This is a genomic window from Roseitranquillus sediminis, assembly GCF_016918935.1.
GTDB classification, from domain to species: Bacteria; Pseudomonadota; Alphaproteobacteria; order Rhodobacterales; family Rhodobacteraceae; genus Roseitranquillus; species Roseitranquillus sediminis.
This window is the reverse complement of sequence record NZ_JAFFOB010000005.1, coordinates 276,117-383,227: the sequence shown is the minus strand read 5'-3', so window position 1 is coordinate 383,227 and position 107,111 is coordinate 276,117. Positions and strand designations below refer to the sequence as shown.

At 69.0% G+C, this 107,111-nt stretch carries 120 protein-coding genes, 1 other RNA gene and 1 pseudogene (2 of these 122 cut by a window edge); 71 read left to right on the top strand and 51 right to left on the bottom strand.

What is annotated here, in order from left to right; genetic code table 11:
* The 5 genes from JM664_RS02450 to JM664_RS02430 all read right to left on the bottom strand — a co-directional run.
* Positions 1 to 1,374: the 5' portion of an ABC transporter permease gene (locus JM664_RS02450; RefSeq protein ID WP_227418299.1), read on the bottom strand. The gene continues 324 nt to the left of window position 1, outside the view; only the first 1,374 of its 1,698 coding nucleotides appear in the window; it begins with the start codon at positions 1,372 to 1,374; its stop codon lies beyond the left edge, outside the window.
* Positions 1,371 to 1,817: a VOC family protein gene (locus tag JM664_RS02445; protein WP_227418298.1), complete on the bottom strand. Its 447-nt coding sequence runs from the start codon at positions 1,815 to 1,817 to the stop codon at positions 1,371 to 1,373. Before JM664_RS02445 ends, JM664_RS02450 begins: the two co-directional genes overlap by 4 nt.
* Complete coding sequence (locus JM664_RS02440) at positions 1,817 to 2,104, bottom strand: DUF1330 domain-containing protein (RefSeq protein ID WP_227418297.1); 288 nt, start codon at positions 2,102 to 2,104, stop codon at positions 1,817 to 1,819. Before JM664_RS02440 ends, JM664_RS02445 begins: the two co-directional genes overlap by 1 nt.
* Positions 2,105 to 2,156: 52 nt before the next feature.
* Positions 2,157 to 3,293 (bottom strand): extracellular solute-binding protein, encoded by a 1,137-nt coding sequence (locus JM664_RS02435; RefSeq protein ID WP_227418296.1) that lies wholly within the window; start codon positions 3,291 to 3,293, stop codon positions 2,157 to 2,159.
* Between the two features lie 75 nt (positions 3,294 to 3,368).
* The gene (locus JM664_RS02430) at positions 3,369 to 4,469 is read right to left on the bottom strand and encodes an ABC transporter ATP-binding protein (RefSeq protein WP_406675752.1); all 1,101 of its coding nucleotides are present in this window, start codon (positions 4,467 to 4,469) and stop codon (positions 3,369 to 3,371) included.
* Between the two features lie 219 nt (positions 4,470 to 4,688).
* On the opposite strand from JM664_RS02430, the gene JM664_RS02425 reads away from it, so the two are divergent.
* The 10 genes from JM664_RS02425 (at position 4,689) to JM664_RS02380 (ending at position 12,633) form a co-directional block, all read left to right on the top strand.
* The gene (locus tag JM664_RS02425; protein ID WP_227418294.1) at positions 4,689 to 5,615 is read left to right on the top strand and encodes an ABC transporter ATP-binding protein; all 927 of its coding nucleotides are present in this window, start codon (positions 4,689 to 4,691) and stop codon (positions 5,613 to 5,615) included.
* Entirely contained in the window at positions 5,612 to 6,373 is a 762-nt protein-coding gene (locus JM664_RS02420; protein ID WP_227418293.1) for an ABC transporter permease, read from the top strand. Before JM664_RS02425 ends, JM664_RS02420 begins: the two co-directional genes overlap by 4 nt.
* A gap of 43 nt (positions 6,374 to 6,416) precedes the next feature.
* Positions 6,417 to 7,217 (top strand): S49 family peptidase, encoded by an 801-nt coding sequence (locus JM664_RS02415; protein WP_227418292.1) that lies wholly within the window; start codon positions 6,417 to 6,419, stop codon positions 7,215 to 7,217.
* 1 nt (position 7,218) lies between these two features.
* Positions 7,219 to 7,383: a hypothetical protein gene (locus JM664_RS02410; RefSeq protein WP_227418291.1), complete on the top strand. Its 165-nt coding sequence runs from the start codon at positions 7,219 to 7,221 to the stop codon at positions 7,381 to 7,383.
* A gap of 4 nt (positions 7,384 to 7,387) precedes the next feature.
* Complete coding sequence (locus JM664_RS02405) at positions 7,388 to 8,332, top strand: calcium/sodium antiporter (RefSeq protein WP_227418290.1); 945 nt, start codon at positions 7,388 to 7,390, stop codon at positions 8,330 to 8,332.
* Positions 8,329 to 9,105, top strand: a complete 777-nt coding sequence (locus JM664_RS02400; RefSeq protein ID WP_227418289.1) for an SDR family oxidoreductase — start codon at positions 8,329 to 8,331, stop codon at positions 9,103 to 9,105. Before JM664_RS02405 ends, JM664_RS02400 begins: the two co-directional genes overlap by 4 nt.
* Before the next feature lie 286 nt (positions 9,106 to 9,391).
* Positions 9,392 to 11,257, top strand: coding sequence for an excinuclease ABC subunit UvrC (uvrC, locus tag JM664_RS02395; protein ID WP_227418288.1), 1,866 nt, complete (start codon positions 9,392 to 9,394; stop codon positions 11,255 to 11,257).
* 76 nt (positions 11,258 to 11,333) lie between these two features.
* Positions 11,334 to 11,954 carry a CDP-diacylglycerol--glycerol-3-phosphate 3-phosphatidyltransferase gene (pgsA, locus tag JM664_RS02390; protein WP_227418287.1) on the top strand — a complete coding sequence of 207 codons (621 nt, stop codon included), beginning with the start codon at positions 11,334 to 11,336 and terminating at the stop codon, positions 11,952 to 11,954.
* The gene (gene moaD / locus JM664_RS02385; RefSeq protein WP_227418286.1) at positions 11,951 to 12,199 is read left to right on the top strand and encodes a molybdopterin converting factor subunit 1; all 249 of its coding nucleotides are present in this window, start codon (positions 11,951 to 11,953) and stop codon (positions 12,197 to 12,199) included. The genes pgsA and moaD overlap by 4 nt, the downstream gene beginning before the upstream one ends.
* Entirely contained in the window at positions 12,196 to 12,633 is a 438-nt protein-coding gene (locus JM664_RS02380) for a molybdenum cofactor biosynthesis protein MoaE (RefSeq protein ID WP_227418285.1), read from the top strand. The genes moaD and JM664_RS02380 overlap by 4 nt, the downstream gene beginning before the upstream one ends.
* A gap of 4 nt (positions 12,634 to 12,637) precedes the next feature.
* Here the strand turns inward: JM664_RS02380 and JM664_RS02375 are convergent, their stop codons facing one another.
* Genes JM664_RS02375 through ubiA form a run of 3 tightly spaced genes read right to left on the bottom strand, consistent with a single transcriptional unit; the run spans position 12,638 to position 15,802 of the window.
* Complete coding sequence (locus JM664_RS02375; RefSeq protein WP_227418284.1) at positions 12,638 to 12,967, bottom strand: hypothetical protein; 330 nt, start codon at positions 12,965 to 12,967, stop codon at positions 12,638 to 12,640.
* The gene (locus tag JM664_RS02370) at positions 12,954 to 14,840 is read right to left on the bottom strand and encodes an OmpA family protein (RefSeq protein WP_227418283.1); all 1,887 of its coding nucleotides are present in this window, start codon (positions 14,838 to 14,840) and stop codon (positions 12,954 to 12,956) included. Before JM664_RS02370 ends, JM664_RS02375 begins: the two co-directional genes overlap by 14 nt.
* Complete coding sequence (gene ubiA, locus JM664_RS02365; protein WP_227418282.1) at positions 14,840 to 15,802, bottom strand: 4-hydroxybenzoate octaprenyltransferase; 963 nt, start codon at positions 15,800 to 15,802, stop codon at positions 14,840 to 14,842. Before ubiA ends, JM664_RS02370 begins: the two co-directional genes overlap by 1 nt.
* An 11-nt stretch (positions 15,803 to 15,813) precedes the next feature.
* Here ubiA and JM664_RS02360 point away from each other — a divergent pair, with 11 nt between their 5' ends.
* From JM664_RS02360 to JM664_RS02350, 3 genes are read left to right on the top strand one after another with little or no spacing between them, the layout of a single operon-like run.
* Positions 15,814 to 16,527: a 16S rRNA (uracil(1498)-N(3))-methyltransferase gene (locus JM664_RS02360; RefSeq protein WP_227418281.1), complete on the top strand. Its 714-nt coding sequence runs from the start codon at positions 15,814 to 15,816 to the stop codon at positions 16,525 to 16,527.
* The gene (locus JM664_RS02355; RefSeq protein ID WP_227418280.1) at positions 16,524 to 17,045 is read left to right on the top strand and encodes a hypothetical protein; all 522 of its coding nucleotides are present in this window, start codon (positions 16,524 to 16,526) and stop codon (positions 17,043 to 17,045) included. The genes JM664_RS02360 and JM664_RS02355 overlap by 4 nt, the downstream gene beginning before the upstream one ends.
* A 57-nt stretch (positions 17,046 to 17,102) precedes the next feature.
* A complete protein-coding gene (locus JM664_RS02350) occupies positions 17,103 to 18,473 on the top strand; it encodes a glutamate--cysteine ligase (RefSeq protein WP_227418279.1) in 1,371 nt (456 codons plus the stop codon).
* Between the two features lie 4 nt (positions 18,474 to 18,477).
* Here JM664_RS02350 and JM664_RS02345 read toward each other — a convergent pair whose 3' ends face one another.
* From JM664_RS02345 to JM664_RS02320, 6 genes are all read right to left on the bottom strand, one after another.
* Positions 18,478 to 18,744 carry a hypothetical protein gene (locus JM664_RS02345; RefSeq protein ID WP_227418278.1) on the bottom strand — a complete coding sequence of 89 codons (267 nt, stop codon included), beginning with the start codon at positions 18,742 to 18,744 and terminating at the stop codon, positions 18,478 to 18,480.
* The gene (locus tag JM664_RS02340; protein WP_227418277.1) at positions 18,741 to 19,100 is read right to left on the bottom strand and encodes a DUF805 domain-containing protein; all 360 of its coding nucleotides are present in this window, start codon (positions 19,098 to 19,100) and stop codon (positions 18,741 to 18,743) included. The genes JM664_RS02345 and JM664_RS02340 overlap by 4 nt, the downstream gene beginning before the upstream one ends.
* 4 nt (positions 19,101 to 19,104) lie before the next feature.
* The gene (gene plsY, locus JM664_RS02335; RefSeq protein ID WP_227418276.1) at positions 19,105 to 19,728 is read right to left on the bottom strand and encodes a glycerol-3-phosphate 1-O-acyltransferase PlsY; all 624 of its coding nucleotides are present in this window, start codon (positions 19,726 to 19,728) and stop codon (positions 19,105 to 19,107) included.
* Positions 19,729 to 19,761: 33 nt separating this feature from the next.
* Complete coding sequence (gene pyrC, locus JM664_RS02330) at positions 19,762 to 21,057, bottom strand: dihydroorotase (protein WP_227418275.1); 1,296 nt, start codon at positions 21,055 to 21,057, stop codon at positions 19,762 to 19,764.
* An 88-nt stretch (positions 21,058 to 21,145) separates the two neighbouring features.
* Entirely contained in the window at positions 21,146 to 21,712 is a 567-nt protein-coding gene (locus JM664_RS02325) for a hypothetical protein (protein ID WP_227418274.1), read from the bottom strand.
* Positions 21,709 to 22,650, bottom strand: a complete 942-nt coding sequence (locus JM664_RS02320) for an aspartate carbamoyltransferase catalytic subunit (RefSeq protein ID WP_227418273.1) — start codon at positions 22,648 to 22,650, stop codon at positions 21,709 to 21,711. Before JM664_RS02320 ends, JM664_RS02325 begins: the two co-directional genes overlap by 4 nt.
* A 95-nt stretch (positions 22,651 to 22,745) precedes the next feature.
* Between JM664_RS02320 and JM664_RS02315 the strand changes: the two genes are divergently transcribed.
* The 4 genes from JM664_RS02315 to JM664_RS02300 all read left to right on the top strand — a co-directional run bounded on the left by JM664_RS02315 (position 22,746) and on the right by JM664_RS02300 (position 28,979).
* Positions 22,746 to 23,519, top strand: coding sequence for a uracil-DNA glycosylase (locus tag JM664_RS02315; protein ID WP_406675758.1), 774 nt, complete (start codon positions 22,746 to 22,748; stop codon positions 23,517 to 23,519).
* Positions 23,516 to 24,058 (top strand): molybdenum cofactor biosynthesis protein B, encoded by a 543-nt coding sequence (gene moaB / locus JM664_RS02310; RefSeq protein WP_227418271.1) that lies wholly within the window; start codon positions 23,516 to 23,518, stop codon positions 24,056 to 24,058. The genes JM664_RS02315 and moaB overlap by 4 nt, the downstream gene beginning before the upstream one ends.
* 104 nt (positions 24,059 to 24,162) lie before the next feature.
* Positions 24,163 to 25,620: an efflux RND transporter periplasmic adaptor subunit gene (locus tag JM664_RS02305; RefSeq protein WP_227418270.1), complete on the top strand. Its 1,458-nt coding sequence runs from the start codon at positions 24,163 to 24,165 to the stop codon at positions 25,618 to 25,620.
* The gene (locus JM664_RS02300) at positions 25,620 to 28,979 is read left to right on the top strand and encodes an efflux RND transporter permease subunit (protein WP_227418269.1); all 3,360 of its coding nucleotides are present in this window, start codon (positions 25,620 to 25,622) and stop codon (positions 28,977 to 28,979) included. Before JM664_RS02305 ends, JM664_RS02300 begins: the two co-directional genes overlap by 1 nt.
* Positions 28,980 to 28,986: 7 nt before the next feature.
* On the opposite strand, the gene JM664_RS02295 is transcribed toward JM664_RS02300, so the two are convergent.
* Positions 28,987 to 29,793 (bottom strand): protein-disulfide reductase DsbD domain-containing protein, encoded by an 807-nt coding sequence (locus JM664_RS02295; protein ID WP_227418268.1) that lies wholly within the window; start codon positions 29,791 to 29,793, stop codon positions 28,987 to 28,989.
* Between the two features lie 116 nt (positions 29,794 to 29,909).
* On the opposite strand from JM664_RS02295, the gene JM664_RS02290 reads away from it, so the two are divergent.
* A complete protein-coding gene (locus tag JM664_RS02290) occupies positions 29,910 to 30,485 on the top strand; it encodes a YqgE/AlgH family protein (RefSeq protein ID WP_227418267.1) in 576 nt (191 codons plus the stop codon).
* On the opposite strand, the gene JM664_RS02285 is transcribed toward JM664_RS02290, so the two are convergent.
* Positions 30,476 to 31,414 carry an L-threonylcarbamoyladenylate synthase gene (locus JM664_RS02285; protein ID WP_227418266.1) on the bottom strand — a complete coding sequence of 313 codons (939 nt, stop codon included), beginning with the start codon at positions 31,412 to 31,414 and terminating at the stop codon, positions 30,476 to 30,478. The two genes, JM664_RS02290 and JM664_RS02285, sit on opposite strands and share 10 nt — an antisense overlap.
* Before the next feature lie 113 nt (positions 31,415 to 31,527).
* Here JM664_RS02285 and JM664_RS02280 point away from each other — a divergent pair, with 113 nt between their 5' ends.
* The 4 genes and pseudogenes from JM664_RS02280 (at position 31,528) to JM664_RS02265 (ending at position 35,110) form a co-directional block, all read left to right on the top strand.
* On the top strand, positions 31,528 to 33,246 hold the full coding sequence (locus JM664_RS02280) for an acyl-CoA dehydrogenase (RefSeq protein WP_227418265.1): 1,719 nt from the start codon (positions 31,528 to 31,530) through the stop codon (positions 33,244 to 33,246).
* A gap of 13 nt (positions 33,247 to 33,259) precedes the next feature.
* Positions 33,260 to 34,299, top strand: a pseudogene (locus JM664_RS02275) (MBL fold metallo-hydrolase).
* A gap of 52 nt (positions 34,300 to 34,351) precedes the next feature.
* Positions 34,352 to 34,486 (top strand): aa3-type cytochrome c oxidase subunit IV, encoded by a 135-nt coding sequence (locus tag JM664_RS02270; protein ID WP_227418264.1) that lies wholly within the window; start codon positions 34,352 to 34,354, stop codon positions 34,484 to 34,486.
* A 3-nt stretch (positions 34,487 to 34,489) separates the two neighbouring features.
* Positions 34,490 to 35,110, top strand: a complete 621-nt coding sequence (locus JM664_RS02265; RefSeq protein WP_227418263.1) for a hypothetical protein — start codon at positions 34,490 to 34,492, stop codon at positions 35,108 to 35,110.
* A 7-nt stretch (positions 35,111 to 35,117) separates the two neighbouring features.
* Here the strand turns inward: JM664_RS02265 and JM664_RS02260 are convergent, their stop codons facing one another.
* Entirely contained in the window at positions 35,118 to 35,444 is a 327-nt protein-coding gene (locus tag JM664_RS02260; RefSeq protein ID WP_227418262.1) for an AzlD domain-containing protein, read from the bottom strand.
* Positions 35,435 to 36,148, bottom strand: a complete 714-nt coding sequence (locus JM664_RS02255; protein WP_227418261.1) for an AzlC family ABC transporter permease — start codon at positions 36,146 to 36,148, stop codon at positions 35,435 to 35,437. Before JM664_RS02255 ends, JM664_RS02260 begins: the two co-directional genes overlap by 10 nt.
* 57 nt (positions 36,149 to 36,205) lie before the next feature.
* Here JM664_RS02255 and fdhD point away from each other — a divergent pair, with 57 nt between their 5' ends.
* The 4 genes from fdhD to JM664_RS02235 all read left to right on the top strand — a co-directional run bounded on the left by fdhD (position 36,206) and on the right by JM664_RS02235 (position 40,476).
* On the top strand, positions 36,206 to 37,084 hold the full coding sequence (gene fdhD, locus JM664_RS02250) for a formate dehydrogenase accessory sulfurtransferase FdhD (protein WP_227418260.1): 879 nt from the start codon (positions 36,206 to 36,208) through the stop codon (positions 37,082 to 37,084).
* 178 nt (positions 37,085 to 37,262) lie between these two features.
* Entirely contained in the window at positions 37,263 to 37,871 is a 609-nt protein-coding gene (gene mobA / locus JM664_RS02245; RefSeq protein WP_227418358.1) for a molybdenum cofactor guanylyltransferase MobA, read from the top strand.
* Positions 37,868 to 38,359: a molybdopterin-guanine dinucleotide biosynthesis protein B gene (mobB, locus tag JM664_RS02240; RefSeq protein WP_227418259.1), complete on the top strand. Its 492-nt coding sequence runs from the start codon at positions 37,868 to 37,870 to the stop codon at positions 38,357 to 38,359. Before mobA ends, mobB begins: the two co-directional genes overlap by 4 nt.
* A complete protein-coding gene (locus JM664_RS02235; protein ID WP_227418258.1) occupies positions 38,356 to 40,476 on the top strand; it encodes a molybdopterin-binding protein in 2,121 nt (706 codons plus the stop codon). The genes mobB and JM664_RS02235 overlap by 4 nt, the downstream gene beginning before the upstream one ends.
* Before the next feature lie 4 nt (positions 40,477 to 40,480).
* Here the strand turns inward: JM664_RS02235 and JM664_RS02230 are convergent, their stop codons facing one another.
* Positions 40,481 to 41,422 carry a hypothetical protein gene (locus tag JM664_RS02230; RefSeq protein ID WP_227418257.1) on the bottom strand — a complete coding sequence of 314 codons (942 nt, stop codon included), beginning with the start codon at positions 41,420 to 41,422 and terminating at the stop codon, positions 40,481 to 40,483.
* A 53-nt stretch (positions 41,423 to 41,475) separates the two neighbouring features.
* Entirely contained in the window at positions 41,476 to 41,946 is a 471-nt protein-coding gene (gene greA, locus JM664_RS02225) for a transcription elongation factor GreA (protein ID WP_227418256.1), read from the bottom strand.
* Positions 41,947 to 42,133: 187 nt separating this feature from the next.
* On the opposite strand from greA, the gene JM664_RS02220 reads away from it, so the two are divergent.
* From JM664_RS02220 to JM664_RS02210, 3 genes are all read left to right on the top strand, one after another.
* Complete coding sequence (locus JM664_RS02220; protein WP_227418255.1) at positions 42,134 to 43,780, top strand: electron transfer flavoprotein-ubiquinone oxidoreductase; 1,647 nt, start codon at positions 42,134 to 42,136, stop codon at positions 43,778 to 43,780.
* Between the two features lie 88 nt (positions 43,781 to 43,868).
* Positions 43,869 to 45,563, top strand: coding sequence for a tetratricopeptide repeat protein (locus tag JM664_RS02215; RefSeq protein ID WP_227418254.1), 1,695 nt, complete (start codon positions 43,869 to 43,871; stop codon positions 45,561 to 45,563).
* On the top strand, positions 45,560 to 46,429 hold the full coding sequence (locus JM664_RS02210; RefSeq protein ID WP_227418253.1) for a 4-(cytidine 5'-diphospho)-2-C-methyl-D-erythritol kinase: 870 nt from the start codon (positions 45,560 to 45,562) through the stop codon (positions 46,427 to 46,429). The genes JM664_RS02215 and JM664_RS02210 overlap by 4 nt, the downstream gene beginning before the upstream one ends.
* Here JM664_RS02210 and JM664_RS02205 read toward each other — a convergent pair.
* Positions 46,405 to 47,406 (bottom strand): polyprenyl synthetase family protein, encoded by a 1,002-nt coding sequence (locus tag JM664_RS02205; protein WP_227418357.1) that lies wholly within the window; start codon positions 47,404 to 47,406, stop codon positions 46,405 to 46,407. The genes JM664_RS02210 and JM664_RS02205 overlap by 25 nt on opposite strands.
* Before the next feature lie 57 nt (positions 47,407 to 47,463).
* Between JM664_RS02205 and JM664_RS02200 the strand changes: the two genes are divergently transcribed.
* From JM664_RS02200 to JM664_RS02190, 3 genes are all read left to right on the top strand, one after another.
* Positions 47,464 to 47,679, top strand: a complete 216-nt coding sequence (locus tag JM664_RS02200; protein ID WP_227418252.1) for a putative signal transducing protein — start codon at positions 47,464 to 47,466, stop codon at positions 47,677 to 47,679.
* Positions 47,676 to 48,425, top strand: a complete 750-nt coding sequence (locus JM664_RS02195; RefSeq protein ID WP_227418251.1) for a tRNA1(Val) (adenine(37)-N6)-methyltransferase — start codon at positions 47,676 to 47,678, stop codon at positions 48,423 to 48,425. Before JM664_RS02200 ends, JM664_RS02195 begins: the two co-directional genes overlap by 4 nt.
* 93 nt (positions 48,426 to 48,518) lie before the next feature.
* Positions 48,519 to 48,686 (top strand): YdcH family protein, encoded by a 168-nt coding sequence (locus tag JM664_RS02190; RefSeq protein WP_227418250.1) that lies wholly within the window; start codon positions 48,519 to 48,521, stop codon positions 48,684 to 48,686.
* 53 nt (positions 48,687 to 48,739) lie between these two features.
* Here the strand turns inward: JM664_RS02190 and phbB are convergent, their stop codons facing one another.
* From phbB to JM664_RS02170, 4 genes are all read right to left on the bottom strand, one after another.
* A complete protein-coding gene (gene phbB / locus JM664_RS02185; RefSeq protein WP_227418249.1) occupies positions 48,740 to 49,465 on the bottom strand; it encodes an acetoacetyl-CoA reductase in 726 nt (241 codons plus the stop codon).
* 22 nt (positions 49,466 to 49,487) lie between these two features.
* A complete protein-coding gene (locus JM664_RS02180) occupies positions 49,488 to 50,330 on the bottom strand; it encodes a patatin-like phospholipase family protein (RefSeq protein ID WP_227418248.1) in 843 nt (280 codons plus the stop codon).
* 33 nt (positions 50,331 to 50,363) lie between these two features.
* Positions 50,364 to 51,539, bottom strand: a complete 1,176-nt coding sequence (locus tag JM664_RS02175) for an acetyl-CoA C-acetyltransferase (protein WP_227418247.1) — start codon at positions 51,537 to 51,539, stop codon at positions 50,364 to 50,366.
* A 116-nt stretch (positions 51,540 to 51,655) separates the two neighbouring features.
* A complete protein-coding gene (locus JM664_RS02170) occupies positions 51,656 to 52,480 on the bottom strand; it encodes an EAL domain-containing protein (RefSeq protein WP_227418246.1) in 825 nt (274 codons plus the stop codon).
* Positions 52,481 to 52,552: 72 nt separating this feature from the next.
* Here JM664_RS02170 and JM664_RS02165 point away from each other — a divergent pair, with 72 nt between their 5' ends.
* Positions 52,553 to 53,140, top strand: coding sequence for a DNA-3-methyladenine glycosylase I (locus JM664_RS02165; protein WP_227418245.1), 588 nt, complete (start codon positions 52,553 to 52,555; stop codon positions 53,138 to 53,140).
* A 27-nt stretch (positions 53,141 to 53,167) separates the two neighbouring features.
* Here JM664_RS02165 and JM664_RS02160 read toward each other — a convergent pair whose 3' ends face one another.
* Positions 53,168 to 53,707 (bottom strand): TlpA family protein disulfide reductase, encoded by a 540-nt coding sequence (locus tag JM664_RS02160; protein ID WP_227418244.1) that lies wholly within the window; start codon positions 53,705 to 53,707, stop codon positions 53,168 to 53,170.
* Between JM664_RS02160 and argH the strand changes: the two genes are divergently transcribed.
* The 5 genes from argH to JM664_RS02135 all read left to right on the top strand — a co-directional run bounded on the left by argH (position 53,706) and on the right by JM664_RS02135 (position 59,426).
* Complete coding sequence (argH, locus tag JM664_RS02155) at positions 53,706 to 55,109, top strand: argininosuccinate lyase (RefSeq protein ID WP_406675751.1); 1,404 nt, start codon at positions 53,706 to 53,708, stop codon at positions 55,107 to 55,109. The two genes, JM664_RS02160 and argH, sit on opposite strands and share 2 nt — an antisense overlap.
* Positions 55,106 to 55,261, top strand: coding sequence for a hypothetical protein (locus tag JM664_RS02150; RefSeq protein WP_227418243.1), 156 nt, complete (start codon positions 55,106 to 55,108; stop codon positions 55,259 to 55,261). The genes argH and JM664_RS02150 overlap by 4 nt, the downstream gene beginning before the upstream one ends.
* Entirely contained in the window at positions 55,258 to 55,413 is a 156-nt protein-coding gene (locus JM664_RS02145; protein WP_227418242.1) for an argininosuccinate lyase, read from the top strand. The genes JM664_RS02150 and JM664_RS02145 overlap by 4 nt, the downstream gene beginning before the upstream one ends.
* A gap of 106 nt (positions 55,414 to 55,519) precedes the next feature.
* The gene (gene lysA / locus JM664_RS02140) at positions 55,520 to 56,785 is read left to right on the top strand and encodes a diaminopimelate decarboxylase (RefSeq protein WP_227418241.1); all 1,266 of its coding nucleotides are present in this window, start codon (positions 55,520 to 55,522) and stop codon (positions 56,783 to 56,785) included.
* Between the two features lie 37 nt (positions 56,786 to 56,822).
* A complete protein-coding gene (locus tag JM664_RS02135; protein WP_227418240.1) occupies positions 56,823 to 59,426 on the top strand; it encodes a TIGR02302 family protein in 2,604 nt (867 codons plus the stop codon).
* Here JM664_RS02135 and JM664_RS02130 read toward each other — a convergent pair.
* A complete protein-coding gene (locus JM664_RS02130) occupies positions 59,423 to 60,130 on the bottom strand; it encodes a lysophospholipid acyltransferase family protein (protein ID WP_227418355.1) in 708 nt (235 codons plus the stop codon). The two genes, JM664_RS02135 and JM664_RS02130, sit on opposite strands and share 4 nt — an antisense overlap.
* Before the next feature lie 184 nt (positions 60,131 to 60,314).
* Here JM664_RS02130 and JM664_RS18630 point away from each other — a divergent pair, with 184 nt between their 5' ends.
* Positions 60,315 to 61,091, top strand: a complete 777-nt coding sequence (locus JM664_RS18630; protein WP_319637510.1) for a zinc-ribbon domain-containing protein — start codon at positions 60,315 to 60,317, stop codon at positions 61,089 to 61,091.
* Positions 61,092 to 61,096: 5 nt separating this feature from the next.
* Here the strand turns inward: JM664_RS18630 and JM664_RS02120 are convergent, their stop codons facing one another.
* Positions 61,097 to 62,059, bottom strand: a complete 963-nt coding sequence (locus JM664_RS02120) for an acetyl-CoA carboxylase carboxyltransferase subunit alpha (protein ID WP_227418354.1) — start codon at positions 62,057 to 62,059, stop codon at positions 61,097 to 61,099.
* Between the two features lie 82 nt (positions 62,060 to 62,141).
* On the opposite strand from JM664_RS02120, the gene JM664_RS02115 reads away from it, so the two are divergent.
* The 3 genes from JM664_RS02115 to JM664_RS02105 are packed head-to-tail and all read left to right on the top strand — an operon-like array spanning position 62,142 to position 63,111.
* Positions 62,142 to 62,507, top strand: a complete 366-nt coding sequence (locus tag JM664_RS02115) for a hypothetical protein (RefSeq protein ID WP_227418239.1) — start codon at positions 62,142 to 62,144, stop codon at positions 62,505 to 62,507.
* On the top strand, positions 62,495 to 62,836 hold the full coding sequence (locus JM664_RS02110) for a helix-turn-helix domain-containing protein (RefSeq protein WP_227418238.1): 342 nt from the start codon (positions 62,495 to 62,497) through the stop codon (positions 62,834 to 62,836). The genes JM664_RS02115 and JM664_RS02110 overlap by 13 nt, the downstream gene beginning before the upstream one ends.
* Complete coding sequence (locus JM664_RS02105; protein WP_227418237.1) at positions 62,836 to 63,111, top strand: hypothetical protein; 276 nt, start codon at positions 62,836 to 62,838, stop codon at positions 63,109 to 63,111. Before JM664_RS02110 ends, JM664_RS02105 begins: the two co-directional genes overlap by 1 nt.
* Before the next feature lie 18 nt (positions 63,112 to 63,129).
* On the opposite strand, the gene JM664_RS02100 is transcribed toward JM664_RS02105, so the two are convergent.
* Both JM664_RS02100 and JM664_RS02095 read right to left on the bottom strand, forming a co-directional pair.
* Positions 63,130 to 63,273, bottom strand: coding sequence for a hypothetical protein (locus tag JM664_RS02100; RefSeq protein WP_227418236.1), 144 nt, complete (start codon positions 63,271 to 63,273; stop codon positions 63,130 to 63,132).
* A gap of 74 nt (positions 63,274 to 63,347) precedes the next feature.
* Positions 63,348 to 64,361, bottom strand: coding sequence for an L-malyl-CoA/beta-methylmalyl-CoA lyase (locus JM664_RS02095; protein WP_227418235.1), 1,014 nt, complete (start codon positions 64,359 to 64,361; stop codon positions 63,348 to 63,350).
* A gap of 132 nt (positions 64,362 to 64,493) precedes the next feature.
* On the opposite strand from JM664_RS02095, the gene dgcN reads away from it, so the two are divergent.
* From dgcN to JM664_RS02080, 3 genes are all read left to right on the top strand, one after another.
* Positions 64,494 to 65,492 (top strand): N-acetyltransferase DgcN, encoded by a 999-nt coding sequence (dgcN, locus tag JM664_RS02090; protein ID WP_227418234.1) that lies wholly within the window; start codon positions 64,494 to 64,496, stop codon positions 65,490 to 65,492.
* Positions 65,489 to 66,451, top strand: a complete 963-nt coding sequence (dgcA, locus tag JM664_RS02085) for an N-acetyl-D-Glu racemase DgcA (protein WP_227418233.1) — start codon at positions 65,489 to 65,491, stop codon at positions 66,449 to 66,451. Before dgcN ends, dgcA begins: the two co-directional genes overlap by 4 nt.
* A 71-nt stretch (positions 66,452 to 66,522) precedes the next feature.
* On the top strand, positions 66,523 to 67,299 hold the full coding sequence (locus JM664_RS02080) for a peptidoglycan-binding protein (protein ID WP_227418232.1): 777 nt from the start codon (positions 66,523 to 66,525) through the stop codon (positions 67,297 to 67,299).
* Between the two features lie 15 nt (positions 67,300 to 67,314).
* On the opposite strand, the gene JM664_RS02075 is transcribed toward JM664_RS02080, so the two are convergent.
* On the bottom strand, positions 67,315 to 67,614 hold the full coding sequence (locus JM664_RS02075) for a hypothetical protein (RefSeq protein ID WP_227418231.1): 300 nt from the start codon (positions 67,612 to 67,614) through the stop codon (positions 67,315 to 67,317).
* Positions 67,615 to 67,855: 241 nt separating this feature from the next.
* Between JM664_RS02075 and JM664_RS02070 the strand changes: the two genes are divergently transcribed.
* Genes JM664_RS02070 through JM664_RS02060 form a run of 3 tightly spaced genes read left to right on the top strand, consistent with a single transcriptional unit; the run spans position 67,856 to position 70,653 of the window.
* Positions 67,856 to 68,704 carry a D-amino-acid transaminase gene (locus tag JM664_RS02070; RefSeq protein WP_227418230.1) on the top strand — a complete coding sequence of 283 codons (849 nt, stop codon included), beginning with the start codon at positions 67,856 to 67,858 and terminating at the stop codon, positions 68,702 to 68,704.
* Between the two features lie 18 nt (positions 68,705 to 68,722).
* Positions 68,723 to 69,811, top strand: coding sequence for a glycosyltransferase family 2 protein (locus JM664_RS02065; RefSeq protein WP_227418229.1), 1,089 nt, complete (start codon positions 68,723 to 68,725; stop codon positions 69,809 to 69,811).
* A complete protein-coding gene (locus JM664_RS02060; RefSeq protein ID WP_227418228.1) occupies positions 69,805 to 70,653 on the top strand; it encodes a putative nucleotide-diphospho-sugar transferase in 849 nt (282 codons plus the stop codon). Before JM664_RS02065 ends, JM664_RS02060 begins: the two co-directional genes overlap by 7 nt.
* Here JM664_RS02060 and JM664_RS02055 read toward each other — a convergent pair.
* The 4 genes from JM664_RS02055 to JM664_RS02040 are packed head-to-tail and all read right to left on the bottom strand — an operon-like array spanning position 70,650 to position 72,220.
* On the bottom strand, positions 70,650 to 70,913 hold the full coding sequence (locus JM664_RS02055; protein ID WP_227418227.1) for a hypothetical protein: 264 nt from the start codon (positions 70,911 to 70,913) through the stop codon (positions 70,650 to 70,652). The two genes, JM664_RS02060 and JM664_RS02055, sit on opposite strands and share 4 nt — an antisense overlap.
* Positions 70,913 to 71,146, bottom strand: a complete 234-nt coding sequence (locus JM664_RS02050; RefSeq protein ID WP_227418226.1) for a hypothetical protein — start codon at positions 71,144 to 71,146, stop codon at positions 70,913 to 70,915. Before JM664_RS02050 ends, JM664_RS02055 begins: the two co-directional genes overlap by 1 nt.
* On the bottom strand, positions 71,146 to 71,442 hold the full coding sequence (locus JM664_RS02045; RefSeq protein WP_227418225.1) for a DUF1244 domain-containing protein: 297 nt from the start codon (positions 71,440 to 71,442) through the stop codon (positions 71,146 to 71,148). The genes JM664_RS02050 and JM664_RS02045 overlap by 1 nt, the downstream gene beginning before the upstream one ends.
* Before the next feature lie 16 nt (positions 71,443 to 71,458).
* On the bottom strand, positions 71,459 to 72,220 hold the full coding sequence (locus tag JM664_RS02040) for an N-formylglutamate amidohydrolase (protein WP_227418224.1): 762 nt from the start codon (positions 72,218 to 72,220) through the stop codon (positions 71,459 to 71,461).
* A 97-nt stretch (positions 72,221 to 72,317) separates the two neighbouring features.
* On the opposite strand from JM664_RS02040, the gene pyk reads away from it, so the two are divergent.
* The 5 genes from pyk (at position 72,318) to JM664_RS02015 (ending at position 76,141) form a co-directional block, all read left to right on the top strand.
* Positions 72,318 to 73,763, top strand: coding sequence for a pyruvate kinase (pyk, locus tag JM664_RS02035; protein ID WP_227418223.1), 1,446 nt, complete (start codon positions 72,318 to 72,320; stop codon positions 73,761 to 73,763).
* Positions 73,764 to 73,865: 102 nt separating this feature from the next.
* Complete coding sequence (gene rpmI, locus JM664_RS02030) at positions 73,866 to 74,066, top strand: 50S ribosomal protein L35 (protein WP_227418222.1); 201 nt, start codon at positions 73,866 to 73,868, stop codon at positions 74,064 to 74,066.
* Between the two features lie 13 nt (positions 74,067 to 74,079).
* Positions 74,080 to 74,445 carry a 50S ribosomal protein L20 gene (gene rplT / locus JM664_RS02025; RefSeq protein WP_227418221.1) on the top strand — a complete coding sequence of 122 codons (366 nt, stop codon included), beginning with the start codon at positions 74,080 to 74,082 and terminating at the stop codon, positions 74,443 to 74,445.
* Positions 74,446 to 74,621: 176 nt separating this feature from the next.
* A complete protein-coding gene (pheS, locus tag JM664_RS02020) occupies positions 74,622 to 75,686 on the top strand; it encodes a phenylalanine--tRNA ligase subunit alpha (RefSeq protein ID WP_227418220.1) in 1,065 nt (354 codons plus the stop codon).
* On the top strand, positions 75,683 to 76,141 hold the full coding sequence (locus JM664_RS02015) for a hypothetical protein (protein WP_227418219.1): 459 nt from the start codon (positions 75,683 to 75,685) through the stop codon (positions 76,139 to 76,141). Before pheS ends, JM664_RS02015 begins: the two co-directional genes overlap by 4 nt.
* A 368-nt stretch (positions 76,142 to 76,509) precedes the next feature.
* Here JM664_RS02015 and JM664_RS18625 read toward each other — a convergent pair whose 3' ends face one another.
* Positions 76,510 to 76,638, bottom strand: a complete 129-nt coding sequence (locus tag JM664_RS18625; RefSeq protein ID WP_264465437.1) for a hypothetical protein — start codon at positions 76,636 to 76,638, stop codon at positions 76,510 to 76,512.
* 127 nt (positions 76,639 to 76,765) lie between these two features.
* Between JM664_RS18625 and pheT the strand changes: the two genes are divergently transcribed.
* The 3 genes from pheT to JM664_RS02000 all read left to right on the top strand — a co-directional run bounded on the left by pheT (position 76,766) and on the right by JM664_RS02000 (position 80,521).
* Positions 76,766 to 79,174 carry a phenylalanine--tRNA ligase subunit beta gene (gene pheT / locus JM664_RS02010; protein WP_227418218.1) on the top strand — a complete coding sequence of 803 codons (2,409 nt, stop codon included), beginning with the start codon at positions 76,766 to 76,768 and terminating at the stop codon, positions 79,172 to 79,174.
* 200 nt (positions 79,175 to 79,374) lie between these two features.
* Complete coding sequence (gene mscL, locus JM664_RS02005) at positions 79,375 to 79,812, top strand: large conductance mechanosensitive channel protein MscL (protein WP_227418217.1); 438 nt, start codon at positions 79,375 to 79,377, stop codon at positions 79,810 to 79,812.
* A gap of 127 nt (positions 79,813 to 79,939) precedes the next feature.
* The gene (locus tag JM664_RS02000) at positions 79,940 to 80,521 is read left to right on the top strand and encodes a transglutaminase-like cysteine peptidase (protein WP_227418216.1); all 582 of its coding nucleotides are present in this window, start codon (positions 79,940 to 79,942) and stop codon (positions 80,519 to 80,521) included.
* Between the two features lie 39 nt (positions 80,522 to 80,560).
* Here the strand turns inward: JM664_RS02000 and JM664_RS01995 are convergent, their stop codons facing one another.
* Positions 80,561 to 81,400, bottom strand: a complete 840-nt coding sequence (locus JM664_RS01995) for an ICP22 family protein (RefSeq protein WP_227418215.1) — start codon at positions 81,398 to 81,400, stop codon at positions 80,561 to 80,563.
* A gap of 326 nt (positions 81,401 to 81,726) precedes the next feature.
* The gene (gene rpsU, locus JM664_RS01990) at positions 81,727 to 81,933 is read right to left on the bottom strand and encodes a 30S ribosomal protein S21 (protein ID WP_227418214.1); all 207 of its coding nucleotides are present in this window, start codon (positions 81,931 to 81,933) and stop codon (positions 81,727 to 81,729) included.
* A gap of 103 nt (positions 81,934 to 82,036) precedes the next feature.
* Between rpsU and JM664_RS01985 the strand changes: the two genes are divergently transcribed.
* Positions 82,037 to 82,741 carry a COQ9 family protein gene (locus JM664_RS01985; protein ID WP_227418213.1) on the top strand — a complete coding sequence of 235 codons (705 nt, stop codon included), beginning with the start codon at positions 82,037 to 82,039 and terminating at the stop codon, positions 82,739 to 82,741.
* A gap of 13 nt (positions 82,742 to 82,754) precedes the next feature.
* Positions 82,755 to 83,732, top strand: a complete 978-nt coding sequence (locus JM664_RS01980) for an NAD(P)H-quinone oxidoreductase (RefSeq protein WP_406675757.1) — start codon at positions 82,755 to 82,757, stop codon at positions 83,730 to 83,732.
* A gap of 15 nt (positions 83,733 to 83,747) precedes the next feature.
* On the opposite strand, the gene JM664_RS01975 is transcribed toward JM664_RS01980, so the two are convergent.
* Positions 83,748 to 84,311 (bottom strand): hypothetical protein, encoded by a 564-nt coding sequence (locus JM664_RS01975; RefSeq protein WP_227418212.1) that lies wholly within the window; start codon positions 84,309 to 84,311, stop codon positions 83,748 to 83,750.
* Positions 84,312 to 84,411: 100 nt separating this feature from the next.
* Positions 84,412 to 85,035: a ribonuclease T2 gene (locus tag JM664_RS01970; protein WP_227418211.1), complete on the bottom strand. Its 624-nt coding sequence runs from the start codon at positions 85,033 to 85,035 to the stop codon at positions 84,412 to 84,414.
* Positions 85,036 to 85,159: 124 nt separating this feature from the next.
* Here JM664_RS01970 and JM664_RS01965 point away from each other — a divergent pair, with 124 nt between their 5' ends.
* Positions 85,160 to 85,933, top strand: coding sequence for a DUF1013 domain-containing protein (locus tag JM664_RS01965; protein WP_227418210.1), 774 nt, complete (start codon positions 85,160 to 85,162; stop codon positions 85,931 to 85,933).
* 73 nt (positions 85,934 to 86,006) lie between these two features.
* On the opposite strand, the gene recR is transcribed toward JM664_RS01965, so the two are convergent.
* The 7 genes from recR to JM664_RS01930 all read right to left on the bottom strand — a co-directional run bounded on the left by recR (position 86,007) and on the right by JM664_RS01930 (position 92,192).
* Positions 86,007 to 86,603, bottom strand: coding sequence for a recombination mediator RecR (recR, locus tag JM664_RS01960; protein WP_227418209.1), 597 nt, complete (start codon positions 86,601 to 86,603; stop codon positions 86,007 to 86,009).
* Positions 86,604 to 86,611: 8 nt separating this feature from the next.
* The gene (locus tag JM664_RS01955) at positions 86,612 to 86,956 is read right to left on the bottom strand and encodes a YbaB/EbfC family nucleoid-associated protein (RefSeq protein ID WP_227418208.1); all 345 of its coding nucleotides are present in this window, start codon (positions 86,954 to 86,956) and stop codon (positions 86,612 to 86,614) included.
* Between the two features lie 118 nt (positions 86,957 to 87,074).
* A complete protein-coding gene (locus JM664_RS01950; RefSeq protein WP_227418352.1) occupies positions 87,075 to 88,811 on the bottom strand; it encodes a DNA polymerase III subunit gamma/tau in 1,737 nt (578 codons plus the stop codon).
* A gap of 56 nt (positions 88,812 to 88,867) precedes the next feature.
* Positions 88,868 to 89,239, bottom strand: coding sequence for a YidH family protein (locus JM664_RS01945; RefSeq protein ID WP_227418207.1), 372 nt, complete (start codon positions 89,237 to 89,239; stop codon positions 88,868 to 88,870).
* 36 nt (positions 89,240 to 89,275) lie between these two features.
* An RNA gene (gene ffs / locus JM664_RS01940) (signal recognition particle sRNA small type) lies at positions 89,276 to 89,374 on the bottom strand.
* Positions 89,375 to 89,421: 47 nt separating this feature from the next.
* Complete coding sequence (locus JM664_RS01935; RefSeq protein WP_227418206.1) at positions 89,422 to 90,147, bottom strand: DUF72 domain-containing protein; 726 nt, start codon at positions 90,145 to 90,147, stop codon at positions 89,422 to 89,424.
* A gap of 71 nt (positions 90,148 to 90,218) precedes the next feature.
* Complete coding sequence (locus JM664_RS01930) at positions 90,219 to 92,192, bottom strand: bifunctional 2',3'-cyclic-nucleotide 2'-phosphodiesterase/3'-nucleotidase (protein ID WP_227418205.1); 1,974 nt, start codon at positions 92,190 to 92,192, stop codon at positions 90,219 to 90,221.
* 193 nt (positions 92,193 to 92,385) lie between these two features.
* On the opposite strand from JM664_RS01930, the gene nudC reads away from it, so the two are divergent.
* Positions 92,386 to 93,330: an NAD(+) diphosphatase gene (nudC, locus tag JM664_RS01925; RefSeq protein ID WP_227418204.1), complete on the top strand. Its 945-nt coding sequence runs from the start codon at positions 92,386 to 92,388 to the stop codon at positions 93,328 to 93,330.
* A gap of 1 nt (position 93,331) precedes the next feature.
* Positions 93,332 to 93,790, top strand: a complete 459-nt coding sequence (locus JM664_RS01920) for an SRPBCC family protein (RefSeq protein WP_227418203.1) — start codon at positions 93,332 to 93,334, stop codon at positions 93,788 to 93,790.
* Here the strand turns inward: JM664_RS01920 and JM664_RS01915 are convergent.
* Positions 93,787 to 94,620: a prephenate dehydratase gene (locus tag JM664_RS01915; RefSeq protein ID WP_227418202.1), complete on the bottom strand. Its 834-nt coding sequence runs from the start codon at positions 94,618 to 94,620 to the stop codon at positions 93,787 to 93,789. The genes JM664_RS01920 and JM664_RS01915 overlap by 4 nt on opposite strands.
* A gap of 110 nt (positions 94,621 to 94,730) precedes the next feature.
* On the opposite strand from JM664_RS01915, the gene JM664_RS01910 reads away from it, so the two are divergent.
* The 6 genes from JM664_RS01910 to JM664_RS01885 all read left to right on the top strand — a co-directional run bounded on the left by JM664_RS01910 (position 94,731) and on the right by JM664_RS01885 (position 101,783).
* On the top strand, positions 94,731 to 95,267 hold the full coding sequence (locus JM664_RS01910) for a c-type cytochrome (protein WP_227418201.1): 537 nt from the start codon (positions 94,731 to 94,733) through the stop codon (positions 95,265 to 95,267).
* A 121-nt stretch (positions 95,268 to 95,388) separates the two neighbouring features.
* Positions 95,389 to 97,266: an extracellular solute-binding protein gene (locus JM664_RS01905; protein WP_227418200.1), complete on the top strand. Its 1,878-nt coding sequence runs from the start codon at positions 95,389 to 95,391 to the stop codon at positions 97,264 to 97,266.
* A gap of 4 nt (positions 97,267 to 97,270) precedes the next feature.
* Positions 97,271 to 98,350, top strand: a complete 1,080-nt coding sequence (locus tag JM664_RS01900) for a microcin C ABC transporter permease YejB (protein ID WP_227418199.1) — start codon at positions 97,271 to 97,273, stop codon at positions 98,348 to 98,350.
* Complete coding sequence (locus tag JM664_RS01895; protein ID WP_227418198.1) at positions 98,350 to 99,507, top strand: ABC transporter permease; 1,158 nt, start codon at positions 98,350 to 98,352, stop codon at positions 99,505 to 99,507. The genes JM664_RS01900 and JM664_RS01895 overlap by 1 nt, the downstream gene beginning before the upstream one ends.
* The gene (locus JM664_RS01890) at positions 99,504 to 101,132 is read left to right on the top strand and encodes an ABC transporter ATP-binding protein (protein WP_227418197.1); all 1,629 of its coding nucleotides are present in this window, start codon (positions 99,504 to 99,506) and stop codon (positions 101,130 to 101,132) included. Before JM664_RS01895 ends, JM664_RS01890 begins: the two co-directional genes overlap by 4 nt.
* Before the next feature lie 366 nt (positions 101,133 to 101,498).
* Entirely contained in the window at positions 101,499 to 101,783 is a 285-nt protein-coding gene (locus JM664_RS01885) for a hypothetical protein (protein WP_227418196.1), read from the top strand.
* Here JM664_RS01885 and JM664_RS01880 read toward each other — a convergent pair.
* The gene (locus JM664_RS01880; RefSeq protein ID WP_227418351.1) at positions 101,780 to 103,375 is read right to left on the bottom strand and encodes a D-alanyl-D-alanine carboxypeptidase family protein; all 1,596 of its coding nucleotides are present in this window, start codon (positions 103,373 to 103,375) and stop codon (positions 101,780 to 101,782) included. The genes JM664_RS01885 and JM664_RS01880 overlap by 4 nt on opposite strands.
* Before the next feature lie 239 nt (positions 103,376 to 103,614).
* On the bottom strand, positions 103,615 to 104,319 hold the full coding sequence (locus JM664_RS01875) for an HAD family hydrolase (RefSeq protein ID WP_227418195.1): 705 nt from the start codon (positions 104,317 to 104,319) through the stop codon (positions 103,615 to 103,617).
* Positions 104,320 to 104,430: 111 nt separating this feature from the next.
* On the opposite strand from JM664_RS01875, the gene clpS reads away from it, so the two are divergent.
* The 3 genes from clpS to JM664_RS01860 are packed head-to-tail and all read left to right on the top strand — an operon-like array spanning position 104,431 to position 106,560.
* Positions 104,431 to 104,742, top strand: a complete 312-nt coding sequence (gene clpS, locus JM664_RS01870) for an ATP-dependent Clp protease adapter ClpS (protein ID WP_227418194.1) — start codon at positions 104,431 to 104,433, stop codon at positions 104,740 to 104,742.
* A gap of 18 nt (positions 104,743 to 104,760) precedes the next feature.
* Complete coding sequence (locus tag JM664_RS01865) at positions 104,761 to 105,741, top strand: class I SAM-dependent methyltransferase (protein WP_227418193.1); 981 nt, start codon at positions 104,761 to 104,763, stop codon at positions 105,739 to 105,741.
* 12 nt (positions 105,742 to 105,753) lie between these two features.
* Complete coding sequence (locus tag JM664_RS01860; protein ID WP_227418192.1) at positions 105,754 to 106,560, top strand: SDR family NAD(P)-dependent oxidoreductase; 807 nt, start codon at positions 105,754 to 105,756, stop codon at positions 106,558 to 106,560.
* Here the strand turns inward: JM664_RS01860 and JM664_RS01855 are convergent.
* Positions 106,557 to 106,910 (bottom strand): hypothetical protein, encoded by a 354-nt coding sequence (locus tag JM664_RS01855; RefSeq protein ID WP_227418191.1) that lies wholly within the window; start codon positions 106,908 to 106,910, stop codon positions 106,557 to 106,559. The two genes, JM664_RS01860 and JM664_RS01855, sit on opposite strands and share 4 nt — an antisense overlap.
* 64 nt (positions 106,911 to 106,974) lie before the next feature.
* On the opposite strand from JM664_RS01855, the gene hemF reads away from it, so the two are divergent.
* Positions 106,975 to 107,111 carry the 5' end (the start) of an oxygen-dependent coproporphyrinogen oxidase gene (gene hemF, locus JM664_RS01850; protein ID WP_227418190.1) on the top strand. The gene runs 742 nt beyond the window's last position, so only the first 137 of its 879 coding nucleotides appear in the window; it begins with the start codon at positions 106,975 to 106,977; the stop codon falls past the right edge of the window.

The window sequence follows — 107,111 nt, the reverse complement described above, 5'->3', positions numbered from 1 at the left end:
CGGGATCGTCTTCATCACCGAATAGAGCGGCAGAATCATGAACGGCAGCAGGATGTGGGTCATCGCGATGATCGTGCCGGTCTGGTTGTTGATGAGCGTGAGGCGCTTGTCGTCGGCGATGAGGCCGATCCAGACCAGCGTGTCGTTGATGACGCCCTGCTGCTGCAGCAGCACCTTCCACGCGGACGTCCGAACGAGGAGCGACGTCCAGAACGGAAGCAGGACGAGGATCATCAGGAGGTTGGCGCGGCCCGAGGGCAGGTTCGCCAGGAGCCACGCCACCGGATAGCCGAGCAGCAGACAAGTGCCGGTAATTGCGAGCGACATCACGAGCGTGCGCAGGAAGAGCGTGACGTAGATACGCTGGGTCTCGGGCCGCAGCTCGACGCCGTCTGGCGTCTGCTGCATGTCGACGGCGTTGAGGAAGTAACCGGGCGTGTAGGGGGGCGAGAAGGTCTTGATCGTTGCCCAGACGTCGGGGTCGAGCCAGTCCTCGTCGATCTCCTCGAACTGCTGGACGAGCGGCACCGTCTCCATCGCCGGCGCCGCCTCGGCGGCCGCCGCGAGCAGGTCGGCGTGCGGGCCCGACCAGTCACCGAGCGGCGGGTCGGCGGCGAGATCGCGATGGAGCGCGAGGTAGATCGGGCTCCACGGATCCTCCTCGGCCGGATCATCCCCATCCTCGAATTGCGTGATCCGTGCGAAGCCGCCGTAGACGCTCGCGGTCTCGGGCAGGATGGTATCGGCCTCGTCCCGCAGCTTGAATGCGGGCAGGCCCTCCGGCTCGCCGCCGTCGGCATAGTGTGCCGCGCGCGCCTCGAGCCAGTCCGGCGGGGCCATGAGCTCGGCCCAGACCATCGGGTTCTCCCACGCGGGGTCGAGCGTCACGAACTGCTCCCCCAGCGCCTCGCCCGCGTCGCCCGTGCCGCGGCCCGACTTGCGGAAGAGCGACGAGATGCCGGGCGCCTCGTAATTCAGCCGCGAGCCGAGGCGTGTGTGGACCTTCAGCTCCGCCGCTTCGGTCAGATCGTAGGCCATGGCGGCGAAGGCGTCTTCGGGCGGCAGGTCCTGCCCGTCCCAGTCCGCTAGCGCGCGGGTCGTGCGGGGCAGGGTGTCGGAGACGATCTGATTTTCGACCGAGCGGAACAGCATGTCGGCGATCGGCGCGATGAAGGTCACGAGAATGAAGAGGAGGAGCGGCGCGATCAGCATCAGCGCCCGCAGCTTCTCGCGGCGCAGGGCGCGGGCGAGGCTGCGCTTGAGGGGCGTTCCGTCGGCGGCGAGCATCGGCTCGCGCCGGCTGTCGGCGACTCGGAGCGCGTCGTCGGGCGTCGGGCCGCGCCGGGCGGTCGTGGCGTCGGTGACGTCTGTCATGCGCCTTCCTCGAGGCGTGCGCGTCGCAGGATCTCCTCGTCACCGACTTCCTCGACCTGGGTGGCGATCCACCAGAGATTGCCCGCGACGTCCTCGACTCCGCCGTCTCGCGCGCCGTGGAAGCGGCCCCCCGGCTCCTGGACCGGGCGGGCGCCTGCGGCGACCGCAGCGGCGAAGGTGGCGTCGACGTCGGGCACGTGGACGTAGAGAAAGCCCGGGCGGGTCATGCCGGCAGGCGCGTCGCCAATCAGGATCGTGCTGTCGCCGATGGCGAGCTCCGCGTTCCAGAGCCTGCCGTCGGAGCGGTGAAGAGGCGCATGCAGCAGCCGAGCCCGAAACACGTCCTCCGCGAAGCGGACGACGCGCATCGCGTCCGGCACGACAATGAACGTCGAGACGCGCGCGCGCCCCTCCGCCATCCAGTCGGGCCGCTCGCCGCCCATCAATGGCCCTCGACCACCACGATGCGGCTCTCGGCGTTGGCGCGGCGGATCTCTGCGACCTCCTGGTACTCGGCTGAGTTCCAGCAGGCGAGGGCGGCTTCGTGGTCCGGGAATTCGATCACCACGAAACGGTCGAGCACGTCGCCCTCGCGCTCGGCCACGTCGCCGCCGCGCACGAGAAAGCGCCCGCCGAACCCCTCGATGATCGCGGTGTCGCGCTCGACGTACTCGCGGTAGGCGTCGGGATTCGTCACGGTGATGTTGGCGATCCAGTAGCCCTTGGGCATCGTCATCTCCCTAGAGGTGATGGCGGGGCAGTGCAGGCCCCGCCATGCTGCGTCAGTTGGCCAGCCAAGCCTGGAAGCGCGTCTCCAGGTCGTCCTGGTTGTCAGCCCACCAGATGAAGTCGTTCACCAGGTAGTTGCCCATGTTCTCGGGGTTTGTGGGCATGTGCGGCCCCATCTCGATCCCGAGCTCGGCGTGGGTCGACACGAGCGGCTGCGATGAGGCGCGGGCCGGGCCGTAGGCGATGTACTTGGCCTGATCGCCGAGGCGCTGGGTGTCGGTGGCCCAGCGGACGAAGTGCTTCACCCGGTTCAGCCGCTCCTCCGGCAGGTCCGCCGGGATCACCCAGCCGTCATAGTCGAACACTTGCCAGTCCCACAGCATGTCGACCGGCTGGTCCTGCTCGGCGATCACCGAGAACAGGCGGCCGTTGTAGGTGGAGCCCATGACGATTTCGCCGTCGGCGAGGAGCTGCGGCGTCTCGGCGCCGGCGGACCACCAGATCACGTCGTCCTTGATCGTGTCGAGCTTGGCCAGCGCCCGCTCGACGCCCTCCTCGGTCTCGAGCACATCGTAGAGCTCGTCCTTCGACACGCCGTCGCAGAGGAGCGCCCATTCGAGGTTCTTCTTCACCCGCTGTTCCAGGCCGCGCTTGCCGGGGAACTGCTCGGTGTCGAAGATGGCGCAGACGCTCTCGGGCTCGCGGCCCTCCCACTCCTCGATGTCGGTGCGGTAGCCGAAGGTCGTCGAGAAGACGATTTGCGGGATGAAGCATTCGTTGATGATGGCGTCGCCGAAATCCTCGGTCGGGGTCGAGCCGTCGTTGCCCGGCGCCAGCAGCTCGTCGTGGTCGACTTCCATGGCCAGACCTTCGTCGCAGAGGCGCTGGCTGTCCGGACCCTCCACGTCCACGAGGTCGTAGGGCATGTTGCCCGCCTCGGCGGCGGCGCGCATCTTGGCGGTCGCTTCGTTCGAGCTCTCGTCCCAGGTGACGCTGATGCCCGTCGCCTCGGCATAAGGCTCGGTGTAGGCCTTCTGCTGGCTGGTCTGGTAGGCGCCGCCCCAGGACATGATCGTCATGCTGTCAGAGCAGTTCTCGCACGGCGGCAGCTCGGCGGCCTCCTGCGCGATGGCGGCCGGAAGGATCGCGAACGACGCGGCTCCGGCCAGCAGAAACGGTTTGAGCTTCATTCTGATCTCCTTGTTGTTCTTTGCCCGTCTTGATTCCGCTCGCGTCGACGTCGGGCGCGCCGGGCGGAGCTGCTGTCACGCATCGAGCGCGCGGCAATCCTGCGGCAGCCAGCCTATCTCGATCCGCTCGCCGGGCTGCAGCCGGCGCTGGTCCGGCGCGTTGCGCGTCTTGATGATGAAGTTGTCGTTGCCCGCAACCCTGAGGCGCGTACGGTAGATGTCGCCCATGTAGATGAATTCGAGCACCTCGGCCTCGAGCGTGTGGGTGCCCGGGCTCAGCCGCTCGGGATTGGTCTCCACCCGCTCGGGGCGGATCGAAACCCGCGTCCGCTCGCCCACCCGGCTGACGTTGACGGGCTTGGTGTCGATCAGCGCCCCGGTGTCGAGCCGGACCACTGCGACGCCGTCTCGGATCTCGGCGACCTCACCCAGGAGCGTGTTGTTCTCGCCGATGAACTGCGCCACGAAGCTGTTCCTCGGACGTTCGTAGAGCTCGTCCGGGGTCGCGAGCTGCTGGATGCGCCCGTCCTCGAACACGGCGACCCGGTCCGACATCGTCAGCGCCTCGGTCTGGTCGTGGGTGACGTAGACGACCGTGATTCCGAGCTCGTGCGCGAGGTTCGTGATCTCGAACTGCAGGCTCTCGCGCAACTGCTTGTCGAGGGCGCCCAGGGGCTCGTCCATCAGCACGAGCTCGGGCTCGAAGACCAGCGCCCGCGCCAGCGCGATCCGCTGCTGCTGTCCACCCGATAGCTGCGCCGGGCGGCGGTTGCCGAAGTCGCTCATACGGACCCGGTCGAGGGCGCGCGCGATCTTCTGCTCGCGCTCCGTTTTGCCGATCTTGCGGACCTCGAGCGGGAAGGCGAGGTTCTCCGCCACCGTCATGTGCGGGAAGAGAGCGTAGTTCTGGAAGACCATCCCGATACCGCGCTTGTGCGGCGGGATGTTGTTGATCGGCCGGCCGTCGAGCCTGATCTCTCCGTGCGTAGCCGTCTCGAACCCTGCGAGCATCATCAGGCAGGTGGTCTTGCCCGATCCGGAAGGGCCGAGCATCGTCAGGAATTCGCCGGTCGCGATCGAGAGGTTCAGGTCCTTCACGACCAGCGTCTCGCCGTCGTAGCTTTTCTGAACCCGTTCGAAGACAACGAAGTCGTCTCGTGCGCTCGCCTTCGCCAAACCTTCCCCCGCTGCACGTCCCAGGTCAGGAGGCAACAGCATCATTTCCCTTTCCGCAAGGCTTTTGACCCTCGCAGGACGAGGTGCCGCCGCGGAACCCGCTGCCGTTGCGCGCTATGGTGGCGGGTGTGCGAGGATGATCGCGCTGGTGCGCCATTCGGGCGGGGCTGTCGCGCGCGCAGCAGTTGCGCTAGATCGCGGCCGAGGGAGGAGGGGCTCATGCCCGACATCGTATCTGTCCGCGATCTCGACAAGACCTATGCCGGAGGCTTCCGAGCGCTCAAGAGCGTGTCGCTCGGGATCCGGCAGGGCGAGATCCTGGCCCTGCTCGGCCCCAACGGCGCCGGCAAGACGACGCTGATCTCGACGATCTGCGGCATCACCACGCCCACGTCGGGCAGCGTCGAGGTCGCCGGCCACGATGTGGTCCGCGACTATCGCGCGGCGCGGCAGTTGATCGGCCTGGTGCCACAGGAGATCAACCTCGAGCCGTTCGAAAAGGTCATCAACACCGTCCGCTTCAGCCGCGGCCTCTTCGGTCGGCGCCGCGACGACGCGCACGTCGAATCGGTGCTGCGCCAGCTCAGCCTCTGGGACAAGCGCGACAGCAAGACCGTCGAGCTTTCGGGCGGCATGAAGCGGCGGGTGCTGATCGCCAAGGCGCTCGCCCACGAGCCGCGGGTGCTGTTCCTCGACGAGCCGACGGCGGGCGTCGACGTCGACTTCAGGCGCGACATGTGGGAGACGGTGCGGCGGCTGCAGGCAGACGGCGTCACCATCATCCTGACGACGCACTACATCGAGGAGGCCGAGGCGATCGCCGACCGGATCGGCGTCATCGCGCGGGGCGAGATCCTGCTCGTGGAGGAGAAGGATTCGCTGATGCGTCGCCTCGGGCGCAAGGAGATGCGGCTCGACCTGCACGAGCCCATCGCGGCCGTGCCCGACAGCCTCTCGGGCTACAAGCTGCAACGCTCCGACGAGGGGGGGGCGCTGATTTACACCTACGACACGTCGGCCGAGCGGACGGGGATCGCCCGGCTCTTCTCGGACCTGACGGCGGCGGGCCTGAGGCTGCGCGACGTGCAGACGAGCCAGTCGAGCCTCGAGGAGATCTTCGTCGACCTGGTGAGGGACGGGCAATGAACTGGCAGGCGGTCCGCGCGATCTACGTCTACGAGATGACCCGGTTCTTCCGCACGCTGCTGCAGAGCCTGATCTCTCCGGTCATTTCAACTTCGCTCTACTTCGTCGTCTTCGGCGCGGCGATCGGCAGCCGCATCGATCAGGTCGAGGGCGTGGCGTATGGCGCCTTCATCGTGCCGGGCCTAATCATGCTGACGGTGGTCACGCAGTCGATCTCGAACGCCTCGTTCGGGATCTACTTTCCGAAGTTCATCGGCACGATCTACGAGCTGCTCTCGGCCCCGGTGAACTTTCTCGAGATCGTGGCGGGCTATGTCGGCGCGGCCGCGACGAAGAGCCTGGTGATCGGGCTCATCATCCTCGGCACGGCGTTCTTCTTCGTCGAGCTGAGGATCCTGCACCCGGTCTGGATGCTGTCGTTCCTTGTGCTCACCTGCGTCTCGTTCGCGCTGCTGGGCTTCATCATCGGCATCTGGGCTCGCAACTTCGAGCAGCTGCAGCTGGTTCCGCTTCTCGTGGTGACGCCGCTCGTTTTCCTCGGCGGGTCGTTCTACTCGATCTCCATGCTGCCGCCCGCCTGGCAGACGGTCACCCTCTTCAACCCGGTCGTCTACCTGATCTCGGGCTTCCGCTGGGCGTTCTTCGAACAGGCGGACGTGCCGGTCGCGCTGAGCCTGCTGGCGATCCTCGGGTTCATGACGCTCTGCCTCGCCGCGATATGGTGGATCTTCCGCACCGGCTGGCGCATCCGCAACTGACCTCGCCTTGTTGCTCCTTCGAGGGCGGTCTATCTGTCCTGCCATGAAACGGTTCATCCCCTTCGTGAAGGCTCGGCCTGCGGTCGCGGTCGTGAGGCTTCACGGCATGATCGTGTCCGGGGGCCGGGCGCCGGGGCTGAACGACGCCAACGTCGCGCCGCTAATCGAGAGGGCGTTCCGTCGGGGCCGCCCGCGGGCCGTGGCTTTGGTGATCAACTCCCCCGGCGGCTCGCCGACCCAGTCGTCGCTGATCGCCGCCCGCATCCGTCGGCTGGCGAAGGAGCGCCAGGTGCCGGTCTTCGCCTTCATCGAGGACGTCGCCGCGTCGGGCGGGTACTGGCTGGCCACCGCCGCCGACGAGATCTGGGCGGATGACAACTCGATCGTCGGTTCGATCGGCGTGATCTCCGCCGGCTTCGGCTTCAGCGACTTCATCGAGAGGCATGGCGTCGAGCGCCGCGTCTACACGTCGGGCCGCTCCAAGAGCATGCTCGACCCGTTCCGCCCCGAGAAGCCCGATGACGTCGCCCGCCTCAGGGAGCTGCAGGAGCAGATCCACGAGAGCTTCATCGCGCAGGTGCGTGACCGTCGCGGCAGCAAGCTGCAGGAGGACGACGAGCTCTTCACCGGCCAGATCTGGGTCGGCGGGGGGGCCCTGTCGAAGGGGCTGATCGACGCGATCGGGCACCTAGTCCCGACGATGAAGGAGAAATACGGCGAGGACGTGCGCTTTCGCGTCTACGAGCGCAGGCGCGGCCTCTTCGGCCGCCTCGGCATGACCCTGACGGAGGCGCTCGCCGGTGCCGTGGAGGAGCGGGCCTCCTACGCGCGCTTCGGCCTCTGACATGATCGTCAAGGTGGTCGTCCTCTTCCTGCTCGCGATGGCGGTCCTCGCCATGTTCGGCAAGCTGCGCCTGCCGGGGCAGAAGCGCATCGCGTCGCGCCGCTGTCCCCGGTGCGGGCGCTTCCGGCTCGGAAAGGGTTCCTGCACCTGCGGCGGCGGGGGCTGAACGCGTGGACTTCCTGCTTGCCGCGCTCGGGCTGACGATCCTCGTTCTGGCAGGCGATGCGCTGGTGCGGGGCGCGGTAAACATGAGCCTGCGCGTCGGCGTACCGGCGCTCGTAGTGTCGCTGACGATCGTCGCCTTCGGCACCTCGGCGCCGGAGCTCCTTGTGTCGGTGCAGGCGGTCCTCGGCGGTGTGCCGGGCATCGCGCTGGGCAACGTCGTGGGCTCCAACATCGCCAACGTGCTGATGGTGCTCGGCCTGCCGGCGATGATCTCGGGCCTCGTGATGCGTGACGCCGAGACGCGGCGCAGCTACTGGGTGATGGCGGGGGTCAGCCTGCTGTTCGTGGCGCTGGCCTTCGCCGGTCCGTTCCGCGTCTGGCACGGCCTGGTCCTGCTGGCCGCGCTCGCGGCGGTTCTGCTTGACCACTTCCGCACGGCCCGCGCGCACCGACGCGCGGGCATCGCCGACGAGGAGGAGGTCGAGGGCGCCGACCCGGAGCTGCGCTGGTGGAAGATCCTACTGTTCCTCGGGCTGGGGCTCGCGGGGCTGCCGCTCGGGGCGAACATCCTCATCGACGCCTCGGTCAACATCGCCGAGCGCTTCGGGATCAGTGACACGGTCATCGGACTGACGCTCGTCGCGATTGGGACGTCGCTGCCGGAGCTGGCCACCACGGTGATGGCGGCGCTGCGCGGTCGTGCGGACGTCGCGCTGGGCAACGTCATCGGCTCGAACGTGTTCAACCTGCTGGCCATCGTCGGGATCACCTCGATGGTCGCGCCGGTTCCGGTTGACCCGGTGCTGCTGCGCTTCGACCTCTGGATCATGCTGGCCGCCGCCGCCGTTCTGGCGCCCTTCGCCATCAGCGGCTGGCGTCTCGGCCGGATCTGGGGCGCCAGCTTCGCCGCGATTTACGGCGGCTATCTCTGGGTGGTGGTGACGACGTGAAGGTGGCGCTCGTCACGGGCGCGGCGAAGCGGCTGGGCCGCGCGATGGCGCTGGAGCTGGCGCGCCGAGGCCATGACGTGGCGGTGCACTACCACGGCTCCCGCGACGATGCCGAGGCCACGGCGGCCGAAATCCGTTCGCTGGGCCGCCGTGCCGTGGCGCTGCAGGCGGACCTTCTCGACGAGGAGGCGCTGCAGGGGCTGACGCCGAGGGTGGTCGAGGCGCTTGGGCCGCCGCGGGTGCTGGTCAACAACGCCTCGATCTTCGACTACGATACGATCGAGAGCGCGACGCGCGCGAGCTGGGACCGGCACATGGGCTCGAACCTGCGCGCGCCCTTCGTCCTGATCCAGGAACTGGCCCGCCACGCGCCGGACCCGGAGCTGGACGAGAACGGGGAACCTCTGGCGCAAGCGCTCGTGGTCAACATGATCGACGAGCGCGTGCGCAAGCTGACGCCCGCCTTCATGACCTACACCCTCGCCAAGTCGGCCCTCTGGACGCTGACCCGCACCGCCGCGCAGGCACTCGCCCCTAGGATGAGAGTGAACGGAATCGGCCCCGGCCCGACACTGCGCGGCGCGCGGCAGTCAGAGGGGCACTTCGAACGGCAGCGCAAGGCGACGATACTGGAGCGCGGCTCCAACCCTGCCGACATCGTCGGCGCGCTGGGCTACTTCCTCGACGCGCCTGCCGTTACGGGGCAGTTGATATGCGTCGACGGCGGCCAACACCTGACGTGGCAGACGCGCGACGTGCTCGGGTCCGATTGACGCAGCGCCGGATTTTCTCCACCAGCCGGCCGACGACGCGTCACGCTGTCACGCTTCCGTCATGTAGAGCGTTGAATCTTCGCTCATAAAAAAACTTCCTTGGGAATTCGGCAACTTACGGAGCAGCTTATTTTTTGGGCAGAAGGATGAAGGTACCTGAAAACAAGGGATATCGTGCGTCCGCAGGGATTTTATCCGCCGACTTGTCCACAGCTTCCGTGGACAGGTTTTCTCTTGTTCAGGCGGCGATAAAGTGTCGACCCCGCCAGAATCGGAGACCAGCAAGTTGACCAAGGGACAAGAGGCGCAACCGCGCGGCCATCTGCTGATCCGCCAGTACCTCAGGACGCTGGACCAGAGTCCCGGCGTGTACCGGATGCTGGGCGAGACGGGCGAGGTCCTCTACGTCGGCAAGGCGCGCAACTTGAAGGCGAGAGTGTCGAGCTATGCCCGGCCGTCCGGCCACTCTGCGCGCATCTCCCGGATGATCGCAGAGACATCTTCGATGATGTTCCTGACGACCCGGACCGAGGTCGAGGCGCTGCTGCTGGAGCAGAACCTCATCAAGCAGCTCAAGCCGCGCTACAACGTGCTGATGCGGGACGACAAGTCGTTCCCCAACATCCTCGTCACCGGTGACCATCCGTTTCCGCAGATCAAGAAGCATCGTGGCGCGAAGAAGGAGAAGGGGAGCTATTACGGCCCCTTCGCCAGCGCGGGCGCGGTGAACCGGACACTGAACCAGCTCCAGAAGGTGTTCCTGCTGCGCTCCTGCTCGGACGCGACGTTTGAGACCCGGACACGGCCGTGCCTGCTCTACCAGATCAAGCGCTGCAGCGCGCCCTGCGTCGGCTACGTCGACGAGGCGGGCTATCAGGAGCTCGTCACCGACGCCGAGCGCTTCCTGCGGGGCAAGAGCACCCGCATGCAGGGTCAGCTTGCCCGCCAGATGGAGGAGGCGGCCGAGGCCATGGAATTCGAGCGCGCCGCCGCCCTCAGAGATCGGATCCGGGCGCTGACGCAGGTGCAGTCGGCGCAGGGCATCAACCCGAAGGGCGTCACCGAGGGCGACGTCATCGCGCTCCACATGGAGGGCGGGCAGGCCTGCGTGCAGGTCTTCTTCATCCGCGCCAACCAGAACTGGGGCAACCGCGACTACTATCCCAGGACCGGCTCGGGGGCGGAGGCGGCCGAGGTGCTGGCGGGTTTCGTCGGCCAGTTCTACGCCGACAAGGAGCCGCCGCGCCTGGTTCTGCTCAGCCACGACATCGAGGACCGCGACCTGATGGCCGAGGCCTTGAGTGAGCGGGCGGGGCGCAAGGTTCAGGTGGTCGTCCCCCAGCGCGGCGAGCGGGTCGAGCTGGTGGAAAGCGCCCGCCGGAACGCGCGCGAGAGCCTGGCGCGGCGGATGTCCGAGACCGCGACGCAGGCGCGGCTGCTGAACGGACTGGCCGAGGCCTTCGACCTCGACGCGCCGCCCGCGCGGATCGAGGTCTACGACAACAGCCACATCATGGGCGCCGACGCGGTGGGCGCGATGGTCGTGGCGGGGCCTGAAGGCTTCATCAAGAGCCAGTATCGCAAGTTCAACATCCGCGGCGACAGCCTGACGCCGGGCGACGACTTCGGCATGATGAAGGAGGTGCTGACCCGCCGTTTCTCGCGCCTGCTCAAGGAGGATCCGGACCGGCAGTCAGAGGCGTGGCCGGACCTACTTCTGATCGACGGCGGGCAGGGGCAGGTGAGCGCGGTGCACCAGATCCTGGTCGTGCTCGGCGTCGAGGACATCGCGCTGATCGGGGTCGCCAAGGGCGTCGACCGCGACGGCGGCAAGGAGGAGTTCCACCGCATCGGCCGTTCGCCGATGGCGCTGCGCCGCGGGGACCCGGTGCTTTATTTCCTGCAGCGCCTGCGCGACGAGGCGCACCGCTTCGCAATCGGCACCCACCGCGCCAAGCGGGCGAAGGCGGTCAGCGCGACGCCGCTCGACGAGATCGCCGGCGTGGGCGCGACGCGCAAGCGGGCTCTGCTGGCCCATTTCGGGAGCGCCAAGGCAGTGAGCCGCGCCGGCCTTGCGGATCTGAGGGCGGTCGCGGGGATCAGCGAGACGCTGGCGGAGAAGATCTACGACCACTTCCACGAACGTGGCTGAACCGGCGCGGGCAGCCTTCCGCGCGGGTTGCTCGCGCCGCCTTTCCTGCCCCCGTGCGACCGGCTAGGAGTATGACATGACGATGAACCTGCCCAACGCACTGACCTTGCTGCGGCTCCTGGCGGCGCCTGGTGTGGCGTTGATGTTCCTCTATTTCGCGCGGCCGTGGGCGGACTGGTTCGCGCTGGTTCTCTTCGTGGGCGCGGCGGTGACCGACTGGTTCGACGGCTATCTTGCGCGCAGCTGGAAGCAGGAGACCAAGATCGGTGCGATGCTCGACCCGATTGCGGACAAGGCGATGGTGGTCATCGCGCTCCTCGTCATCACCGGGCTCTCCGGGATGAATCCGTGGATCCTGCTGCCGGCCACTCTGATCATGTTCCGCGAGGTCTTCGTCTCGGGACTGCGGGAGTACCTCGGCGACACGGCGGGGCTCTTGAAGGTCACGAAGCTTGCCAAGTGGAAGACCACGGCGCAGATGGTGGCGCTGGGGGTGCTGTTCCTCGGGACCGGGCTCGACTATCTTGAGCGGGGGCGTGGACCGATGGTGGGTGGCCTCGCGCGGCTCGGCGACGGACTGGCGGGCTGGGCCACCTTCTTCGGCATCATCCTGCTCTGGATCGCCGCGACGCTCACCGTCATGACCGGCTGGGAGTATTTCGCCAAGGCCCGGCCCTACCTGAGGGACGACCGATGATCGACGTGCTCTACTTCGCCTGGGTCCGCGAGCGCATCGGCGCGCCCAAGGACCGTGTCGAGACGCAGGCGGCGACGGTGGCCGACCTGGTCGCAGAGCTCCGCGCGCGGGAGGAGCGGTACGAGGTGGCGTTCTCGGACCTCTCTGCGCTGCGCGTGGCGGTGGACCAGGAGCTGACGGATTTCGACGCGCCGCTCGCCGGCGCGCGCGAGGTCGCCTTCTTCCCGCCGATGACGGGCGGATGAGCGTTCGGGTCCAGGCGGAATCCTTCGACCTCGGCGCCGAGGCGTCGCGCTTTGCCTCCGGCCGCACCGACGCCGGCGCGATCGTCACCTTCAGCGGCGTCGTGAGGGCCGATGGTGGCCTGATCGAGATGGAGATCGAGCACTATCCGGGGATGACGGAGAGTGCCATCGGCGCCATCCGCGAAGAGGCTGTGGCGCGCTGGTCACTGGCCGACGCGCTGGTGATCCACCGCCACGGCCGGATGGAGCCGGGCGAACTCATCATGATGGTTGCGACCGCGGCGCGTCACCGCGGCGATGCCTTTGCCGCCGCCGAATTCCTGATGGACTACCTCAAGTCGCGCGCGCCGTTCTGGAAGAAGGAGCGGCGCGGCGACGGCGACGGCTGGGTGGCCGCGAAGGTCGAGGACGAGGCGGCGCTGCAGCGCTGGTAGGCGCTCAGATCCGCTGCTGCACCCGCTCAATGTAGTCCCGCAGTTCCTCACACTCGGCCCGCGCGGCGCGCAGGCCGTCCATCGCGGCGGCAAGCTCCGCCCGCGCCTCGTGCAGGTCGGCCTTGAGTTCTGCCTCGCGGGCGTGGGCGTAGGCGAGCGCCTGGTCGCGGATGTCCTCGGCCTCGTGCAGCGCGTGGGCCATCCGCTCCAGCTCGCCGATGTCGGCCTCGCTCGCGCGGGTCAGGCGGTGGATCAGCCAGGAGGCGAACCAGCCCAGCAGGAAAGCGATGAAGAGGATCGCCGAGGTCGCGACGATGAACTCATTCCTGTCCATCGGCGTCCTCCGCGGCGGCGTCCTCGTCGGCGGCGCCGTCCTCCTCCGCCTCCTCCGGCTCGGGCGGCAGGCGGAACTCGATGCGCCGGTTGGCCTCGCGTCCCTCCGCGGTGGCATTGTCGGCGATCGGCTGCTCCTCGCCATATCCGACCGCCGTGAGGCCCGAGGTCAGGACACGGCGACTCATCAATTCGTCGAGCACCGCATCGGCGCGCGCCTGGCTGAGCTCGCGGTTCATCTCCTCGCGGCCCTGGCTGTCGGTGAAGCCGGCGATCTGCAGCGGGATCGGGCCGCATTCGCGCAGGATCTCGGCGATCCGGTCGATCGTCGGCCGCGACTCCGCGTCGACCTGTGATGAGCCGGGATCGAAGGTGATCTTTCGCTCCGCCATGGCCGCCTCGATGCGCGTCACACATTCCTGCGGCGTCGGGACGCCGGTCGCGGGGTCCAGTTCCTCGCGGTAGGCCACGTCGATGGAGAAGTCGGCGCCCTCTCCAAGCTGCTCGGCCAGGAGCCGCGTGATGGCGCCCTCGGCATCCTCGTTGCCAGTGTCGCCGCTCACCTCCAGGCGGTCGGGCGTGACCGTCAGCGAACCGCTCGCCAGATGGCCCAGCGCGTCGAGGCCGGCGAGCACCCTGAGCACCCAGCCCTCCGGCGCCGCGTCCGCGTCGAGCCGTGCGGCCAGCTCGGTGCCGGTCGAGCCGAAGTGCGCCTGCGCGAAGCCTTCGACGACCTCGCGCGCACGCTCGTCGGGCAGGGGGCCCTGCATCCGGACGCCTTCTGGCCCCCGCTCGGCGACGAAGCGCACGGGGCCCTCGAGGTCCGCCTCCTCCTCGTCCGCGGGGTCGGCGGGCAAGCTCGCGTGCAGGGCGAAGACTTCGGGCAGGGCGCTCTCGAGCGCGCCCGCCTCGGCGTCGAAGAGCGCGGGGTCCGTCCCCTCGCGCGCGATCAGCGTCACGTCGGCATCGGCGAAGGTGAGGTTGCCGCCGCCGATCGCCGCCAGCGCGTCGATCCCGGCCGCGACGGCCGCGCCCCACTCCGGCGTCGGGACGCCGAGGCCGAGCGGGCAATCGAACGTCTCCTCCAGCCCCGCATCCAGCGCCGCGCGCAGGATCTCGGCCTTGGCCTCGGGCGTGTCCGCGGCGCAGGCGTCGAACCTGGCGCCGGTGTCGTCGATGAGGAACCTCACGGTGAAGGGGGTGAAGACCGGCCGCGGGGCCGAGATATCGAGCGCGAGCGCCACGCCCGCGGGCACGGACTGCGAGAGGTCGCGCTCGATCCGGCGCTTCTCCTCCTGGCTGTCTGTGACGGCGGTCACGCCGACGCGGTCGGCAGTGATGGAGATCTTGGCGCGCGGCAGGGCGGTGAGCGCGTCAAGGCCGAATGCCAGCGCCGCGCTCCAGTTCTCCTCCGCCGGATCGCTCGCGGTCTCGAGCAGGTCCGTGACGTTCGCGGTCTTGGCAAGGTCGCGGATGGTGTCGCGAAGCGCATCGCGGTCCTGCCCCTCGGGCACCAGCCCGATCAGCGAGATGCCGCCGTCGCTGCGCAGGATCTCCACCCGGTAGGTCGGCGGCTCCAGCGGCTCGGCAGGCTGCACCTCGATCCGGTCGACAACGCGGCTGCCCTCGACCACCGTGCCGGCAACCGTCAGCGCGCGGAAGCGCGTCTGCTCGTCGGGCGCGGTCCCCGACAGAGTGACCCTGAGCCCGTCCACGCCCACGCGCGCCCAGCTCAGCCTGTTGTCGCTTAATGCCTGCGCGACGGCGGCGAGCGAGCGGCCCTCGATCCACTCGACAGCATAGAGCGCGCCGCCGAGGCTCATCCCGCCTGCGAGGACCAGTGCGCTCGTGTGGAGAAGCTTGCTCCAGCGCATCAGACGAGCTGCGCCAGCACGAGGAACGCCACCACGATCAGGCCCGCGTCACGGTTGCTGCGGAACAGGCGGAGGCAGGTTTCCGGTGCGTCGATTTCGAGCTGCGCGAGCTGCCAGGCGAGGTGCCAGCCGAAGCCCCAGCTGGCGCCGAGCCCCAGCACCAGTGCCAGCGGATTCTGCGACGGTCCGAGCGCCAGCAGCACGGCCAGCCCCATCAGCCCCACGGAGATCATCAGGAAACCGCGCAGCCAGTGCGCGGTCGCGCCGGCGAAGAGGCGTGCGGTGGACTTCACCCCGATCAGCGCGTCGTCCTCCTTGTCCTGATGTGCATAGATCGTGTCGTAGAAGAGCGTCCATGCGATGCCGGCGAGGTAGAGCGCAACCGGCGCCGGCGAAAGGCTGCCGGTATGGGCGGCCCAGGCGAGAAGGGCTCCCCAGTTGAAGGCGAGGCCGAGGAAGACCTGCGGCCACCAGGTGAACCGCTTTGCGAAGGGATAGATCGCGACCAGCGCCAGCGAGCCGATCCCGAGCCAGATCCCGGTCGGGTGGAAAGTGAGAAGGATGAGGAACGCAAGGAGCGACTGCGCCACCAGCCAGGCCAGCGCCTGCCGCACGCTGACCTGTCCCGACGGGATCGGGCGCGAGCGGGTGCGCGCCACGGCGCCGTCGATGCCGCGGTCGGTGATGTCGTTCCAGGTGCAGCCCGCGCCGCGCATCAGCCAGGCGCCGATGCCGCATCCCGCGAAGATCCACGCCTCGTACCAGCCGAAGGTCCCGGTCGATGCGGTCGCGAGCAGGAGGCCCCACCAGCAGGGCAGCAACAGGAGCCAGGTGCCGATCGGCCGGTCCGCCCGGCTGAGCCGCAGGTAGGGCCGCCAGCCTGCGGGCGCGAGGCCGTCGACCCAGTTCCCGCGGATGGCGTCCGCGACCTGTCCGCTTGGCGTCGGCGATGATCCGGGCATAAGTGGCCCCCATGTCGAAGGTCAGGCTGTATGTAGATCACCCTCTGGCAGAGGGGCAAACGGTTCCTCTGGACGGGGCACAGGCGCGTTACCTCTTTGCGGTGATGCGCCTCGGGCCGGGGGATGAGGTCGCGCTCTTCAACGGGCGTGACGGCGAGTTCCGTGCCGAGGTGGCCGAAGCGGGAAAGCGCGGCGGCACCCTTAACTGCCGCGAGCGGACGGCCGAGCTGCGGCTGCCGCCCGAACTCTGGCTCATGTTCGCGCCGATCAAGAAGGCCCGCACCGACTTCATCGTCGAGAAGGCGGCCGAGATGGGCGCGGCGCGAATCATGCCGGTGCAGACCGACTTCACCAATTCCGAGCGGGTCCGGCGGGACCGGCTGCAGGCCCATGCGATTGAGGCGGTGGAGCAGTGCGGCGGGACCTGGGTTCCGGAGGTGGATGACCTGCGGCGGCTCGACCGGGTGCTCGACGGCTGGCCGGAGGACCGGAGGCTGATGTTCTGCGACGAGGCGCTGGCAGGGCCGCACGCGCTGGATGGCGAGCCGGGTCCGTGGGCGATCCTGATCGGGCCGGAAGGCGGGTTCTCGCAGGCGGAGCGCCAGCGGCTGCGGGCGCTGCCGCAGGCGGTCGCCGTGTCGCTGGGGCCGCGGGTGCTCAGGGCGGACACCGCGGCAGTGGCGGCGCTGACTGTCTGGCAGGTGGCGCTGGGAGACTGGCGATGACCATGCCGCAGCCGTTTATCCGGCCCGAGCTGCGCGCCGCCGCCCGGCGCTGGCGCGAGACGCTGGCGGGCGCGGCCGTGGCGGTACTCGGCGCGTGGTGGGCGCTGACGGGCCGCGTGCCGCTCTCGTGGATCGGCATCGCGATGCTGGCGGGGGGCATCCTGCTGGCACTGGCTGGCGTGCAGCGGGCGCGGTTCCGCACCGGGGGCGGCGGGCCGGGCGTCGTGGTCTTTGAAGAGGGCCAGCTGACCTACTTCGGGCCGCTGAGCGGTGGCACCGTTGCCGTGCGTGAGCTGGAGCGGCTGGCGATAGATCCGCGGCACAAGCCGCCGCACTGGGTCCTGGAGGACGGCCAGACGCAGCTCATGGTGCCAGTCAGCGCCGAGGGCGCGGACGCGCTCTTCGACGTTTTCTCACGGCTGCCGGGCCTCGACACCGCCGCCGTGCTGGCGGCGCTGGACCGGCCGCCGGACCTGCCCGTGACGCTCTGGCGCAAGGCGCCGCGGCGGCTGCATTGACAACCCGGGGCCGCGGCGTCAGGTCGTGGGCCGATCAGCCGAACGGAGCACTGCCAGATGTCCATACCCCAGTCCGGCGGCGGCACGATCGAGCGGCAGGAGCAGCTGGCGGAGTACCTCGCCGCCGGATGCAAGCCGCGTGACGAGTGGCGGATCGGCACCGAGCATGAGAAGTTCGGCTATTGCCGCGACACGCTGAAGCCCTTGCCCTACGACGGACTGAGGTCGATCCGCGCGATGCTCGAAGGGCTGCGTGATCGCTTCGGCTGGGCGCCGGTCCAAGAGGGTGGCAACATCATAGGGCTGGAGAAGGATGGCGCCAACGTCAGCCTCGAGCCGGGCGGGCAGCTCGAGCTCTCCGGTGCGCCGCTGGAGACCATCCACCAGACCTGCGACGAGGTGAACGACCACCTGGCGCAGGTGAAGTCGGTGGCCGACGAGATCGGCGTGGGCTTCATCGGCCTCGGCGCTGCGCCGACCTGGACGCATGACGAGATGCCGATGATGCCGAAGGGGCGCTACCGGCTGATGACCGAGTACATGCAGAAGGTGGGCAGCCATGGCCTTCAGATGATGTACCGGACCTGCACGGTGCAGGTGAACCTCGATTTCGGCTCCGAGGCCGACATGGTGAAGAAGCTGCGGGTGGCGCTGGCGCTGCAGCCGGTCGCCACCGCGCTGTTCGCCAATTCGCCGCTCCTCGAGGGGAAGCTCAACGGCCACAAGTCCTGGCGCAGCCGGATCTGGCGCGACCTCGACGCCGACCGCACGGGCATGCTGCCCTGGGTCTTCGAGGAGGGGATGGGGTTCGAGCGTTGGACGGACTACGCGCTCGACGTGCCGATGTACTTCGTCTACCGCGACGGCCGCTACATCGACGCCACTGGTCAGAGCTTCCGCGACTTCATGCGCGGCGAGCTGCCGGCGCTGCCCGGCGAGAAGCCGACGCTGAGCGATTGGGCGGACCACCTGACGACGATCTTCCCCGAGGCGCGGATCAAGAAGTTCATTGAGATGCGCGGCGCCGATGGGGGCCCGTGGCGTCGCCTCTGCGCACTGCCGGCACTGTGGGTCGGGCTGCTCTACGACGACACCGCGCTCGGTGCGGCTTGGGATCTCGTGAAGGGGTGGGACGCCGAGACGCGTGACGGGCTGAGGGTGGCGGCCAGCGTCCACGGCCTTCAGGCCGAGGTCGACGGCCTGCGCATGTCCGAACTGGCGCGGCAGGTGGTGGATATCGCCGAGAGCGGCCTCAAGGCGCGCGCGCGGCCGGGGGCGGGCGGCCTCGTGCCGGACGAGACGCATTTCCTCAACACCCTGCGGGAGAGCGTCGAGGCAGAGCGCGTGCCCGCCGACGAGCTCATCGCCCGCTTCGAGGGCGAATGGCAGGGCGACGCCAGCCGGGTCTTCGACGAATACTCCTACTGAGCCGTCAGGCCACGCGCAGGTCGAGGACGAAGCGGCGGACTTCCTCGGCCGACATCTCGCACGGGTTGAGCAGCGCACGACCGTCCTCGAAGCGGTAGAGGTTGGCGCTGATCGCGCTGCGCCCCCCTGCCTCCTCGGCCAGGAGCTTGAAGCTGCGCCCGCCGGCAAAGGCGGTCTTGGCGCCGACCCAGCGCGCTCCGCCGAACACGCCTTCGAACCGCCCGACAGGCAGGGCGTCGAAAGCGGCGAGGAAGGCGTCGTCGGCGCTCATCGCGGCGGCGGCGGGCCGTACCGGTTGGTCCCGCCGTCTCCCTTGAGCAGGTAGAAGTACAACATCACGAGAAAGCCGATGACCGGGATCAGGTGCAGCAACACCCACCAGCCGGCGTGGTCGGAATCGTGCAGCCGCCGGACCGACACTGCGAGGGCCGGCAGCAGCATCGCGAGCGAGAAGATCGGCGCGAAGAGCTGCGTGCGGCCCGAGAAGATCAGCCCGTCCACCAGGCCGAAGACGAAGTTGCCCAGGAAGACGAAGAGCGCGAACCACCAGAACTCCGGCCGCGCGGCGCGCCCGGTGAAGGTGGCGTACTTGTTCAGGCAGGTTCGGACGGCATCCTGAAAGCCCATGGCCTCAGTCCTTGGCGATGGTGCGCCCCGCCCCGATCCGCGGTTCAGTCCCGGCACGCAGGCGCGCGATGTTCTGACGATGCCGCCAGAACACGAGAATCGCCAGTATCGCGATCAACGCGAGCACCTGGGTGAGTCCGAAAAGCCACGCCAGCGGCAGCGCCGCGACCGCCGCGATCAGCGCCGCCAGCGACGAGATGCGGAAGGCGATGGCCGAGGCGAGCCATGCGGCGCAGGCGGCGAGGCCGAGCGGCCAGGCCAGCGCCAGCAGGACGCCGAGGAACGTCGCCACGCCCTTGCCGCCCTTGAAGCCGGCGAAGACCGGGTAGAGGTGCCCGACGAAGGCCGCGAGCGCCGCGACCTGCGCTGCGTCCCCGCCCGCGAGCGCCCGTGCCACCAGGACCGCCGCCGCGCCCTTGCCCGCGTCCAGCACCAGCGTCAGGAAGGCCGCCAGCTTGTTGCCGGTCCTGAGGACGTTCGTCGCCCCGATGTTGCCCGACCCCACCGCCCGCAGGTCGCCGAGGTTCATCACCCGCGCCAGCACCAGCCCGAACGGGATAGACCCGACGAGGTAGGCGCCGACCGCGATCAGGAGGAGCGTCGGCAGGGAGGTGTCGAACGGCGGCATCGCCCTAGCTATCCGCCGCTGCCGGTCCGCCGGTCAACCGGGTGCGAGAGCGTCGCCACTGCCTGTGCCGCCAAAGACGCGTTCGCCGCCGACCCAGGTGCTCATCACGCGCCCCTGCATCCGCGCACCGTCGAACGGCGTGTTCTTCGACTTCGACAGCAGCGTGAAGCGGTCCAGCACGAACGGCGCGTCGGGATCGAAGAGCACGAGGTCCGCCGGCGTACCGGGCGCGAGCCGCCCGCCCGGCAGGCCGAGCCGCCGGGCGGGGTTGAGCGACATCGCCCGCCAGAGCGTCGGCAGGTCAAGGTCGCCGGCGTGGTGGAGTCGCATCGCCGCGGGCAGCAGCGTCTGCAGCGCGACCGCCCCGCTGGCCGCCTCGTCGTAGGGCAGGCGCTTCGACTCCTCGTCCTGCGGCGTGTGCATCGACGAGATAACGTCGATCAGGCCGCTGGCGACTGCCTCGACCACCGCCTGCCGGTCGTCCTCGGACCTGAGCGGCGGCTTGACCTTGAAGAAGGTGCGGTAGCCGCCGACGTCGAACTCGTTCAGCGTCAGGTGGTGGATCGAGACGCCGGCCGTCACGTCCAGACCCGCCGCCTTGGCCCGCTCCAGCGCCGGCAGGGCTGCGGCGGTCGTGACCTGGTCAGCGTGATAGCGGGCGGCGGCCATCTCGACCAGCGCAAGGTCGCGCTCGAGGCCGATCCGTTCGGCCATCGGCGACACCGCGGCCAAGCCACGCAGCGCGGCGAACTTGCCCGACGTGGCCGAGGCGCCGGCCGAGAGGCCGGGGTCCTGCGCGTGCCCCACGACCAGCGCCCCGAGGGCGCGGGCGTAGGTCAGGCAGCGGACGAAGACCTTCGGGTCGGTCACCACGGCATCCGCGTCGGTGAAGGCGACCGCGCCGGCGTCACGCAGGAACGCGATCTCCGTCATCTCCCGCCCCTGCCGGCCACGGGTCAGGGCGGCCATCGGCGCGACCCGCACCGCCGCCTCGTCGCGGGCGCGACGGGTGACGAACTCCAGTACCTCGGGCGTGTCGATCGCGGGCAGCGTGTCAGGGCGCGTGACCATCGTCGTCACGCCGCCCGCCGCCGCCGCCCGCCCAGCGCTGCGAAAGCTCTCCTTGTGCCGCTCGCCCGGCTCGCTGACCTTCACGCCGAGATCCACGATCCCGGGCGCGAGGCAGAGCCCGCCGCAGTCGAACCGCACCGCGTCGTCGGCCGGCCCCGGCTCCGCGATCAGACCGCCGCGCACCAGCAGCTGCCCCCGCCGCTCCTCCCCCCGCTCCGGGTCGACCAGGCGCGCGTCTGTAAACAGCAGCGGCCTCACGCCAGCTCCGCGACGAGGGGGCGGAAGATGCGGCCATGGCGCCCGGTCGTGCGCAGGTCGCTGATCCGCTTCAGCCGGCCGAACGTGGTCATGCGGCCGCAAGCCACAGGAACGCGGCCGCGACGAGGAGGAGGAACAGGATCGCCGCCGGTCGCAGGCCGCGGCGGGCCGGCGGGCCGGCCGGCTTGTCGCCGGATGGCGCGGCTTCGGCTCGCGCAGGCGCATCACCTGCCATCGGGCGCAACGCGGCGACGTCCTCGCCGAGCTGTATCAGCGCCAGCGGCGAGAGCGGCGGCCGCGGGGACAGCGTCAGTTCCTCGTCGCCGAAGGCGCGCGACGTAACGATCAGGACGTGGCGCACGTCCGGTCCCGGCGCGGCTCGCGCCAGCTGGTCCGCCGGGGCGTCATAGCCCTGCCGGAGATAGCCGGTCAGCCCGAGCTCGGAAATGTCGCGTAGCGCCACGAGGTCGAGCCAGTAGGGATCGATCCGCTCGGTTCCCAAGGCCTCGGTGACGGCGCCGGCCTCACGTGGCTCCATGCGAAGACCTTCGATGAGGCGTTGCCCTGCCTCCGTCTCCGACGCGACGGCGTAGAGCCGCAGGCGGCCATGCTCGAAGGGCCGGACCTCGGTCCAGCTGTCGGTCTCGTCGCTCATGCGGCCCTCGCGGCTTGGAGGTTGCGGGCGAGCAGGTCCATCGCGGCCATGCGAACAGCGACGCCCATCTCGACTTGCTCCTGAATGACGGAGCGGTTGATGTCGTCGGCCAGCGTGCCGTCGATCTCGACGCCCCGGTTCATCGGGCCGGGGTGCATGACGATGGCGTCGGGCGCGGCGTGGGCAAGCTTGCGCGCATCGAGGCCGAAGCGGTGATAGTACTCCCGCTCGCTCGGGATGAAGGCGCCGTCCATGCGCTCGCGCTGGAGGCGAAGCATCATGACGACATCGGCGCCGGCAAGACCCTTCGCCATGTCGTCCGTCACCTCGACGCCCCAGTCGGCTATGCCGGCCGGCATCAGCGTCGGCGGCCCGACGAGGCGGATCCGCGCCTCCATCTTCCCGAGCAGCAGGATGTTGGACCGCGCGACACGGCTGTGCGCGATGTCGCCGCAGATCGCGACTGTCAGCCGGTGCAGCCGCCCCTTGGCCCGCCGTATGGTCAGCGCGTCGAGCAGCGCCTGCGTCGGGTGCTCGTGCCGGCCGTCGCCGGCATTCAGGACGGCGCAGTTCACCTTCTGCGCCAGGAGGTCGACCGCGCCCGAATGCGGATGCCGCACCACGAGCAGGTCCGGCCGCATGGCGTTCAGCGTCAGCGCGGTGTCGATCAGCGTCTCGCCCTTGCGGATCGAGCTCGCCTGCATCTGCATCGACATGACGTCCGCGCCGAGGCGCTTGCCGGCAAGCTCGAAGCTCGCCTGCGTTCGCGTCGACGACTCGAAGAACATGTTGATCTGGGTGAGGCCCGCCAGCGCATCGGAATGCTTGGCGTCGCTGCGATTGAGCGCGACGTAGGTGTCGGCGAGGTCGAGAACGGCCGTGATCTCGTCCGGGGCCAGATGCTCTATGCCAAGCAGGTGGCTGGCGCGGAAGGTCATGGGCGCTCTCCGGACACGGGGAGCGCTTATAGCCGCTGGCCGGGCGCTGGCAAGCGTGGACTCCGGCCGCGGCCGGGCCTAGCGTCCCGCCGATGATGCCGCAGATGGACACTGGAGAGTTGCACGCGCTGCTGGCGTGGCAGGTGGAGTTGGGCGCGACCGAGGCGATCGGCGACACCCCGATCAACCGCTATGCGTCGCCGATGCGGCTCGAAGCTGCAGCGCCGGCACCCGCGGAGCCTGCGCCCGCCGAGGAGGTCGATCCCGTCGCCGTGGCGACCGAGGCCGCGGCCGGGGCGCGGGACCTCGCCGGCCTCTCGGCGGCGATGGCGGCCTTCACCCACTGCGAGTTGAAGCGGGGGGCGCAGAACACCGTCTTCGCCGACGGCAATCCGGCCGCTCGTGTGATGGTCATCGGCGAGGCGCCGGGGCGCGAGGAAGACCTTGCCGGCCGGCCCTTCGTCGGTGCGGCGGGGCGGCTGCTCGACCGGATGTTCGCTGCCATCGGCCTCGACCGTACCGCCGAGGATGCGGCGCAGGCGCTCTACATCACGAACGTGCTGCCGTGGCGCCCGCCGCAGAACCGCGATCCCGACCCGGACGAGATCGCGATGCTGCTGCCCTTCCTGCGCCGCCACGTGGAGCTGGCGCAGCCCGAGGTGCTGGTCTGCATGGGCAACATCTCGTGCCTCGCGCTCTTCGGGCGCAAGGGTGTGACGCGGCTGCGCGGCCGCTGGGCCGAGGTGCTGGGCCGGCCGGCGCTGCCGATGTTCCACCCGGCCTACCTGCTCAGGACGCCCGCGGCCAAGCGCGAGGCGTGGGCGGACCTGCTGTCGCTGCAGGCGCGGCTGCGGGAGGGGCAGCGTTGAGCCGGATCGACGAGAGCCGCGCCTTCGTCCCGGTGCGGATCGCGGTGCTGACGGTATCGGATACGCGCACGGAGGCCGACGACAGGTCCGGCACGACACTGGTCGAGCGGATCGAGGGCGCGGGCCACGCCATCGCCGCGCGTGCCATCGTGGCCGACGAGCGCGACCGCATCGCGGCGACGTTGCGCGCATGGTGCGCCGACCCGGCTATTGATGTGGTGATTTCCACCGGCGGCACCGGGCTTACCGGCCGCGACGTGACGGTGGAGGCGCACCGCGACGTCTACGAGAAGGAGATCGAGGCCTTCGCCACGGTCTTCACCATCGTGTCGATGAACAAGATCGGGACGTCGGCGGTGCAGAGCCGGGCGACGGGTGGCGTGGCGCACGGGACGTATCTCTTCGCGCTGCCCGGCAGTCCCGGCGCGTGCCGCGATGCTTGGGACGAGATCCTGGCGCCGCAGCTCGACTATCGCCACCGGCCGTGCAACTTCGTCGAGATCATGCCGCGGCTGGATGAGCATCTGCGGCGAAAGTAGCGACGGAAACATCTGCCTCGGCCGTTGAACTCACGTCACGCCACTGTGGCTTGGTGTCGGCGTCGCCGATGCTATCTTCGTGAACGTGCTGAAAAGGCTCTGACATGCGTTTCCTCCGCCGCTCGCTCGTCGGCGTCTTTCTCCTGTCCCTGACGCTGGCGCTCTTCGTGGCGGCCGGGTGGACCGTGCTCGGTGCGCTCAGGACGGTATGGAACGAGGAGGCGCCGGTGCGCGAGGCGCGCGAGCGGGTGTTCGCGGTGAACGTGCTGACCGTGACGCCCCAGACGCTGACGCCGGTGCTGACAACCTACGGGCAGATCGAGAGCCGTCGCACGCTGGAGCTGCGGGCTGGGACCTCGGGCCGCGTGGTGGAGTTGCACGAGGACTTCCAGGAAGGCGGCGCGGTCGCGGCCGGAGAGACGGTGGCGCGGATCGACCCGGTGACGGCGGAGGCGGCGCTGGCTGTGGCGCGGGCCGACGTGGCCGAGGCGGAGGCCGACCTGCGCGACGCGGAGCGTGGCGTCGACCTGGTGGGCGAGGATCTTGCGTCGGTCACGGCACAGGCCGAGCTGCGGACGCGGGCGCTGGAGCGGCAACGCGACCTCGATGCGCGTGGGGTCGGCACCGCGTCGGCGGTCGAGGAGGCCGAACTCGCGGCCGCGTCGGCAGATCAGGCGGTCGTCGCGCGGCGGCAGTCGCTGGCGCAGGCGGAGGCTCGGCTCGATCTGGCGCGCATCGAGCTCGAACGCCGCCGGATCGCGCTGGCCGAGGCCGAACGGTCCTTGGAAGACACCGAGATTGTCGCCGGCTTTTCCGGCGTCCTCACCGACGTCGCGGCGGTGGAGGGTGGCCTCGTCGCTGCCAACGAGCAGCTTGCGCGGCTGGTCGATTCGGATGCTCTCGAGGTCGCGTTCCGCCTGTCGGCGCCACAATACGCGCGCCTTCTCAGCGCGGAGGGCGACCTGCGGCGGCTGCCGGTGGTGGCGTCGCTTGACGTGATGGGTGTCGATGTGACGGCGCGGGGCGAGATCACCCGCGAGAGCGCGGTGGTGGGCGAGGGGCAGACCGGACGGCGGGTTTTTGCGCGGCTGGAGAGCGCCGAGGGCTTTCGCCCCGGTGACTTCGTGACCGTAAGCATCGAGGAGCCGCCGCTCGACGAGGTGGCGCTGCTGCCGGCGGCCGCGGTCGACAGCGCGAACACGGTGCTGACGGTCACGGCCGACGAGCGCTTGGAGCTGGCCGATGTGGAGCTGCTGCGCAGGCAGGGCGACGATGTCATCGTCCGCGCCGCCGGGCTGGCCGGAGCCGAGGTCGTGGCCGAGCGCGTGCCGATGCTCGGGCCCGGCATCAGCGTGCGCCCGAACCGCGCCGACGGGACTGCCGCCGAGGCGCGGGCCGAGATGCTGGAGTTGAGCGACGAGCGGCGCGCGCGACTCGTCGCGTTCGTGGAGGGCCAGAGCGGGATGCCCGACCGCGCCAAGGAGCGGGTTCTGGCGCAACTGCGCGAGCCGCAGGTGCCGGCGCAGGTGGTCGAGCGGATCGAGCAGCGGATGGGCGGCTGATGGGCGGCGGAATCCTCGCCTATTTCGCCCGCCACCGGACGGCGGCGAACCTGCTCCTGGTGCTGATGGTGGCGCTGGGCGTTGCGGCGTTCCCGCAGATGCGGGCGCAGTTTTTCCCCGACGTGGTGATCGACGAGATCGACGTTGACGTGACCTGGTCCGGCGCCGGTGCCGAGGACGTCGACAGCGGTATCGTGCAGCTGCTCGAACCGGTGCTGCTGGCGGTGGAGGGCGTGGTCGAGACCGAGTCGCGATCGTCGGAGGGTCGCGCCTCCATCGAGGTGGAATTCGAGCCCGGTTGGGACATGAGCCGCGCGGCCGAGGACGTGCAGGCGGCCGTGGACGGGGTGAACAACCTGCCCGAGGAGGCCGAGGAGCCGCGCGTCGGCCGCGGCGGCTGGCGCGACCGGGTGACGGACGTGGTCATCACCGGTCCGGTCGGGGTCGAGCAGCTCGGCCGATATGCCGACGAGTTCGTCGCGCGGCTCTTTGCCGAGGGCGTCACGCGCACCACGATTCGCGGCCTCGCGGCGCCGGAGACGCTGGTCGAGGTGCCGTCGCTGTCGCTGATCAGGCATGGCCTGACGTTGCGCGAGATTGCCGATGCAGTCGCGGCCGCCGCCAGCGTCAATCCTGCCGGGGAGGTGTCCGGCGCCGCCCGGCTGCGCACCGGCAGCGAGCGGCGCACGGCGGACGAGCTGGCGGACGTCGTGCTGCGCTCGAACCCCGACGGATCGTCGCTGACGGTGGGGGACGTGGCGACGATCCGCACTCTCGGCGCAGACCGCAATGCCGCCTTCTTCGTGGGCGGCGATCCTGCGGTGACAGTCCGGGTCGACCGCTCGGATCGGGGCGATGCGATCGACATCCAGCGGCAGGTCGAGGAGGTGGCGGCGGAGATGGAGCCGACGCTGCCCGCGGGCGTCACCATCGACCTGATCAACACCCGCGCCGAAATGATCACGGGGCGGCTGCAGATACTGCTCGACAACGGGCTGATGGGCCTCGGGCTGGTCGTCTGCCTGCTGTTCCTGTTCCTCAATGCGCGCACCGCCTTCTGGGTGGCGGCGGGCATCCCGGTCGCCATGACGGCGGCCATTGCGATCATGTACCTGGCAGGGCTCACGCTGAACATGATCTCGCTCTTCGCGCTGATCATCACGCTCGGCATCGTCGTCGACGACGCTATCGTGGTGGGCGAGCACGCGGACTTCCGCGCGCGGCGCCTGCGCGAGCCGCCGGTTGTGGCGGCGGAAAACGCGGCGCGGCGCATGTTCCTGCCGGTGTTCTCGGCGACGCTGACCACCGTCATCGCCTTCTTCGGTCTCGTGACGATCGGCGGGCGCTTTGGCGAGCTGATCGCCGACATCCCCTTCACCGTGATCGTGGTGCTGCTGGCAAGCCTGATCGAGTGCTTCCTGATCCTCCCTGCGCACATGGCGCACGCGCTGACCCACACGGCGAAGGAGCACTGGTACGATTGGCCGTCGCGGCAGGTGAACCGCGGCTTCCGCTGGGTGCGCGACCGGCTGTTTCGGCCGATGATGGCGGGGGTGGTCGTGCTGCGCTATCCGGTCGTGGCGGTGATGGTGCTGCTTCTGGCCAGCCAGGCCGCGCTCTTCATTCGCGGCGACGTGCAGTGGCGGTTCTTCAGTTCGCCCGAGGAGAGCTCGATCTCGGGCAACTTCGCGATGGTCCCCGACGCGACGCGCTCGGACACGATGGAGATGCTGCGCCTGATCCAGCGGACGGTGGACGAGCTCGGGGCGGCGTACGAGGCGGAGCACGGGCGAAACCCGCTGGCCCATGTCCTGGCGCAGATCGGCGGCGGCGCGGGGCGCGGGCTCGCCGGAGCCGACACCAAGGAGCCCGACCAGCTCGGCGCGATCTCGGTCGAGCTGATCGACACCGACCTCAGGCCCTACTCCAGCTCGGCCTTCCTCGCCGACCTGCAGGAGCGGGTGCCGCCGCACCCCAAGCTTGAGACGCTGAGCTTCCGCGGCTGGCGCGGCGGGCCGGGCGGCGACTCGCTCGACGTGGAGTTGAGTGGCGCCGACGCGCCCACGCTCAAGGCCGCGGCCGAGGCGCTGAAGGCGCGGGCGGCGCAGTTCCCCGAGGTCTCGGCGCTCGAGGACACGCTCGCCTACGACAAGGACGAGCTGGTGCTGGAGCTGACGCCGCAGGGGCAGGCGCTGGGCTTCACCATCGACGCGCTGGGGCGGACGCTCAGGGATCGGCTGAGCGGGATCGAGGCGGCGACCTATCCCGAAGGCATTCGCTCCGCCGCGATCCGCGTCGAGCTGCCGGAGGCCGAGCTGACGGCGGACTTCCTCGACCGAACGATGCTGCGCACCGCGGCGGGGGACTATGTGCCGCTCGTCGACATCGTGACGGTCGAGAGCAGGCACGGCTTCTCGACCATTCGGCGGGAGAACGGTGTGCGCGTGGTCAGCGTCCTCGGCGACATATCCGAGGACGATCCGGCCCGTGCGCAGGCGGTCCAGGACGCGCTGCGCGATGAAATTCTGCCCGCGATCGAGGCGGAGTTCGGCATCTCCACCCGCCTTGCCGGCCTCGCCGAGCAGGAGAGCGAGTTCCTGAGCGAGGCGGCGGTCGGCCTGATCATGTGCCTCGCCGGCATCTACATCGTGCTGACCTTCATCTTTGCCTCGTGGTCACGGCCGCTGGTGGTGATGGCGATCATCCCATTCGGCCTCGTTGGCGCGATCTGGGGCCATTACCTCTGGCAGGTGCCGATGAACATCTTCTCGGTCGTCGGCCTGATCGGGATGGTGGGCATCATCATCAACGATTCGATTGTGCTGGTGACGACGATCGACGAGTACGGGCGCGAGCGTGGGATCATCCCGGCGATCATCGACGGCGCGGCCGACCGCCTTCGGCCGGTGCTGCTGACCACGCTGACCACGGTGCTGGGGTTGGCGCCGCTGCTCTACGAGAGTTCGCAGCAGGCGCAGTTCCTCAAGCCGACGGTCATTACGCTGGTCTTCGGGCTGGGCTTCGGAATGGTGCTGGTGCTGATGCTGGTGCCCGCGCTCATGGCGACGCAGGAAGATGCGCGGCGGGCGCGGACGGCGATGCGCCGCTCCCTTTCGGCGCGCGGCAGGTCGGCGCGGCTGGCGACGCTCGCGGGGCTGGCGGCGGCGGCGGTACTTTTCGCGGTGACGATCCTGCCGGTGATGGTGTCGGGCGGGGCGCTCGCACCGCTCGCCGCCCTGGCGCCGTCGCTTCCTCCGCTGGCGGTGGCGTGCAGCGCCTTTGCCGCAGGCCTCCTCGCGGTGCTCTTCGCGATCTATCTGGCTGCCGGGCTGGCCGGCGGTGCGCTGAGGCGGGGCTGACCCGGCGTCAGCGTTCGGCCGCCGCGACGGCCGCGTCACCGGAACAGCCGCGAATGTCCACCGCGCCCGCCTCGCCGAGCACGGTAAAGCGCAACTGCGACCGGTCGAGCGCGAACGGCGCGCCCTGCGGCGGCACCAGCTCTGCGGTGGCAACGAGCGCGCCGCCGGAGCGGCTCGTCTCCACCTCGGATACCCATACCTCCGGGTCCGAGAACTCGACCACCGCCGTCTCTTCGCCACCGAGGCGCGGCACGCGCACAGTTGCCGTCAGCCGCATTCCGTCGGCGATTGGCTGCAGGGCGCAGTCCACCGCGTGGTCCGCCCGCTGGGGCACGTCGGAGAGCGCTGCGCGGATCGTCGCGTCAGGCGTCGTGGCGTCGACGTCGAGCTCCGCCGCCACGTCGACCTCGACCGGGATGCAGACGGTCTGGCACACGCCGATCTCGATGCGGCCGCGGAGCGAGATATTCTCGCCGGCGCGGCTCGGACGCAGGGCGAGCGGAAGGACGACCATCTCGGAATAGCCGATGCTGCGATAGCCGTTCGCCGTGAAGACCTGAGGCGTCGGCCAGGCGGTGCTGGCGGCGCCGAGGTTGCGCGAGCCACTCCAGTCGAACCGGGGCGGGATGCCCGCCTCGCCCGGATAGCGCCAGTAGGTCTTCCACCCCGGCGCCAGTGTCATGCGCAGCCCGGCCATGTGGATGCCATCGGCCTGCCGCCATCCCGGCAGGACATCGACCCGGACCACGTCGTCGGCCGTCTGCGCGACGGCGGCTCCGGCCGAGAGGATGAGGGACACGAGCAGGCGGAACATGGCCTCAAGGCTTACCGTCCGTCCCGGCGGAGGGCCAGCCGCCGTATGAACACAATCCCGCTACGGCGGGGCGCCCGGGCTGTTGCGGCACCGCGTCGCCGGCCTATACTTCGCGAATGCAAATCGACAGCGATGCGAGCGACCTTAGCGGCCGGCTGCTGGTGGCGATGCCCAGCATGGGCGATCCCCGTTTCTCCCGAAGTGTGGTCTTCGTCTGCGCCCACTCGGAAGACGGCGCGATGGGCCTTATCGTCAACAAGCCCGCGAGCGAACTCGACCCGTCCGACCTGATGCGCCAGCTCGAGATCGAGGTGGCGCCCGATGCGCGGCCGATACGGGTGCACTTCGGCGGTCCGGTAGAATGCGGGCGTGGCTTCGTGCTGCACTCCTCCGACTATGGAGAGGCCACGTCGACGCTGCAGGTGGGCGAGCGCTTCGGCATGACTGCGACGCTCGACATCCTGCACGACATCGCGCAGGGCGCCGGGCCCGAGGCGGCGATTCTCGCCCTCGGCTACGCCGGCTGGGGTCCAGGCCAACTCGAGGTAGAGCTGCAGGAGAACGGCTGGCTGGTCTGCGACGCGTCCTCCGAGATCGTCTTCGGCGAGCGGGACGATCGCAAGTGGAACGCGGCGCTCGAGAGTCTGGGGATCGATGCACTGCTGCTCTCTTCCGAGGGCGGTCATGCCTGACGCGGGGCCGCGGCCCGGCGCAGCCGGTCGTTAATCGCGCGCCCGAGGCCGCGCTCGGGAATGGGTGAGACGGCAATCCGCTCGACACCGTGGCGGTCCAGCTCGTGGAGGCAGCCGAAGAGCCTGGCCGCCGCCTCGGTCAAATCGCCGGAGCGGGAGAGGTTGAGGTCGGCCTCGACCAGGCCGAAGCCGAGCAGCACCTCGCCCGGCTCCGCCCTTGCGGCATCGAGCCTCAGGCGTCCTCGCGGCGCGTAGTGAGAGGCAATCTGTCCCGGCGCCACAATCCCGCCCTCGTGCGTCGCCAGGGGGCGGCCCAGGCAGGCCTCGACCTCCTCGGCCGGCAGGCCGCCCGGCCGCAGGAGGCGCGGGCGTCCCGCGAGGCCGACGATCGTCGACTCGACTCCGACGGTGCAGCGCCCGCCTTCTACCACCGCTGAAATCCGGCCGCCGAGCCCGGCGAGGACGTGCGCCACCTCCGTGGGACTGACGCGGCCCGACGGGTTCGCCGAGGGCGCGGCAAGCGGCCGCTTCGCCGCCCTCAGCACCGCCTGCGCCACCGGATGCGCCGGAACCCGCACCGCCACCGTCTCAAGCCCCGCCCGCGTCAGCGCGGACACCGTCTCCGCCCGTGCCGGCAGGACCAGCGTGAGCGGACCGGGCCAGAAGGCTGCGGCCAGCCGCTCGGCCACATCGTCGAACTCCGCGATCCTGCGCGCCGCGGCGAGGTCGGGCACGTGGACGATCAGCGGATTGAATCGCGGCCGGGCCTTCGCCTCGTAGATCCTCGCGACCGCCTCGTCCTGCGTCGCATCCGCTCCAAGGCCGTAAACCGTCTCGGTCGGGAACGCCACGAGTGCGCCTGAGCGCAGCAGCTCACCCGCGCGCGCCGGTCCGTCGCCGTCCGGGGGGAGAAGCTCGGTTGCAACCATGCGATGATCCCGTGACGCGGCGTTCGGGTGGACGGAGCGGCAGCACCGCCCGATCATGCCGTCCTATACCGGTCCGCGCCGCGCGGGCCACCCTTCGCGAGCAGGAGACTGCCATGCCCTACCGCGCGCCGATCCGCGACCTCCGCTTCCTGCTCGACCACGTGGTCGATTTCGGGCAGGTCGCTGCGACCCAGCGGTTCGCGGAGGCGACGCCGGAGACGGTTGAGGTAATCCTGACCGAGGCCGCCCGCCTCTGCGAGGAGGTGATGGCGCCGCTGCAGCGCGTCGGCGACACCGATCCCGCCCGGCTCGAGAACGGCGTGGTGCGGACGCCGAATGGCTTCGGCGAAGCCTACCGGGCTATTGCCGAGGGCGGCTGGATCGGCATCTCGGCTGATCCCGAACACGGTGGAATGGGCCTGCCGCAGACGCTGACCACGGCAGTCAACGAGATGATGTCCTCCGCCTGCCTGGCGCTGCAGCTGAACCCGCTGATGACCCAAGGCCAGATCGAGGCGCTGGAGCGGCATGCGGACGACGCGATGCGGGAGGTTTACCTGCCGAAGCTCGTCTCGGGTGCGTGGTGCGGCACGATGAACCTGACCGAGCCGCACGCGGGCAGCGACGTCGGCGCGCTGAGAACCCGGGCCGAACCGAAAGGCGACGGCACCTATGCGATCACCGGGCAGAAGGTCTACATCACGTGGGCCGACAACGACTTTTCCGACAACGTCTGTCACCTCGTGCTGGCGCGTCTGCCGGATGCGCAATCCGGCACCCGTGGCATCAGCCTCTTCATGGTGCCGAAGCGCCTGCCGGATGCGAGCGGCGAGGCGGGCGTCGCCAACACGCTGCGTGTCGTGAGCCTGGAGCACAAGATGGGCCTGCACGGTTCGCCCACGGCGGTAATGGAGTATGACTGCGCCACGGGCTGGTTGGTCGGCGAACCCCACAGGGGCATGGCCGCGATGTTCACGATGATGAATAACGCCCGCCTCGGCGTCGGCGTGCAGGGCATCGGCGCCGCCGAGGGCGCGTACCAGCACGCGCTGGCCTATGCGCAGGACCGGATCCAGGGCCGCGCCTCGCGGGACGGCGCGACCGGCACGATCTTTGATCACGCCGACGTGCGCCGGATGCTGACGACGATGAAGGCCGAGACGCAGGCCGCGCGTGCGCTGGCGCTCTCCTGCGCCGCCGCCGCCGACATGGCGACCGCCACGGGCGCGGCCGAGTGGAAGGCGCGGGTGGCGCTGCTGACGCCAATCGTCAAGGTATTCGGCACCGAGACCGGGATGCGCGTCGCAGAGCTGGGCGTGCAGGTGCACGGCGGCATGGGCTATATCGAGGAGACCGGCGCGACCCAGTACTATCGCGATGTCCGCGTTACGGCGATCTACGAGGGCACCAACGGCATTCAGGCGATGGACCTCGTCGGTCGCAAGCTGGCCGATGGCGGCGAGGCCGCGTTCCGACTGCTGGACGAGATCGAAGCCGGCGCCGAAGTCGCCCGCTCCATGCTGCCGGAACTGGCGCAGGAGGTGTGGGAAGCGGCGGAAATGCTGCGCGAGACGGTCGAATGGCTGGTCGCGCGCCCCGATCCCGACGATCGCTTCGCTGGTGCATTCCCGTTCCTGCACGCGTTTGCGCGAGTGCTGGGCAGCCACTTCCACCTCAAGGCGGCCGTCGCCGAGGGCGGCGCGGGACCGCGCACCGCGCTCGCCGCGTTCTACATCCGCCGCCTGCTGCCGGAGCACGCGGCCCACTGCGCCCACGCGCGGGAAGGGGCGGAGGGGCTCTACGCGCTGACGGCCGACGACCTGGCGGCGTGAGCGGAGTGCGCTGATGGACGGCACGACGCCGGTGCTTGCCTTTCCGTGGGAGGCGGGGCCGGAGCCGGGCGCCGCGGTCGAGGTGGCGGAGGGCGTCCTCTGGATGCGCATCCCGCTGCCAATGACGCTGAACCACGTCAACGTCTACGCGCTCGACGACGGCGATGGCTGGACCGTGGTCGACACCGGCCTCGGCACTGCACGCATCCGCGACACGTGGCGCGCCTTGCTCGACGGGCCGCTGTCGGGCCGGCCGGTCCGGCGTGTGATCGTCACGCACCACCATCCCGACCACATCGGCCTCGCCGGATGGTTCCAGACCGCGGGCGCGGAGCTGGTGACGACGCGAACGGCCTGGCTGATGGCGCGGATGCTGACGCTCGACGTGCAGGAGAGGCCAGCGCCGGAGACGCTGAGCTACTGGCGCGCCGCTGGGATGGAGCCGACGCTCCTCTCTCGGCGCGCGGCGGAGCGCCCGTTCAACTTCGCCGACGTGGTGGCACCCCTGCCGCTCGGCTTCACGCGCATCGGAGAGGGCGACGTCTTAAGAGCCGGCGGGCGGGAGTGGCGGGTGCGGATTGGCGCCGGTCATGCGCCCGAGCATGCGACGCTCTGGTCCAATGACGGCGAGCTCGTGCTTGGCGGCGATCAGCTCCTGCCGTCGATCTCGCCCAACCTGGGCGTCTACGCGACCGAGCCCGAGGCCGACCCGGTGAGCGAATGGCTCGCCGCCTGTGAGCATCTGGCGCCCCATGCGACCGGCGCGCAGCTGGTCCTCCCGGGGCACAAGCTGCCTTATCGCGGCCTGCCCCTGCGTCTGCGGCAGCTGGTGGACAATCACCACGGCGCTCTGGGCGGCTGAAGGCGCACCTCGCTCAGCCACGCACGGCGACAGAATGCTTTGCGCCGCTCTTCAAGCGACAGATCGGCGAGGGCGAGTACGGCTTGGCGATGGTCGAGGCGATGGCGCATTGCCTCCATCTCTGGCATCGCGGCGAGGCGTCGCGGACACGGCGCGGGGATGGTGCGTGGCTCTGGCAGTCTCGGGCGTGACAGCGGCGCGGCGATGGTCTAATCGACCGGCAAGACAGCGATGAGGGCGGAAATGGCCGAACACAAGCACGGACACATGGACATCACCGAGCAGGAGCGCACGTTCGTCGGATTCGTCCAATGGGTCACCCGCACGGTCATCGTGATCCTCGTGCTTCTGGTCCTGCTCGCGCTGGTCAACGGCTAAACCTTGCGCAAAATCGTACTGACCGCAGCGCTGTTGGCGCTGGCGGCGTGTGGCGGCCCGGCCGAGCCGGTCTGGGCGCCCGATGCCGAGGTGCAGCGCCGCGCCTACTTCCATGACGGACCGCCGTCGCTGACGCTCTACACCGTCGTCAGCTCCAAGAACGATTCCGGCGCGCATACCGGATTGCTCGTCAACGGCTCGCAACGCGTGCTGTTCGATCCCGCCGGCAGCTTCCGCCTGCCCTTCTCGCCCGAGCGGAACGACGTGCATTTCGGCATCACCGATCAGGTCGAGAAGGTTTATGTCGACTACCACGCGCGCGAGACGTTCGACGTGATCCGGCAGGAGATCGTCGTCTCGCCCGAAGTGGCCGAGATGGCGCTGCGTGAGGTGCAGTCCTACGGCGCAGTTCCCAAGGCCCAATGTTCGCTCGCCATCAGCCGGGTGCTCTCGCGCCTGCCGGGCTTCGAGGGCTTCCCGCGAAGCTACTTCCCGAAGACGGCGATGAAGGCCTTTGCCGAACGTGGGGCGGGACCAGGCGCCCGTATCTCCGACGACGACGCGGACGAAAATCACGGCATCCTGATCCAGGCGAGCCAAGGCGCGGCCCAGCCGCCGGGCTGAGCCCGCCTCAGAGGATCGAGAGCGAGACGAAGAGCGTCAGCGCACCTGCCACGATGGCCAGCAGGACGTTGCGTGTGACAATTCCGAAGGCCACGGTGGCAAGCGCCGCGAGCAGCCGCGCGGGATCCGGGACGCCGTCCGTCGCCGCAGGCCAGAGGACCAGCGGCGCCACCAGCCCCGGCAGCACTGCCACCGGTGTGAAGCGCAGCAACCGCAGCACCCAGCCAGGCAGTTGCCGCTGACCGATGAACCCCAGAAAGGAGAACCGGATCAGGAAGGTCCCGATGCCGAGGCCGACGATCACAGTCCATACCGTGGTCGCGCTCAGGTCCATGCCGACTGCCGCTCCTGCCACATCTCGACCAGCGCCCCAACCGTCATCGCCGTGCCCGCCGCGATCAGAAGGCTGAGTCCGCTCGGCAGCCACGCCAGCGCCAGCGCCACGATCGCCGAGGTCAGTGCCGCCGCGACGTGCGCGAGGCTCTTGAGCATCGGCGCGATCAGCGCGAGGAATGTGATCGGCAACGCGAAGTCCAGGGCCAGCCCCGGCGGAATCGCCTCGCCTCCGAGCGCGCCCACCAGCGTGAAGACGTACCAGAACGGACAGACCGGCGCCGCCGTCCCGAAGAAGTAGGCAATCTTGTCGCGCACCGGCGCCGCCGGCTCGCGCTCGTACCGGGCGATTGCGAGCGCATAGGTCTGGTCGACGTTGAAGTAGGAGACGAGCGCCCGCGTCCAGATCCCCGCACGCCCCAGATGCGGTGTGAGGGAGGCGGAGTACATCGCCATTCGCAGGTTCACCGCGAGCGCGGCCGCGAGCACCATCACCGTCGGTGCTTGGTCCACCATCAGCTGCACGGCCGTGAATTGCGATGCGCCAGCGATGACCAGGATGCTGAAGCCCATGGTTTCCACCACGCTCAGCCCCGCCTCGGTCGCCACCACACCGAAGAGCAGCGCGAACGGGCCGACGACAAGCAGGAACGGCGCGCCGTCGCGCACACCGCGCAGGAAGGATTTCTTGGTGGTCGAGGACATTGGAGCGGCCTAGACTGCGTCGCGCCCGGCCTTAGAACGGCGGCGCGGGAGAGGCAAATGACGAATCCTGATGGCGGATATCTCATCGCGCCCGACCCGGCGCGGGGCGGCCTGACTCGTGCCGTAACCGGCACGGACCAGACCGGCGCGCGCGTCGAGACCGTCGTGGTCGAGGAGCGGCCGCTGACGATCTTCCTCAACGGGCAGGAGATCGTGACCGCCATGACGATCGGCGACTACCCGGAGTACCTGGCGCTGGGCTTCCTGAAGAACCAGGGTATGCTGCGCGAGGACGAGGTTGTGCGCGGTGTCGACCACGACGACGAGCTTCAGACCGTCGTCGTGCGAACCGACGGCGCGACGCGCTACGAGGAGAAGCTACGCAAGAAGACCAGGACCAGCGGCTGCGCCGTCGGCACCGTCTTCGGCGACATGATGGAGGGGCTGGAGGGGCTGACGCTGCCGACGGCCGAGATTCGCACCTCGTGGCTCTACGCGCTCTCCCGGCGGATCAACACAACGCCGTCGCTCTACCTCGAGGCGGGGGCGATCCACGGCACGGTGCTCTGCCGCCAGGACCGGCCGCTCGTCTACATGGAGGATGTCGGGCGCCACAACGCGGTCGACAAGATCGCGGGCTGGATGTTCTCCGAAGGCGTCGGTTCGGCTGACAAGATCCTCTACACTACGGGCCGTCTCACCTCTGAGATGGTGATAAAGACGGCACTGATGGGCATCCCCGTGCTCGCCTCGCGCTCGGGCTTCACCGCCTGGGGCGTCGAGATCGCCCAGCAGGTCGGGCTGACGCTGATCGGTCGGATGCGGGGGCAGCGCTTCGTCTGCCACTCGGGCGAGGATCGACTGGTGCGCGACGCCGACCTCGCGAGCGTTCCCGAGGAAGAGCGCCGCCACCGCCGCAAGAGCGCCGAGGCGTGAGCGCGCCGCGCCCGCGTCCCTGCCCTTGCCTGCAGAGGCTCGGCGGAGCTGCGATCGTACCTCCCGTCTTTGCTCCTCAAGTATCTTCGCCGGAGGCTCCGATGGCATCCAGCGCGTGCCGCCGCGGATTTGGACAGAACAAGTCAGCGTGCTTGCGGATTGGCGACGGCGCGTGTCGATGACAGGAAAGCCGCTCGGCGTGATCCTCGCAGGTGGCCTGGCGCGTCGCATGGGAGGAGGGGACAAGGGCCTGATGTCGCTCGGAGAGGGCACGATCCTGGATCACGTGATCGAGCGGCTCGAGCCTCAGGTGCGCGGACTGGCGATCAACGCCAACGGCGATGCGTCGCGCTTCGCGCCTCAGGAGCTGCCGGTGCTGCCGGACGGCATCGGCGGGTATCCGGGGCCACTGGCGGGCGTGCTCGCGGGGCTCGACTGGGCGGCGGAGCAGGGGGGCGAGGCGATCGTCACGGCGGCGGCGGACACACCATTCTTTCCCCGCGACCTCGTCGTGCGGCTCCGTGCCGCGGCGGGCGCCCTGCCACTCGCGCTGGCGGCGACGCGGGCGGAGGGGCGGGTCACACGGCACCCGACCTTCGGCCTCTGGCCGGTTGCGCTGCGCGAGGACTTGCGGACGGCGCTGCAGCACGGGCTGCGCAAGGTCGTGCTCTGGACCGACCGGCACGGCGCGGGCACCGCGCTCTTCGACGACGCGGACGCCTTCTTCAACGTCAATACGCCGGACGACCTTGTGGCGGCGCAGGCGATGCTTGCGGAGGCGCGGTGAAGGTCTGGGGCGTCGTCGGCTGGAAGAATGCGGGCAAGACCGGGTTGATGGAGCGGCTGGTGGCGGAGTTCGCGGGGCGCGGGCTCAGCGTCTCGACGCTCAAGCACGCGCATCACAGCTTCGACGTGGACCGGCCCGGCAAGGACAGCCACCGCCACCGGGTAGCGGGAGCGACGGAAGTGCTGCTTGCCTCGCGCACGCGGTGGGCGCTGATGCACGAGCTGCGCGGGGCGGAGGAGCCGACACTGGAGTCGCTGCTGTCGCGGCTCTCGCCGGTGGACCTCGTGCTGGTTGAGGGCTGGAAGCGTGACGTGCATGCCAAGATCGAGGCCCATCGCGCCGAGAGATGCCAGCCGCTGATCGCTCCAGGCGATCCCACGGTAAGGGCGGTGGCGGCAGACGTGCCCTTGACGCTCGACCGGCCGGTGTTCCACCTCGACGACACGTGCGCGATCGCCGATTTCATCGCGCGGGAGTTGAGGCTGTGAGCCGCTTCGACACCATCCTGGTCGTCGACTGGTCGGCGCGGGCGGTGCCGTCTCCGGCTGCGCCTTCGCCCGACTCGGTCTGGATCGGCTGCGTGGAGGCGCAAGGCATGACATCTGCCTACCACCGGACCCGCGGCGAAGCCGAGGCGGCATTACACGAGCGGGTCGACGCGCTGGTGGCGGCGGATAGGCGGTCGCTCCTCTGCCTCGACTTCGCGTTCGGCTATCCGGCCCCTTTCGCGCAACGCCTGACCGGGCACGCCCATGCCTTCGCCGTTTGGGATTGGCTCGAGGCGCAGATCGTCGACGGGCCGGACAATGCCAACAACCGATACGAGGTGGCGGACGCGATGAACGCGCAGTTCCCCGGCCAGGGGCCGTTCTGGGGGCATCCGCAAGGCAGAACCTACGCGCATCTGACGATGCGCGACGCGCGATCCGGCCACGGCGTGGCGGATGAGAAGCGCCTGACCGAGCGGCTGGCAGACGGACATCCGCAATCGCCGTTCAAGCTTGCCGGCGCGGGCGCCGTGGGCGGGCAGACACTGACCGGGCTGCCGATGCTGGCGCGGCTCAGGCGGCGCTATGAGGCGCGGCTGGGGGTCTGGCCGTTTGAGGACCACGCCTTGGACCGGCAGATCGTGCTGGCGGAGGTCTGGCCGTCGCTGCTCGCCGTGACCCCCGGAGAGGGTGAGGTCCGCGACGATATCCAGGTGCGCGCCCTCGCGGCCGCTCTCGACAGGATGCAGCAGGAGGGTAGTCTGGACGCCGCCTTTGCCGCCGCGCATGGCGATGCCCTGCACGAGGAGGGCTGGATTCTTGGCGTCGGGGTGGAAGAGGCGCTGCGCGCGGCGGCGCACGGTTCGGTCCACCCGCGCCTCGGGAACGACTGCTTCGCGCTGCCGCCCGGCGTCGACTGGACGCCCGTCGACGAGGCGCTGGCGCGGCTGCGCGGCAGCCTGTCCTGCGTGACCGGGGCGGAAGCGGTACCGATCGCGGCGGCCGAGGGGCGGGTTCTCGTCGCGGCGGCTCGGGCCGACCGGGCGAACCCGCCCGCGGCCAACGCGGCCGTCGACGGCTATGGCTTCGCGTCTGGCGCGACTGGCGAGGGCCCACAGTCCCTGCCCCTCGTCGAGGGGCGGGCCGCGGCCGGGCAGCCGTCTCCCGGCAGCGTCCCGGAGGGTCGGGCCGTGCGGATCCTGACCGGCGCGATCCTGCCCGAGGGCGTGGATACCGTCATCCTGCAGGAGGACGCAGCCGTCGAGGACGGACAGGTGACCTTCAACGGACCTGTCAGGCCTGGCGCCAACACACGGAAGGCAGGGGAAGACGTGGCGGCGGGCGTGACGCTGCTGCCACCGGGCCATGTCCTGCGGCCGCCCGACCTCGCGCTGCTGGCCGCGACGGGCATCGCGCGGGTCGAGGTGCGTCGCCGGCTGCGCGTGGGTGTTCTCTCGACCGGCGACGAACTGGCCGAGCCGGGCGTGGCGGCGGAGCCGGAACTGACCTACGACGCCAATCGGCCGATGTTGCTCGCGCTGATGCGGCGCTGGGGTCACGAGGCGGTGGACCTCGGCCATGCGCGCGACGATCGCGGCGGCCTGCGCCAACGCCTTGACCGGGCGGCCGAGGGCGTGGACGCGATCCTGACGTCGGGCGGCGCGTCGGCAGGGGACGAGGATCATGTCTCGGCGCTCCTGCGTGAGGCGGGGTCGCTCGACCTCTGGCGCATCGCTGTGAAGCCGGGGCGGCCGCTGGCGCTGGGGCTCTGGCGCGGCGTTCCGGTGTTCGGGCTGCCGGGTAACCCGGTGGCGGCCTTCGTCTGTACGCTCATCTTCGCGCGCCCGTCGCTCGGGGTGCTGGCCGGCGCCACGTGGAGCGAGCCGCAGGGCTTTGAGGTGCCGGCGGCCTTCGAGAAGCGCAAGAAGCCGGGCCGGCGCGAGTATCTCCGCGCCCGCCTGCGCGAGGGGCGGGCGGAAATCTTCGCCTCCGAAGGGTCGGGCCGGATCTCGGGCCTGAGCTGGGCCGACGGGCTGGTGGAGCTCGGCGACGGAGCGGCGCAGGTCCGGCCGGGCGATTCGGTGCGGTTCCTGCCCTACGGCTCGTTCGGGCTCTGAGCCGTCAGTCGAACGTGCCGGCGACGCGGGCGATCAGCATGAAGGCCCGCGCGGTGCGGCTGTCGGCGAGGCGCGCGATCTCGGCGTCGTCGGTGCGCGACTCGATGTCGGCGAGCGCACGGTCGAAGACCCTCAGGAAATGGTGCGCGACGTCCCGGAACACAGGATCGTTGCGCATGCGGGAGGCGCAGAGCGTCAGCGAGGTCCGGTCGCGAATGCCGCCGATCGCCGCCACCGTCGGTCCGCGCTCGCCATGGGCGAAACGCCGCCAAACCTCCGGCCGCGCCCGGTCCGGCGCCAGGTCATCCATGTAGAGGCCTTCGCCGCCGAGCATGGTCAGCACGTCCTGGCTCGCCTGGACGAGTTGGCGGGCCGAGCGGTCGGCCATCGCCCGCCGCAGGATGCGGAAGCCCGCGCGGTCGTCGGGGCCCGCCGGAAAGTCGAGCGCCGAGATTAACTCCTCGACCGAGATCGGCTCGGGCGGCGCCTCGTCGGGAAAGACGAGCTCGCCCTGCGCCGGCCTGGAGCGAAATCCGCCGTCGCGGCCTGATGCGAAGGTCGCGCCGGACGCCGAGCGCAGGGGCGAAGGCTCGCTCGGCGCTGGCGCAGCCTCCGGTTCAGGCGCGACGGGTACTGGGCTGACGGGCTGCGTCACCGGACGCGGAGGCGCACCGCGCAATGCGCTGCGCCCAAGGGACTCCAGCGCGTCCCGAAGCTCCGCGATGTCCTTCTGCATCTCGCCCGCGGTGCGCGCGGCCGAGGTCGCGAGCCAGAATACCGCAATGGGTACGACCGCAGCCGACAGGATCGCCACCATAGCAGCGATGCCAACGCCGTCGAGCCCGACCATCGTCACCAGCAGCAGGATTGCCGACCCCCAGATCAGCGTGAGCGAGAGCGCCATTATGTCGCCCGCGTCGGGCCGCGTGGCGCGCTGGCGGCCCACCGGGCGCCGGGACCTGGTTTTGCTGCCGGGTCGGCTTTCCTGCACGCCGGCCGTCAGCTGTAGTCGATGGCGAGGATCTCGTAGCTGCGCTCGCCGCCGGGGGTGCGGACCTCGACGCTGTCGCCCTCGTCCTTGCCGATGAGCGCCCGGGCCAGCGGTGACTGCACGTTGAGAAGGCCGCGCTCGAGGTCGGCCTCGGGCTCGCCCACGATCTGGAACGTGCGCTCCTCCTCGGTCTCCTCGTCGATCAGGCGCACCCTGGCGCCGAACTTGATCGGGCCGGAGAGCGTGGAGGGGTCGATCACCTCGGCGCGCGCCAGGATGCTCTCGATCTCGCGCACGCGGCCCTCGACGAAGCTCTGCCGTTCGCGCGCCGCATGATATTCGGCGTTCTCGCTCAGGTCGCCGTGCTCGCGCGCCTCGGCGATGGCGGCGATGATCGCCGGCCGCTCCTGCGACTTCAGCTTCTTGAGCTCATCGTTCAGCGCGGCGTGTCCCGCACGGGTCAGCGGTATCTTGTCCATGACGTTCGCCAGCTTCTGATGGCGCCGGACGCCTTGGCGCCCCGCGTTCCGGATTTCTCTCGAAAAGAACCGAGCGCCGGATCGATTGCAAGACGAATCGTTTTCGGCACGAGATCTGTAACTCCGTCCCGTTTGCATTGCGTGGCCGCGACGGTTAGCAATCTCGATGTCCAGCCGGAGGGACCGAATGGCCGACCAGGAACGCGAGTCGATGGAGTACGACGTGGTGATCGTGGGCGCAGGTCCCGCGGGCCTGTCGGCGGCCATCAGGTGCAAGCAGATCGACCCGGATCTGAGCGTCGTGGTGCTGGAGAAGGGCTCGGAGGTCGGTGCGCACATTCTCTCGGGTGCGGTCATTGACCCCGTGGGCCTCAACCGGCTGATCCCGGACTGGCGAGACAAGGGTGCGCCCGTCGACGTGGCGGTAAGCGACGACCGCTTCTACTTTCTCGGCGAGGGCGGGGGGACGCGCATCCCCAACTGGGTGATGCCGCGCCTGATGTCGAACCACGGCAACTACATCGTCAGCATGGGCCGCGTTTGCGCCTGGATGGCCGAGCAGGCCGAGGCGCTGGGCGTCGAGGTGTTCCCGGGCATGTCCTGCTCCGAGATCGTCTGGGACGGCGATCGCGTTGCCGGCGTCGTCGCGGGCGAGTTCGGGCGGCAGGCGGACGGCACGCCTGGGCCGAACTACGAGCCGGGGATGGAGCTTCGCGGCAAGTACGTGATGCTGGCCGAAGGGGTGCGTGGCTCGCTGTCGAAGCAGGTCATCGCGCGCTTCGGGCTCGACCGCGACAGCGATGTTCAGAAGTACGGCCTTGGCATGAAGGAGATTTGGGAGATCGCCCCGGAGAAGCATCACGAGGGACGGGTGGTGCATACGATGGGTTGGCCGCTGGGGAAGAATGCGGGCGGCGGGTCGTTCATCTATCACGCGGCCGACAACAAGGTGTTGATCGGCTTCGTGGTGCACCTGAACTACGCAAACCCGCACCTCTACCCGTACATAGAGTTCCAGCGCTTCAAGCACCATCCGATGGTCCGCGACCTTCTGGAGGGCGGCAAGCGCATCGCCTACGGCGCGCGCGCGATCTCCGAGGGCGGGTTCCAGTCGATGCCGAAGGCGGCCTTTCCGGGCGGCGTGCTGCTCGGCTGTTCGGTCGGGCTGGTGAACCTGCCGCGGATCAAGGGCAACTCCAACGCCATGCTCTCGGGCATCGCCGCGGCCGAAGCTGCCTGCGCCGCGCTCACCGCCGGCCGCTCGGGCGACGTGCTCGAGGAGTATGACGAGGAGCTGCGCACAGGCCCTGTCGGAAAGGACCTGAAGAGGGTGCGCAACGTCAAGCCACTCTGGTCCCGCTACGGGCTGGCCGGTTCGCTGGCGCTGGGCGGGTTCGACATGTGGACGCAGAGCCTCTTCCGCGCCTCGCTCTTCGGCACGCTCCGGCACGGCAAGAGCGACGCCGAGGCGACGGGCGAGGCGAAGGACCACAGGCCGATCGACTATCCCAAGCCCGACGGCAAGATCAGCTTCGACCGCCTGACCAACGTCAGCTTCTCGATGACCAACCACGAGGAAAGCCAACCGTGCCACCTGCGGCTCAAGGACGCCGACGTGCCGGTCAGGGTGAACCTGCCGAAGTACGGCGGGCCGTCGGAGCGCTATTGCCCGGCCGGCGTCTACGAGTTCGTCGGCGAAGGCGCCGAGAAGCGGTTCCAGATCAATTTCCAGAACTGCGTCCACTGCAAGACCTGCGACATCAAGGACCCCAGCCAGAACATCGTCTGGACGGTGCCGCAGGGCGGCGACGGGCCGAACTACCCGGGCATGTAACGCCTGCGTCAGAAGCGCGCCTGTAGATTGCCTGTTAGGCACGCGGACGTTACCTTCGCTTCGTTGCCCCCGTTGGAGATCGATCGCGATGCCGATGAGACCTGCCCTCGTTGCCGTGCTTCTGGCGGCCGTATCGCTGCCGATGCCGCTCTTCGCGCAGACCAATTCGGGGGCCTATCTGGCTGGCCGCCACGCCGGCGCGGACGGCGACTTCGCGGCGGCCGCGACTTACTTCTCGCGCGCGCTGAACCAGGATCCGCGCAACCCGTCGCTCATGGAAGCGGCGATATCCTCGCACCTCAGCCTCGGCGACGTGGACCGGGCGGCGCCGCTTGCGCGCCGCCTGATCCAGACCGGCGGCAAGAGCCAGATCGCGAACATGGCGCTCCTGGCGGATGCGTCCGCGCGCGAGGCATGGGACGGGATCATCGAAGACATCGAGGCGGGCCAGACGGTCGGGCCGCTCTTCGACGGCCTGATGGAGTCCTGGGCGCAGGTCGGCGCAGGCGATATGACGGAGGCGCTGGCGAGCTTCGACGAGGTGTCCGAGGTTTCGGGCGTCAAGGCGTTCGGGCTCTTCCACAAGGCGCTGGCGCTGGCGCTGGTGGGCGATCTCGAGAGCGCGGACACGATCCTCGCGGGCGAGGAGGACGATCCGCTGCCGCTGACCCGGCGCGGCGTCTTGGCGCACGCGCAAATACTGAGCCAGCTCGAACGCAACGACGAGGCGGTCGCGTTGATCGACGAGCGGATCGGCGAGGCGCTCGATCCGGGCCTGACGGAGCTGCGCGCGCGGCTCGAGGCCGGAGAGACCGTGCCGTTCGACGTCGTGACCAGCGTGCGCGACGGCGTGGCCGAGATCTTCTACACGATCGGCCTGGCTCTGAGCGGCGAGGCGGCGGACAGCTATACCCTGCTCTACACCAGCACGGCAGAGCATCTCCGCCCCGATCATGTCGAGGCGATCCTCGCGACCGCGGGGCTTCTGGAGAATCTTGGGCAGCACGAGGCGGCGGTCGAGGTCTATGGTCGCGTTCCGCGCGATCATCCGCAGTTTCACGCCGCCGAGCTCGGTCGGGCCGATGCGCTGACACGTGCGGGCGACAGCGATGCTGCGATCGAGGTGATGCAGAACCTCGTGGAGGAGAAGGGCGACCTGCCGATCGTCCACATCGCGCTCGGCGATGCTCTGCGGCAACTCGAGCGCTATCGCGAGGCGGCCGATGCCTATGACCGCGCCATCGCGCTGGTTGACGAGCCGTCCGAGGCGCAGTGGGTCGTCTACTTCGCCCGGGGCATAGCGCGTGAGCGGACGGACCGCTGGGAAGAGGCCGAGGCGGACTTCTTGAAGGCGCTGGAGCTTCGGCCGGACCAGCCGCAGGTACTGAACTACCTTGGATACTCGTATCTCGAGAAGGGTGGCGATCTCGACGAGGCGCTTGACTACATCGAGCGGGCGGTCGCGGCGCAGCCGAACTCGGGGTACATCGTCGACTCGCTCGGCTGGGCCTACTACCGGCTCGGCGACTACGCGCAGGCGGTCGACCAGCTCGAGCGGGCGACCGAGCTGATGCCGACCGACCCGGTGGTCAACGACCATTTGGGCGATGCGCTCTGGGCCGTGGGCCGCGGGCGCGAGGCGCAGTTCCAGTGGCGCCGGGCGCTGAGTTTCGAACCCGAGGAGGCGGACGCCGACCGCATCCGGCGCAAGCTGGAAGTCGGCCTCGACCGTGTGCTCTCCGAAGAGGGTGCCGAGCCGCTCCAGGTCGCCAAGGGCGGATGAATTCTGCGCCCCCGGAGTGGGGGCCGCTCCAGGCGTTCGCTCCGGCAAAGGTCAACCTGACCCTGCATGTGGTCGGGCATCGGCGCGATGGTTATCACCTGCTCGACAGCCTGGTGGTATTCTGCGGGATTGGCGACCACGTCACGCTGCGCCCTTCCGCGCGTCCGGCGCTGCGTGTGGTCGGAACGTTTGCCGAAGACGTGCCGACGGGCAGCGACAACCTGGTGCTGAGGGCGGCGGCGCTCGCGGGCGTCTCCTGCGAGATCGAGCTCGACAAGCGCCTGCCGGTGGCCGCCGGCATCGGCGGCGGTTCGTCTGACGCCGGCGCGGTGCTGAGGGCGCTGAACGGCGTTGCCGGAGCCTGTACAGGCGCTGCGGAGCAACTGGGGGCCGACGTCCCGGTCTGCGTCGCGGCGCAACCTGCGCGGATGCAGGGGGTGGGCGAGCGGCTGTCGCCGTTGCCGACAATGCCGCCCATGTGGCTGGTCCTCGTCAATCCGCTGGTGCCGCTGCGGACCGCCGATGTCTTCGCCGGCCTCGCTTCGCGTGATCACCCGCCGATGCCGGACGAGATCCCCCATTGGCGCAATGCCGCCGAGGCGACGCGGTGGCTGGCGGAGCAGCGCAACGATCTGGAGGCAGCCGCGATCGAGAAAGCACCGGCTGTCGGCGCGGCGCGCGCCGCGGTGGCCGAGACCGGCGGTTGTCTTCTGGCGCGGATGTCGGGCTCGGGCGCCACGGTCTTCGGCCTCTTCGCGTCGTCTGCCGAGGCGGAGGCAGCGGCGAAGCAGATCTCGCGGGCTCAGCCGGGCTGGTGGGTTCGCAGCGCCGGGCTGACCGATCAGGCCACGCGGTCCACCACGTAGCCCGCCAGGTCCGCGAGCGTGTCGCGCAGGGGGTGCGGCGGCAGCGCCTCCAGTGCGGCGCGGGCGCGGTCAGACCACATCCTCGCCTCGGTCTCGGTCGCCTGCAGCGCACGGTGGCGTTCCATCAGCGCAGTGGCGCGTGCGACATCGCCCTCGCGCTGGTCGCCCTGCTCGATCGTGCGCTTCCAGAAGCCACGTTCCTCGTCGTCGGCATGCGCGACGCAGAGAATCACGGGCAGGGTCATCTTGCGGTCGCGGAAGTCGTCGCCGACGTTCTTGCCAGTCACCTCCACATTGCCGCGGTAGTCGAGCAGGTCGTCGGTGATTTGGAACGCGATGCCGAGCGCGTCGCCGTAGGTCGCGAGGGCGTCGGTTTCTGCGCTCGGGCGGCCAGCGACGAGGCCGGCGGTCGCGCAGGCCGCGGCGAAGAGCGCGGCGGTCTTGCCGCGGACGATCCTGAGGTAGGTCTCCGCGTTCGTCGCCAGGTTGCGCTCGGCGCTCAGTTGCAGCACTTCGCCCTCGGCAATCGTGGCAGAGGCGCGCGAGAGGATGTCGAGCACCTGCAGCGACCCGATCTCGACCATCAGTTCGAACGAGCGGGCAAAAAGATAATCGCCGACGAGCACCGAGGACTTGTTGTCCCAGAGAAGGTTGGCGGTCGGCCGGCCACGCCGCTGCCGGCTCTCGTCGACCACATCGTCGTGCAGCAGCGTGGCGGTGTGGATGAATTCCACCGTGGCCGCGAGACGGATGTGGTTCTCGCCTTCGTAGCCATACATCCGGGCGACCGCGAGCGAGAGCATCGGGCGCAGCCGCTTGCCGCCGGCACGGATCAGGTGGGCGGTTACGTCGGCGATCCGCGGCGCGTATTGCGAGACCATCCTGGCCTCGAGGAGTTCCGCCATCGCGTCCAGTTCATCCGACAGCATCGCCGCCAGCCGTTCGTGCGGCCGCGCGGAAATCCGGTCCAGCCCCATCGCACCCGCTTTCACTTCGCTCGACACCGGGCCGGGCATATCCTTAGATCAGAGCTGATGAAAGAGCTTCTGCGAACCAATGACCCGACGCTCATCGCCTACGCGGCGGCGCTGCTGGAGGGCGAGCAGATCGAGGTCTTCCAGATGGACGCGCACATGAGCGTGCTGGAGGGTTCGATCGGCATACTCCCGCGGCGGATGATGGTCCGCAGCAGCGACCTCTTCCGGGCGCGCTCGATCCTCCGCGACAACGGGATCGCGCTGGACGCGTGACCGGGCTTACCGACGACGGTTTCCTCGGCGGACGGCTGCGTATCCTCCAGCCGGCCCGCGGCTATCGTGCGGGCGTGGATCCGGTGTTCCTCGCGGCGGCCACGGACGCGAGTCCGGGAGAGTCGGTGCTGGAATTGGGCTGCGGGGTGGGAGTGGTATCGCTCTGCCTCGCGGCACGTGTCGGGGCGCTCGACTTAATCGGAGTCGAGGCACTGGCCGACTATGCTGCCCTAGCGCGGCGCAACGCGTCGCGGAACCGGATCGAGATGCACGTCGTCGAGGCGGACGTCCGGGAGCTGGGCCCGGAGCTCAAGGCGCGGAGCTTCGACCATGTCGTGTCCAATCCCCCATACCTCCGGCGGTCGCACGGTATCATGCCCGGGGAACCGTCGCGGCGTGCGGCCCTCTACGAGACGGTGCCTCTGGCAGACTGGGTTGGGGCGGCGCTGCGCCGGCTGCGTCCGGGCGGGCGGTTGACGATGATCCAGGCGGCAGAGCGGCTGCCCGAGCTTCTGAAGGCGCTCGATGACGGCGCTGGTGCCGTAACGGTGCGCCCGATTGCCGCACGGGCCGGGCGCGAGGCCGACCGCTTTATTCTGACCGCGGTCAAGAGCGCGCGCGGACGGTTCCGACTGACCGCGCCTCTGATCGTTCACGAAGGCCTCTGCCATTCGGGTGATGGTGACGATTACGCTGCGGAAATCAGCGATGTGCTGCGGAACGGTGCAGCGCTGGACTCAACGTAAGGTTGAAGGATACGCTGGCGTATCTGGCGAGTGACAGGGCGCGCCGGTTGTGCTCGACTGAGCTCGCTTCGGATCCACGAAAGGAGGACAATTATGGCCTTGAGCTCGCACCTGCAGGAACTCCGCAAGAAGCACGAGTCGCTTTCGCATATGGTGGAACAGGAACAGCGAAGCCCATCGTCCGACGACCTCCGAATCACCGAACTCAAGAAGCAGAAGCTGCGACTGAAGGAGGAGATCACGCGCCTGTCGGCGATGTGACCTCGACAGCCGATCGGGCGCGAGCCGCTGGGGCTCGCGCCGCGCCTGACTGATCAGGAGAAGTACTGGCCGCCGTTGGCCGAAATGGTGGAGCCGGTGACGAAGCCCGCCTCGTCCGAGGCGAGGAACACCACGCAGCGCGCGATCTCTTCCGGCTCTCCCAGGCGCCCGACCGGGATCTGGGGTATGATGCGCTCGTTCAGCACCTTCTCGTCGACGGCGCGCACCATCTCGGTCCCGATGTAGCCGGGGCAAACCGCATTGACGGTGATGCCGGCGCGAGCCCCTTCCTGCGCCAGGGCCTTCGTCAGCCCGAGGTCTCCGGCCTTGGCGGCGGAATAGTTCGCCTGACCCGCCTGTCCCTTCTGTCCGTTGATCGACGAGATGTTGACGACCCGGCCGAACTTGCGTTCGCGCATCCCGCCCCAGACGCAGTGCGTCATGTTGAAGAGGCCGGTCAGGTTGGTGTCGATCACCTGCTTCCACTGGTCCGGCGTCATCTTGTGGAACATTGCGTCGCGCGTGATGCCGGCGTTGTTGACCAGCACCTCGATTGGGCCCAGTTCCGCCTCGACCTCGGCGATGCCAGACTTGCAGGCGTCATAGTCGGCGACCGACCACTTGAAGGTCTTGATCCCCGTCTCGTCGGTGAACCTACGGGCAGCTTCGTCGTTGCCGGCGTAATTCGCCGCGACTGTATAACCAGCGTCCTTGAGCGCGGTCGAGATCGAGGCGCCGATCCCGCGCGAGCCTCCGGTCACAAGTGCAACTCGTCCCATCGTTCTTCCTCCCTCGGTTTTGTCAGTCCAGTTGGTTCAGAAATGCCAACGCATCCCGCTCGCCCAGATCCCACGTCCTGCGGATCTTGGCGGGGTCGGTGAAGTCGATCTTGTCGGCCGGGGTCTCGTCCGACGGCGAGACATAGACGCGCCCCGCGACGTCGGGCACGTTGTCGTAGCGCCGGGTCAGCAGCACGAGGGTCCGGCCCTCGTCGGGCGAGGGCATCGGCGCCTGGTCGGCCATGCCGCCGTCCACCACCGGCCGGTCCTCCCACGTCGCGATGTCGAAGAGCGGCGGGATCGTCGCGGCGGCGCAGACGAGATCGACGAGCTTTCCCTCCGCCGCGGCGGCTCGCGCGTCGACGAAGCTGGTCGTTAGCCCGCAGCGTTCGGCCCAGTTGAAGTGCGGGCTCGAGACGAGGTGCAGCTCAGCCTCGTAGGCCGCCATCGAGGCGGTGCCGGTCAGCGCCGACATGTCGTCATCGGGCGGATGGGCGATCAGCACCTGGAACGCTGGCCCCTCCGCGATCTTCCGCTCGGCCTCGGCGTCGATCACCTTCGAGACCACCTCGCGGTAGATTCTCTGGTGAGGCGTCTGCGGCGTCTCCGGATGGACCACCTGGTGCAGGTCGACGTTGCTGTCCTGATCGGCGAAGGCGCGCGTCATTTCGTCGAGCAGCCGAAGGCCAAGGTGCGGGACGAAGCACGAGGCGGAAAGTGCCCCGCCCGAGACCCCGCTGATCCGCGCCGGCTCGAGCGGCAGCTCCCGCCGGAGCACGTGCAGGAAACCTCCCTGCCAGAAGCAACGGGTCCCGCCGCCGGAAAAGACCAGCTGGTCGAACCGGGTGCGGGAGGATGCGCCCATGCGCGCTCCGCTACTCTGGGCGCCCTCGCCGGATCAGCCGCGCTCGAGGCACATGGCGACGCCCATGCCGCCGCCGATGCAGAGCGTCGCGATGCCGCGCTTGGCGTCGCGCCGCTTCATCTCGAAGAGGAGCGTGTTGAGGACGCGGGCGCCGGACGCGCCGATCGGGTGCCCGATTGCAATCGCGCCCCCATTGACGTTCACCACCTCGGGGTTCCAGCCCATGTCCTTGTTGACCGCGCAGGCCTGCGCCGCGAAGGCCTCGTTGGCCTCCACGAGGTCGAGGTCGTCCACCTTCCATCCGGCCTTTTCCAGCGCCTTGCGGCTGGCGTGGATCGGGCCCACGCCCATGATCGAGGGGTCGAGGCCGGCGGTGGCGTAGCTCGCGATGCGGGCCAGCGGCTCGATCCCGCGGCGCTCGGCCTCCTCGGCCGACATCAGGAGGACGCCCGCCGCGCCGTCGTTGATGCCGCTGGCATTGCCGGCGGTGACGCTTCCGTCCTTGGTGAAGGCGGGGCGCAGCTTCTGCATGTTCTCGATCGTGGCGCCGTGGCGGACGTACTCGTCCTTGTCGACGACGATGTCGCCCTTGCGCGTCTTGACGGTGAAGGGAACGATCTCGTCCTGGAAGCGGCCGGCATTCTGTGCCGCCTCGGCCTTGTTCTGGCTGGCGACGGCGAACTCGTCCTGCTGCTCGCGCCCGATCTGCCACTTCTCGGCCACATTCTCGGCTGTCTGGCCCATATGATAGCCGTTAAAGGCGTCCCAGAGGCCGTCCTTGATCATCGAGTCGATGAACTTCATGTCGCCCATCTTGTGGCCCGCGCGCAGGTGCGCGACGTGAGGCGCGAGGCTCATGTTCTCCTGCCCGCCGGCGACGATGATCTGCGCATCGCCAAGCTGGATGTGCTGCGCGCCGAGCGCCACGGCCCTGAGCCCCGAGCCGCAGACCTGGTTGATGCTCCAGGCGGCAGCTTCCTGCGGCAGGCCCGCGTTGATGTGCGCCTGACGCGCGGGATTCTGCCCCTGGCCGGCTGTCAGCACCTGGCCCAGGATCGTCTCGCTGACCTCGCCCTTGTCGATGCCGGCGCGCTTGACGACCTCCTCGATGACGGCGGCGCCGAGTTCGTGTGCCGGAGTGTTCGCAAAGCTGCCGTTGAAGCTGCCCACGGGCGTGCGCGCGGCCGAGGCGATGACGACGTTGGTCATGGGAACCCTCCCTGGGATTGGCTGCCGGAACAATGACGACGGCTCCGGCCGTTCGTCCCGGTTCTACGGCGCATGTTTTCCCAGAGCAACCGGCGCGTCTCGCGCCGCATTGGGCGTCAGACTGCTTCAAGCAGGCCGGTTCGGGCGTCCCGATGCCAGTGCGGGATCAACTCCGGCTTGCCAAAGAGCCAACCCTGGAGCGCGTCGAGGCCGAGTTCCGCAAGGACCGCCGCATCTTCGGGCCGCTCGACCATCTCGGCCACAGTGTAGCAGCCGAAGTGGCGTCCGACCCTGACCAGCGTCTCGACGAGAAAGCGGTTGTCGCCGTGGCCGTCGATGCCGCGGCAATACGAACCGTCGAGCTTCAGGATGTCGAACCTCAGTTCGCGAAAATGGCGGAAGGAGGTGTAGCCCGAACCGAAGTCGTCGAGCGCGAAAGCGATGCCGTGCGCCTGCAAATCCTTCATGAAGGCGCCTACCTTCTCCGGCGCGAGGATGGCGGAGCGCTCCGTGATCTCGATGATCAGCCGCTCCGCAGCCATCGGGTCGCGCTCGAGGCCTTCGTCCAGCACCCGCATCCAAGGCCTGTGACCGATCGTCCGCACCGACATGTTGAGCGACAAGCGCAGGTCGGGCACCCGGGCGAGCGCATCGAGCCCGTGGGTGAGCGCCGCGCAGTCGATCGCACGGCCGAGATGCTGGTCCTCGATCGCGGCGACGAACTGCCCGGCGGGCACAACGATGCCGGTTTCGTCGAGGATGCGGATCAGGCCCTCGTGGAAAGCGGGCGAAGTCGGGTTCCGCGCCTCGACCACCGGCTGGAAAGCCAGCATGGTGCGGCCCGCCGCAAGCGCCTGGGAGACCATCAGGAACGTCTGCCTGTCGCGCGATGCAGCCAGTGCCCTCGTGAGGGTCCCGCTAGAATTGACGTTGCAGGTCATTCCGGCCTCGTGCGACGTTCCTAGGACCACATGGACGCGTGCCTGTAAAACTGGAGTTAAGGACATCTGTCCGTGACGTCGGGTCCACTTTCCGGCCGGTGCCCGTGGTGCGGCTCCGATCCGCTTTACGTCGCCTACCACGACGAGGAGTGGGGCGTGCCGGAACGTGACCCGCGCGCTCTTTACGAGAAGCTCGTGCTCGACGGCTTCCAGGCTGGCCTCGCGTGGATCACCATCCTGCGCAAGCGCGCTGCATTCCAGGCGGCCTTTGCCGGGTTCGACCCGGACATCGTGGCACGCTGGGGCGAGGAGGATGTCACCCGGCTGCTCGGCGACGCAGGCATCGTGCGCCACCGCGGCAAGATCGAGGCCGCCATCGACGGCGCCCGCGCCTGGCTCATGATCGAGGAGCGCGAGGGGTTCTCGCCCTTCGTGTGGAAGTTCGTCGACGGCGCGCCGCTCCAGCCCCGGCCGCAGACGATGGCCGACATCCCGGCCGATACCGACACCAGCCGCGCCATGTCGCGCGCGCTTAAGGCGGAAGGCTTCCGCTTCTGCGGACCGACGATCGTCTATGCATTCATGCAGGCGACCGGCATGGTAAACGACCACCTCGTCACCTGTCCGCGCCACGCGGAGGTGGCGGCAACTGCCGAATGAGATTTCATCGATCCTGCATCTAGAGATTCACTCGAGCACTGCTTCCAGGAGCAGCTTCGCGTCCTCGCTGTCCCATTCGGCGCCGCCTGTCAGGCGGGCGATTTCCTGCCCGTTCGCGTCGAGGATGACCGTCACGGGCAGGCCCAGCACGCCCATCTCGCGGGAAAAGGACTGGTCCGGGTCGGTCAGCATCGGCAGGCGCTCGATCCCCTCCTCCTCGAAGAAACGCCGGATCCCCGCCGGAGCATTCCGCCCGGTCGCCACCGTCACCACTTCCAGCCGGCCGCCCATCTCTGCCTGCAACCGGTCGAGCGACGGCATCTCCTGGCGACAGGGCGCGCACCAGGTCGCCCAGAAGTTCAGCACGACCGGCGCGCCGGCATAATCCGCGAGCCGCACCTCGCCACCATCGAGGTTGCTCAGTACGACATCCGGCACGAGCCTGGGCGTGTCGTGGAACGCGAGCTTGCGCATGTCGCCCTGCGCCAGGTCTTCCAGCGCGGGGTCGGCAGCGGCCACGTTTGCGGCGAGGATCAGCGCGGTGTAGAGCACGGCGGACTTCAGCATGGGGATCCCTCTTGTCATGGCCGACCGGAACGACATGTGGGGCGGACGCTTCGCCGCCGGACCCGACGCGATCATGGAGGCGACCAATGCCTCGATCGGGTTCGACCGCCGCCTCGCCCCGCAGGACATCGCCGGATCGAAGGCCCACGCCGCGATGCTGGCGGCGCAGGACATCCTCAGCGATAGCGATGCCGCGGCGATCCGGGAAGGGCTGGACACGATCTTGTCAGAGATCGAGGGCGGCGGGTTCGAGTTCCGAATCGACCTCGAGGACATCCACATGAACGTGGAGGCGCGGCTCAAGGCGCTGATCGGCGAGCCGGCGGGGCGGCTCCACACGGCGCGCAGCCGCAACGATCAGGTGGCGACCGACTTCCGCCTCTGGGTGCGCGACCAGATCGACGTGGCGGTCGAGGGGCTGGCGGCGCTGCAGCGCGCTCTGCTCGACCAGGCCGAGGCGGGGGCGGACTGGGTGATGCCGGGCTTCACCCACCTGCAGACGGCGCAGCCGGTGACGTGGGGTCACCACATGATGGCCTATGTCGAGATGTTCGGCCGCGACGCGGGCCGTTTCCGCGACGCACGGGCGCGCATGAACGAGTCTCCCCTGGGCGCCGCCGCGCTGGCCGGCACGTCGTTCCCGATCGACCGCGAGGCGACGGCGCAAGCGCTCGGCTTCGACCGGCCCTGCGCCAACTCGCTCGACGCCGTCTCGGACCGCGACTTCGCGCTCGAATTTCTCTCCGCCGCGTCGATCTGCGCGATGCACCTGTCGCGCCTTGCGGAGGAGCTGGTGATCTGGGCGTCGGCGCAGTTCCGGTTCGTGACGCTCTCCGACCGCTTCTCCACCGGCTCGTCGATCATGCCGCAGAAGAAGAACCCCGACGCAGCCGAGCTGATCCGTGCCAAGATCGGCCGCATCCTCGGCGCGACGGTGGCGCTCTTCACGGTGATGAAGGGGCTGCCGCTCGCCTATTCCAAGGACATGCAGGAGGACAAGGAGCAGGTCTTCGACGCCGCCGACGCGCTCGCCCTCAGCCTCGCCGCCATGACCGGTATGGTTGCGGACATGGCCGCGAACCGCGACGCGCTGCGCGCCGCCGCCGGCTCGGGCTTCTCGACCGCGACGGACCTCGCCGACTGGCTGGTGCGCGAGGCGGGGCTGCCGTTCCGCGAGGCGCACCACGTCACTGGCGCCCTGGTAGCCAAGGCCGAGGTCAAGGGTTGCGACCTGGCGGACCTGACGCTCGACGAGATGCAGGCGGCGCATCCAGGCATCACCGAGGGGGTGCGCGACGTCCTCGGCGTGGACAATTCCGTTGCGAGCCGTACCTCATACGGCGGAACCGCACCGGTCAGGGTGCGCGAGCAGGTGGCACGCTGGCGGGCGGCGCTGGTATGAGGAGGGTCCTGATCGCGATGCTGCTGCTCTCGGCCTGCGAAACGTCGCAGCCCCGCGTCAACGCGGGCGTGAGCGTAACTCCGGACGGCGTCCGGGTTCATCCGTCCGCCGGCCTCCGCGTTGGTGGCGTCGGCGTCACGGTGCGGCCGTGACGCGCGCGCTCGTCCTCCTCCTTGCGCTGGCGGCCTGCGGCGCGCTGGCGGCCTGCGGCGTCGATGGTGAGCCCCAACCTCCCGAGCGTGAAACCTCGACGGGCGTGACAATGTCGGGGTCGGCCGAGTTCGGGGTTGCGGGCGGCTTCTGACCGAGCGCCTTTCGCGCGACGGCTCGGGAAGCTAAGAGCGCCGGTGAGAATCCAGAGGAGCCGGCATGCCCGTTGACCATTCCAACGACGTCCACCCGCGCCGCTGATGGACCATTTCCTCTACCGCGCCGGGGTGCTCCACGCCGAAGACGTGCCGCTGGCGGATATCGCCGCGACTGTCGGCACGCCGTTCTACTGCTATTCCGCGGCCACGCTGACGCGGCACTATCGCCTCTTCGACGAGGCGCTGGCGTGGGGGCCGCACCTCGTCTGCTACGCGGTCAAGGCCAATGCGAATCTCGCAGTGCTGAAGCTGCTGGGCGACCTCGGAGCGGGCGTCGACGTGGTGAGCGAGGGGGAGTACCGCAAGGCCCGCGCCGCCGGTATCCCGGCCGACCGGATCGTCTTCTCGGGCGTCGGCAAGACGCGGACCGAGATGCGCCACGCGCTTCAGGGCGGCATCCGGCAGTTCAACGTCGAGTCCGAGCCGGAGATGGTCGCCCTCGACGAGGTGGCGCGGTCGATGGGCGCGGTGGCGCCGATCGCCCTGCGCATCAACCCCGACGTCGACGCCCAGACGCACGAGAAGATCGCGACCGGCAGGTCCGAGAACAAGTTCGGGATCCCGATCTCGCGGGCCCGGGCCGTCTACGCGCACGCCGCTTGCCTGCCGGGGCTGCGCGTCGTCGGCATCGACGTCCACATCGGCAGCCAGCTGACCTCGCTGGTGCCCTTCGAGGCGGCCTACCGGAAGGTCGGCGCCCTCGCGCACGAGCTTCGCGCCGAGGGGCACGCGATCGAGCGGCTGGACCTCGGCGGCGGTCTCGGCATCCCCTACGAGCGTACCAACCTCGCACCACCCCTGCCGACCGAGTATGGCGACCTGATCCGGCGGACCGTCGGCGACCTCGGCTGCGAGATTGAGATCGAGCCGGGTCGGCTGATCGCCGGCAACGCCGGCATCCTCGTCTCGCGCGTCATCTACGTGAAGGAGGGCGAGGGGCGGGACTTCCTGATCGTCGATGCGGCCATGAACGACCTGATCCGACCCGCGATGTACGGCGCCCACCACGAGATCGTGCCGCTCATCGAGCCGGCGCCGGGCGCGCCGATGCGCCCGTTCGACATTGTCGGACCCGTCTGCGAGACGGGCGACACCTTCGCCCGCGCCCGCGACATGACGACGCTGGGCGAGGGTGACCTCATCGCCTTCCGCTCCGCCGGCGCCTATGGTGCGGTCATGGCCTCCGAATACAACGCCCGGCCGCTGGTGCCCGAGGTGCTGGTGCAGGGCGATCACTTCGCCGTCATTCGCGCGCGGCCATCCTTTGACGAGATGTTGGCGCGAGATACCATCCCTGAATGGCTCTGACGCGGACTCCTCCGTGGCAGGCAGGCTGCGTCTGAGGATGACGGACCGTATGCCCATCCCGCGCGAGGCGCTGAGGCGCCTCCGCCGCCCGCTGGCCCTGACGCGCCTCGGCATGTTTGCCGAGCGGACGGTGAGGTGTTTCTGGCCGCTGGCGACGGTTCTCATGGCGCTTCTGGCCGCGCTGATGCTTGGCGCGCAGGACGCCCTTCCCCTCGAATTCGTCTGGACCGGCGGCGTGCTCGCGGCAGGTGCGTTCGGCTGGAGCCTCTGGCACGGCGCGCGGCGCTTCCGCTGGCCCGGAGCCACCGAGGCGCTGGACCGGCTCGACCGGACCCTACCGGGCCGCCCAATCACCGCGATCACCGACGCGCAAGCCATCGGGACGGGCGACGCGGCGTCCGAGGCGGTCTGGCGTGCACACGTCGTGCGGATGGCCAACCGGGCAAGGCAGGCTCGCGCGGTGCGGCCGAGCCTCAGCGTGGCCGATCGCGATCCCTACGCTCTGCGCTACGCCGCGCTCCTCGCGCTGGTGATGGCGCTGCTCTTCGGCTCGTTCTGGCGGGTCGCAAGCGTCACCGAGATGGCGCCGGTTCGCGCCGGGCAGTCGCTGGCCGCCGGTCCGAGCTGGGAGGGCTGGATCGAGCCGCCGGTCTACACTGGCCTGCCGAGCCTCTATCTCAACGACATCGACCGCGAGCGGATCGATGTCCCGCGCGGCAGCCGCGTTACGCTGCGCCTTTACGGCGAGGTCGGCGCGCTCACCGTGTCGGAGACCGTTTCCGGCCGCATCGGCGAAGTCGCACCCGCCAGCGCACCCTCGCAGAGCTTCGAGGTCACGCGGGAGGGCGCCCTCGCGGTCGAAGGTGCCGGGGGCGCGCGCTGGGAGATCGGGGTACTTGCCGACTCGCCACCGACTATCCGCGTCGACGGCCCGCCGGAGCGGACCGCCGCGGGCGAGCTGCGTCAGCCGTTTACCGCGTCTGACGACTACGGCGTCATCGGCGGCAACGCTCGCCTCGCGCTCGATCTCGCGGCGCTGGAGCGGCGCCACGGCCTGGCAGTCGAGCCCGAGCCGCGTGAGCCCGTCGTCATCGATCTGCCGCTCAGCCTTACCGGCGAGACCGCGGAATACAGCGAGGTTCTGGCCGAGGATTTCGCCAAGCATCCCTGGGCCGGGATGCCGGTCACCTTGCGCATGACCGCGCGCGACGCGGCGGGTCAGGAGGGAATGTCGGCGCCCGATCCGCTCGTCCTGCCGGAGCGGAGGTTCTTCGACCCGCTTGCCGCCGCCATCGCCGAGCAGCGGCGTGACCTGCTTTGGACCCGCGAGAACGCCGGACGGGTCGCGCAGATCCTGCGCGCCGTCAGCTGGCATCCCGAGGATGTCTTCCGCTCGGAGACCGCCTATCTGCGCCTGCGGGTCATCATCCGTCGGCTCGAGAACTACAACCGGTACGGCGAGTTCACGACGGAGCTGCAGGACGAGATCGCCGACGCCCTCTGGGACGTCGCCCTTATGATCGAGGAGGGCGATCTCGGCGACGCCATGGAGCGCCTGCGCCGGGCGCAGGAGCGGCTGGGCGAGGCGATGGAGAGCGGCGCCTCGGACGAGGAGATCGCCGAACTCATGCAGGAGTTGCGCGAGGCGATGCAGGACTACATGCGCCAGCTCGCCGAGCAGTCCGAGGGCCAGGAGCAGGAGTTCGCCGAGGGCGAGACGCAGGAGATCACCGGCGACCAGCTCGAGCAGATGCTGCAGCAGCTTCAGGAGTTGATGGAGCAGGGGCGCATGGCCGAGGCGCAGCAGCTGCTGCAACAGCTCCAGCAGATGATGGAGAACATGCAGATCGCCCAAGGCCAGCAGCAGGGCCAGAGTCCGGGCCAGCAGGCGATGGAGGACCTCGCCGAGACGCTGCGCGAGCAGCAGGAGCTCAACGACGAGACCTTCGGCGACCTGCAGGAGCAGTTCGACGAGGGTGACGGCGAGCAGGGGCAGCAGCCTGGACAGCAGCAGGGACAGCAAGGCGGCCAGACGCCGGGGCAGCAGCAGGGCCAGCAAGGCCAGCAGGGGCAGGGCAACCAGTCAGGGCAGAGCCAGCAGTCGGGGCAGGGCGCGCCGTCGCCGGGCCAGCGCGGCATGTCGCAGGGCCTCGCCGACCGCCAGCAGGCGCTCCGTGACGAGCTTGCGCGGCAGCAGGGCAGCCTGCCCGGTGCCGGAACCCCGAGCGGCGACGCGGCCCGAGAGTCTCTAGACCGCGCCGGACGCGCGATGGAAGGGGCCGAGGAGGCGCTGCGCGGTGAGGACTTCGCCGGCGCACTCGACCGGCAGTCCGAGGCGCTCGACGCGCTGCGCGAGGGGATGCGCAATCTCGGCGAGGCAATGGCGCAGGAACAGCAGCAGAACGGGCAGGCGGGCCAAGGGGAGGCATTCGGGCAGGCCGACGGAAGCCAGCAGCGCGACCCGCTCGGCCGGATGCCCGGTGCGCAGGGCCGCGTCGGTACGGATGAGCAGCTCCTGCAGGGTGAGGACGTCTATCGCCGTGCGCGCGAGCTCCTCGACGAGATCCGGCGCCGGTCGGGCGAGCAGGAGCGGCCGGAGCAGGAGCGTGACTACCTGCGGCGCCTTCTCGACCGCTTCTAGGTCGTCTGGGGCGGCCGCGCCTCGATGAGCGAGAAGCCCGCCTCCTCCATCAGCCGGTCCGAAGCGCCTTCGATCTGAGCCTCGAGCCGCCGCATGAAGTCCGCATTGCGGAGACCCGGCGCGATCCGCGGGAGGAATTCCACTACCGCCAGGCCCGGACGGCGGAGGATGCTGCGCCTGGGCCAGAAGACCCCCACATTGGTGGCGACCGGAACGCAGTCCTGCCCGAGCTGCTCATAGAGGATTGCGGTGCCGATCTTGTAGGGCGCCGGCTGGCCCGGCGCGACGCGCGTGCCCTGCGGATAGATGATGAGCTGCCCGGGCCGCAGCTGGCCGCGTCCGACATCCTCAATCATCTTCTGGATCGCGTGGCCCCGCCGCCCGCGGTCCACCGGGACACAGCCGATCTTGCGGGCGTACCAGCCGACGAAGGGCGTGCGCGTCAGCTCCTTCTTCATGATGAACTTTGGTCGCGGGATCGCGCTGACGATCATGATGATGTCGAAGAAGGACTGGTGCTTGGCCGCGATCACGACCTCGTCCGACGGCGGCACGCCGCGGATCTCGGACCTAAGCCCGATGATGACGCGCGCGCTCCACCGGACATAACGGCAATAGGCGTGGACCGCGCGGAAGGCCCACTCCTCGTCGAGAAGAACGAGGGGCGCGTAGGCCAGCGCCATCAGCGCCATTACGAGATACATCTGCACGATGAAAACCAGCGAGCGGACCCACTGGAAGGCGTCGGAAACCACGTCTGTCCTCCCTGCGTCTCGGCGCGACGATAGCGGGTTCGACGCAAATGGCGAGGCGCGAGAGCCGCGCATCGGCTTTCGTCCACCGGCAGCGCGGCCTAGAGTCGGCGCGCGAAGCGATCCGGAGTAGCGCGTGATACGCCTGACATGCCCGAACTGCGGCGCGATCTACGAGGTCGACGCCAGCCTCGTCCCCGAGTCGGGCCGGACCGTGCAGTGCTCGGCCTGCGAGCGGACCTGGCATGCGCGGCCGGAACCCGCCGCCGCCACTCCGCCGCCGGAGCCGCAAACTGCAGAGGCGCCCCCGTCGGAAGAAGTCGCGCCGCCGGCACGAGCCGCCCCGCCCGCGCTGGAGGTTGAGCCGCCCACGCCGGCCGGGACGGAGGCGGAGACGTCGGACGATGAGGCGCCCAACCCCGACCTGCCGCGCCGGCCGATCGCCGAGGAGGTGCGGGCGCTCCTGCGGGAGGAGGCCGCGCGTGAGGCGCGGGTCCGCCGGGAGCAGGGGCGCCTGGAAGTGCAGCCCGACCTCGATCTGCCCCCCGGCCGGATCACGCCGCGCCGCATCGCTCGGCCGCGGACCGAGAGCGGCCCGCTGCCGGATGCCGATGCAATCAACGCGACGCTGCGGGCCACGTCCTCGCGCGCCGCCGAGCTGCGGCCCTCGGATGAGACGCCGCGGGGCCGCGGCGGCTTCGGCATCGGCCTGATGCTCGTGCTCATCGCTATGGTGCTGGTCGTCGGTCTCTACGCCGGGGCGCCAGCGCTGGCCGAGCGGGTGCCGCAGGCGCGACCGTTCCTCGCTGCTTACGTGGAGCTGGCGAACGACGTGCGGACGCAGGTCGACCGGGCGATTGACGGCTCGGCCCGTGCCGTTGCGGATCTTCTGGAGCGTTTCGGCGAGGGCTGAGCGGCTCAGGCCGGGAGCGCGGTCTCACCCATGCGGAGGAACTTCTCGCGCCGCTTGCGGACGAGCGCGCCGGGCTTCTCCGCCTCGAGCTCGGCGAGCGCATCGCCCACCGCCGAGCCGACCGCACGCATGGCTGCGCGCGGGTCGCGGTGGGCGCCGCCGAGGGGCTCGTCGATGATCCGGTCGATCACCTTCAGCTTCAGCAGGTCCTGCGCCGTCAGCCGCAGCGCCTGCGCCGCGTCGCGCGTGCGCTCCGCATCCTTCCAGAGGATCGAGGCGCAGCCTTCGGGGCTGATGACCGAGTAGATCGAGTGCTCCAGCATGGCCACGCGGTCCGCCGTGGCGAATGCCACCGCGCCGCCCGATCCGCCCTCGCCGATGACGACCGAGACGAGCGGCACGCCGATCTGCAGGCACTTCTGCGTCGCCCGCGCGATCGCCTCGCTCTGGCCGCGCTCCTCCGCGCCCTTGCCCGGATAGGCGCCAGGCGTGTCGACCAGCGTCACGACCGGCAGGCGGAAGCGGCTCGCGAGGCTCATCAGCCGGACCGCCTTGCGGTAACCTTCGGGCCGGGCCATGCCGAAGTTGCGCGCAATGCGGGTTGCGGTGTCGTGCCCCTTCTCGTGGCCGATCACCACGACCGGACGGCCATCGAGCCGCGCGAGGCCGCCCATGACGGCGTCGTCTTCGGCAAAGGCGCGGTCGCCGGCCAGCGGCGTCCATTCGGTGAAGAGCTCGGCGATGTAGTCGCGGCAGTGCGGCCGCCCCGGATGCCGCGCCACCTGCGCCTTCCGCCAGGGGTCGAGGTTCTTGTAAAGGTCGCGCAGGATGTCGTGCGCCTTCTTGTCGAGGCCGCGTGCTTCCTTCTCGACGTCCATGCCCTCGTTCTGCCGTGCGAGGGCGCGCAATTCCTCGGCCTTGCCCTCGATCTCCGCCAGCGGCTTTTCGAAGTCGAGATAGTGGGTCATGGGCAGGAACTCTTTGCGGGCAGCCATCCGGCCGGGGTATCCGGGGCTATCGCATGGCGTGGGAGGCATTGCAAAACATAACATGGATGCTATATTTCAGGAGGACGCGCGGAGCGTCACGGCCGCCGACGGCTGTGACGAGGAGATCTACCGGGCACTCAAGGGTCTGTCGGAGCGGTGCCAGGAGAACATGATCGCGCTGGCAGAGGAACTCGCGCAGGCGGATCCCGAGGCGGAGGAGCGGTGCGGGATGCTCGACGGTCGGCATGAGGTCTTTGCCCTTCGCGCCAGCGGCTGCGGTCGGGCGCGGCTTCTGGTCTCGGTCGACACCCGAGCCGCCGGCCGGCCGGTGACGATCCACGGCATCGCCGGCACGGATCCCTGCGCCGCGGCGCGGGCTTTGGTGTCGCGGCATTTCAACCTGAGGAGCGCGATATGGGAGACTTGAACGCCACGACCGGCTTCGCCCGCGGGATGCTGGAGCGCGATCCGGCGTTGAATCGCAGCTGGAACGCCCACGCGTCCAAGCGGCGACTGGCGCTCTGGCTGCGCGCGGCGCGGCGCGAGGCGAGGCTTACGCAAAAGGCGCTGGCCGAGCGCGCGGGCATGAGCCAGCCGCAGATCTCACGCATGGAGGATGCGACGGGGCCGCTGCCGGACCTCTCGACGATCCACGCCTACCTGCGCGGCTGCGGGCGCGTGGTGCTGCTCAGCCACTCCGACCCCGCCGACGCGCCGCCTGAGCATGTGCAGGAGGCGCACGCGATAGCCGTCTAGTGGAGTTCTGGATCAACCTGATCGGCTTCGTCGGCATCGCAATCCTCGCCGTGCCGACGATGGCCGTGAACCGGCGCAAGAAGCGCCTCGACCGCATCGAGCGGCTGCTGATCGGGGGCGACGACGGGCCCGGCCTTCGTCGTGTCGCCCGCCGCCTGCGTGAGGAGCGGGCGCGGCGAGCGACCCGTTGGCACCGCATGGACGAGCTCTGCCTCTATCTCGGCTACGCCTGTCTCTTCGCCAGCACGTTGATGCGCCTCGTCCTGGCGCAGTGACAGGTCATGCGGCGAGAGCTACCGGTTCCGGCTGACAGGACCCGTCGGCGTGGAAACGGACCCGGTTGCGCCCGCCCGCCTTCGCCGCATAGAGGACTGGACACGGCGCAGCGCCACGCCGAACGGCACCGCCAGCAGCGCGAGCACGGCGATCGTGCTCACGAAGTCGAAAAGGTTCTGCGCAGTCAGTGTCAAAACCCGTGCCCTTTCCAGCGCCGTTCTCGTCGCCGGAAGCTCTACGGCCGCGTGGTAAGCTCCGGGTTAAGACGCTGCGGCTCCGCTGCCTCGCGGTGTCCGCCGGCGATCATTTCGGCCTGCCGGACCACCACCTCGGCCTGCCGAATTGAGGCGAGATCGACGAGCCGGCCATCGAAGACCGCCGCGCCCTGACCGCTGCGCTTGGCCACCTCCATCGCGTGGAGAATGCCGCGCGCCTCGGCGACCGCCTTGTCCGAGGGGGTGAAGACTTCGTTGGCCAGCGCCACCTGCTTCGGGTGGATCGCCCACTTGCCGACCATCCCGAGCGTCGCCGACCGCCGTGCCTGCGCCCGGAATCCATTGTCGTCGGAGAAGTCGCCAAAGGGGCCGTCGACCGGCAGTACGCCATGGGTGCGGCACGCCGCCACGATGGCCGCCTGCGCCCAGTGCCACGGGTCCGGCCAATGGCGCTGGCCTTCGTGGAGCATGTAGTAGTTCTCCTGCGTGCCGCCGATGCCGGTGGTCTGCATCCCCATCGAGGCCGCGAAGTCGGCGGCGCCGAGGCTCATCGCCTGCAGCCGGGGCGAGGCGGCGGCGATCTCCGCGACATGAGTGATTCCGGCTGCGGTCTCAATGATGACCTCGAAGCCGAGGCGCTTATGGCGGCCGTTGGCGGCCTCGATGGCGCTTACCAGCGCATCGACGGCATAGAGGTCGGCCGCGCAGCCCACCTTGGGAATCATGATGAGGTCCAGCCGCTCGTCCGCCTGCTCCAGCAGGTCGACGACGTCGCGATACCACCACGGCGTGTCGAGCCCGTTGATCCGCACGCTCAGCGTCTTGCGTCCCCAATCCACGTCGCGGGTGGCCGCGATGACACTGCGCCGAGCCTCGGCCTTGTCGTCGGGCGCCACGCTGTCCTCGAGGTCGAGGTTGACGACGTCCGCGGCGCTCGCCGCCATCTTCTCGAAGATCTGTGGCCGTGAGCCGGGCCCGAAGAGCTGGCAGCGGTTTGGTCGTGCGGGCGGCTGCGGTTGGACGCGGAAGCTCATGGGGGGTCTCCGGCAACATTCCATCATGTCGTGTGCGCTCAGAGTTATGATGTTGCGCGCTGCGGCGCAACATCGGCCTCGCAGACGCGGCGAAGGCTTGCATGTGCTTTTCGGTCCGCAGATGCTGCGCACATGATCGAGACACCATATCTGCTGTTCCTGGGCGACGCGCCCGATCGGCTCGCCGCCAAGGTTGCGCAGGGCATTCGCGACTGGCGGCCCGATAACGCCCTCGGGCAACTGCGGCTGCCGGGATGCAAGGCCGACCTCGGCCTCGACGAGATGACGCTGGAGCAGGGGCTGCAAGCCGGCGCGAAGACGCTGGTGATCGGCGTGGCCAACCGCGGCGGCACGATAGCCGAGGCATGGAAGCCGGTGCTGCGGCAGGCGCTGGCACTGGGCTACGACCTCGCCAGCGGGCTGCACCACCTCCTGCGCGACGAGCCGGACCTGGTTGAGGCGGCGCGCAATCATGGCCGGAAGCTTCACGACGTGCGCCTGCCGCCGCAGCGTTATCCGATCGCGACCGGCGCGCGCCGCAGCGGCAAGCGGTGCCTCGCGGTCGGCACCGACTGCTCGATCGGCAAGATGTACACCGCGCTGGCGCTCGACCGGACGATGCGCGAGCGCGGCATGCGTGCCACGTTCCGCGCGACCGGCCAGACCGGAATCCTTATCACGGGCGAGGGCGTTCCGCTCGATGCCGTGGTGGCCGACTTCATGGCAGGCGCGGTGGAGTGGCTGACGCCCGACAATGACGCCGACCATTGGGACCTGATCGAGGGGCAGGGCAGCCTGTTCCACCCCTCGTTCAGCGGCGTGACGCTGGCGCTGATCCACGGCGGCCAGCCCGACGCGCTGATCCTCTGCCACGAGCCGACCCGCACGCACATGCGTGGTCTGCCGCACTATAAGTTGCCTTCGCTGGAGGAGCTGCGGGAAGTCTCGCTGCGCCTCGCGCGCATCGTGAACCCGGACGTCGAGGTCGTGGGCATTGCCGTCAACACGGCCGCCCTCGGCGAGGAGGAGGCTCTGGCGCACCTCGAGGCGACCGAAAAGCGGATGGGCCTGCCCACGGTGGATCCCTACCGCCAGGGTGCGGGGCGACTCGTGGACGCGCTGCCAGCGTGAGGATCCACGTCCGGTCCGAGACCTTCCGGCTGGCCGAGGCCTTCACCATCAGCCGGGGCAGCCGCACGGAGGCGCGCGTCCTGACGGTGGAGATCGAGGCGGAAGGCGTCATCGGGCGCGGCGAATGCGTGCCTTACGCCCGCTACGGCGAGACGATCGAGAGCGTCGGCGCGCAGGTCGAGGGGCTGACGGGGGTGGACCGGTCCAACTTGGCCGACCTCCTGCCGCCCGGCGCCGCGCGCAATGCCGTGGATTGTGCGCTCTGGGATCTCGAGGCACGGCAGTCCGGCCGCCGGGTGTGGGAGCTTGCCGGGCTGGATCCGCCGCAGCCGCAAGTAACTGCCTACACGATCTCGCTGGGCGAGCCGGAGGCGATGCGGGCGGCAGCGGCGCGGAACGCCCACCGGCCGCTCCTCAAGATCAAGCTCGGCACGCCCGAGGACATGCCGCGGCTCGAGGCGGTGCGGCAGGGCGCGCCGGCCGCCCGCATCATCGTCGACGCGAACGAGGGCTGGTCGGGAGAGGTCTATGCCGACCTCGCGCCGTACCTCGTGCGCCTCGGCGTCGAACTGGTGGAGCAGCCCTTGCCGGCGGGCGAGGATGAGGCGTTGGCCGAGATCGAGCGGCCGCTGCCCGTCTGCGCCGACGAGAGCTGCCACGACCGGGCGAGCCTGCCGGCTCTTCGCGGCCGGTACGACATGGTGAACATCAAGCTCGACAAGGCCGGTGGCCTCACCGAGGCGCTGGCGCTGCGCGAGGCCGCGCGTGCGGAGGGGTACGGCATCATGGTCGGCTGCATGGTCGGCTCGTCCCTCGCGATGGCGCCGGCGGTGCTGCTCGCGCAAGGCGCGACGGTGACCGACCTCGACGGCCCGCTGCTTCTGGCCGAGGACAGGAATCACCCGCTGCGTTACGACGCGGCGGGCGTGCATCCTGCGGATGCAGCGCTCTGGGGCTAGTGGCGTCCGCGATATTTTCCAAAACTTCACGAAAGGTGCTAGTATCGGAGGATTGTTGCGAGGGAGGAATTATGACAATCGAGATTTCCGAGGCTGACGTCAGGGCGATCGCACCCAATCCCACCGACGTGATTGTCGCCGGCATCGTCCAGCATCAGCACTACCTGCCACTCGGCATGATCGACAACGAGCTGCGCCTGGCGCACTTCATGGCGCAGCTCGCACACGAGAGCGCCCACTTCCGCCGCACGCTCGAATTCGCGTCCGGCGCCGCCTACGAGGGGCGCAGGGACCTCGGCAACCTGCAGAAGGGAGACGGCACGCGCTATCGTGGGCGCGGGCTGATCCAGACCACGGGTCGCGCCAACTATCGCGAGGCCGCCGCGGACATCCGCGAAATCGATGCGAAGGCGCCTGACTTCGAAGCCGAGCCAGACGAGCTGGAGCGGTTTCCCTGGGCGCTCCTGTCCGCGGTCTCATACTGGCGGCGGCGGAATATCAACCGCCACGCCGACCGCGACGATGTCGTCGCGGTGACGCGCGCCATCAACGGTGGCACCAACGGTCTCGACGATCGCAAGCGGTACCTGCGTCGGACCAAGCGGCTCTGGATGGAAGGCCAGCGTGCGGTCGAGGGCGACCCGGTCCTTCGCCTCGGCGACAAGGGCAACGGGGTGCGCGACCTTCAGAGCGCGCTGATCGAGGCGGGCTTCGCGGTGCTCGTCGACGGCGATTTCGGATCCAACACCGAGGAGGCGGCGCGCGAGTTCCAGCAGAGCCGCGGCCTGAAGCCGGACGGGATCGTCGGCCCGATGACCTGGGCGGCGCTCAGGACGCCGCCGGCCTGAGCGAGGCGCTCCGGCTCAACGCTGGCGCGCGCAGATCCGGGTCTCGGTCGCCTCGTTGAGCCAGCAGGCCGGTTCGTCGGCGCTGCGCAGGTAGCGCCCAGGCAGCGGCACGGCGCCACTCCCGAGATCCACAAAGCCGAAGGCGACGCCGGGTTCGACGACGTCCAGGACGTACGTCGGCTTGCCCGGGGCTGAGATCTCGAAACTGCCCGATGAGTTGATCGCGCGGAAGTCGCAGTCGTAGGTGCCGTCGTCGGTGGTGGCGCATTGCGTCCCCTGAGCGTCGGAGGCGCAAGCAGCGGTCCAGACGAGCATGGCGGCCATCGGGATGACGCGGGCGTGTGAGCGGCAGGTCATTGGCTTTCTTCCTCCGCAGTTTCTTCAGTCCGGGCCGCGCGATCGCCGCGGGTTGCAGGAGCCATTCCTATACAACGCGGGCTGTGGGCTCCGCGTTTCACGGCCCACCCCAGGAATGACGCCAAACGCAGCCCGGAGTTTCGGCTTTCACGGCATTTCTTGCCAGACTAGGAAGGAAGGAGACGAACAGGAGACCGCGATGCGCACCGTCTATGTCAACGGCGACTACGTTCCCGAGTATCAGGCAAGGGTTTCGGTCTTCGACCGCGGCTTCCTCTTCGCAGACGGGGTCTACGAGGTGACGAGCGTGCTCGGCGGCAAGTTGCTCGACTTCAACGGCCACGCCGCCCGGCTCGAGCGTTCGCTGGGGGAGCTCGGCATGTCGAGCCCGCTCTCGCGCGACGAGCTACTCGCGATCCATCGGGAGCTGACGCGGCTCAACGAGATCGACGAGGGCCTGGTCTATCTGCAGATCACGCGCGGCGCCGCCGATCGCGACTTCGCCTACCCGGAGGGGTCGAGCCCGACGGTGGTGCTCTTCACCCAGAAAAAGCAGTTGGCCGACAACCCGATCGCTGAGCGGGGGATGAGCGTTCTCACCATACCGGACCAGCGCTGGGGCCGGCGCGACATCAAGACGGTTCAGCTGCTCTACGCCTCGATGGGCAAGATGATGGCCAAGGCCGCCGGCGCCGACGACGCCTGGATGGTGGAGGACGGGCAGATCACCGAGGGCACGTCGAACAACGCCTACATCGTCAAGGACGGCAAGATCGTCACCCGCCAGCTCGGCACCGAGATCCTGCACGGCATTACCCGCGCCGCGGTCCTTCGCTTCGCGCGCGAGGCGCAGATGGAGGTTGAGGAGCGTCCGTTCACCGTGGCCGAGGCCCAGACGGCGGACGAGGCGTTCATCACCTCCGCCTCGTCCTTCGTTATGCCGGTCGTCAGGATCGACAACGTGACGCTCGGCGACGGCGCTCCGGGCCGGGTTTCCCGCCGCTTGCGCGAGATCTACCTCGACGAGAGCCTCAGGGCGGCGATCTGACATGGCCGGAGGCGGTGGATGAGTGCCGTCGGCGACCTCCCGTTCCGGGAGGTTTTCGACATGGATGCGCCTCCGCCTGCGCCGCGGCTGGACGACGGCCCGGTGGCGATCAGCGTGTCTCATAACGAAATGCTGCGACTGCCGGACTTCTTGCGACACCACCGGCAGATCGGCATCCGTCACTTCTACATCGTCGACCACGCTTCGACGGACGGATCTGGCGACTATCTGGACGCGCAGCCCGACGTGACGCGGCTGTATTCGCGCAAGCCGTTTCAGCAGTTCAAGCCGATCTTTCGCGCCTGGCCGTGCGACCACTATGCCGTCGGTCGCTGGATCCTGAACCCGGACATCGACGAGCATCTGGTGTATCCCGGTTGGCCGGAGGTGCCACTGCCGCGCCTCCTGTCACACTGGGACGCGACCGGAAGCGAGGCGGTGTTCGCGCCGATGGTCGACATGTACGCGGATCGTCCACTGGCGGAGGTCCACCACGACTCGGATGTGCGGCTGAGGAACGTGTACCCGCTGTTCGACGGCGAGGGCTACTGGATCGCGCCACCAAAGCCGCGGACCCGCCGCGATGCCCCGACACCGCCCTATCTGCTCTACGGTGGCGCACGCTCCCGGTACGGCAAGGCCTCGTACGGGATGCGCGAGCGGGTGGCGAAAGGGCTCATGCGCCGGCTCATGGATTATCGCGATCCGACCCATCCGAGGCCCGGCGCCTGGTTCGTCCAGCGATATCTGCTCATTCGCGGCAGCCGACCGTTCGGCATCAAGTCCAAGCTGGGCCTCATCAAGTGGCGGCGCGGCATGACGTTTCCGGGGAGCAGTCACAGGATCAGGGCGCGGCTAAAGCTCGCGCCGGACTGGGCCGCGCTGCTGCACTTTCGACTGATGATCGACTATGCCGCGCGCGAAGAGATGTGGCGCCATCGCAAGGATCGCGGTCCGGAGGCGACGGCTCACACTGCCAATGTCGTGGAGCGCGCGTTCGAGTGGGAAGGATCGCGACGGCTCGAGTCGTGGCGCGACCTGCTCGACGCGGGGCTCCTGCGGATGAGCGACGACCTCGCCACTTCAATCGGCCTCCGATCATGCTGAAGCGGCGCTCCATCTCGGCGGTGATCTGCTACATCTGCTACGGCGACGCGACGGCGGCTCTTGGGCGGCTGTCAATGGCGACGCTGGCGGCGCAGGGATGGTCAGGCGACATCGTCGTGCTGACCGAGCGGTCGCGGGACTGGCCGGACGTGCCACGCCTGCGCGAGGTCGTGGTGCCGCCGGAGGTCGTCCACATTGACGTGTCCGCGCCCTTCATGGGCGCCGAGGTCGACTGTCGCGACTATTCCAGCCCGAGCCCGGCGCTCGCCGCGAAGCACCTGACTCCGCTGATCTACCGCTGGCTGGAGATGAGCCGGCACGACATCGCGATCTACATCGACGCCGACGTGGTGGCGAACCGCTCGCCCGACGAGTGCGCCGGCCGCCTGCTCGAGCGGCCCTACGATTTCGGCGTGGGGCGCAACAAAAAGCGGCTTCGCTCGACGCGGGCCTCGCGGGTGAACCTGAGCTGGTTCGAGCTGCAGAAGTGGCGGCATGCGCCGAACATCAACTCGGGCCTTTTCTTCTTCAAGCCGACCAGGACGGGAATGGATGTCATGAAGGCATGGGAGTTCGAAACGCGGCGGCGGCTCGGCGGCGACCAGGCGGCGCTGCAGGCGGTGTTCCTGCGCCAGTTCCGCAGCGAGATCGATGTTCTGGGCTTCGAGTATCAGGATTTCGGGCCGATGCCGCACAAGTACAGCGGCGACGCCGAAGCTCTCCAGCGATCAGACGGCTACTTCGTGCACTTCCGCGGGGCCAGCGGCGACGACCGGCCGATGGTGGACTATGTCCGGCGCCACATTCCCGAGGCGCTGGAAATCGCCGGCATGACAGCCTAGCGGCCGCTCAGCAGCCCGCGCAGCGACTGGCGCCCGCCGAGCGCGGAGCGGAGCATCGCGCGCTTCTCGCTCTCGGAATAATGGTCGCTGTGCAGGGCGTGGTGGATCGCCGCCACCTGTTCGATCGTCAGCGCCCGCACGTCCACGTCGGTGTAGCCATAGCGGGGTAATTCGCGCGTGACGAGCATCCGCAGCTGCTCGCTGGCGCCGGCGGGCGCTGCCGCCGTCAGCAGGAAGAGACCGAGGAGCAGGTGTCGCATCATTCTTCCTCCCATCGCAGGATGGCGCGGATCTTGCGCCGTTTCTCGAGCCGCCCCTCGCCGCCCGACGCCATCGCCAGGTGGATGGCCGCGACCTGCCGGAGGCTCAGGTCCGACACGTCAACGTGGATGCCGTAGAATGGCAGCCGCGACTGGACCAGTGCCTCAAGCTGCGGATTCGCGTCCGCGAGAGCGGAGGTTGGCAGCAGCAGGGCGAGGGCGAGGGCGCGCATCAATGCTCCTTGTGCGCATCGGCGAAGCGCCGCGCCTGATCGGGCGTCGCGTCCGCCTGGTGCGCCTCTCGCCATTTGTCATAAGGCATGCCGTAGAACGCCTCGCGCCCCTCTTCCTTGGTCATCTCGATGCCGCGCTCGGTGGCGGCCTCCTGATACCAGCGGCTGAGGCAGTTGCGGCAGAAGCCGGCGAGATTCATCATGTCGATGTTCTGCACGTCGCTCCGCTCGCGCAGGTGGTCGCGCAGGCGGCGGAAGGCGGCGGCTTCGAGCTGGGTGCGGGTGGCGTCGTCCATAGCGTCCTCCAATCGGTCAAAGGTGTGTCTCGGCAAGCGCCGCTTCAAGCGCAGGGGCAAGCCGCGCCGCCCATTTCGCCTGATCGTCCGCAGTCGCGATCAGGTCGTGGCGCACCTCCAGCAACACGTTCAGCCGCCCCGACGCAATCGCGTGCCGATCGATCGAATCGCCGGGCAGGTGCCCGTCGTAGGGCTCGTTGTCGCCGACGCAGTGGCCGTCCTCCCGCAGGCGGCGGATCAGCGGCCATGCCAGCCGGTTGTCACCGGCATAGAGTACGCCCACGTGCCATGGCCGCGGAGCGCGCCCCGAGAGGCGCGGCGTGAAGGAGTGGATCGCGCAGACCACCGTATCGCCGCGACGCGCGGCGAGGGCTCCGAGCGCGGCATGATATGGCCTGTGGCAGAGATCGAGTCGCCGCTCGACCTCGGCCTCGTCGGCATCGCGGTTGCCGGGAATGACTGTGCCGTCATAGAGCCTCATCACCAGTGTCGGGTCGTCTTCGCCCCGGTTGGGGTCAATCACGAGGCGGGAAAATGTGCCGAGGATGGCGGGGCTATCGAGCCGCCGCGCCATGTCGCGGACGAGGCCTGCCGCGCCGACGTCGTAGGCGATGTGACGCTCCATCTCCCGGTCCGGCAGGCCCAGATCGCCCTGCGGAATGACCTCGACCGGCACTGCGTTCGAGGCGTGGTCGCAGGTGACAAGCCAGCGCCCCCCGCGTTCGAGTCCCTCGGTATCGTAGGGCTGCCAGTCCATTGGTGCCTCGATCTTCAGCATTTGCCCCTGCGTAGCGTGCCGACCCGGGCCGCGCCAGTTGTCGACGACGGGCTTTCGTGCCAAGCACGGGCACGGGCTTGAGCATCGAGAGAGCAGTATGAGACGTCTTCGCGCCGTCAAGATCGTCGCCACGCTTGGCCCCGCCTCGAGCGATTACGACACGATCTACGCCCTGTCGGAGGCGGGTGCCGACGTGTTTCGCCTCAACATGAGCCACGGAGATCACAGCGAAATCCGTGCCCGGCACGAGATCATCCGCGAGGTGGAGGAGAAGCGGGGGCGACCGATAGCGATCCTGGCGGACCTGCAGGGGCCGAAGCTGAGGGTGGGTACCTTCGTCGGAGGGCAGGCGGAGCTTGTGGAGGGGCAGACGTTCCGCCTCGACCTCGACGAGGCGCCTGGTGACGCGACGCGGGTCCAGCTGCCGCACAAGGAGATCTTCGAGGCGCTTGAGGCGGGTTCGAGCCTCCTCGTCAACGACGGCAAGATCCGCCTGCGGGTGAACGAGGCGACGGCGCAGCATGCCGTCTGCACGGTGGTCGTCGGCGGCACGATCTCGAACCGCAAGGGCGTGAACGTGCCCGACGTCGTGCTGCCGCTTGCGGCGCTGAGTCCGAAGGACCGCAAGGATCTCGATTTCGTCTGCGAGCTGGGCGTGGACTGGCTGGCGCTGTCGTTCGTGCAGCGCCCCGAGGACGTGATCGAGGCGCGCAAGCTGGCGCGCGGCCGCGCGGCCATCATGTCCAAGATCGAGAAGCCCGCCGCGGTGCGCAGCTTTGACGAGATCCTCGCGGTCTCGGACGGCATCATGGTGGCGCGCGGCGATCTCGGCGTCGAACTTCCAGTGCAGAACGTGCCGCCGATCCAGAAGCGGCTGGTGCGCAAGTGCCGGATGTGCGCGAAGCCGGTGATTGTGGCGACGCAGATGCTTGAGAGCATGATCGACAGCCCTGTCCCGACGCGAGCCGAGGTCAGCGACGTGGCGGCGGCGATCTACGAAGGCACGGACGCGGTGATGCTCTCGGCGGAATCCGCCGCCGGCCAGTATCCGGTCGAGGCGGTCCGCACGATGGACAACGTCGCCCGCGAGGTTGAGAGCGACCCGACCTACCGCGAGGTGATCGAGGCGAGCCGCGGCGGGCCGAAGGCTACGGTCGCGGACGGCATCGTCTCGGCCGCCCGCGAGATTGCCGAGACGACGAACATCAAGGCGATCTGCTGCTTCTCGCAGTCGGGTACCACGGCGCTCCTCGTCGCGCGGGAGCGGCCGCGGGTGCCTGTCCTGGCGCTGACCTCGCAGCGCGACACGGCACGTCGGCTCTGCCTGACCTGGGGCGCCCACTGCGTGATGACGGACGAGCAGTACCGATTCAAGGGCGCGGTCATCGCCGCGGTGCGCGCCGCGCTGACGGAGGGCTTCGCGGAGGACAACGACCAGATCGTGGTCACCGCGGGCGTGCCGTTCAACATCCCCGGCACCACGAACATCCTGCGCGTGGCGCCGTGCCAGGAGCGGATGATCTTCCGCGCCGAGCCGGAATAGGGGTTGCCGGAAAAGGCACCGCGCAGTAAGAGGCGCACTTCTTTCGCCGGGGCCGGCCGATTGGCATGCCGAGTCCCGCGACCGACCGCCGAGGAGACGGAAATGCCGAAGATGAAGACGAAGTCGAGCGCCAAGAAGCGCTTCAAAGTGACGGGGACCGGAAAGGTCCTGGCTGCGCAGGCCGGCAAGCGTCACGGCATGATCAAGCGGAGCAACAAGTTCATCCGCGACGCGCGCGGCACGCAGGTCCTGAGCGAACCGGACCAGAAGCTTGCCAAGCTCTACATGCCCTACGAGCGCTGAGGAGGCCTGAGACATGTCCCGCACCAAAGGTGGAACCGTCACCCATGCCCGTCACCGCAAGGTCATCAAGCAGGCGAAGGGCTATTACGGCCGCCGCTCGACGGCGTTCCGGACCGCGACGCAAGCCGTCGACAAGGCGAACCAGTACGCCACGCGCGACCGCAAGAACCGCAAGCGCAATTTCCGCGCGCTCTGGATTCAGCGGATTAATGCGGCCGTCCGCGCGCATGACGACAGCCTGACCTATTCGCGCTTCATCAACGGCCTGGCGCTGGCCGGGATCGAGGTGGACCGCAAGGTCTTGGCGGACCTCGCCGTGCACGAGCCCGAGGCGTTCGGCGCCATCGTCGACCAGGCAAAGGGCGCGCTGCCGGTCTGACAGCCAATCATGATGTGAGCGCCTGCGGCGCTCGCGCCTTTCTCGCTCGGCCACGCGGCCGAGCAGCCGCCCCGCCGGAGATGCCGCGCGGGGCGGCTCGCGTTTCGGCGCGGCTCCGCCGGCTTGAACCGAAGCGGGCGCGGGGGTAGCAGTCGCGGCGGCATTCGGAGGGCGAAATGGACGACCTGCGCAACAAGTGGCTGGCTGAAATCGCGGCGGCTTCGGACGAGGCGACGCTGGAGGACGTGCGGGTCCGCGCCGTCGGCAAGAAGGGCGAGGTCAGCCTCAGGATGCGCGAGCTCGGCCGGATGTCGCCCGAGGAGCGGCAGGAGGCGGGGCCACGCCTGAACGCTTTGAAGGGCGAGATCACCTCGGCGCTGGCGGCGCGACGGTCGGCGCTGGAGGATGCGGCGCTGGATGAGCGCCTGCGCGCCGAGTGGCTAGACGTGACGCTGCCGGCTCGACACCGCCGCGCGGGCTCGATCCATCCGGTGAGCCAGGTGACCGAGGAGGTGACGGCGATCTTTGCCGACATGGGCTTTGCCGTTGCCGAGGGGCCGCAGATCGAGACCGACTGGCACAACTTCGACGCGCTCAACATCCCCTGGCACCATTCGAGCCGCGAGGAGATGGACACGTTCTACATGGCGCGCGGCGAGGGCGACGACCGGCCGCCGCATGTCCTGAGGACCCACACCAGCCCGGTGCAGATCCGGCACATGCTGGAGAACGGTGCGCCCTGCCGGATCATCGCGCCGGGCCGGGTCTATCGCGCCGACTACGACCAGACCCACACCCCGATGTTCCACCAGGTCGAGGGGCTGGCGGTGGACCGCGCCATCTCGATGGCGAACCTCAAGTGGGTGCTGGAGGAGTTCTTCACCGCCTATTTCGGCACCAAGGTGAGGACCCGCTTCCGCGCCTCGCACTTCCCCTTCACCGAGCCGTCGGCCGAGGTCGACATCCAGTGCTCGTGGGAGGGCGGCTCGCTCCGCGTGGGCGAGGGCTCCGGCTGGCTCGAGGTGCTGGGTTCGGGCATGGTCCACCCCAAGGTCCTGCAGGCGGGCGGGATCGACTCGGCCGAATGGCAGGGCTTCGCCTTCGGCATGGGCATCGACCGGATCGCGATGCTGAAATACGGCATCCCCGACCTGCGGGCGTTCTTCGACAGCGACCTGCGGTGGCTCAGGCACTACGGGTTCAGTGCGCTGGCGGTGCCGGAGTTGGCTGGAGGAGTATGACGTTCGCGTCGGCAGTTGGAGCCATAGCCGCTTTCATCGGTGGCTTACTAATCTATTCGTGGCAGAAACGGTTGGACCGCCAAACCGAGATGCTGCGTGAGCGGCGGGAGGCGTACAACGCATATGTCTCCGCTGCGGAAACGATGGGCGCTCACACGATCGACTCTGAGGGCGACACAGACAACCAGAAGGTAGCGGAGTATCGTGCTGCACTCGCCCGGCTTCAGATCCTTGCGACAGATGCGGTTTTATCTGCCGCAATCGCCCATAAGGACGCTTTGAATAATCTTCAGTCGTGCTTGTCTGAGGAGGGGCATCAGGTGAATCTTGGGAGCGCCTTTGTCACCGAACTAAAGGCGTTCGAGATACTCTTGACGGAGATGCGAAAGGATAATCTCAAGCCGTTTCGCCTTCCGGCCAACGTTACCCGATACTGGGGCCGGAACCTCATTTGATGTAAATTGCTTCGTCGCGCTATCTGGCGGACTTCTGCAGCGCGACGACATACGGCTTCGTATCTACGCTGTTGATCGGACTTGGCGTCCTGCATCCCGCCCGGAATCAAGCCGAAGGCGCCGGGCGAGCGCCTGCCCGTCCCGGCGGGCTGGCGCTCCTTCAGCCGCGCGCGACGCTCGGTCGGTGGAGGGGCTTGGCTGCCATAAAGCGCGTCGTTCGACGGTCGGTGGCGCCATCCCACGGGCAGGCGCTCGCCCGGCTCGCGGTGCACTTTGTGGCTTCGAGGCCGGCTGATCCGCAACTTTTCCGTTTCGCCTCGTCTTCGGACTCGGCTGCAATCGCGCCGCCGGCGTTCGTCCACGTGACCTCATCGGTCGCTGAGCGCGGCCTCGGCGGATGGCTCGGGCGGCGCCTCGAGGTGGTGGTAGAGCGCCACCGCGGCGCTGAGCAGGAGCGCGGGCAGGGCGAGGCGGAGGTAGATCGGGGTCTGCGACATCGGAAACGCAACTCGTACGGTTTTACTCAAACGGTAGCGGTATAGCCTGATCCCGGGGCGGGCCTTCCCCTTTTCGGGCGGCTCGGTTAACACCGCCGGCGCACAGGCAAGGCCCGGGGGACCCCGCATGAAGTTCACGCTGTCGTGGCTGAAGGAGCATCTCGAGACTGACGCCTCGGTCGACGAGATCGCCGAGGCGCTGACGGATCTCGGGCTCGAGGTCGAGGAAGTCTCGAACCCGGCGGAGAAGCTCAGGGGCTTCACCATCGGCCGCGTGCTCAAGGCCGAGCAGCATCCCGATGCCGACCGGCTGCGCGTCTGCCAGGTCGAGACCGACCAGGGCGAGAAGCAGATCATCTGCGGCGCGCCCAATGCGCGCGAGGGGATCCGCGTCGTGGTCGCCCACCCCGGCACCTACATCCCCGGCATCGACACGACGATCCAGGTGGGGAAGATCAGGGGCGTCGAGAGCCACGGCATGATGTGCTCGGAGCGCGAGATGCAGCTCTCGGACGAGCACGAGGGGATCATCGAGCTGCCCTCGGGCGAAGTGGGCGAGAGCTTCACCGACTGGCTGGCGGCGAACGAGCCGGCCAAGGTCGACCCGGTGATCGAGATCGCGATCACGCCGAACCGGCCCGACGCGCTGGGCGTCCACGGAATCGCGCGCGACCTTGCGGCGCGGGGGCTGGGGCGGTTCAAGCCCTACGTGGCGCCGGTGGTCCAGGGCGCGTTCCCCAGCCCGATCAATGTGAGCATCGACGAGGATACGCGCGCTGGCTGCCCGCTGTTCACCGGGCGCGTCATCCGGGGGGTGAAGAACGGCCCGAGCCCGGCATGGCTGCAGGACCGGCTGCGCGCCATTGGCCTCCGGCCGATCTCGGCGCTGGTCGACATCACCAACTTCTTCACCTTCGACATGAACCGGCCGCTGCATGTCTTCGACGCGAGCAAGGTCAGGGGCGACCTGCGCATCCACCGGGCCAGCGGCGGCGAGACGCTGGAGGCGCTCGACGAGCGGACCTACACGTTCGAGCCGGGCATGATGGTGATATCGGACGCCGAGGGGCCGGAGAGCATCGCCGGCGTGATGGGCGGCGAGGCGACCGGGGTGACTGAAGCCACGACCGACGTGTTCCTCGAAAGCGCGTATTGGGACCCGGTGACGATCGCCCGCACCGGGCGGGCGCTGAAGGTCGGATCGGACGCGCGCTACCGGTTCGAGCGGGGGGTGGACCCCGCCTTCACGCTGCCGGGGCTCGAGGCGGCGACGAAGATGGTGCTGGACCTCTGCGGCGGCGAGGCGTCCGAGGTGGTGCAGGCCGGCGCGGTGCCGCCGGACGACCGTTCCTACCGACTTGACCCTGCGCGCACGGCGTCTCTGGTGGGCCTCGACATCCCGGCGGAGGAGCAGCGCGAGACGCTCCTGAAGCTAGGCTTCTGGTTCGACGGCGACATGGTCTTTCCGCCGAGCTGGCGGCCCGACGTGCAGGGCGAGGCGGATCTGGTCGAGGAGGTCGCGCGCGTGGCGTCGCTGAGCCAGCTTGAGGGCGTGCCAATGCCGCGGCCACGACCGGGGGTGCCGGCGCCGATGCTGACGCCAATGCAGCGGCGCGAGCGGGCGGCGCGGCGGACGGCGGCGGCGCTCGGCTACAACGAGTGCGTGACCTACAGCTTCATCGACCGCGAGAGCGCGGCGCTCTTCGGCGGCGGGACAGAGGCCGCGCGGCTCGAGAATCCGATCTCGTCGGAGATGAGCCACATGCGGCCCGACTTGCTGCCCGGCCTCCTTCAGGCGGCGGCGCGGAACCAGGCGCGCGGCTTCGCTGACCTCGCGCTCTTCGAGGTGGGACCGGTCTTCAGGGGCGGCGAGCCGGAGGACCAGCGGCTGCAGCTTGCCGGCGTGCTCGTCGGCGCCACCGGGCCGCGTGATCCGCACGGCCAGCGGCGGCCGGTCGACGTCTTCGACGCGAAGGCCGATGCCGAGGCGATCCTCGCCGCGCTCGGCGCGCCGGCAAAGGCACAGGTCCTGCGCGACACAGACGGCTGGTGGCATCCCGGCCGGTCCGGCCGGATCGCTCTCGGGCCGAAGAAGACGCTTGCGACATTCGGCGAGGTGAATCCGAAGGTGCTGCGGACACTCGGCATCAAGGGCGCGACGGTCGCTTTCACGATCCACCCCGAAGAGGTGCCGCTGCCGCGTAACCAGGGTGCAACGCGCCCGGCGCTGGAGCTGAGCGACCTGCAGGCGGTCGAGCGCGACTTCGCCTTCGTCGTCGACCGCACTACGGAGGCGGCGACGCTGGTGAACGCCGCGCTGGGCGCCGACAGGACGCTGATCGAGACGGCGCGGATCTTCGACGAATTCACCGGTTCCAAGGCCGAGGCGCAGATGGAAGAGGGCAAGAAGTCGCTGGCGCTGACCGTCCGCCTCCAGCCGCGCGAGGCGACGCTGAAGGAGGACGAGATCGAGGCGGTCTCGCGCAGGATCATCGATAAGGTCGTCGCGGCGACGGGTGGCACGCTGCGCGGCTAGAGCCTGCGGCGTGCACCAGCCTTGCGTCACCGGCCGATGTCGCGCGATTCAGCGGCGCTGGGTGTCGCGGCGCGCACTCGCAGACGTCGTTGCAGGCCCGCGACAGGACTTGGCCGCATCGGAAGCCCCGTGGCAATGTGGCCTTCTGGCGGCGGCGACCATGGGCTACTGTGAGCGCAGGGACAGGCTTGGAGAGGCTCATGCTGCAGGAGTTCCGCGAATTCATCGCCCGCGGCAACGTCATGGACATGGCGGTCGGCATCATCGTCGGTGCCGCATTCACCGCCATCGTGACGTCGCTCGTCGGCGACCTCATCAACCCGATCATTGCGATCTTCACCGGCGGGATCGACTTCTCGGGATGGTTCTACGTGCTCGGTGACGGCCAGTACGCCAGCCTGGAGGAGGCGCGAACCTCGGGCGAGCCGGTGTTCGCCGTCGGCGCCTTCCTTATGGCGGTCATCAATTTCCTGATCGTTGCCTTCGCCGTATTCATGCTGGTGAAGATGGTGAACCGCATCAAGCAGGCAACCGAACGCAAAGCGCAGGAAGAGGCGACGGCGGAGGAGCCGGCCGGCCCCTCGGAAAAGGAGATCCTGATCGAGATCCGCGACGCGCTGCGCGGCCGCGCGGTCTGACACCCGCGTATTCGCCTCAACTTGAAACCAAGCGCGCCGTTGTGGTCCACGCTGTGCCGCAATCTTGTCACGATCTGCGGCAACTTCGGCGGCCGGGGAAGCGATCCCCGGCTGTCGGAGTACGACCATGCCCTGGCCGGAGCGCCTGTCGCCGCGAGATGTGCTCGCACCGCTCGTCATCCTTGGAACCGCGCTGGCGGCTCCATCCGCCGATGCGGGCGCATTCCTCGGCGCACGCATGGCCGTCGATCCGCCATCTGGAGCGCAGGCACTGTGCCAGACCTACGACTGGGCGTGCGCGCGCTCGGCAGCGTCGGCTCCGCTGACGCCTGAGCAGGTCGACGTGGCGAAGCGGGTCTCGCGCGCAGTCAACCAGCAATTCCGCGAGATCAGCGACCAATCGCAGTACGGTCGCGAGGAGGTCTGGGCGCTGCCGACCTCGCGCGGCGGTGACTGCGAGGACTTCGCGCTGATCAAGAAGCGCGAACTCATCGCGCGAGGTCTGCCGGCCGACCGACTGATGCTCGCCTCCGTTCTCGACCGGAAGAGGAAGTCCCACGCGGTCTTGGTAATCCGCACCGAGAGCGGCGACCTCGTGCTCGACAATCTCACGGACAGGGTCCTGCCGTGGCACCGCACTGGCTACATGTTCTTGCGGATGCAGAACCCGCAGGACGCTGCCGGCTGGGTCGCGGTGCTGGAGGGCTGAACTGGCGCGAAAGGCGCCTCTCAGCCCTCGGCCCTCGCTTCAGCCTCTCGGGCTCTCGTCGTCGTTGGCGCCGTGGCCGCGCCCGGGACTGGCACCCTCGGAGCCGTTGCCGTGGCCGTTGTTGCCTTTCGAGCCGCCCTTGCCTTTGTCGGTCCCGTTCCCGTTGGACTTGCCGTTGCCGTTGCCGTTGCCGTTGCCGTTGTTTCCGGAACCGCTGGTGACGTCGTTTCCGCCCGTCGGGTTGCCGCCCGTCGCCGGATCAGACGGCTCGAAGGACGGAGTGGCCGGTTCAACTTGGCCACCGGACCCGCCGTAGTCGGGCGCACCCTCTCCAGCCGACGGTGCGTCTCCGCCAGCCGAGGGGATTTCGCCAGCGGAGGAGCTGTCCTCGGTGCCGGATGCGTCGCCTGCGTCGTCCGTGGTGTCTGTGTTGCGAGACGATCCTTCGGTGCCGCCGTCCGCGCCTTCGGAACCGGTGTGAGGCGCAGCGGAATCAACACTCGTATCGGTCTGCGCGTCCGGAGCAGAGAGGTCGCTTCCGGGTCCGGCAAGTTCGGCTTCATCGGTTGCACCGGCCGCGCCATCGCCAGGCTGTTCCGACTCCGGCTGCTCGATCCCAGGAGTGGCAGCGTCGACCACCGGCTGCTCCGGCGTGGTCACGGCAGGGGTCGACGGTGCGAACAGTGCGGCGAGCCAGTTGCTGCGCCCCGGCTCATCCTCACGTCCGGGATTCGTGTCGTTCGTCGCCGAGCCGCCGATCGTGCCGGTGGCGAGGTCGGTCATGGCCAGCGCCGCTTCCGGGCAGGCGTTCATCATGTAGCGGAGCATGGCATCGTAGTCGCGCATGCGGCTCGCGCGCCGCGCGTCCAGCGGCGTCATCGGCTCCATGCGGCAGTAGCGGTTCCACTCTTCGACGCCCTGTGCGGCGGCGTCCGACGCCAGGATTAAGCCGCCAACGAGCGTGGCGGCGAGAAGGATGGCAGGCTTTCGGTTCATTCTGAACACTCCGGGGCTGGTATCGCAGAGGTGGCGTCCTGCCCCTCCGACGGCTCGCGCCCTACCGCCGGTTGCTTAACGTGCGCTTGAGCGTGACGGGCGCGGCATGAGACCTTGTGGAGGGCGTGCCCCGGGAACGACAAACCCCCGGGCTGGCTGCCGCGGGGGTCGTCTGTCGGGGCTCAGGCCCCGTAAAGCGCCGGTGATGCTCAGAGCATCCCTTCGCGCTGTGCCTTCTTGCGTGCGAGCTTGCGCGCGCGCCGAACGGCTTCGGCTCGCTTGCGCGCCTTCTCCTCGGACGGCTTTTCGAAATGCTGCCTTAGCTTCATCTCGCGGAACACGCCCTCGCGCTGCAACTTCTTCTTCAGGGCGCGGAGCGCCTGATCGACGTTGTTGTCGCGAACACTGACCTGCATGTGGTTGTCACCACCTTTCCGGTTGGAGTTGCGTTGGTCTGCAGGAGGTGGCCCTATAGCAAAGCGCCTCTAGCTTGTCCACCGCACGATAAGGGAGCAGGAGATGCCGAGCAGCACCGACGACGTCAGAGACCGCCTGCTGGACGCGGCCCTTGTGCACGTGCCGTTCGACGGATGGTCCGAGACGACCTTCAGGGCCGCCTGCCGCGATGCGGGTATCGACCGGGACCGGGCGCGGCTCGCTTTCCCGCGCGGATCTGTCGACCTCGCGCTGGCTTTCCACCGGCGTGGGGACGCGGCGATGGTTGCGCGGCTGAAGTCCGAGGATCTGGGCCACCTCCGTTTTCGCGACAAGATCGCGGCCGCCGTGCGCTACCGGATCGAGGCGGTCGAGGATCGCGAGGCAGTGCGCCGCGGCACGACCCTCTTCGCGCTGCCGCAGTATGCCGCCGACGGCGCTCGAGCGATCTGGAACACGGCGGACGCGATCTGGACGGCGCTCGGCGACACGTCCGAGGATGCGAACTGGTACACCAAGCGTGCGACGCTCTCGGGCGTCTACGGCTCGACGGTGCTCTACTGGCTGGGCGACGACAGTCTGAATCATCAGGACACCTGGGGATTTCTCGACCGCCGCATCGACGACGTGATGAGCTTCGAGAAGATGAAGGGCTCGATCAACGACAATTCGGCGCTGCGACCGCTGATGGCGGTGCCGAACTGGCTGATGAGCCGGATTCGCGCGCCCTCGGCGGCACGGCGCGACGACCTGCCGGGCGGATCGTCCTTCGGAGCTTCCGGTGAGTGACCTGCCGGCCCGAATGCGGGTGATCGAGATCTCACGTCCCGGCGGACCCGAGGTGCTGGTCGAGGCCGACCGCGAGGTGCCGCATCCCGCCCACGGGCAGATCCTCATCAAGGTGGCCTGGGCGGGCGTGAACCGTCCCGACGCGGCGCAGCGGGCCGGGCAATACGCCCCGCCGCCGGGCGCGTCGGACCTGCCGGGGCTGGAGGCATCGGGCGTGGTCGCGGCCGTCGGAACCGGCGCTGCGGAGTGGTCGGTCGGCGACCAGGTGTGCGCGCTGCTGCCGGGGGGCGGATACGCCGAGTACGTCGCCACACCCGCGGCCCACGTGCTGCCGGTGCCGCCGGGGATGGGACTGCGCGAGGCGGCCTGCCTGCCCGAGACGTTATTCACCGTCTGGACCAACGTCTTCGACCGCGGTCGGCTGCGGGCGGGGGAGCGCTTTCTCGTGCACGGCGGCTCGTCGGGTATCGGCACTACGGCGATCCAGGTCGCGCACCAGTTCGGCGCCCGTGTCTTCGCCACGGCGGGAACGGCCGAGAAGTGCGCCGCCTGCGAGAAGCTTGGCGCGGAGCGCGCCATCAACTACCGCGAGGAGGATTTCGTCGAGATCGTCCGCGCGGAGGGCGGCGCGGACCTGATTCTCGATATGGTCGGCGGCGACTACCTGCCGCGAAACCTCAAGGCACTCGCGGACGATGGCCGGCTGGTCCAGATCGCGCTGCTCGGCGGCGCCAAGGTCGAGCTGCCGCTGGCGCAGGTCATGATGCGCCGGCTGACTATCACCGGCTCCACCCTCAGGCCGCAGTCGGACCTTGCCAAGGCGCAGATCGCCGAGGCGCTGAAGAGCGAGATCTGGCCGCTTCTCGCTTCCCGCAAGGTCGCGCCGGTGATGGACTCGCAGTTCCCGCTCGCCGAGGCAGCGAAGGCACACGAACGGATGGAGAGCTCCGCCCACATCGGCAAGATCGTTCTGGAGGTGGCCGGCGGCTGAGGCCGGCCACCCGCGTCACGCGGTGAGGAGCGTGGATGCCACCAGCGCAAGGCGCGCCTGCCGCGTCTCCAGGCTGCGGCGGTGCGCGCGCCAGATCGCCCGGCCCATCTCCGGCATCAGCGGCATCAGCCAGGCCGCCGCCCATCCTGGCATCCCGCGCCGGCCAAGTGCCGCCGCAAGGCCGTGGATGCCGTAGAAGTCTCCGGGCACGAGGTCGAGCCGCACCTCGGTGCGGCGCAGCAACGTCGCGAGTTCGGCAACGGCTGCGGGTGCAGGCGGAAACGGGTCATTCGCACCCGTGTCCGAAGGCACGGTGTCATACGGACTCACGGCGCGGCTGACCGCGTCGCGCCCGTTCCCGCGCCGGACCAGCCAGCAGAAGTGACCGTCGTCGTCGATGGCGCGATAGACGAGCACCCCGGCCGTGGGGCAGAAAAGGTGCTCCGGATCATACCAGACGTCCAGCGTGAGGTGGCGCGCCATCCGCTCGGGCGAAGGCGGCGACTTTCCGAACGGAACGGGGCGGTTTGCGGCAAGTATTGCGCGGGCGACTCTGGCGTCGGATGTAATGGTCGGCATCGCTTCAAGCCTTCATCTGAATAGCCCTTTGCTAAGCCTTACGCGGGGACCGCGACAGTCGGGTAAACATTACCTTAAGGAAGATGGAGTGTTCGAGCCTTCAGCGGCTGCCGATCGGCAGCATGAGCGCATCGCCGAGCGCGCAGTCGCGGCGCACGTCCGGGGCACATGCGCGCGGTTTGAGATCGGGTGAGAGGCAGAGCCGCGCCTCCTGAATAAGGCCGTCACGGCAAGTGATCGTCACCATGTCCGCCGTCCAGTCCGGGTTGTCCCGCAGGAACGCCTCCTCGACGACCGACGCAGGCAGGCGCACCGGCTCGTCGAGCTGTCGCAGGACCTCGGGTCGCACCACGTTGCCCCATGCCTCCCGTGCCGCCGCGAAATAGTCGGCGGGGTCGACGCCGGCGCAGCGCCCGTGCTTGCGCCACTGGTACCAGGCGAGGCCGTCCGAGCCCATGATGTCGGCCATTGCCGCCGTCTCGTCACGCGACGGGTCGCGCGCGCCGGTGGGGCAGTCGCTGGGCCAGCCCTGCTCGTACTGTGGCCAGAGGCCGTGCAGCGTCCACCCGGCCTCGCGGTCGCACTGCGGCGAGTCGCCACCCTCAAGCGTACACCATGTCGGCTGCCAACTCATCGCCAGCACGTAGTAGTCGAAGTCGCCCGCCTGCTCTCCCGCGGCGAAAGCGGGTAGGGCGCAAAATGCCAGCAGCGCTGTCAGACGCATTTGTCGCTTCCCTCCCGCGGCCTGGGCGACTATATGGCACCCAAGTTCCCCGAAATCGCGGATCGGGTCCAGTCGGACCAGCGGATTTCACCGGCTGGGGAAGTCTTGCCAGAGGAGACATCACATGCAGGGCAAACCGCTCATGGCAAAGGCGACCGCCGTCTGGCTGGTCGACAACACGACGCTCAGCTTCAAGCAGATCGCCGAGTTCTGCGGTCTGCACGAGCTGGAGGTGCAGGGCATTGCAGACGGCGACGTGGCGCAAGGCGTCAAGGGCTTCGATCCGATCCAGAACAACCAGCTCGACCCGATCGAGATCGAGAGGGGCGAGAAGGACACCGACTACAGGCTCAAGCTGAAGTTTAATGCCGCCGCCCTCGGAGAGGAAAAGCGGCGCGGCCCTCGGTACACCCCGCTGTCCAAGCGCCAGGACCGTCCCGCCGCCATTCTGTGGCTGGTCAAGTTCCACCCGGAGCTGACGGACGGCCAGATCGGCAAGCTCGTCGGCACCACCAAGCCCACGATCCAGTCGATCCGTGACCGCACGCACTGGAACATCTCGAACATCCAGCCCATCGATCCGGTTGCGCTTGGCCTCTGCAAGCAGACCGAGCTCGACTCGGCTGTGCAGAAGGCCGCGCAGAAGAAGGCCGAGGAGGGTGCGGTCATGTCCGATGACGAACGGCGCAAGCTGGTCTCGACGGAGCAGTCGCTTGCCGCCTCGCCCGAGCCGAAGATCCCGTCGTCGATCGCCGGCCTCGAGACTTTCACGCTCTCCGACACCGGCGAGGAGTACAAGGAAGACGACCGCGAGGTGCCGGACGCGGAGAGCCTCTTCAACCTTCCGAACGATGCCTCGGACGAGGACGAGGACGAGGACGACCGCGGCTCACGCTGACGCTTTCCGACTGGCCGCCGCGATGATGCGGCGGTCTTCGGACCACGGTACTCATTCCCCCAATGGCTGCTGTTCAGACTGCGCGGCGGGCTCTCAGCGCTGCGCCGATGGTGCCGTCGTCAAGGAAGTCGAGCTCGCCCCCCACCGGCACGCCCTGCCCGAGCGTGGTGACGCTGGCGCGCCCCTCCAGCAAGTCGGCGATGTAGTGGGCCGTCGTCTGCCCGTCGACCGTGGCGCCGAGCGCGAGGATCACCTCGGTCACGCCCTCCTCGTCGATGCGCTGGGCGAGGCGGGGCAGGCCGAGCTCGTCCGGACCCATGGCGTCGAGCGCAGACAGCACGCCGCCGAGAACGTGGTAGCGGCCGCGAAAGACGCCCGCCCGCTCCATCGCCCAGAGGTCGGCCACGTCCTCGACCACACAGATCTCGCCGGTGGCGCGGGCGGGATCGGCGCAGATGTCGCAGAGCTCGGTCGTGCCGATGTTGCCGCAGCGGACGCATTCCCGGGCTGTGGCGGCGACCTTCTGCATCGCCTCGGCCAGCGGGGCGAGTTGCACGGCGCGCTTCTTGACGAGGTGCAGCACGGCGCGGCGGGCCGAGCGGGGGCCGAGTCCCGGCAGGCGGGCCATCAGCTCGATCAGGCGCTCGATCTCGCGCGTGGCCTCGCCCATCGGTGCGCCTAGAACGGCAGCTTCATGTCGGCGGGCAGGCCGAGCTCCTCGGTCAGCTTGCGCATCTCCTCCTTGGACCGCTCCTGCGCCCGGGCCTGCGCGTCCTTGATGGCGGCAAGTATCAGATCCTCCACGACTTCCTTCTGGTCCTTGTCGAAGATCGAAGGGTCGATGTCGAGCGCGGTCAGCTCGCCCTTGGCCGTGGCTGTGGCCTTTACCAGGCCCGTGCCGCTTTCGCCGGTGACGGTGATCGACCGCAGCTCGTCCTGCAGGGCGGTCATCTTGCCCTGCATGTCCTGCGCGGCCTTCATCATCTTGGCCATGTCGCCGAGGCCGCCCATTCCCTTGAACATCGTCTCGCTCCTTCGGTGAGGTCGGCGCCGGTGATACGCCGTGGGCAGCGTCGTCACAAGCGCGGTAGGGGGCACGGGACGTACAGATCGCGTGCATACGCCGTGCATACGCGGATGCTCAGTCCTCGAACGGATCCCAGTCGTCGTCCGCCTCGGGCAGGGCCGCGTCCTCGGCCTCGGCCGTCGCCGCCTCGGGCGAGCGGATGGCGGAGATTTCCGCATCCGGGAATGCCGCTAGCACCGCCTGCACCAGCGGCAGCTCGCGCGCACGCGCGCGCGCCTCGTCGGCCTCACGATCGCGAGTCTCGGCGATGGTGCGGCCGCCGCCGGTCGAGGTCACGCTGACCGCCCAGCGTACCCCGGTCCAGGCCTGGAGACGCTGGCCGAGCTGCTGCGCCAAGTCACGCGGGGCGGCATCGGTCGGCTGGAACTCGATTCGGCCGGGCGCGTAGGAGACGAGCCGCAGGTTCGTCTCCACCTCGACCAACAGGCGCACGTCGCGGTTGGCGCGGATCAGCTCGACCACCTGCTCGAACTTGCCAAAGCGGGCGAGGGCGGTCGCGGGCTCGACTGCGAGCGCCGCCGCAGGTCCGCCGCCGGAGCGGGGCGCCTGCGCCGCCCGCGCCTGCACGGCGGCCGCGCCGGGCGACGGGGCCGGTGCACCCGAGGGCGAATGGGGCGCGGGCGGCGGGGCTTCCTGCAGCTTGCGCACCAGCTCCTCGGGCGAGGGCAGGTCGGCGACGTGGGTCAGGCGGATGATCGCCATCTCGGCCGCCATCATCGCGTTGGGCGCAGCCGCGACCTCTTCCAGCGCCTTGAGCAGCATCTGCCATGTCCGTGTCAGCACCCGCATCGGCAGGCGGTCGGCCATGTCCTGACCGCGGGCGCGGATGTCGGGACCGATCGTGGGGTCATCCGCGGCCTCGGGCGTGATCTTCACCACGCTCAGCCAGTGGGTGATCTCTGCGAGGTCGCGCAGCACCGCCATCGGATCGGCGCCGTCGGCATACTGCGACGAGAGCTCGGTCAGCGCGCCCCCCGCGTCGCCCTGCATCACCAGATCGAAGAGGTCGAGCACGCGGCCCCGGTCGGCGAGGCCCAGCATCGCGCGCACCTCATCCGCCGTCGTCTCGCCGTGGCCGTGGGCGATGGCCTGGTCCATCAGACTCATCGCGTCGCGGACGGAGCCCTCTGCGGCGCGGGTGATCAGTGCCAGGGCCTCCTGCGCGATTCCGGCGCCCTCGGCCTCGGCCACGTGGGCGAGGTGGGCGATCATCGTCTCAGGCTCGATCCGGCGCAGGTCGAACCGCTGGCAGCGACTGAGCACGGTGACCGGGACCTTGCGGATCTCGGTCGTGGCGAAGATGAACTTCACATGTTCCGGCGGTTCCTCGAGCGTCTTGAGGAGCGCGTTGAACGCGCTCGTCGAGAGCATGTGGACCTCGTCCACGATGTAGATCTTGTAGCGCGCCGAAGCCGCGCGGTAGCGGACGCTGTCGATGATCTCGCGCACGTCGCCGACGCCGGTGCGGCTCGCCGCGTCCATCTCGAGCACGTCGACGTGTCGCCCCTCGGCGATCGCGACGCAGTGCTCGCAGACGCCGCAGGGTTCGGTGGTGGGGCCGCCGGTGCCGTCGGCTCCGATACAGTTCAGGCCCTTGGCCACGATGCGCGCCGTGGTCGTCTTTCCGGTGCCGCGGATGCCCGTCAGGATGAAGGCATGCGCGATGCGGTCGGCGGCGAACGCGTTCTTGAGCGTGCGGACCATCGCGTCCTGCCCGATCAGGTCGGCGAACGTCTGCGGCCGGTACTTGCGGGCCAGGACCTGGTAGGCGGGTTGCGGGGATTCGGTCATGTCGGTGGGCTGCGGCACCGGGCGACCCTAAGGCCGCTGACGGGTGCCGTCCACCGTCAGAGAAGCCACAGGATCGCTCCGACGCCGAGCGACGAGAGCGACAGGAGGATGGCGAGCGTCGTCATCCGCCGGCCGGACTGATCGCTGACCTCGTGGTTCTGTACGCGCTTGCCGGTGCGCCTGCCGTTATGCCACGCCGTCCAGAATATGTAGATCGCCGCTATGACGAAGACCGAGGCCGCGGCCTTGGCGATCCACGTCGGCTGCAGGTCGCGGAAAACCGCGTGGAGACCGAGCGCAACGGCAACGCTGGCCAGGCCGGTGCGCATCCAGCCGGCGAAGGTGCGCTCGTTGGCGAGCACGGTGCGGTCCTCGGCCCAATCGGTCCGCGCCTCGGCCCACTCGGTCTTCTTGCCGGGTTCGCTCATGCAGGCACCTTAGCGCCGCGCGACTTGATAGGGGAGGGGTGAGAGGCTGACAACGACCCGAGCACGGGCTCGTTACGGCTGCTTCCTTCCGGACCTGACCGGGTTGGCGAGGTGCCCGCCCGCGCCAACCTCTCGCCGCGCGATATACGCAGCGATGCCGCGTCCCGCAAGGCCGTGTCTGGTCAGGCCGGCACGAGATCCTGCATCCGCCGGGCGTCTTCGGCGGCGTAGGCCTTCTCGTCGTTGTCGAAGTACATGTAGACGTCGCGGCCCTCGGCGCGCCAGCGCCCGACCCACGCGGCCCAGTCCTGCAGGGTGTGGTCGTCGTAGGAGCCCTGGTAGGCGGCGCCGGGCCCGTGCAGGCGGACATAGACGAAATCCGCCGTCACGACGTTCGGGCTGAGGCGGCCGGCGAGGTGGTACTGGCAGAAGGCGAGGTTGCGCGACCGGAGGTAGTCGTAGACTTCCTCGCTCCACCAGCTCTCGTGGCGGAACTCGAACGCGTAGCGGTGCGGCGGCAGCAGGTCGGCGAAGGCAGCGAGACGCCCCATGTCGCAGCGGAAGTTCGGCGGGAGCTGGACGAGGAGCGGGCCAAGCTTCGGCTTCAGCTGGAAGATGCGGGGGAAGAAGATCGGGATGTGGATATCCGGCTCGCGCAGGCGCTTCCGGTGCGTGATGAAGCGGCTGACCTTGGCGGCGAAGACGAAGTCGTCCGGCGTCTCGTCGAGCCACGCCTGCATCGCCCGCGGCGTCGGCATCCGGTAGAAGCTGGCGTTGATCTCGACCGAGCGGAAGCTGCGGGCGTACTGCTGGAGCCGCGAGAGCTTGCGCTCCTCGCGCGGGTAGAAGCGGCCGAGCCAGTGGTCGTAGGTCCAGCCCGAGGTGCCGAAATGGACGCGCCCGCTCATGGGGCGGGAACGCGGCGGGAGACGCCGCGGTTCGGTGCCGGGGCCGGGCGGGTGCCGGCCCCGGCTGATCGTCAGAGGCGGATGCGGAAGCGGGCGAAGCCCTCCCGGACCTCGCTCGTCTCCTCGATCTCCACGCCGCGGACGTCGGCGATGTAGCGCGCGGCGTTCGGGCCGGTGTCGAACATGACCGTCGTGTCGGGCAGCGGGGCGAAGCGCCAGTTGGCATCGGCCGAAGGCTGGATCGTGCCTTGGTCGACGATGTAGCGGACGATGACGTCGCGGTTGGTGTCCGGCCCCTCGAAGACGGTGGTGGTGCCGTCGGCGCCGGGGAAGCTGCCGCCGCCGCCCGCGCGATAGTTGTTGGTGGCGACGATGAACTCCTGCTCAGGGTCGATCGGCTCGCCCTGCCAGGTCAGGTTCACGATCCGGTTGGCCTCGGGGTTCACGACATTGCCGTCGCGGTCGAACTTCGACGGCTGGCTGAGGTCGATCTGATACTCGACCCCGTCGATCACGTCGAAGTTGTAGGACGGGAAGTCGGGGTTCAGGAGCGTCGCGTCGGTCGCGCCGGGTTCGATCTGGTTGAACATGCCGGCGCTGCGCTCGAGCCAGTCCTTGACCTGCGCGCCGGTGATGCGCACTGCGCGGACCGTGTTGGGGTAGAGGTAGAGGTCGGCGACGTTCTTGATCGCGATGTCGCCCTCGGGGACATCGGTGTAGTAGTCCGGGCCGCCGCGGCCGCCCGCCTTGAACGGGGCGGCGGCGGAGAGGATCGGCAGCCCCTCGTGCTCGGTGCCCTGCATCATCTGCTCGATGTACCAGCGCTGGGCGTTCGAAACGATCTGCACCGAGGGGTCGTCCGCCACCAGCGCGAAGTAGGAGTAGAGCGGGGCGGCCGTGGTGCCGACGGCGCGGCGGATGTAGTCCAGCGTCGCCTGGTGCTCTTCCTCGACCGCCTCCAGAATCTCCTCCTGGCTCTCGACGGTCGGCACGACTTCGTTGGCGGCGTTGCGCTCGGAGATCGGGCGCACCGACGATTCGGTCGAAACGACGCGCCAGCCCTCGCCGTCGCGCTCGAGCATCAGGTCGATCACGCCGAGGTGGCTGCCCCAGAAGCCGGCCATCACGCCGGGCTTCCCCTCGATCGTGCCCGCCTCGTGGTCGACGCCGTCGAAGCCGACATAGTCCTCGCCCGGGAAGACGAGGTGACTGTGGCCGGTCATCACCGCATCGATGCCCGCGACGCGGGCGAGCGGGACCGAGGCGTTCTCCATGCCCGGCGTGTGCTCCTGCGAACCGATGCCCGAATGGCTGAGGGCGATGATGACGTCCGCCCCCTCCTCGCGCATGCGCGGGACCCAGGCCTCGGCCGTCTCGACGATGTCGCGGGCCTCGACGTTGCCCTCGAGGTGCTTGCGGTCCCAGGTCATGATCTGCGGCGGCACGAAGCCGATCAGGCCGACGCGGATCCGGTGCGCGTTGCCGGCGCCATCGGTGAGGTCGCGCTCGAGGATCACGTAGGGCGGCACCAGCGTCTCGTCCTGCGTCGGCGTCTCGCCGAGCGTGGTCGCGACGTTGGCCGAGACGATCGGGAAGTCGGCGCCCGAGACCGACGCCATCAGGAAGTCGAGCCCGTAGTTGAACTCGTGATTGCCAAGCGTGCCCGCGTCGTAGGCGAGCGTGTTCATCGCCTCGATCACCGGGTGCATCTGGCCTGCCGACATGCCCCGCTCGTAGGCGATGTAGTCGCCCATCGGGTTGCCCTGCAGGAAGTCGCCGTTGTCGAGCAGCATCGAGTTCGTGGCCTCGGCGCGGATGTCGGCGATGTGCGCGGCGGTTCGCGCGAGGCCCACCGTGTCGATCGCGCGGTCGCCGTAATAGTCGTAGGGATAGACGTGGACGTGCAGGTCCGTCGTCTCCATCAGGCGCAGGTGCGCCTGGTTCTCCTGCGCGAGCGCCGAATAGGGGTGCAGCACGGTCAGGGTGGTGCCGGCGGCACCTGCCACGAGGAACTCGCGGCGGCTCATCGGGAACGGGTTGCGCATTGAGTTCTCCGCAAAAGCTGGGGGCCTTCTTCTGTCCCAGCACGGCAGCTGGACGGACATGTCAGATGCTTTCGCGTCTAGGCGGAGGAACGGGTTCGGTCAACGATATTGGAACCTGCCGCAGCGGCGCCGGGGTTTGCGCCCCTGTGGCCGCCGTGTCATGACGCGCGGACCGGGCGACGGGGGAGGTCGGATGCGCGAAGCCGAACTGGTGACTTTCGGAGGCGGCGGCATCGACCGGGCGGCGCATCTGCGCGGCGCGGCGGCGGAACCGGCCGAGCGGGACGGGGCGCACGTCCTCGCGATCTGGCGCGGCAAGCCTCTGACGGCCGATGATGCGCTGGCGTGGCTGCCGGTCGGCCACCCTGTCCTCGAGGGCGGGGACGAGGAGGTGTTCCTGGGCCTGGACGACGGGCGCCCGTGTTACGCGCGCGCCATCGACGGCTGGGAGCCGGCGGAGCTGCCGCCGAGCCTCGGCGCGTTCTCCGACCCTTCGGAGCAGACGCATCCGGCGCTGACGGGTGGCGAGGTCTTCGCCGAGCTGAGGGCGCGGATGACGCGCCTCTCGCCGCGCGAGGCGGAGCTTGCGGCCACCGCGAAGGCGCTGCTCGGCTGGCATGCGACGCATCGCTTCTGCGCCCGCTGCGGCGGCGCGAGCCAGGCTGCCGACGCCGGCTGGACGCGGCTCTGCGATGAATGCGGCGCGCGTCATTTCCCCCGGACTGACCCGGTCGTCATCATGCTGGTGACGCACGGCAACAGCGTGCTCCTCGGCCGCTCGCCCGGCTGGCCGGAGCGGATGTTCTCGCTGCTCGCGGGCTTCGTGGAGCCCGGCGAGACGCTGGAGGCAGCGGTGCGGCGCGAGACCTTCGAGGAGACGGGCGTGCGGGTCGGGCGCGTCGGCTACCTGGCGTCGCAGCCCTGGCCGTTTCCGAGCTCGCTAATGATCGGCTGCCGCGGCGAGGCGGAGGGGCGCGAGATCCGGCTCGACCCGAACGAGCTCGAGGATGCGCGCTGGCTCACGCGCGAGGAGCTGATGGACGTCCTTGCCGGGACCAGCGACGCCGTCCTGCCCGCACGGCCGGGCGCGATCGCCCGCTTCCTGCTGGAAGCCTGGCTCGCCGACCGGCTGGACTGAGGTGCGGTTCGAGGCGGAGGCCGAAGTCGCGCGGCCGGTCGAGGCGGTCTGGGGCGAGGTGTCGGACTTCGGCCGCTGGGAGTGGCTGGCGCGGGACCGGGGCGCGCGACTGGAGCGGGCCGACAATCTCGACCGGCCCGGCGCGGGCATGACCTGGCGTGGCGCCGTCGACCTCGCCGGCAAGGAACGGACGTTCGAGGTCTTGGTTGACCGCCACGATCCGCCGCACCTGCTGGGGGGCGTCGTGCGAGTCGGCGGCGCGACCGGCACGGCGACGGTGCGGCTCGAGCCGCTGGGGCCGGGCCGGACGCGTCTCGAGGCGGTGGTGGATCTGACGGCGGAGGGGCTGTCGGGGCGGCTCTTGATCCAGTCGCTGCGGCTGATCCGGGGGCAGATCGACACACGCGTGGAGCGGCGGATGCAGGCCTTCGCGCGCGAGGTCGAGGAGCGGACGGCCTAGCGCCGCCGCGGGTCGGCGGGGTAGACCCCGAGCAACGTGACGTTGGTGCTGAAGTAGGCCAGCTCCTCGAGCGCGAGCTGCACGTTGCGGTCGTCGGGATGGCCCTCGATGTCGGCGTAAAACTGCGTCGCGCTGAAGCTGCCGTCGATCATGTAGCTCTCGAGCTTGGTCATGTTGACGCCGTTCGTCGCGAAGCCGCCCATCGCCTTGTAGAGCGCGGCCGGGATGTTTCGCACGCGAAACACGAACGAGGTCATCATGCCGGCCTTGCCGCGGCGGGCGTAGTCGGGCTCGCGCGCCATCAGTAGAAAACGCGTGGTGTTGTGCGCCTGGTCCTCGATGTGCCGGGCGAGGATGTCGAGGCCGTAGACCTCGGCCGCAAGATCGGAGGCGAGCGCGGCCACCGAAGGATCGCCCGCCTCGGCCACCTCGCGTGCGGCGCGGGCGTTGTCGGAGGTCACGACGCCCTCGATCCCGTGCTCGCGCAGGAACTCGCCGCATTGCGGCAGCAGCACCACGTGGCAGAGCGCGCGCCGCACGTCGTGCAGCCGCGCGCCGTGGACTCCCAGAAGGTTGATGTGCACGCGCACGAAGGACTCAGCCACGATGTGCAGGCCGCTTGCCGGCAGCAGGCGGTGGATGTCGGCGACGCGGCCGTAGGTCGTGTTCTCGACCGGCAGCATCGCAAGCTCGGCGTCGCCCTTTCGCACGGACTCGATGGCGTCCTCGAAGGTGCGGCAGGGGAGTGGCTCCATGTCGGGCCGCGTCTCCCTGCACGCCTGGTGCGAGTAAGCCCCGAGCTCGCCCTGAAAGGCGATGCGTCCCCTCATCTTCCCCCCATTTCGCGCCCTGCGCACTTGGTCGCGGCTCATATCGCTTGAACCCCCACGAGGGAAGCGGCTACTAAGCCCGCGGAAACTGGGCTGGACGGAACCGCGACATGTTCGACACAATGACTGGGGTAAAGATCGTCGGCGGATTCTGCGGCGCCCTCCTGGTCTTCCTCATGGGAAGCTGGGCGGCCGAATCAATCTACCACGTCGGCACCCCCGTCCACGACGGCGAGGAAATCCATCAGGCCTACGTGATCGAGGTCGAAGACGCAGACGAGGGCGGCGGCGAGCCGGTCGAGGAAGTGGCCTTCGCCGAGGTCTTTGCGGCCGCGGATGCGGCTGCGGGAGAGGGATTGTGGCGGCAGTGCTCGGCGTGCCACCGGCTCGAGGACGGGGCGAACGCGACGGGGCCGCACCTCTATGGCGTTGTGGAGCGTCCGGTCGCGACCGTTGCCGACTACGCCTATTCCGCTACCCTCGCGGAGCTTGGAGGCAGCGGCCTGGCGTGGACGCCGGAGGAGCTGAACGGCTTTCTCGCGAACCCCTCCGAGTACGCGCCGGGAACGAAGATGACGTATCGCGGCCTGTCCGACGTCGAGGACCGCGCCGACCTCATTGCCTATCTCGGGAGCATCGGCAGCTGATCGCGGCACATCTGGTGGCCGATGACGCGGGACTCACCGGAACTTGAGAGCCAGAAGCTTGTGAAAGAGACCGCCGCGCAACTAGCCTGACCCGATCCGAAAAGCCTGGGAGGGAAGGACAATGCCGCTGCACCGCGTCACGTTCGCCGCGAGGTCGACGTTTTGGGCCGCAACGCTGGCGTTTGCCGGGGCAGCAGCCGCGCAGGACGCGCCCGACGGGCAGGAGACAATCGTCTCCCACGGTATCTCGACCTTCGGCGACTTGAAGTATCCGGCGGACTTCGAGCATCTCGACTACGTCAATCCGGATGCGCCTAAGGGCGGTGAGATGTCGCTCTGGTGGTCCGGCACGTTCGACAGCATGAACCCCTATACGCGCAAGGGGCGCGCCGGGTACCTCTCCTCGATCTTCTTCGAGTCGATGCTGACGACGGTCGCGGACGAGATCGGCTCGTCCTACTGCCTGCTCTGCAAGACGATCGAATATCCCGAGGGCCGCGAGTGGGTGATCTTCACCCTGCGCGACGACGTCACCTTCGCGGACGGCACGCCGCTGACGGCCGAGGATGTGCTCTTCACCTACGAGCTGTTCCTCGAGGAGGGGCTGCCATCCTACCGCGCCGTTCTCGGCCAGCAGGTCGAGAGCGCCGAGGTGCTGGACGAGCGGCGGATCCGGTTCGACTTCCGCGAGGAGGGCCCGAAGCGCGACGTGATCGAGGGCGTGGGCGGACTGCCGATCATGTCGAAGGCATGGTTCGAGGCCAACGAGGCGGGGCTCGACGAGAGCCGGCTGGAGCCGGCGGTGGGTTCGGGACCCTACATGCTCGACCGCTACGACATCAACCAGCGCATCGTCTATCGCCGCAACCCGGACTACTGGGGCGCGGACCACCCCCTGAACGTGGGGCGCAACAACTTCGACACGATCCGCGTGGAGTATTTCGGCGACTCGAACGCGGCCTTCGAGGGGTTCAAGGCCGGCGCCTACACCTTCCGCAACGAGAACTCGTCCAAGACCTGGGCGACGGGCTACGACTTCCCTGCGGTGCAGGACGGCACCGTGGCCAAGGTCGAGCTGCCCGACGAGACCATCGCCACGGGCCAGTCCTTCGCCATCAACCTGCGCCGGCCGCAGTTCCAGGACCCGCGCGTGCGCGAGGCGCTGGGGCTGATGTTCAACTTCGAGTGGACGAACGAGACGCTGTTCTACGGCCTCTACGACCGCATCGGCTCGTTCTGGGAGAACAGCGAGCTGGCCGCCGATGGGGTGCCGTCCGAGGGCGAGCTCGCGCTCCTGCAGCCGCTGGTCGACGAGGGGCTGCTCGACGCCAGCATCCTGACGGAGCCCGCCGTGGTGCCGCCGGAGAGCGACCCGGACCGGCAGCTCGACCGCGGCAACCTGCGCCGCGCCTCGCGCCTGCTCGACGAGGCGGGCTGGGAGGTCGGCAACGACGGGATGCGCCGCAAGGACGGCCAGGTGCTGAGCGTCGAGATCCTCGACGACAGCCCGACCTTCGACCGGGTCATCAACCCCTACGTGCAGAACCTCAAGGCGCTGGGCGTGGACGCCAGCTACAGCCGGATCGACCCTGCGCAGTACACCGACCGCACGCGCAACTTCGACTTCGACATGACGACGGACCAGTTCCCGATGGCTTACGAGCCCGGAGCGGGCCTGAAGCAGTACTTCGGGACCGACGGGCTGGGCGACGTATTCAACTCGGCTGGCGTAAGCGACCCGGCGATCGACCGGCTGATCGACGTCGTGATGGCGGCCGCGGAGCGCGAGGAGATGGTCACTGCCGTCAAGGCGCTGGACCGCGTGCTCCGGGCCAAGCGGTTCTGGGTGCCGCAATGGTACAACGACAGCTACTTCGTGGCCTACTACGACATCTATGAGCACCCCGACCCGCTGCCGCCCTTTTCGCTGGGCTTCCTCGACCTCTGGTGGGTCGATCCCGAGAAGGAGGCCGCGCTGAAGGCGAAGGGCGCGCTCTAATCTCATGGGCGCCTACATCCTCCGACGGCTGCTGCTGGTGATCCCGACGCTGTTCGGGATCATGGTGATCAACTTCGTGCTGACGCAGTTCGTCCCCGGCGGCCCGGTCGAGCAGATCCTGGCGCAGCTCGAGGGCTCGGGCGACGTGTTCGAAGGCATCGCCGGCGGCGGCTCCGAGACCTTGCAGTCGCAGACGGGCGAGGGCTATGCCGGCGCACGCGGCCTACCGCCCGAATTCATCGCCGAGCTTGAGGCGCAGTTCGGCTTCGACCGGCCGCCGCTCGAGCGCTTCCTGTCGATGATGTGGGACTACATGCGCCTCGACTTCGGCGAGAGCTACTTCCGCTCGATCGGCGTGCTCGAACTCGTCTGGGAGAAGATGCCGGTGTCGATCTCGCTCGGCCTTTGGTCGACGCTGATCGCCTATATCATCTCTATCCCGCTTGGCATCCGCAAGGCGGTGAAGGACGGCTCGACCTTCGACACCTGGACCTCGGCGCTGATCATCGTCGCCTACGCGATCCCCGGCTTCCTCTTCGCGATCCTGCTGCTGGTCCTGTTCGCCGGCGGGTCCTACTGGCAGATCTTCCCGCTGCGCGGGCTCGTCAGCGACAACTGGGAGCAGTTGAGCCTGATCGGGAAGGTGGCGGACTATTTCTGGCACATCGCGCTTCCCGTGATCGCGCTGACGATCTCGGCCTTTGCGACGCTGACGCTGCTGACCAAGAACTCGTTCCTCGACGAGATCCGCAAGCAGTACGTCGTGACGGCGCGGGCGAAGGGGCTGAAGGAGAGCCGGGTGCTCTACGGCCATGTCTTCCGCAACGCGATGCTGATCGTCATCGCGGGCTTTCCGTCCGTCTTCATCGGCGTGTTCTTCTCCGGCAGCCTCATCATCGAGACGATCTTCTCGCTCGACGGGCTGGGCCGCCTCGGCTTCGAGGCGGCGGTGGCGCGCGACTACCCGGTGATCTTCGGGACGCTGTTCTTCTTCGGCCTCATCGGCCTCGTGGTCGGCATCCTCAGCGACCTCATGTACGTCTTCGTCGATCCGCGCATCGACTTCGAGTCGAGGGAGACCTGATGGTCACGCTCGAGGAAGCCCAGCGCCTGCCGACGCCGCGCGCGAAGCGGATCGCGCTCAGCCCGCTGAACGAGCGGCGCTGGCGCAACTTCCGCCGCAACGGGCGGGCGTTCTGGTCGCTGATCATCTTCACGGTGCTGTTCGGCCTGTCGCTCTGCGCCGAGTTCATCGCCAACGACAATCCAATACTGGTGAGCTACCGCGGCGAACTTTTCACGCCGGTCTTCAACTTCTACCCCGAGACCGCGTTCGGCGGGGATTTCCAGACAGAGGCGGTCTATTCGGACATCGAGGTGCAGTGCCTGATCGTCTCCGGCGGCCTCGTCGAGTGCTTCGACGAGCCGGAGGAGATCATCGCCGATGCGGACGACAGCGTGGTCGCGGGCGAGCCGATCGAAAAGGGATGGATGCTCTGGCCGCCGATCCCCTACAGCTACGACACCATCAACGACATCGAGGGCACCGCGCCATCCGCGCCCAACGCCAAGCACTGGCTGGGCACGGACGACACTGCGCGCGACGTGGTAGCGCGGGTGATCTACGGCTTCCGACTGTCGATCCTTTTCACGCTGATCGTGACGACGATCGCATCGATCATCGGCATCGTGGCGGGGGCGGTGCAGGGCTTCTTCGGCGGCTGGGTGGACCTGACGTTCCAGCGGATCATCGAGATCTGGGTCTCGACGCCGCAGCTCTACATCATCATCATCCTCTTCGCGATCCTGGGGCGAAGTTTCTGGCTGCTGGTGTTCCTGACCGCGCTGTTCGGATGGCCGGCGCTGGTGGGCGTCGTGCGGGCGGAGTTCCTGCGGGCGCGGAACTTCGAGTACGTGCGGGCGGCGCGGGCGCTCGGCGTCTCGAACACCACGATCATGTTCCGCCACATGCTGCCGAACGCGATGGTGGCGACGCTGACCATGCTGCCCTTCATCATCACCGGGACGATCAGCACGCTGGCGGGTCTCGACTTCCTGGGCTTCGGCCTTCCGTCCTCGGCGCCCAGCTTGGGCGAGCTGACGCTGCAGGCCAAGCAGAACCTGCAGGCGCCGTGGCTCGGCTTCACCGCGTTCTTCACCTTCGCGATCATGCTCTCGCTGCTGGTCTTCATCTTCGAGGGGATCCGCGACGCCTTCGACCCGCGGAAGACCTTCGCGTGAGCGCGGTCCTGACGGTCAGGGACCTGTCTGTCGCCTTTCGGCAGGACGCGGTCGAGACGCAGGCGGTGCGCGGCGTCTCGTTCGAGGTGGCGCGGGGCGAGACGGTGGCGCTGGTGGGCGAGTCGGGCTCGGGCAAGTCGGTGACGGCGCTCTCGACGGTCTCGCTGCTGGCCGACAGCGCGCGCGTGTCGGGCTCGATCCACTACAACGGCGAGGAGATGGTCGGCGCGGACGAGGCCAAGCTCCGCCGGATCCGCGGCAACGACATCAGCTTCATCTTTCAGGAGCCGATGACATCGCTCAATCCGCTGCACACGCTGGAGAAGCAGCTGGCCGAAAGCCTCGCGCTGCACCAGGGGCTGACGGGCAAGGCGGCGCGGGAGCGGATACTGCAGCTGCTCGACAAGGTCGGCATTCAGGATCCGGAGAGCCGGCTCGGTGCCTACCCGCACCAGCTCTCGGGCGGGCAGCGGCAGCGGGTCATGATCGCGATGGCGCTGGCGAACGGGCCCGACCTGCTGATCGCCGACGAGCCGACCACGGCGCTCGACGTCACCATCCAGGCGCAGATCCTCGAGCTGCTGGCGGAGCTGAAGCGCGACGCTGGGCTCTCGATGCTCTTCATCACCCACGACCTCGGCATCGTGCGCCGCATCGCCGACCGGGTCTGCGTGATGAAGGACGGCGAGATCGTCGAGCACGGCCCGACGGCGGAGATCTTCGCGAACCCGCGCCATCCCTACACGCAGATGCTGCTCTCGGCCGAGTCGACCGGACTTCCGGACCCGGTGCCGGAGGGCGCCGAGGAGGTGGTGGCGACGAACGACCTCAGGATCTGGTTCCCCATCCAGCGCGGCCTGCTCAAGCGGACCGTCGGCCACGTCAAGGCGGTGAACGCCGCGACCGTCTCCGTCCGGCGCGGCGAGACGGTGGGGATCGTGGGCGAGAGCGGGTCGGGCAAGACGACGCTGGCGCTGGCGATCATGCGGCTGATCTCGTCCGAGGGGCCCGTGGTGTTCATGGGCCGCGACATCCAGGGCTGGCGCTCGCGCCAGCTCCGGCCCCTCCGGGCGGACATGCAGATCGTGTTCCAGGATCCCTACGGCAGCCTCAGCCCGCGGATGACCGTCGAGGAGATCATCGCCGAGGGCCTGAGCGTGCACCGGCGCGGGTCGGGCGACGAGCGGCGCCATCTCGTGGCCGATATCATGTCCGAGGTAGGTCTCGATCCCGACACGATGCACCGTTACCCGCACGAGTTCTCCGGCGGCCAGCGGCAGCGCATCGCGATCGCCCGGGCCATGATCCTGCGGCCGAAGCTCGTCGTGCTGGACGAGCCGACGAGCGCGCTCGACATGACGGTGCAGGTGCAGATCGTGGAGCTCCTGCGGGAATTGCAGCGCAAGTACGGGCTCGCCTACCTCTTCATCAGCCACGACCTGAAGGTGGTGCGGGCGCTGAGCCACAAGGTCATCGTGATGAAGCGCGGTGACGTGGTGGAGGCGGGCGACGCCCATGAAGTTTTCGAGGCGCCGCGGACGGACTACACGCGCGAGTTGATGGCGGCCGCATTCGGCGACTTGGGCAGCGGCGGCCCGGCGGGCGCCGCCGGAGTCATCTGTTAGGTCGAGTCCGCTCCGGCGCCGGAACCTTTCCCGGCCCACCGGGTCCATTCGTGCGCGGTGCTGTGATGCCGTTCATTCAGCGGATGTCCTGTCGTGAAGACGTTCCTGCTTGCCGCAGCCTTGGTCCTCGCCGGGCCAGCGGGCGCGGCCGTGCACGAGATATGATACACGAGCCTCGGCGGTGTGATCTTCTCGGCGAGGTTGAGCGGTGACCTGCAGGGTGACGGCGACACGATTCGGGTCACCGGCGTGGGCGCCACCAGATCCGGCGGCGTTCCGAGACCGGCTGACCTTCGTCGAGAGCATCCTCGGCCTCGGCGCCGGCGAGGATCTGCGGGAGCCGGTCGTCACCTGTCCGGAGGCGATATGGATCTCGTGGCCTCCACTTCTCCGGGCTGCGCTGGCGAAGGGTTCATCTTCAACTTCGCCGGTCTGATCGGCGGAGGCGCGGACGTGGTGTCGAGGCGGGCCGTCGGCGGGCTGAACGAGACCTTCGATCCGGCGCGATACGGGATCGCCACGCTGCCCGAGGTGATCGTCTGCCGGCGAGGGCTGGGCGCTGGCGGCCTGGCGGCGGTTCCGGCGCCCTTAGAATCGACAGGGGCGCGACCCGCCGGGCCGCGCCCCTTGATCGTCAGGTATCCTGTCTAGCTCGGTCCGATCGGCGTGCAGTCGAGCTGGCGGGCGGCGAGGCGATTGCAGGCGAGCTCGGCGCGGCCCTGCGTCATGCCGACGAAGTTGGCATCGAAGCCGGTCGGCTGGCGGACGACCTTGCGCAGCGCCTCGTCGAGCGTCTCAACCTCGTTAAGCGCCGTTTGCAGCAAAATTCGCTCGGCCTCGTAGCGCGAGCCGTAGCGGCCGATGTTGATGCCCCAGTGACGGCCGCCGGAGGTCGAAAGACGGGCCACGATCTGCGGCTGTGGCGCGACCGAGGCGACCTCGACCGACTGCTCCGGGCGCGGCGCCGGGCGCAGCGAGGAGGCGAAGGCGACGGCGCCTGCCGGATCGTCCGCGGGCGCGCTCCCGATCGCTTCGGCGAGGGCGGCGCGGATCTCGTCGTCGGCCTCGACCTCGGCCGGAGCGACGGCCTGCGCGTCGGCGAGCGCCAAAGCCGTGGGCGAGTCCGCCGCCGCGGCGCCCTGCGCCTCCGGCTCCGCCGCGGTGGTGTCAACGGCAAGCGCGATGGCGACGGCTTCCGCCGCCTCCTCCACGGTCGCCGGCCCGCCCGTGGTCGTGGCGTCGTCCGTGTCGAGGGCTGCCGTCACGGCGCCCTCGATCAGCGGCGCGGCCGCCTCGCCCAGCGCCTCAGCCACGGCGGCCGTGGTCTCGATTGGCCGGCTGACAGTCTCGGCCAAGGCAAGCGCGACGTGGCGCGGGTTGCTCGGGGGCCTGAGGCTGGTGGCGACGGCGAGCGCGTTGCGCGCGGCGTGGGTCGGCTCCTGTACGTCGAAGTTGACCGCGGGCGGGCGGACGACTGCCACGTGCGTGGCCGCGCGGGAAAAGCCCATGTCGAGCAGCTCGGCGACGCGCTTGTTGCGGGCGGCCGTGGAGCTGCCGCCGAACATCGTGGCGATAATGCGTTCGGTGCCGCGCTCGGCCGACGCGACGAGGTTGAAGCCCGCGGCGCGGGTGTAGCCGGTCTTGATCCCGTCAGCACCGCGATAGGCGGCGAGGAAGCGGCGGTTGGTGTTGTAGACCTCGGTTCCGCCGGCGTTGGTCGCCCGCCGCGAGAAGAGGTTGTAGTACTGCGGGTGGTCGAAGAAGAGCCGCCGGCCGAGCGTCGTCATGTCGCGCGCCGTCGAGAGATGCCCGTTCTCGGTCAGGCCGTGCGCGTTCTTGAAGCTGGTGCGACTCATCCCGAGGGCGCGGGCGGTGCGGTTCATCCGGCGGGCGAAGGCGGCCTCGGAGCCGGCGATCGCCTCGCCGATCGCGGTGGCGGCGTCGTTCGCCGACTTCACCGCCGCGGCGCGGATGAGGTAGCGGAACTGGATCCGCTGTCCCGCCCTGAGGCCCAGCTTGGAGGGCGGCTCGGCCGCCGCGTTACGCGAGATCGTGACCGGCGTGTCTAGGCTGATCTCGCCGTTCTCCACAGCCTGGAACGCGATGTAGAGCGTCATCATCTTGGTCAGTGAGGCGGGATGCAGCCGCGTGTCCGCGTTGCGCGAATGCAGGACCTCGCCCGTGCGCGCGTCGATCACCATGGCCGCGTAGGGCGCGGCGACCGCTACCAGCGGCACGAACATGAAGACGAAGATCGTGAGGATCAGGAGTCCGTTTCGGGCCGGCTGCCCCAAGCGCTTCTGCACGTCGCTCACCCTTTCACTGCCTCTCGCGGCAGGGTCTGCGCCCCGTCCGCAAGATGAACCGTAGCATGAGGATGATCCTCGAAAAACCCCTTATCGCCAGCCGGTTGCGTGGTGTTCTTCATAAGTGACACGCAAAATGTGGCGTCTTCTCCGCCACTTGGCATCAAGATCGGGTGTCAAAGCGACTCAACTAGAGCGGGTAGAGCGGAGAGATCGCCAATTTCGCGGAATCGCGGACTGTCGATCGGCGCGTCGTGCCGCTCGTAGGACCAGGTAGTCTCGTGCGGGCAGTGGATGCCCCAGCCGCCGGCCTCGATGACGGGCACCACGTCCGATCGCACCGAGTTTCCGACCATCGCGACGCGCTCGGCGGCAAGGCCGTGACGGGCGAAGATGCCGCGGTAGATGTCCGGCGTCTTGTCCGAGACGATCTCGACCCCGTCGAACAGCTCACCGAGGCCCGACTGCGCCAGCTTGCGCTCCTGGTCGAGCAGGTCGCCCTTGGTGATCAGGAGGAGCGTGTGGCGGGAAGCGAGCGCCTCCACGGTCTCGCGCGCATGCGGCAGGAGCTCGATCGGGTGGCTGAGCATCTCCTGCCCTGCCTCGATCAGCTGGCGGATGACCGACGCCGGGACGCGGTCGTCGGTGACGTCGAGCGCGGTCTCGATCATCGAGAGGACGAACCCCTTCACGCCGAACCCGTACTGGCCGAGGTTGCGGCGCTCCGCCGCCTCGAGCCGGGCGCCGAGGTGGCTCGGCTCGCCATGCTCCGCGAGGAGCTCGGCAAAGCGCGCATGGGTCAGGCGAAACACCCGCTCGTTGTGCCAGAGCGTGTCGTCGGCGTCGAAGCCGATCGTCTCGATCCGGTTGGACTGATGCATCGCGCGCCCCTTTTCACGTCGTGGCCCGTTCCTATATCGTCGGCCCGGTATCCGGCCCTCGAACCTCTGATTCGGAGCATTGGCACTGTGTCATCCGCTAATCCACACGTCATGGCGGGCAAGAGTGATGACGATACGGGCGTCGTCCTCGAGACCCGGACGCGGACGCAGCGACCGCCGCTCTACAAGGTCATGCTGCTGAACGACGATTACACCCCGATGGAGTTCGTCGTCCATGTGCTGGAGCGTTTCTTCGGCATGAACCATGCGCAGGCTTTCGAGTTGATGCTGACCGTGCACAAGAAGGGTCTGGCCGTCGTCGGCGTCTTCTCGTTCGAGGTCGCCGAGACCAAGGTGGGGCAGGTGATGGACTTCGCCCGCCGCCATCAGCACCCGCTTCAGTGCACCATGGAGAAGGAATAGGGCGCCAGCCCGTCCGCCATGTCATCGCAACGCTTGTCGCTGGCCCTCGATCAGGGCGCCCTCGTGCTGCCGCCGGACGGCGCGATAGCCCTGTTCCGCCCGCCTGCCGGGACTGAGGTCGCCGAGCTGCCGAGGGACCGCCTCGAGATCGTCCACGGCTTCCGCCCCGACCATGACTGGTTCGCCGCGCGGGCCTGGCGGACGGTTGCGGAAGCAGGCGGTCCCTATGCGGCGGCCGTTGTCTTTCTGCCCCGCGCCCGGGAGCAGGCGCGCGGCATGATCGCGGAGGCGTGCCGTTTGACACAGGGCAGGGTGGCGGTCGACGGGCAGAAGACCGACGGGATCGACGGTATCCTGCGTGAAGTGAGGGCGCGCACCGAGGTGGGCGAGGTAATCTCGAAGGCTCACGGCAAGCTCTTTGCCTTCGCGTCTTCCGAGGTGTTTCGGGACTGGGAGTCGGCGCCACGCGAGGTCGAGGGGTTCGCGACAGCGCCAGGCGTGTTCTCCGCCGACGGGCCGGATCCGGGCTCTGTCGCACTTGCGGAAGTGCTGCCTGCGCTTGGCGGCGAGGTGGCGGACCTCGGTGCTGGCTGGGGCTATCTCGGCCGCGCGATCCTGCGGTCCGACAAGGTCCGGTCCCTTCACGCGGTCGAGGCCGAACATGCCGCGCTCGCCTGCGCTCGCGCCAACCTCGACGATCCGCGGGTGATCTTCCACTGGGCCGACGCGACCCGCTTCCGGCCGCCGCAGCCGCTCGACGCGGTGGTGACGAACCCGCCGTTCCACCAGGGCCGTCGGCCAGATCCGTCGATCGGGCGTGGCTTTGTCGCCGCGGCCGCCGGGATGCTGAAGCCCTCGGGCCAGTTCTGGATGGTCGCCAATCGCCATCTGCCGTATGAGACGACGCTGAACGAAGCCTTTCGCACGGTGCGGGAGGTCGCCGGCGACGGCGGGTTCAAGGTGATCCAGGCGACGCATCCCCGCCGCACGTCGCGCTGACAGAAGGCCGCCATGTCGTTTTCCATCGCAGGCAAGACCGCCGTCGTTACCGGCGCGGCGAACGGCCTCGGCCTCGCCATTGCGCGTCACTTTGCCGAAAGCGGCGCGAACGTCGTCTTCGCCGATCGCGACGAGGCGAAGCTGGAGCGCGAGCTGGGCGACATCGACAGCCGCGAGGGCAACGTCCGCTCGTTTGCGGGCGACCTGCGCGAGAAGCTGACAGTTGCCAACCTGCTCTCAGCCACGATCGACGACTTCGACCGGGTGGACATCCTGGTCAACGCCAGCCGCCAGATGGTCGCAGGCGACCCGCTCAACAGCGAGGACGACGCGATGGAGCTGCTCCTGCAGCAGAATCTCCTGACCGGCCTCAGGCTCAGCCAGATCTTCGCGCGGCGCATGATCCACCAGGCCGAGGGTGACGAGAACGACGGGCCGGCGGGGTCGATCATCAACCTTTCTTCCATCGCCGCGCGCCGGACCCAGCCCGAGCTGATGGCCTATTCCGTCAGTTCGGCGGCGATGGAGCAGCTGACGCGTTCGCTGGCCGTCGCGCTGGCGCCGCACCGCATCCGGGTCAACGCCGTCGCCTTCGGCAGCGTGATGAGCGCCTCGCTTCGGGGCGCGCTGCGCGAGGACGAGGACATCCGCGGCGAGATCATCGGCCATACGCCGCTCAGCCGGATCGCCAGCCCGTCGGAGGTGGCGGAGGTCGTGCAGTTCTTGGCGAGCGACGGATCGGGCTTCATGACCGGGCAGGTGCTGACGGTCGACGGAGGGCGGACGCTGGTCGATCCCGTGGAGGCTGCGGCCCATTAGCGGTCGACGCAGGTCCCCACGCCGCGGCTGACGAGCGCTGAGCGCCGCGCTTGCAGCTTGTCGAGCTTGCGCTGCTCGGCCTCGGGGTCGATTGCGACCGGCGTACGGCGGGGGGTGTTGTAGCCGCCGGTGCAGAAGCTGACGTTGCGCCCGCCGGAGCAGAGCGTGAGTCCGGTGCGTATGTGCCGCGGCTCCAGCTCGTAAGCATAGCCGCGCCTCAGGTTGCGCTCCGTCTCATCGATCAGGCGGCTCACCACCCGGATTTCGCGCTCGACCGCACGCTCGCACCGCTCGGCCGGCTCGGCGCAGGCGATCAGGGGAATGAGCAGCAGCAGGGTCAGTCGGTGCACGGCGCCACCTCGGTTGCCACCCGGCGAGCGTATGGTATCGCCCGAGCAGCGCAAGGGGGATCACATGAGCGAAATGTCCGAGGAAAAGGCGCAGGCGTCGGCGTGGTTTCGCCAGCTCAGGGACGACATCGTCGCGGCGTTCGAGGCGCTGGAGGACCGGCAAGCGTCCGATCGTCCGGTGGGTCGGTTCGAGGTCAGCGA

Excerpts from the sequence above, each read along its gene's own strand:
- JM664_RS02445 (WP_227418298.1), bottom strand. The coding sequence starts at position 1,817 with ATGGGCGGCGAGCGGCCCGACTGGATGGCGGAGGGGCGCGCGCGCGTC.
- JM664_RS02440 (WP_227418297.1), bottom strand. The coding sequence starts at position 2,104 with ATGCCCAAGGGCTACTGGATCGCCAACATCACCGTGACGAATCCCGAC.
- JM664_RS02435 (WP_227418296.1), bottom strand. The coding sequence starts at position 3,293 with ATGAAGCTCAAACCGTTTCTGCTGGCCGGAGCCGCGTCGTTCGCGATC.
- JM664_RS02425 (WP_227418294.1), top strand. The coding sequence starts at position 4,689 with ATGCCCGACATCGTATCTGTCCGCGATCTCGACAAGACCTATGCCGGA.
- JM664_RS02420 (WP_227418293.1), top strand. The coding sequence starts at position 5,612 with ATGAACTGGCAGGCGGTCCGCGCGATCTACGTCTACGAGATGACCCGG.
- JM664_RS02415 (WP_227418292.1), top strand. The coding sequence starts at position 6,417 with ATGAAACGGTTCATCCCCTTCGTGAAGGCTCGGCCTGCGGTCGCGGTC.
- JM664_RS02410 (WP_227418291.1), top strand. The coding sequence starts at position 7,219 with ATGATCGTCAAGGTGGTCGTCCTCTTCCTGCTCGCGATGGCGGTCCTC.
- pgsA (WP_227418287.1), top strand. The coding sequence starts at position 11,334 with ATGACGATGAACCTGCCCAACGCACTGACCTTGCTGCGGCTCCTGGCG.
- moaD (WP_227418286.1), top strand. The coding sequence starts at position 11,951 with ATGATCGACGTGCTCTACTTCGCCTGGGTCCGCGAGCGCATCGGCGCG.
- JM664_RS02380 (WP_227418285.1), top strand. The coding sequence starts at position 12,196 with ATGAGCGTTCGGGTCCAGGCGGAATCCTTCGACCTCGGCGCCGAGGCG.
- JM664_RS02375 (WP_227418284.1), bottom strand. The coding sequence starts at position 12,967 with ATGGACAGGAATGAGTTCATCGTCGCGACCTCGGCGATCCTCTTCATC.
- JM664_RS02370 (WP_227418283.1), bottom strand. The coding sequence starts at position 14,840 with ATGCGCTGGAGCAAGCTTCTCCACACGAGCGCACTGGTCCTCGCAGGC.
- ubiA (WP_227418282.1), bottom strand. The coding sequence starts at position 15,802 with ATGCCCGGATCATCGCCGACGCCAAGCGGACAGGTCGCGGACGCCATC.
- JM664_RS02360 (WP_227418281.1), top strand. The coding sequence starts at position 15,814 with ATGTCGAAGGTCAGGCTGTATGTAGATCACCCTCTGGCAGAGGGGCAA.
- JM664_RS02355 (WP_227418280.1), top strand. The coding sequence starts at position 16,524 with ATGACCATGCCGCAGCCGTTTATCCGGCCCGAGCTGCGCGCCGCCGCC.
- JM664_RS02350 (WP_227418279.1), top strand. The coding sequence starts at position 17,103 with ATGTCCATACCCCAGTCCGGCGGCGGCACGATCGAGCGGCAGGAGCAG.
- JM664_RS02345 (WP_227418278.1), bottom strand. The coding sequence starts at position 18,744 with ATGAGCGCCGACGACGCCTTCCTCGCCGCTTTCGACGCCCTGCCTGTC.
- JM664_RS02340 (WP_227418277.1), bottom strand. The coding sequence starts at position 19,100 with ATGGGCTTTCAGGATGCCGTCCGAACCTGCCTGAACAAGTACGCCACC.
- plsY (WP_227418276.1), bottom strand. The coding sequence starts at position 19,728 with ATGCCGCCGTTCGACACCTCCCTGCCGACGCTCCTCCTGATCGCGGTC.
- JM664_RS02325 (WP_227418274.1), bottom strand. The coding sequence starts at position 21,712 with ATGAGCGACGAGACCGACAGCTGGACCGAGGTCCGGCCCTTCGAGCAT.
- JM664_RS02320 (WP_227418273.1), bottom strand. The coding sequence starts at position 22,650 with ATGACCTTCCGCGCCAGCCACCTGCTTGGCATAGAGCATCTGGCCCCG.
- JM664_RS02315 (WP_406675758.1), top strand. The coding sequence starts at position 22,746 with ATGCCGCAGATGGACACTGGAGAGTTGCACGCGCTGCTGGCGTGGCAG.
- JM664_RS02305 (WP_227418270.1), top strand. The coding sequence starts at position 24,163 with ATGCGTTTCCTCCGCCGCTCGCTCGTCGGCGTCTTTCTCCTGTCCCTG.
- JM664_RS02300 (WP_227418269.1), top strand. The coding sequence starts at position 25,620 with ATGGGCGGCGGAATCCTCGCCTATTTCGCCCGCCACCGGACGGCGGCG.
- JM664_RS02295 (WP_227418268.1), bottom strand. The coding sequence starts at position 29,793 with ATGTTCCGCCTGCTCGTGTCCCTCATCCTCTCGGCCGGAGCCGCCGTC.
- JM664_RS02290 (WP_227418267.1), top strand. The coding sequence starts at position 29,910 with ATGCAAATCGACAGCGATGCGAGCGACCTTAGCGGCCGGCTGCTGGTG.
- JM664_RS02285 (WP_227418266.1), bottom strand. The coding sequence starts at position 31,414 with ATGGTTGCAACCGAGCTTCTCCCCCCGGACGGCGACGGACCGGCGCGC.
- JM664_RS02280 (WP_227418265.1), top strand. The coding sequence starts at position 31,528 with ATGCCCTACCGCGCGCCGATCCGCGACCTCCGCTTCCTGCTCGACCAC.
- JM664_RS02270 (WP_227418264.1), top strand. The coding sequence starts at position 34,352 with ATGGCCGAACACAAGCACGGACACATGGACATCACCGAGCAGGAGCGC.
- JM664_RS02260 (WP_227418262.1), bottom strand. The coding sequence starts at position 35,444 with ATGGACCTGAGCGCGACCACGGTATGGACTGTGATCGTCGGCCTCGGC.
- JM664_RS02255 (WP_227418261.1), bottom strand. The coding sequence starts at position 36,148 with ATGTCCTCGACCACCAAGAAATCCTTCCTGCGCGGTGTGCGCGACGGC.
- fdhD (WP_227418260.1), top strand. The coding sequence starts at position 36,206 with ATGACGAATCCTGATGGCGGATATCTCATCGCGCCCGACCCGGCGCGG.
- mobA (WP_227418358.1), top strand. The coding sequence starts at position 37,263 with ATGACAGGAAAGCCGCTCGGCGTGATCCTCGCAGGTGGCCTGGCGCGT.
- greA (WP_227418256.1), bottom strand. The coding sequence starts at position 41,946 with ATGGACAAGATACCGCTGACCCGTGCGGGACACGCCGCGCTGAACGAT.
- JM664_RS02220 (WP_227418255.1), top strand. The coding sequence starts at position 42,134 with ATGGCCGACCAGGAACGCGAGTCGATGGAGTACGACGTGGTGATCGTG.
- JM664_RS02215 (WP_227418254.1), top strand. The coding sequence starts at position 43,869 with ATGCCGATGAGACCTGCCCTCGTTGCCGTGCTTCTGGCGGCCGTATCG.
- JM664_RS02210 (WP_227418253.1), top strand. The coding sequence starts at position 45,560 with ATGAATTCTGCGCCCCCGGAGTGGGGGCCGCTCCAGGCGTTCGCTCCG.
- JM664_RS02205 (WP_227418357.1), bottom strand. The coding sequence starts at position 47,406 with ATGGGGCTGGACCGGATTTCCGCGCGGCCGCACGAACGGCTGGCGGCG.
- JM664_RS02200 (WP_227418252.1), top strand. The coding sequence starts at position 47,464 with ATGAAAGAGCTTCTGCGAACCAATGACCCGACGCTCATCGCCTACGCG.
- JM664_RS02190 (WP_227418250.1), top strand. The coding sequence starts at position 48,519 with ATGGCCTTGAGCTCGCACCTGCAGGAACTCCGCAAGAAGCACGAGTCG.
- phbB (WP_227418249.1), bottom strand. The coding sequence starts at position 49,465 with ATGGGACGAGTTGCACTTGTGACCGGAGGCTCGCGCGGGATCGGCGCC.
- JM664_RS02180 (WP_227418248.1), bottom strand. The coding sequence starts at position 50,330 with ATGGGCGCATCCTCCCGCACCCGGTTCGACCAGCTGGTCTTTTCCGGC.
- JM664_RS02175 (WP_227418247.1), bottom strand. The coding sequence starts at position 51,539 with ATGACCAACGTCGTCATCGCCTCGGCCGCGCGCACGCCCGTGGGCAGC.
- JM664_RS02170 (WP_227418246.1), bottom strand. The coding sequence starts at position 52,480 with ATGACCTGCAACGTCAATTCTAGCGGGACCCTCACGAGGGCACTGGCT.
- argH (WP_406675751.1), top strand. The coding sequence starts at position 53,706 with ATGGGGATCCCTCTTGTCATGGCCGACCGGAACGACATGTGGGGCGGA.
- JM664_RS02160 (WP_227418244.1), bottom strand. The coding sequence starts at position 53,707 with ATGCTGAAGTCCGCCGTGCTCTACACCGCGCTGATCCTCGCCGCAAAC.
- JM664_RS02150 (WP_227418243.1), top strand. The coding sequence starts at position 55,106 with ATGAGGAGGGTCCTGATCGCGATGCTGCTGCTCTCGGCCTGCGAAACG.
- lysA (WP_227418241.1), top strand. The coding sequence starts at position 55,520 with ATGGACCATTTCCTCTACCGCGCCGGGGTGCTCCACGCCGAAGACGTG.
- JM664_RS02135 (WP_227418240.1), top strand. The coding sequence starts at position 56,823 with ATGACGGACCGTATGCCCATCCCGCGCGAGGCGCTGAGGCGCCTCCGC.
- JM664_RS02130 (WP_227418355.1), bottom strand. The coding sequence starts at position 60,130 with ATGTATCTCGTAATGGCGCTGATGGCGCTGGCCTACGCGCCCCTCGTT.
- JM664_RS02120 (WP_227418354.1), bottom strand. The coding sequence starts at position 62,059 with ATGACCCACTATCTCGACTTCGAAAAGCCGCTGGCGGAGATCGAGGGC.
- JM664_RS02115 (WP_227418239.1), top strand. The coding sequence starts at position 62,142 with ATGGATGCTATATTTCAGGAGGACGCGCGGAGCGTCACGGCCGCCGAC.
- JM664_RS02110 (WP_227418238.1), top strand. The coding sequence starts at position 62,495 with ATGGGAGACTTGAACGCCACGACCGGCTTCGCCCGCGGGATGCTGGAG.
- JM664_RS02095 (WP_227418235.1), bottom strand. The coding sequence starts at position 64,361 with ATGAGCTTCCGCGTCCAACCGCAGCCGCCCGCACGACCAAACCGCTGC.
- dgcN (WP_227418234.1), top strand. The coding sequence starts at position 64,494 with ATGATCGAGACACCATATCTGCTGTTCCTGGGCGACGCGCCCGATCGG.
- JM664_RS02080 (WP_227418232.1), top strand. The coding sequence starts at position 66,523 with ATGACAATCGAGATTTCCGAGGCTGACGTCAGGGCGATCGCACCCAAT.
- JM664_RS02075 (WP_227418231.1), bottom strand. The coding sequence starts at position 67,614 with ATGCTCGTCTGGACCGCTGCTTGCGCCTCCGACGCTCAGGGGACGCAA.
- JM664_RS02070 (WP_227418230.1), top strand. The coding sequence starts at position 67,856 with ATGCGCACCGTCTATGTCAACGGCGACTACGTTCCCGAGTATCAGGCA.
- JM664_RS02065 (WP_227418229.1), top strand. The coding sequence starts at position 68,723 with ATGAGTGCCGTCGGCGACCTCCCGTTCCGGGAGGTTTTCGACATGGAT.
- JM664_RS02060 (WP_227418228.1), top strand. The coding sequence starts at position 69,805 with ATGCTGAAGCGGCGCTCCATCTCGGCGGTGATCTGCTACATCTGCTAC.
- JM664_RS02055 (WP_227418227.1), bottom strand. The coding sequence starts at position 70,913 with ATGCGACACCTGCTCCTCGGTCTCTTCCTGCTGACGGCGGCAGCGCCC.
- JM664_RS02050 (WP_227418226.1), bottom strand. The coding sequence starts at position 71,146 with ATGCGCGCCCTCGCCCTCGCCCTGCTGCTGCCAACCTCCGCTCTCGCG.
- JM664_RS02045 (WP_227418225.1), bottom strand. The coding sequence starts at position 71,442 with ATGGACGACGCCACCCGCACCCAGCTCGAAGCCGCCGCCTTCCGCCGC.
- JM664_RS02040 (WP_227418224.1), bottom strand. The coding sequence starts at position 72,220 with ATGCTGAAGATCGAGGCACCAATGGACTGGCAGCCCTACGATACCGAG.
- pyk (WP_227418223.1), top strand. The coding sequence starts at position 72,318 with ATGAGACGTCTTCGCGCCGTCAAGATCGTCGCCACGCTTGGCCCCGCC.
- rpmI (WP_227418222.1), top strand. The coding sequence starts at position 73,866 with ATGCCGAAGATGAAGACGAAGTCGAGCGCCAAGAAGCGCTTCAAAGTG.
- rplT (WP_227418221.1), top strand. The coding sequence starts at position 74,080 with ATGTCCCGCACCAAAGGTGGAACCGTCACCCATGCCCGTCACCGCAAG.
- pheS (WP_227418220.1), top strand. The coding sequence starts at position 74,622 with ATGGACGACCTGCGCAACAAGTGGCTGGCTGAAATCGCGGCGGCTTCG.
- JM664_RS02015 (WP_227418219.1), top strand. The coding sequence starts at position 75,683 with ATGACGTTCGCGTCGGCAGTTGGAGCCATAGCCGCTTTCATCGGTGGC.
- JM664_RS18625 (WP_264465437.1), bottom strand. The coding sequence starts at position 76,638 with ATGTCGCAGACCCCGATCTACCTCCGCCTCGCCCTGCCCGCGCTCCTG.
- pheT (WP_227418218.1), top strand. The coding sequence starts at position 76,766 with ATGAAGTTCACGCTGTCGTGGCTGAAGGAGCATCTCGAGACTGACGCC.
- mscL (WP_227418217.1), top strand. The coding sequence starts at position 79,375 with ATGCTGCAGGAGTTCCGCGAATTCATCGCCCGCGGCAACGTCATGGAC.
- JM664_RS02000 (WP_227418216.1), top strand. The coding sequence starts at position 79,940 with ATGCCCTGGCCGGAGCGCCTGTCGCCGCGAGATGTGCTCGCACCGCTC.
- JM664_RS01995 (WP_227418215.1), bottom strand. The coding sequence starts at position 81,400 with ATGACGCCGCTGGACGCGCGGCGCGCGAGCCGCATGCGCGACTACGAT.
- rpsU (WP_227418214.1), bottom strand. The coding sequence starts at position 81,933 with ATGCAGGTCAGTGTTCGCGACAACAACGTCGATCAGGCGCTCCGCGCC.
- JM664_RS01985 (WP_227418213.1), top strand. The coding sequence starts at position 82,037 with ATGCCGAGCAGCACCGACGACGTCAGAGACCGCCTGCTGGACGCGGCC.
- JM664_RS01980 (WP_406675757.1), top strand. The coding sequence starts at position 82,755 with ATGCGGGTGATCGAGATCTCACGTCCCGGCGGACCCGAGGTGCTGGTC.
- JM664_RS01975 (WP_227418212.1), bottom strand. The coding sequence starts at position 84,311 with ATGCCGACCATTACATCCGACGCCAGAGTCGCCCGCGCAATACTTGCC.
- JM664_RS01970 (WP_227418211.1), bottom strand. The coding sequence starts at position 85,035 with ATGCGTCTGACAGCGCTGCTGGCATTTTGCGCCCTACCCGCTTTCGCC.
- JM664_RS01965 (WP_227418210.1), top strand. The coding sequence starts at position 85,160 with ATGCAGGGCAAACCGCTCATGGCAAAGGCGACCGCCGTCTGGCTGGTC.
- recR (WP_227418209.1), bottom strand. The coding sequence starts at position 86,603 with ATGGGCGAGGCCACGCGCGAGATCGAGCGCCTGATCGAGCTGATGGCC.
- JM664_RS01955 (WP_227418208.1), bottom strand. The coding sequence starts at position 86,956 with ATGTTCAAGGGAATGGGCGGCCTCGGCGACATGGCCAAGATGATGAAG.
- JM664_RS01950 (WP_227418352.1), bottom strand. The coding sequence starts at position 88,811 with ATGACCGAATCCCCGCAACCCGCCTACCAGGTCCTGGCCCGCAAGTAC.
- JM664_RS01945 (WP_227418207.1), bottom strand. The coding sequence starts at position 89,239 with ATGAGCGAACCCGGCAAGAAGACCGAGTGGGCCGAGGCGCGGACCGAT.
- JM664_RS01935 (WP_227418206.1), bottom strand. The coding sequence starts at position 90,147 with ATGAGCGGGCGCGTCCATTTCGGCACCTCGGGCTGGACCTACGACCAC.
- JM664_RS01930 (WP_227418205.1), bottom strand. The coding sequence starts at position 92,192 with ATGCGCAACCCGTTCCCGATGAGCCGCCGCGAGTTCCTCGTGGCAGGT.
- nudC (WP_227418204.1), top strand. The coding sequence starts at position 92,386 with ATGCGCGAAGCCGAACTGGTGACTTTCGGAGGCGGCGGCATCGACCGG.
- JM664_RS01915 (WP_227418202.1), bottom strand. The coding sequence starts at position 94,620 with ATGAGGGGACGCATCGCCTTTCAGGGCGAGCTCGGGGCTTACTCGCAC.
- JM664_RS01910 (WP_227418201.1), top strand. The coding sequence starts at position 94,731 with ATGTTCGACACAATGACTGGGGTAAAGATCGTCGGCGGATTCTGCGGC.
- JM664_RS01905 (WP_227418200.1), top strand. The coding sequence starts at position 95,389 with ATGCCGCTGCACCGCGTCACGTTCGCCGCGAGGTCGACGTTTTGGGCC.
- JM664_RS01900 (WP_227418199.1), top strand. The coding sequence starts at position 97,271 with ATGGGCGCCTACATCCTCCGACGGCTGCTGCTGGTGATCCCGACGCTG.
- JM664_RS01895 (WP_227418198.1), top strand. The coding sequence starts at position 98,350 with ATGGTCACGCTCGAGGAAGCCCAGCGCCTGCCGACGCCGCGCGCGAAG.
- JM664_RS01885 (WP_227418196.1), top strand. The coding sequence starts at position 101,499 with ATGGATCTCGTGGCCTCCACTTCTCCGGGCTGCGCTGGCGAAGGGTTC.
- JM664_RS01880 (WP_227418351.1), bottom strand. The coding sequence starts at position 103,375 with ATGTTCGTGCCGCTGGTAGCGGTCGCCGCGCCCTACGCGGCCATGGTG.
- JM664_RS01875 (WP_227418195.1), bottom strand. The coding sequence starts at position 104,319 with ATGCATCAGTCCAACCGGATCGAGACGATCGGCTTCGACGCCGACGAC.
- clpS (WP_227418194.1), top strand. The coding sequence starts at position 104,431 with ATGGCGGGCAAGAGTGATGACGATACGGGCGTCGTCCTCGAGACCCGG.
- JM664_RS01865 (WP_227418193.1), top strand. The coding sequence starts at position 104,761 with ATGTCATCGCAACGCTTGTCGCTGGCCCTCGATCAGGGCGCCCTCGTG.
- JM664_RS01860 (WP_227418192.1), top strand. The coding sequence starts at position 105,754 with ATGTCGTTTTCCATCGCAGGCAAGACCGCCGTCGTTACCGGCGCGGCG.